A 113,121-nucleotide genomic window follows, 5' to 3' on the forward strand; every position below is an offset into this window, starting at 1 on the left:
GGCGAGCGCCGCCGGCACGGGGCTTGCAAGATCGGCCGGATGCGGCGCGCCGACGAGGTGCGGCAGGAGAAGCAGCGCGAGCCCGCCAAGAATCGCCGCGCTCGAGCGGCGCGACACGAGGAGCCACAGGCCGCCCGCCGTCAGCGCGACCGTCGCGAGCCACCACGCCTGACGCGCCGCAAGATCGGCCGCGGGCATGGCGGGAAGCTCGGGCGGCAGGCCGAGCGCCGGAGCAAGCGTGACGGCCGCAAACCCGGCCAGACCCCAGACGGCGCCGTTGCGAAGCGTCACCGGCCGGTCAAGGCCGAGGCTCGCCGCCAGAATCAGGAGCGAGAAGGTCGCGCCGATGACGACGTTGGCCACGAGCGTCCCACCGAGGCGGGCGACATCGCCGCTCTCCTCGTGCGCCGCGCCGCCATGGGCGTGAGCCGGCGACACGAGGCTCGGGCGCGCGGTCGCGTGGTCATGCGCCGTGCCGCCGTCCTCGTAGGTTTCTGCGGCGACGATCAGCGGCGTCGTCTTGAGGTGCTGGATCGGCGTGATGACGATGCCGGCGAGGATGCCGGCCAGAAGCGCGGCGAGAAAGTAGCGAGCGAGCATGGGAGTTCCCTTGCCGTCGGCGGGTCGCATCCAAGCGACGCGCGGCGCGGCCGTGCCATAGAACGAGGCCTCCGCCGCCGGTCGGGCGGGCGGACGCGATCGACGGAGCGAGGCGAGGAGCCTCTAGTGGCAGGGAAGGCCCATGGCATGGCGCGCGTCGTGCGCCGTGTCGTGCAGCGCGTCGGCGCCGGCAAACCCGGCACCCCAGAGAAGGAGCGCGCCGGCGGCAAAGGCCAGAAGCGCGGCCGGCAGGCGCGCGGACAGGGCAGGGCTTCGAGCGGCGCTCGTCGTGGACGACGTCATGATGTTCAACCTCCGTGACGGCGGCCGGAATGGCCGCCTCGAGACGGATGGCAGGTCTCCTGGCTCACGGGTCACCGGTCGTCCTCCTGCCTTCCCGGACGATCACGTCCAGTGGCGTTTCCGGCAGAACCCTGCCGGCGGAGGCACCTCGCCGTTCTACAGTCGCGGGGTCGGCTGCGATACGGGCCCTTGGTTTAAGTCGGCCCTTCGCATTCCCTCTTAGCCTGCCCGCGCGAGTTGCGGGGCAAGACCATCCGCGCGCGAGGATAGACGAAGCGGGGTTCCAGTCAATCGAAGAGGCGCAAAGGCGCTGAAGCGATATTGGCGCGAAGCATGCCAGACGGGATGGACAGGGGGCAGCTTCCGAGCAACGTTGCCTTCCCGCCTCCTTGCCTCGCGAGATAGGTGGCTGACTTCGAATCGTGGACACCTATGCGAATAGGCCAGTGAAGAGCTCGTTGCGAAAAATGCCACTCGTCATTTGCGTCGGAATTCTTGCGGCGTTTGTTGGCCTGATCATATGGCAGCCGAGTTATGATGTTGCCGATCCCGACTATGAACGCCTGGCTCGACAAATGCAGAAGCTTGGCGAACCGGACGCAAGTCTTTCTCCGGGTGCAAGACGTCAAGTCGATCTTGGGCAACTCAACGAAGGGCAGTGGACGAAAGTCTGCCTCTTCGGTCCTTTCATGTCGCCGGTCGGCATGATGATTCGCGAGCGGATGCTGTTGTCGCCATCCGATTATCTGCGGTTTGCCGGGCTCATCCTCCATTACCCGTTTCGACTTTCGGTTGTGGAGGAGCGGGAAGCGATGCTCCTATATAAAGACCCGTGGGGCATCTCCCATGTCCTTCATTTCCAAGATGGTCTTCCGGATCATCCTCACTGGAGCGGATGTATTCAGAAACCGCAGACCGTCATGGTTCTTTGACCGCATCGGTTGGTTGTCGGCTTCCACTCGATCGCCCACTCGTTTACCTCAGGCAACCCAAGGCCTGTCGGTCGCCCCTTCAAGCGGACGAAGCATCGCCGTTTGCCGAGCGCCTGATGCCGCATCATTCCTTGAGGAGCCTGTGCTGAGACGCATCGCGCTGATCGTGATGATCGCATTCGGCTGCATTTTGGCGGCGGGAGCAGGCGTCGTCATTTGGTCGGGGTTCATCTTGAACGAATGGATCGATCGATGCGCGGACGAAACGTCGAGCCGGTATATCGTTGATCCGGCCGAGCGAGACGCAGCCTGCCGGACCCTTGATTAGTCGACACTGACGACGTGCATGGTGTCGAAATCCACTTCGACTGTCGTTTCGATTGATGGATAGTGAAAATAAAGCCGCATCCGAGAGCCGGGTGTCGAACCCGATTCCACGATCGGTTGTCCGAGACGTGCCGCAGCCGCCTCGTTGTTCCAAGGTTCGCCCGCACGAGCCATGTTCATAAGCCAGTCGCGTCCGGATACAAGCGCTCGTGTCGGCCGTTTCGCTTGCGGGACGACTGTCAAAAGAGCTGCGACGACGAGCATGGCTGAGGCCATCCGTCTTCCCATGGTCTTCAATTCGTATCGTCCTCTAAGTTCGTCGCGCGGCGATCGATAGGCTTTCATGATCGGGATGTTTTCCGATCGTGCAGGCGGTCGAAGCCATCTACAAGCGGGCGGTCTTCCTTCCCTCGTTCGATCGTCTATCTCCTGCCGGACTGCGCCTCGAGAAAGACCCGACCCATGCACCATCCCGCCATCGCTCCGCTCCACACCGCTGTCGTGATCGGGGGCGCGGCGGGGATCGGGCTGGCGGCCGCGCGCCGCTTCGCCAAGGCCGGCCTCAAGGTCGCGGTGGTGGACAGGCGCATGGAGGACCTGACGAGCGCGCACGAGGAACTCGTCGCCCTCGCCGACGGCGGCGAGACGCGGATCGTGGCGGCGGCCTGCGACGTGAGCGATCGCGCCGGTCTGCAAAAGACGGCCGATCACATCGCCGAACGTCTCGGCAAGGTGCATGTCCTGATGAACAATGCCGGCATCCAGCCGGGCTCGTCGATTTTCGGGACCCAGGCCAACTGGGATGCCGTGCTGTCGATCAACCTCGGCGGCGTCATCAACGGCACGCGGATCTTTGGCCCCGCCATGATGGCGCACGGCGAGCCGGCGCTGATCGTCAACACCGGCTCCAAGCAGGGCATCACGACGCCGCCGGGCGATCCCGCCTACAACGTGTCGAAGGCGGGCGTGAAGGTGTTCACCGAGGCGCTGCAGCACGAGTTGCGCGAGACGGCGGGGCATCAGGTGGAGGCCGCGCTCCTCATACCCGGCTTCGTGTTCACCGGGCTGACCGCCAGGGGGCGCACCGAGAAGCCGGAGGGCGCCTGGACGCCCGACCAGACGATCGACTTCATGATGGACCGGCTGGAGGCGGGCGACTTCTACATCCTGTGCCCGGACGGCGAGACGGACCGGCGCACCGACGAGAAACGCATCCGCTGGGCGGCCGGCGACATCGTCGAGAACCGCCCGCCGCTGTCGCGCTGGCACAAGGACTGGGCCGGCCGCTTCAAGGATTTTGCGACCGAGGACTGATCGGCGTTCAGACTGAGCGCAGCGAGCGCGGACCCCGCTCGGGGCCGCGCGTCATGTGGCGCAGCGTCGCGTCGCGCCGCACGAGCCCGTGCCAGAGCGCCATGGCGATGTGGCCGGCGATGAGCACGAAGAGCGTCCAGCCGAGGAAGCCGTGCAGGAGGTTGGCGGGCGCGGTCAGCGCCGGGTTCGCCTCGCCGCCGGGCGCCACGAGTTCGATGCCGTAGACCCGCAAGCCCCGCCCGTTGTTCGCGGCGCGCAGGATGGCGAGCGTGGGCACGATCACCATCAAGAGATAGAGTACGAGGTGGCCGAGCGTCGCCGCGCGCTGGAGAAGCGGCGGGCCCTCGTGCGGGGGGCGCTGCTTCAGCTGCGACAGGCCCCAGGCGCCGCGCAGGAGCACGAGCACCCAGAGCGTGAAGCCGACGGAATAGTGCGTGCCCCAGAAAAAGCGCTCGATCGCCGTGTCCTCGGCGACCGCCGAGAGGAACACCGTCACGAACTGCCAGACGAAGAGGAGCGCCATCGTCCAGTGCAGCGTGCGCGACACGAGGCCGTATCCGAATCGCGAATCGGCGAGGGTCGATTTGGCCATGAAGCGGTGTCCCCGTTGCGTCCTCTCGATGTTGGAACGCTTCGAGATGGATTGCCAATTACGGAAACGACATCTTGCGCGCGGCCGATCAGCGCGCGCGGGCGATCCGTTCCAGCGCTGCGATGTCAAGCGAGGTCTCGAGCCGGGCGGCGATGGCATCGAGCGCCGCCTCGATCTCGCCCGCGTGCGAGCGTCCGCCGGGCGCCACCCCAAGCGTCGAGAGCCAGGTCTCGCGCCAGCGGTCCCCGGCGAAGAGGCCGTGGAGATAGGTGCCTGTCACCCGCCCGTCGGCACTCGCAGCGCCTTCCGGGCGGCCCGCGACGATGGCGAAGGGCCGCAAGCGGTCCGGCCCCTCGCTCCGGCCCATGTGGATCTCGTAGGCGGGGAACGCCGTCCCGTCCATCGCGCGGGCCTCGACCTCGGCGAGGGTCTTGGGTCCGAGAAGGCGCGTCTCGATGTCGAGAAGACCGAGACCCGCCGTCTCGCCCGCTTCGCCCTCGATGCCGTGGGGGTCGTTGATCCGCCGACCCAGCATCTGGTAGCCGCCGCAGAGCCCCAGCACCCGGCCGCCGCGTGCGTGGTGGTCGATGATCGCGCGATCCCAGCCTTCTGCGCGCAGGGCCGTAAGATCGGCGATCGTCGCCTTGGAGCCCGGCAGCAGCACCAGTCCGGCCTCGCGCGGCCAGGGCTCGCCCGGCCGGACGAGGCGCACGCAGACGCCGGGCGTCGCCGCCAGCGGATCGAGATCGTCGAAGTTGGCGATATGCGGCAGGCGCGGCACGGCGACGACGAGATCGCCCGGACGGGGCTCGGGCGCCGCGCGCCGATCGAGCGCCACGGAATCTTCCGCCGGCAGGCGCGCCGTCTCCGGCAGCCAGGGCACGACCCCGAGGCTCGGCCAGCCGGTGAACCGGGTGACGGCCGCAAGCCCCTCGTCGAAGAGCGAGACGTCGCCCCGGAACTTGTTGATCAGGAAGCCGCGGATCGGCACGCGGTCGGCGGGCGGCAGGATCGCGTGCGTGCCGACCAAGGAGGCGATCACGCCGCCCCGGTCGATGTCGCCGACGAGGACGACCGGAACGCCGGCGGCGCGCGCGAAGCCCATGTTGGCGATGTCGCCGACCCGCAGGTTGATCTCGGCCGGCGAGCCCGCGCCCTCGACGACGACGAGGTCGGCGCCCTGCGAGATACGGGCGAAACTGTCGAGGACGGCCGGCAGGAAGGTCGCCTTCAGCGCCTGGTAGTCGCGCCCGCGCGCTGTGCCCGCGACGCGGCCCTGCACCACGACCTGCGAGCCCGTCTCCGACTGCGGCTTGAGGAGCACCGGGTTCATGTGGACGCTCGGCGCGACGCGGCAGGCCGTGGCCTGGAGGGCCTGCGCCCGGCCGATCTCGCCCCATTCGCCGGCTTGGTCGTTCCAGGCGACGGCGGCGTTGTTGCTCATGTTCTGCGGCTTGAAGGGCCGCACCGCGAGGCCCCGGTTCGCGAACAGCCGGCAGAGGCCGGCGACGAGGATGCTTTTCCCGACGTCCGACCCCGTGCCCTGCAGCATCAGGGCCGGGACGCGGGTGACGCTCACGACCAGAGAAGCCGCACCGCGAGCGCGATGCAGACCAGCACCAGGAGCGGGCGGATTAGGCCGGCGCCGAAGCGCATGGCGACACCGGCGCCGACGCGCGCGCCGAGGAACTGCGCGATCCCCATCGCGAGCCCGAGCTTCCAGTGGATGGTGCCGACGACAGCGAAGACGGCAAAGCCCCCGACGTTCGAGGCGAAGTTCAGGAGCTTGGTATGCGCGGTCGCCTTGAGGACGCCGTAGCCGGCGAGCGACACGAAGGCCAGCATGAAGAACGAGCCGGTGCCCGGCCCGAACAGCCCGTCGTAGGCGCCGATCAGCGGCACGAAGACGAGGGCGAAGGTGCGCGGCGAGATGCGCCGTTCGCGATCGATGTCGGTGAGGCCGGGCTTCACCGCGAAGTAGATCGCGATAGCGATGAGAAGGAAGGGGAGGAGCCGGCGCAGGAGGTCGAGCGGCAGGGCCGTCGCCAGAAGCGCGCCGAGGCAGGCGCCGGCAAAGGAGAGGCCCGCCGCAGGCAGCAAAGGCCCGAGCTTCACGTGGCCGCGCCGCGCGTAGGAAATCGTCGCCGAGGCCGAGCCGAACAGCGACTGGAGCTTGTTGGTGCCGAGCGCCGAGAGCGGGTCGAGCCCGCCGAGGAGCAGCGCCGGCACCGTGATCAGACCCCCGCCGCCCGCGATCGCGTCGATCAGTCCCGCGCCGAAGGCGGCAAGGACCAGAAGCAGGAAGGTTTCGTCGAAGGGCATGGCGGCGGCTTTCGCGGGCGGGCCGGATGGCCTTAAGGCGGGTGGCGCTTCGGGCCAAGGGAAAACGCACGGGATTTGACGAAGCGGTCGCCGTCCGTCATGAAGCCCGGGCCTGACGGTGCCTCGAACGGGGCTCTGACACCCATGATTTCACGAGCGGCCGACCCAATCCGGGGGCCGACGCGAAAACCGGCGGATCGATTCGTCGCGCGAGCCGCGTGGCGCCTCTTCCGACGCGACACGACGACGGAGGACGACGATGAAGGCCTTGATGCTGTGCGGACATGGCAGCCGCGACCGGGGCGCGGTGGACGAGTTCCGCGGTCTTGCCGAGAAGATGGCCCGCCGCCTGCCGGACTGGAGCGTCGACTACGGCTATCTCGAATTCGCGACCCCGATCATCCGCGACGGCCTCGACCGGCTGAAGGCCAAGGGCGCGACCGATATCCTGGCGCTGCCCGGCATGCTGTTCGCGGCCGGCCACGCCAAGAACGATATTCCGTCCGTCCTCAACACCTACGCCGCGCAGAACGACGTCACGGTCACCTACGGGCGCGAGCTCGGCATCGACCCGAAGATGATCCGGGCGGCAGGCGAGCGGATCCGCGAGGCGCTGCGCGCGGACGGCTGGCGCGACGGCGAGCCGCTGCACGACACGATGCTGGTGGTGGTCGGGCGCGGGGCGTCCGATCCCGACGCCAATTCCAACGTCGCCAAGGTCATGCGCCTCCTTTGGGAGGGCCTCGGTTTCGGTTGGGGGGAGACGGCCTATTCCGGCGTCACCTTTCCGCTGGTCGAGCCGGGCCTGACGCATGTCGCGCGGCTCGGCTACCGGCGCGTCGTGGTGTTCCCCTACTTCCTGTTCACGGGCATCCTCGTCGACCGCATCTTCGACGCGACGGACCGCGTGGCCGCCGCCCATCCGGACATCCGCTTCCTGAAGGCGAAGTATCTCGGCGCCCACGATCTCGTGGTCGAGACCTTCGTCGACCGGCTGGAGGAAATCCTCCAGGGCACGAACCTGATGAACTGCCAGATGTGCAAGTATCGCGAGCAGGTGCTCGGCTTCGAGGCCGAGGTCGGCCTGCCGCAGGAAAGCCACCACCATCATGTCGAGGGCATCGGTACGGGCCCGGCGACGCACGGCCACGACCATCCTCATGATCACGACCATGGTCATGAGCACCACCACGGTCACGACCATTCGCACGACCACGGCCACCATCATCATGGCGGCGGGCATCACCACCACCACGATCATGCGCACGCGCAGGACCACGATCACGCGCACGATCACGGCCATGTCCACGATCACGGCCATGCCCACACCCATCATCCCTATCCGCACGCCGATCACCCGCTGGGCCCGCGCACGCTGAAGGGGCGCTGAGCCGGCGATGTCCGTGCCCGCCTATCTCCGCGACCCCGCCGCGATCTACGACGCGAGCTTTCGCACCATCCGCGAGGAAGGCGCGACGGCGCTGGCGCGTCTGCCGGGGGATGCGCATGACCTTGCGATCCGCATCGCGCATGCCTGCGGCATGGTGGACGCGATCGGCGACCTCGTCGTCTCGGCGGGCGTCGTCGAGGCGGGACGGGCGGCCTTGCAGGCCGGGGCACCGATCCTCGTCGATGCCGAGATGGTGGCGCACGGCGTGATCCGGGCCCGCCTGCCGGCCGGCAACCGGGTGCTGTGCCGACTGAACGAGGCGGGCGTGCCGGAGCGCGCCCGCCGTCTTTCCACCACCCGCTCCGCCGCGCAGGTCGATTGGTGGGACGACGATGTCGAAGGTGCCGTGGTCGCGATCGGCAACGCCCCGACCGCCCTGTTCCGCCTCCTCGAGCGGCTCGACGAAGGCGCGCCGCGCCCGGCCGTCATCCTCGGCTTTCCCGTCGGCTTCGTCGGCGCCGCCGAATCCAAGGCGGAACTCGCCGCAAACCCGCGGAACATTCCCTTCGCGACGCTCACCGGTCGGCGCGGCGGCAGCGCGATGGCCGCCGCCGCCGTCAACGCGCTGGCCGCCGGCCTCGCAGGCGCACCGGCATGACGCCGTGGCTCCATGTCATCGGCATCGGCGACGGCGGGCTCGACACGCTCTCGCCCGACGCCGCGCACCGGCTTGCGCAGGCCGAGATCGTCTTCGGCGGCACGCGGCATCTCGCGATGCTCGCCGCCCACCACCCGGCCGAGCGACGGGCGTGGCGCTCGCCCTTTGCCGACACGGCGGCCGACATCCTCGCCGCGCGAGGCCGGCCGGCGGTGGTACTGGCGACCGGCGATCCCTCGTGGTTCGGACCGGCGCGCTGGCTGGGCACGGTGCTCGATGCCGGCGAATTCGCCGTCCTGCCCGCTCCGTCCGCCTTTTCGCTCGCTGCCGCACGGCTCGGCTGGTCGCTGGAGGAGGTGCGCTGCCTCTCGGTGCATGGGCGGCCGATCGAAAGTGTCCTCGCCGAGCTTTCCGACGGTGCCCGCCTCCTTCTCCTGTCGGAGGATGGTTCGACGCCGGCCCTGCTCGCGGCCCGGCTCTGTGAGCTCGGGTTCGGGCGTAGCCGGCTTCACGTCCTCGAACACCTCGGCGGGTCTGGCGAGCGCGCGCGCTCTTCGGTGGCCGGCACGTTCGATCTCGACGAGGTCGCCGCGCTGAACACGATCGGCCTCGAATGCCGCGTCGAGGAGGGCGTGCGGACCTATTCGCGTGTGCCCGGCCTTGCCGACGACGCGTTCCGGCACGACGGCAAGATGACCAAGCGCACGCTGCGCGCACTGGCGCTCGCCGCGCTCGAACCGATGCCGGGCCAGCTCCTGTGGGATGTCGGGGCCGGCTGCGGCTCGATCTCGGTCGAGTGGCTGCGCGCGGCCCCCGGCGGACGGGCGCTCGCGATCGAGCCGGTCGAGGCGCGCCGCGCGATGATCGCCGAGAACGCCGCGCGTCTCGCCCCCTCCGGCCTCGGCATCGTGGACGGGCGCGCGCCGGCTGCCCTGGAGGGCCTTCCCGCACCCGATGCCGTGTTCCTCGGCGGTGGCCTCACTGACGGCCTGTTTCCGGCCGCCTTCGGGTCCCTGAAGCCCGGCGGGCGGCTGGTCGCCCATGCGGTAACGCTCGAATCGGAGGCGATCCTTCTCGCCCTCCATGAGGTGCACGGCGGCGAACTCCTGCGCGTTTCGGTGGCGACGGCCGAGCCGGTCGGCCCCTATCGCGGCTGGCGCGCGTCGATGCCGGTGACGCATTGGCACATCACCAAGCAGGGGGCTTCGTGAGCGGCCGTCTCTTCGGCGTCGGTCTCGGACCCGGCGATCCGGAACTCCTGACGCTGAAGGCCACGCGCATCCTGCGTGAGGCGTCAGTCATTGCCTATCCGCTGTCCGAGGGGGGCGCGAGCCTCGCACGCTCGATTGCCGAGCCGCATCTCGGCCCTGCGCAGCGCGAGATCGCGATCGAGCTTTGCATGTCGACGGAGCGCGCGCCGGGGCAGGGCGCCTACGACCTCGCCGCACCACGGATCGCCGCCGAGCTCGACGCGGGCCACGACGTCGCGGTGCTCTGCGAGGGCGACCCGTTCTTCTACGGCTCCTTCCTCCAGCTCTTCGCGCGCCTCGGGCATCGCTATCCCACCGAGGTCGTGCCGGGTGTCTCCTCGGTGATGGCGGCGGCGGCGCGCACCCGGCGTCCCTTGTGCGCGCGCACCGACCGCTTCGCCGTCCTGCCCGCGACGCTCGCCGACGATGCCTTGCTGTCGGCGATCGCAGCGGCCGAGAGCGTCGCGATCCTGAAGCTCGGCCGGCACTTCGCGCGCGTCAAGGCGCTGATCGAGGGCATGGGCCTGACGGATCGCGCGACCTATGCCGAGCGGATCGGGCAGGCCGGCGAGCGCGTCCTGCCGCTCGGCGAGACCGGCGAGACGGCCCCCTATTTCGCGATGATCCTTCTCTACAAAGGCGCCGAGCCGGCGATCCTCGACGCCCTGAACGGACCCCACCTTCGATGAACGCGCCTGCCATCCTCTGCCTCGGCCCCACCGCCCTGCCGCTCGCCCGCCGGCTTGCCGATGCGCTCGGTGGCGAGGTGCATGCCGGGGAGCGGGTGCCGGGCGGCGACGTCGCCTTCGCGGGGGCAGGCGACCACATTCGCGCGCTCTTCTCCGAAGGGCGCCCCATCGTCGCCTTGATGGCCTCGGGCGCGCTGATTCGCATCCTCGCGCCCCGTCTCGCCGACAAGGGCGCGGAGCCGCCGGTCCTGTGCGTCGCCGAGGACGGATCGGCCGTGGTGCCGCTTCTCGGCGGCCATCACGGCGCCAACGATCTGGCCCGCCGCATCGCCGCCGTGCTTCGGGTCGCCCCGGCGATCACGACTGCGGGGGATCTGCGCTTCGGCATCGCGCTCGACGATCCGCCGGCCGGCTGGGTCCTCGAGAACGCCGACGATGCGAAGGCGGTCATGGCGGAGCTTCTGGCCGGCGAGCACGCCTGGATCGAGGGTGTGGCCGACTGGCTGGAGCGCTCGTCGATCCCGCTGTCCGACGACGGACGCGTGACGTTGTCGGTCTCCGACGAGGCCCGCGCGCCGCGCCCGCTCGAACTCCTCTACCGGCCGAAGACGCTGGTGCTCGGCATCGGTGCCGAGCGCGGCGCGCCGCCGGAGGAGGCGGTGGCGCTGGCGGAAAGCGTCGTGGCCGCCTCCGGCCTCAGCCCCCTGTCGCTCGCCGCTGTCGCTTCCATCGACCTGAAGGCCGACGAGCCCGCCGTCCATGCCGTCGCCGCCCGCTTCGGCGTGCCGGCGCGTTTCTTCGACGCCGCGACGCTGGAGGCCGAGACGCCGCGGCTCCACCATCCCTCCGACGTCGTGTTCCGCGAGACCGGTTGCCACGGCGTGTCCGAGGGGGCGGCGCTGGCCGGGGTCGGTGAAGCCGGCGAATTGGTGGTGCCGAAGCAGAAGTCGGCGCGCACCACCGCCGCGCTCGCCCGCAGCGTGCGCCCGATCGACGCCGGGGTGATCGGCCGCGCGCGGGGACGGCTCTTCGTCGTCGGCATCGGGCCGGGCGGCGCGGCGTGGCGCTCGCCGGAGGTCTCGGCCATGGTCGGCCGCGCCACTGATCTCGTCGGCTATTCGCTCTACCTCGACCTCCTCGGGCCGCTGGCAGCCGGCAAACGCCGCCACGACTTCGACCTCGGCGCGGAGGAAGCGCGCGTGCGCTTCGCGCTGGAACTGGCGGCGGAGGGCCGCGACGTCGCGCTGGTCTGTTCGGGTGACGCCGGCATCTACGCGATGGCGACGCTGGTGTTCGAGCTGATCGACCGCGGCGACGTGTCGGATGCGGCGCGCCGCGTCGCGATCGCGGTGTCGCCCGGCATCTCCGCGCTTCAGGCCGCGGCGGCCCGTGCCGGCGCGCCGCTCGGCCACGACTTCTGCACGATCTCGCTGTCCGACCTCCTGACGCCGTGGGAGGACATCCAGCGCCGGGTCGAGGCGGCGGCCGAGGGCGACTTCGTGATCGCCTTCTATAACCCCGTCTCGAAACGCCGCCGCACCCAGCTGGCCTATGCCCGCGACGTGCTGCTCGCTCACCGGCCGCCGGAAACGCCGGTCGTCCTCGCCACCAATCTCGGGCGCGATGGCGAGAGCGTGCGCATCGTCGAACTCCGGCATCTCGACGTCGAGGCGGTGGACATGCTCACCGTCGTCGTCGTCGGCTCCACCAACACACGCGCCTTCGTCAGCGGCGAGGGGCGCACCTACGCCTATACGCCGCGCGGCTACGCGGCCAAGGCCGGATCGGGGATCGGATCGTGACCGTCCATTTCATCGGCGCCGGTCCCGGCGCGCCGGACCTCATCACCGTGCGCGGCCTGCGCCTCATCGAGCGCTGCCCCGTCTGCCTCTATGCCGGCTCGCTGGTGCCCGAAGAGATCGTCAAGGCCGCGCCCGCCGGCGCGCGCGTCCTCGACACGGCGCCGATGCATCTCGACGAGATCGTCGCCGAGATGCGTGCAGCCCACGAGGCCGGTCTCGACGTCGCCCGCGTCCATTCCGGCGACCCGTCGATCTACGGCGCGACCGCCGAGCAGATGCGCCGGCTCGATGCGCTCGGCATTCCCTACGACGTGACGCCCGGCGTGCCGGCCTTTGCGGCGGCGGCGGCGGCGCTCCGGCAGGAACTGACGATCCCGGAGGTCTGCCAGAGCGTCATCGTCACGCGGACGGCGATGAAATCCTCCGCCATGCCGGCGGGCGAAGATTTGGCGACGCTGGGGCGCAGCGGCGCGACGCTCGCGATCCACCTGTCGATCCGCAACCTCGCCCATATCGAGCGCGAGCTATCGCCCCTGCCGGCCTACGGGCCGGACTGCCCGGTGGTCGTCGCCTACCGCGTCGGCTGGCCGGACGAGGCGTTCATTCACGCGACGCTCTCGACCGTCGCGCGCCGGGTGCGCGAGGCGAAGCTGACCCGCACCGCGCTCGTGCTGGTCGGGCGGGCGCTCGGCGCCGAGGGGTTCGTCGATTCCAAGCTCTACGACGCCTCCCATCCCCATATCCTCCGCCCCAAGGTGGCGAAATCAGCCGGCTAGCCAGGCCAGCGCCGCCTCGACGCTCCCGACCACCGGCGGCGGCGGCGGGGCGGGGCGGTCGATCAGGATGACTGGAAGACCCAACAAGCGCGCCGCCTCGATCTTGGCGTAGGACGCCGCGCCGCCCGAGTTTCGGCAGACGAGATGGCTGACGCCGAGGCGCTCGAACAGCGCGATCTCGGACCCGCGGTCTCCGGGCTTGCCGAGGACGACGTCGGCGGCGAACGGCAGATCCTCCGGCGGGTCCACCATGCGAAGGGCGATGCGAAGGTCCGCGCGATGGCGGAAGGGTGCGATATGCTGGCGGCCGAGCGCCAGGAACGGCCGGGCGCCCTCGGGCAAGGCGTCGCGCGCCGCACCGAGGCAGTCGACGCACTGCCAGCGATCGCCGGCCGTCTCCTCCCAACCGGGACGGTGGAGCGTAAGACGAGCGACACCAGCCGCCGCAGCCGCCGCGGCCGCGTTGCGCGAGATGCCGGGCGCGAAGGGATGGGTCGCGTCGACGAGATGGGTGATGCGCTCAGTCGCGAGCCAGTCGGCCAGCCCCGCGGCGCCGCCGAAGCCGCCGATCCGCGTCTCGACCCCCTCGGGCCGGTCGGGCGCGAGCGTGCGCCCCGCGAGCGACAGGACGAGGCGCTGCGGCGCGACGTCTTGGCGGGCTTGCTCCGCCAGACGCGTCGCCTCCGCCGTCCCGCCGAGAATCAGGACGCGCCGTTCAGACGGCATGGGCGATCACCCGGCCGGTGCGGTCCGTCACCAGCACCTCGACGGCGACGGGCGCATCGCCGAGGGCCTCCATCGCGACGGCGCGCGCGCGCGCGGCAATGGGTGCTGCCAGGTCGATCCCTTGCGACGCGGTGAAGTCCAGCACTTCCTTGGCCGTGTTGGCGCCGAGGACGGCAGCCTCCAGACGCGGCGCCGCCTCGCCGGCAAGGCCAAGCAGGAAGGCGAGGTCGACCTGGCTGCGGCCGGAATGAAGATCGAGCGACCCCTGCGCGAGCTTGGTAAATTTCGCGAAGCCGCCGGCCAGCGTCAGGCGCGGCACGGGATGGCGGCGAAGATACTTCAGGAGGCCGCCGGCAAAGTCGCCCATGTCGAGATAGGCGATCTCCGGCAACTCAGGATGACGGCGGCGGACGGCATCCTCGCTCGCCGATCCCGTGGCGCCGACGACGTGGGCGAGGCCCGAGGCGCGCGCGACGTCGATCCCGCGGTGGATCGAATGGATCCAGGCGGCGCAGGAGAAGGGGTGGACGATGCCGGTCGTGCCGAGGATCGACAGGCCGCCCACGATCCCGAGCCGCCCGTTCCACGTCTTCTCCGCCAGCCGCTCGCCGTCGCGCACCTCGATCGCGATCTCGACATCCGGCGGCACGCCATGCGCGGCGCAGAGCGCCTCGACCTCGGCGCGCATCATGGCGCGGGGTACCGGATTGATCGCCGGTTCGCCCGGCGGGATCGGCAGGCCGGGCCGCGTCACCATGCCGACGCCGGGTCCGGCGCGAAAGACGATGCCGGACCCAGGCGGCCCCAGGCGCACCCGCGCACCGATTTCGGCGAGATGCGTAACGTCCGGATCGTCGCCGGCATCCTTGACGATCGCGGCGAAGGCCGTGCTCTCCGACCGCTCGGTGCGGGCAAGCGGAAAGGCCGGGTGCTCGCCCTTCGGCAGCACGATCTCGACGGGATCGGGAAAGTCGCCGGCAAGGAGCGCCGTCAAGGCGGCCTTGGTGGCGGCCGTCGCGCAGGCGCCGGTGGTCCAGCCGCGCCGCAGCGGCGCGCCGTCGCGCATGTCGCTGGAGCGCGTGCGCCGCTGTCCGAGTTCGATGGCCATCGTCTAGAGCCGGCGTCGCGGCGTGCGCGGCTCGGCAGGACGGTTCAAAGGGGTCATGATGCGCGTGCCGCCGATCCCGATCCGGGAACTTTCCGATCGAGCCTCTTATAGGCGGCGCGCATCCATGCGAAAAGCGCCGCCACCATGCACACCGCCTTGTCTCGCCCCGGTCTCCTCGTCGCCGCGCCGCAATCGGGCAGCGGCAAGACGCTCGTCACGCTGGCGCTCCTGCGCTGGGCGCGTCGGCGCGGCCTTCTGGTGGCGCCGGCCAAGGCCGGTCCGGACTACATCGATCCCGCTTTCCATGCCGCCGCGGCCGGACGGGCATCGGTGAACCTCGACCCCTATGCCATGCGCCCCGTGCTGATCCATGCGCTGGCCGAGGTGGCCGGCCGGCCGCTCGTCGTCGAGGGCATGATGGGCCTCTTCGACGGCGCGGCCGACGGCACGGGCTCGGCCGCTGATCTCGCCCCCATGCTCGGGCTGCCGGTCCTTCTCGTGGTGGACTGCGCGAAGCAGTCGCAGTCCGTCGCAGCGCTCGTGCGCGGATTTCGCGACCACCGGCCGGGCCTCCCGTTCTGCGGGCTGGTGCTGAATCGTGTCGGCAGCGCACGGCACGAGGCGCTCCTGCGCACGGCGCTGGAGCCGCTAGGCCCGCCGATCCTCGCCGTGCTGCCGCGCCGCGAGGCCCTGGTCCTGCCCGAGCGGCATCTCGGCCTCGTGCAGGCCGGCGAAACGGCGGGGCTCGAGACCTTCCTCGAGCGGGCTGCCGACTGGTTCGGGGAAGGGGCGGACGTCGCCGCCTTCGAGACGCTTCTCGCCGCCGTGCCCGCACGTGAAAACCCGGCTTTGGCACCGACCCGCCTCCCGCCGCTCGGCGCCCGCATCGCCGTCGCGCGCGACGAGGCCTTCGCCTTCGCCTATCCGCACCTTCTGGACGGGTGGTACGCGGCGGGCGCCACCCTTTCGGTCTTCTCGCCGCTCGCCGACGAGGGGCCCGATCCCGCGTGCGACGCCGTGTTCCTGCCCGGCGGCTACCCCGAGCTTCATGCGAGCCGGATCGCGGCGGCCGAAGGGTTTCGCACCGGCATGACGGCCGCGCGCGACCGCGGCGCCGCGATCTACGGCGAGTGCGGTGGCTACATGGTGCTTGGCGATCGGCTGGAGACGGCGGACGGCGTCAGCCATTCGATGCTCGGCTTCCTGCCCCTCGCAACCTCCTTCAAGGTGCGGCGGCTGCATCTCGGCTACCGGCGGCTGCGATCGCGGCCGGGCGGGCCGTGGAGCGGGCCTCTCGTCGGGCACGAGTTCCACTACTCGTCGGTCATCGAGGAAGGCGCGGGCGAGCGCCTTTTCGATGCGACGGACGCGCTGGGCGACGACCTCGGGGCCCTTGGCCTGCGACGCGGCCGGGTGTCCGGCTCGTTCGCGCATGTGATCGATCTCGCATGAACCCGCACCTTGTCCATGGCGGCGCGCTTTCAGCGGCTCTCGATCGTTTCGGGGGGCGGCGCGAGGACTGGCTGGACCTCTCCACCGGCATCAACCCGCTATCGGCCCCCCTGCCGCCTTTGCCTTCCGACCTTTTCACCCGCCTGCCGGAAGCCGATCTCGAACGCGAAGCCTGCGAGGCCGCACGGCATCATTACGGCGTGACGGCGACGGCCGGTATTGTCGCCGCACCCGGCAGCCAGGCCCTGATCTCGCTCCTGCCGCATCTCCTGCCCGGCGGCGCAGCGGCGATCCTGCGCCCCGCCTATGGCGAACATGCGCGCGCCTTCGCGGCGGCCGGCCACCGCGTCTGCGCCGTCGCGAACGTGGACGAGGTGCCGGACGGCGTGGCCGTGGCCGTCTTCGTCAACCCGAACAATCCGGACGGGCGTCGCTTCGAGCGCCGCTCGCTTCTGGCGCTCGGCGACCGGCTGGCGGAGCGGGGCGGCTGGCTGGTGGTCGACGAGGCCTTCATGGACGCCGATCCGCGGGAGAGCCTCGCCGGCGAGGCGGGTCGGCCGGGCCTCGTGGTGTTGCGGTCCTTCGGCAAGTTCTTCGGCCTTGCCGGGCTGCGGCTCGGCTTCGCGCTGACGACGCCCGCGCTCGCGGCGAGCCTGGCCGCGCGCCTTGGCCCCTGGGCGGTGTCGGGGCCGGCGCTCCATGCCGGCGCGAGGCTCATGGCGGACCCTAGGACGGTCGACAGGCTGCGCCGCGAGATCGCGGCGCGCGGGCGGGAGACGCGCAACGCGATTGCGGATGCCGGTTTCACGCCGCAGGGCGACGCCGGTCTCTTCGCCCTCGTCGAGACCCTGCACGCCGGCGCCGTGTTCCAAGCGCTGGCGCGCCGGCACATTCTCGTGCGCCCCTTTGCGGACCCAGCCGATTGGCTGCGCTTCGGCCTTGTCCGCAATGAGGGGGAGGCGGCGCGACTTGCGCGGGCGCTCGGTGAGGCGCGGCGGGAGGTGGGCCTTTGAGCGGAGCCCTCGCCGCCCTCGCGCTCGCCATCGACCGTCTGGTGGGAGATCCCGACGCGGTGTGGCGACGGGTGCCGCATCCCGTCGCCGGGTTCGGCGCGCTGATCGCGGCTGCCGACCGGACCTTCAACCGGCCGCATTGGCCGGACGGTGTCCGGCGCCTTGCCGGCCTCGCGTCGATCCTGGTCCTCCTGATGCTGGCCGCGCTTCTCGGCCATGCGATCCACCTCGTCCTGGCCCCGCTCGGCTGGCCTGGCCTCGTCCTCGAAGCCGCGCTCGCCTCGATCCTCCTCGCGCAGAAGAGCCTGTCCGATCATGTGCGGCGCGTTGCGGAGGCTCTGGATCGGGAGGGCTTGCCGGCCGGGCGGAAGGCGGTCTCGATGATCGTCGGTCGCGATCCGCAGGCGCTGGACGAAGCGGGAGTGTCGCGCGCGGCGATCGAGAGCCTTGCGGAGAACGCCTCCGACGGGGTGGTCGCTCCGCTGTTCTTCCTCGCCCTCTTCGGGCTTCCGGGCCTCGTCGCCTACAAGATGCTGAACACCGCCGATTCGATGATCGGCCATCTCAGCGAGCGGCACCGCGCCTTCGGCCGGGCCGCTGCGCGCCTCGACGACCTCGCCAATCTCGTGCCGGCCCGCCTGACGGCCGCCGTCTTCGCGGCGGTGGCCGGCATGATCCTCGGACGCCGGGCCGCCGGCCGCGCCGTCCGCGCGGCCCTTGCCGACGGGCCGCGCCATCGCTCGCCCAATGCCGGCTGGCCAGAAGCGGCGGTGGCCGGCGCGCTGGATCTGGCGCTCGGCGGGCCCCGCCGCTACGGCGAACTCGTCGTGGACGCGCCGATGCTCCACGCCCCGGGCCGGCGCGAGGCCACGGCCGCCGACATCCGCAAGGCCCTCATCCTCTTCGCCCGGACCTGCGACCTCCTCCTTGTCGCGGCGGTCGCGATCGCCCTTATCGGCTGATCAGCGCAAGACCGAGGAGCCAGGCAATCTCGCCGATCTGCTGGCAGGCACCGAGCGTGTCGCCCGTCTGCCCGCCCAAACGCCGAAGGAGGACGCCGCGCAGCCAGAACCAGCCGAGTGCGGCAAGCGCCGGCGGCAACGCGAGCGCGCTCCATCCGAAGACCGGGAGCGTCAGGGCCGCCGATAGCGCGAGGCCGACCAAGGCAGCTGCCGCGCCACGTCGGCCGGACGGGCGCCCGACGCGATCGGCGAGCCCGCCGGGATCGGCGCTCGGCAGTGCGGACCACAGGAGCGCCATCGCGCCGCGACTGCCGGCCGCCGCCGCCAGGAGCGCGAGCGCCGCATGGGGCCCGGATAGTTCAGCGATCGCCGCCAGAAGCGAGATGCGCAGGGCCAGCGAGCCCATCAGCGCCAGCGCCCCATAGGTGCCAATCCGGCTGTCCTTCATGATCGCGAGGGCGCGATCCCGGTCGGCATGGCCGAAGATCCCGTCGGCCGTGTCGCCGAGCCCGTCCTCGTGAAGCGCGCCGGTGAGGACGACGAGGAGGAGGACGGCGGCTGTTGCGGCGGCGAGCGGCGCGAGGCCGGCTGCAAGGAGGCCGAGGAGGACAAGGGCCGGCAGGGCAGCGGCGAGGATGCCGGCCACGGGAAACGCCGGCGCGTCGCGCCCAAGCGCCACCGGCGCGCCGGCAAAGGCGGCCGGCACCGTCGGGAGGCGGGTCAGGAAGGCGCAGGCGCGCAGCACGCTGTGAACGAGGCGAATCATGGCTCGCAGCCTACACGAAGCCGCGCTGCGGCCTCGCCGTCGCAGTCGGCCACCCGGGTTTGCGAAGCTCCGGCTTTGCGCCTATCACCCCGGCCAACTGAAAGCCCGATCCTTCCGGAGCCACCATGTCCGCCACCGGCCTTCCCTTCGACGACATCCGTGCCCTCCTTCGCCAGATGCCACAGGCCGACGGGGCGGCGCGCCATGCCGCGCGGCACCGGCAGGAGGAACTGACGAAGCCGTCCGGCAGCCTCGGCCGGCTGGAGGACATCGCGGAATGGATGGCGGCCTGGCAGGGACGCGCCCCGACCGTCGACCGGCCGGTGGTCGCGGTCTTCGCCGGCAATCACGGGATCGCGAAGAAGGGCGTGTCGGCCTTTCCGCCCTCCGTCACCCAGTCGATGGTGGAGAACTTCTCGGCGGGCGGTGCCGCCATCAACCAGATCTGCGCCACGTTCGACCTCGGCCTCAAGATCTTCGATCTCGCGCTCGACTACCCGACGGCCGACATCTCGGAGGAGGCGGCGCTCAGTGAGCGCGACTGCGCGGCCACGATGGCCTTCGGCATGGAGTGCCTCGCCGGCGAGCCGGATCTCCTGATCCTCGGCGAAATGGGGATCGGCAACACGGCGGTGGCCGCTGCCCTTTTCGCGGCGCTGTTCGGCGGCACCGCGGCCGACTGGGTGGGGCCGGGTACGGGGCATGACGCCGCCGGCATCGCGCGCAAGATCGTGGTGGTCGACGAGGCGCTGGAACTCCACCGCAGCCATTTCGCCGATCCGCTGGAGGTGCTGCGGCGTCTCGGCGGGCGCGAGATCGCGGCGATGACCGGCGCGATCCTGGCCGCGCGGATGCAGCGTGTGCCCGTCATCATCGACGGTTTCGTCGCGACCGCCAGCGCCGCCGTGCTGCATGCGATGGACCCGCGGGCGCTCGATCACTGCCTGTTCGGCCACGTCTCGGCCGAACCAGGACACCAGAAGGCGCTGCGTCACATAGACAAGGTGCCGCTCCTCGCGCTCGGCATGCGGCTCGGCGAGGGCACGGGCGCGGCGGTCGCGGCCGCCGTGGTGAAGGCCGCGGTCGCCTGCCACAACGGCATGGCGACCTTCGCGCAGGCCGGGGTCGCCAACCGCGACTGAGATCAGGCTCCGGCGGGCGGTCCGGGCTCCCGGTCCGCCGACGGCTCGTCCGCCACGGGCTTGTAGGCGATCAAGAAGGTCCAGGCGGCATAGGCGCCGATCGCGCCCGTCATGATCGCCCAGGTCGGATCGCCGACGACGAGTTCCACCACCGTCCACGTGGCGCAGACGGCGACCAGCGCCACACGGCGCCAGAGCGGGCGGAAGAAGGGATGGCTGGCATCCTTCAAGGGGCGGTCCTCCGGCCGGTCCATCCGGCCCCCGCCTTATAGCGGGGCGCCGTCCCCAAGGCACGGGGGCCCGCGCACGATGTCGCGATCTCGCCTCAGGCCCGCGCTCTCACGCCCGCTGCGGCGTCGCGCTCGCGCGGCGAGGCCATGTCCGCGACGGGCACGGGTGCATTCACGGCGCGCCACCAGTCGAGAAACAGCGCCAGCGCGAAGTGGACGCCGAGCCCCAGCACGATCAGCGCCGTGTCGAAGGCGAGCGACGGCTCGCGGTTGAGCCGCAGGAGCTGGGCGAGAAGCGACAGCACCGTGCCGACGGCGAAGACGGGCAGCGAATGGCGCCCGAGAAGCGCGAACGGGTTGTCGCGGCCGACCCGCTGCAGCGGCGAATGGCTCGGCGCGTGCGCGAACACGTAGACGAGCGCCAAAAGATGCAGGAGGCGCGGCGGCGAGACGTAGGTCTTGTCGAACTGGACCGCGAAGGCCGGCAGCGGCAGCGCCTGCTCCCAGCCCCAGAGCGAGGCCGACACGAACAGGAAGGAGACGCTGAGATAGGCGAGCGCCGCGATGTAGAGCGGCCGCGAATAGGCGACGAGCGCCTGCCCGCCCGCTTTCGCGAGGCCGACCGCCAGACCGATCGCAAAGAGGAACTGCCAGGCGAACGGATTGAACTGCCAGCCGCCGGGATTGGGATGGTTCGGCAGGTTCAGCCGCAGGAGACCGCATGCGAGCCAGACAACGCACGAGACCCCCAGAAGACCGGGCAGGCCGAGGCGCCGCACCAAGCCGAGCATGAGGGGCAGCATCAGGAGCAGCACCGCATACATCGGCAGGATGTTGAGATAGGCGAACTGATGACCGAGCGTCGCGATACCGGCGAGTGTATCGACCGGGCGCGACAGGAAGTAGCCGAAGCCGAGCTGCATGAGATAGCGGCCGTCGCCGGTCGCGAGCGAGGCGAAGGCGTAGAGGCTGACCACGACCATCGTGAGCGCGATGTGGTTGAGGTAGAGGACGCCTGCCCGGCGGAAGGCGCGGATCGTGGCGATCAGGCTGGAGCGCTCGAAGAAGCTGCGGCCGTAGGCGAGCGCGCAGGACACGCCTGCCAGGAACACGAAAAGCTCGGCCGAATCGGAGAAGCCGAAATTGCGCGAGGTGAAGTGCTCCCAGAGAACCCCGGGCACGTGGTTCACGAAGATCATCAGGAGCGCGATGCCGCGGTAGAAGTCGATGCGATGATCGCGCGGCGTGGGAGAGCGCCGGGATGAGACTGTCATGGATGCTGTGGTCGACTCGTTACGCACTCGCCCGCGCGGTCGTGAATGAACCGTGCAAGCGTCATGTCCCTCTGAGCGATATCTCGCGAGGGTGGGGCGCGGGCAAGGCGCGAGGGGATGGTGAAGCGGTGAGGGACGACGCAATGGAGAGCGCGCGAGGCCACCCGAACGTGTCGTATGCCTTACGTTTCAGGCGGTTGCCGCCCGTCGCACTAGGCTGGAGATCCGGTTGTGGAAAAGCGCTTAGCCGGACAGGCGTCTAGCGCATTTCCTCGTCGGTCCGCGTCATGTGCTCGCGCAGGATCGGGCGCACCGGCATGGAGAGCGGCGCGCGCGGCGGCGGCAGGAGCAGCTTGCGCAGGAAGGCGAGGGCCTTGCGCTTACCGAGCCGCGCCGCCTCGATCACGACCTGCGGCTCGGGCCCGGTCCGGCCCTCGAAGACCAGCCGCTCGGCGATGGCGGCCAGGAGGTCTTCCTCGGTGAGATCCGGCCGGCCCACCAGCATGCCGGCCGGGCGCGCGTCGAAGAAGCGCTCCGGCGGCGTCGCCGTCTCGGCATCGGTGCGGCCGGCGAAGAACGTCGTCGGCCCCCTCATGGACGACCCGTCCACTGGTAGAGCCAGGTTTCGGAGATGATGCGCTGGTTGAACGAGAGCTTGGCCCGCAGTTCGACCGGCGAGGCGTCGAGCTTCTCCAGCTCGATCGACAGGCGCCAGCCGCCGCCCGGCAGGCGGCTGACGCCGCTGTGGACGAGGCGGGCTGTGTCCGGCACCTCAAGGATGGGCACCACGACCGCGTCGCCCGGCAGGTTCTGCGCCGTGCCGCCGACGAAGTTGATCTCGAAGCGGCGGAGATTGGTGGTACCGGTATCGGCGGCGTTGCCCCCAAGCCCGGCATAGGTCGCTCCGACCACGGCCTGATGGGTCTCCATGTGGTCGACGTAGCCCCAGTGCATCCGGTAGCGGAACTCGAACTGCGAGCCGGCCGCCGGCTTCTCCTCCGGCACCCAGAAGACGACGATGTTGTCGTTGACCTCCGAGTCGGTCGGAATCTCCACGAGTTGCACGATGCCACGGCCCCAGTCGCCCATCGGCTCGATGACGAGGGAGGGACGAAGTTCGTAATGCGCCTCGACGTCTTCGTAGTGCGAGAAGTCGCGATCGCGCTGCAGGAGGCCGAACATGCGCGGCGAGGTTTCGCCGAAATAGGAGAGGGCGAGTTCCTCCGGGTTCTTCAGGGGACGCCAGAGGCGCTCGCCGGTCGGGCGCAGGATGAACAACCCGTCGCTGTCGTGCACCTCCGGCCGGAAGTCCTCGCGCTCGTTGTGGTCGTTCTCGCCGAAATGGTACATCGAGGTGAGCGGGGCGACGCCGAGCCGCTCGACCTCGCCGCGGAAGTAGAGGCGGGCGGTCACGTCGATCTGCGTCTCGACGCCCGGCCGGACGTTGAAGGCGTAAGCGCCGGCAAGGCTCGGGCCTTCCAGCTCGGCGAAGATCTGGATCGTCTCCTGCCCCGGCTGCGGCTTGACGATATAGAAGGCGGTGAAGCGTGGGAACTCCTCGGCCGCCGCGGTCGCCGTGTTGATGGCGAGACCGCGCGCCGACAGGCCGTAGCGGTTGTTCATGCCGAGCGCGCGGAAGTAGCTGGCGCCCAGGAACGACACGAGCTCGTCGTAGAGGTCGGGCCGGTCGAGTGGGTAGTTCAGCCGGAAGCCGGCGACACCAGGAAGCTGCAGGTTCTGGAAGGCGGACGGATCGAGCGGCGCCAGGAACTCGAAGTTCGCGCCCGAGAAGACCTGCGGCTGGAAATGCGTGCCGTCCCCGATGAAGAGGCGCGTCGTATCCTTGTAGAGGAAGCCCGGAAAATAGGCCTGCAGGTGGAAGTTCAGCGGCTCGTTCGCCCAGATCGTCTGGTCACGCCGGTAGAGAATGCGTCGGTAGCTGTCGTAGTCGAGGTCGGCGATCGGCTGCGGCAGGTCGCGCGGCGGCTCGCTCCAGGGCGCTGCCGCGCGCGCGCGCATGGCGTTCGACAGGGCGTCGTAGGTGAAGGCGTTGAGGTCCACCACGGTGGGCGGCGGCGCTGCGGGCGCTGCCGGGGCGGGCGCGGGCGTGCCGGGGGCTGCAGGCTGCTGGGCCGACGCGCGATGGGCCCAGAGCAGCGAAAGCGCTCCACCCAGACCGTATTTCAGTGCCGTGCGGCGGGAGGTGAAGGAGGAACTCGTCACGGAAATGGGAGGCTTCTTTCGGAACTGCAGCAAGGCCCTTAGCATATGCAAAAAGCCGACGCCTGCCTAGCGCACGCGTCCCGCGTCCCGAGCGCTCTCCGTAGCGGTCAGCGAAGCCGGCGAAGCTTCGCGGTGAGGAGCTCGTCCGCCTCGCGCAGCGCCGTCAGGAGATCGTCGCGCCGCCCGGGGGCGACCGCCGAGGCGAGATCGCCCTCGAGCTTCTCCCACAAGGCGTTGACCCGCCCGCGGACCGTCTCGCCAGCCGGGGTCAGCATGACCATGGTGCGGCGTGCGTCGTGGCTGTGGGCGGTGCGCTCGACGAGGTTCTTCTCCATCAGGCGATCCAGCATCTTAGAGACCGTCGACGGTCGCACCGAGAGCTGGTCGGCCAAGGCCGAAACGCTGACGGGCACGCCGGGCTCGACGCGTGCGAGAAGCTGGTCCTGCCCCGGATGCAGGTCGATTTCCATGAGGAGCAGCGACAGGAAGGCCCTGGTCGACTTCGAGATCGACAGGAGGTGCTGCACCATGCTTCCGTCCTCGACCTGCGGAGCAGGCGAGGATGCGGAAGCGGCGCCGGTCGAAGGATGGGTTTGGCTCATGTAGCCGTTTTGCCTCATCCGTCGCCACCCAACATTAAACTACTTGTAAGTCTGACAAATAAACTTGCGCATGAGATAAGTCGCTGGTGCACAACCAATTCGTGTGATCGGCGGGCTGATCTTTCGAGCGACCTCGATCCACCGCGTCATTCCGGCATTGGTGGAGATCGCCGCTGAACGCCCGTCGCCTCAGACCTCGTCCTGCGACTGCAGTTCGTTGAGGCGAGCCTCCATGCGGCAGTGCAGGCCCGTCGGCTCGTAGTGAATGGTCACCGATCCGCTCGCCGAACCCGGCAGGCCCATCTCGATCAGCCGTGTGCCGAAGCCCTTCTGGGCCGGCGGCTCGACGGCGGGGCCCCCGGCCTCCCGCCAGTCGAGAAGGAGAACGCTCGAGCCATCGGGCGTTTCGCCGACCGTCCACCGCGTCTCGACATTGCCCTCCGGCGCCGACAGCGCACCGTATTTCACGGCATTGGTCGCCAGCTCGTGGCCGATCAGGGCGAGCGAGAGCGAGGCCTTCGGGCCGATCATCACGGCGGGGCCGTTCAGCCGAATCCGCTCGTCGGGATCGTGCGGCGCGACGGCGGCGCGCAGGATGGCCTCGACCGAGCCCGCATCGCGCCGGCCGGCGAGCAGGATGTCGTGCGCCTGCGACAGGGTGCGGATACGCTGACCGAGACTGGCGCGGGCTGTGGCAAGGTCGGGCGCCCCGCGCAGGGTCTGCGTGGCGATCGACTGCACCACGGCGAGCGTGTTCTTCAGGCGGTGCGCGAGCTCGTGGTTGAGAAGCATGCGCTGCTCGTCGTCGCGCTTGCGCCCCTCGATGTCGCTGACGGCGACGACCGCGGCGACCGTCCGGCCATGCCGGTCCTTGACCGCGCTGCCCTGCACCTCGATCCAGCGGCCCCCGTCCTCCGGCCGACCCGTGCGCATTTCCATCGCGGCGCTGTCGGTCGCGCCGCTCGCGATGCGCGCGAGGGGATGGTCGTCGTGCGCCATCGGGGCGCCGTCCTCGCGCAGCCCTGCGAAGAGCGCGTCCGAGATCGCGGGCAGCGAGCCGGGCTCGACACCGAGCAGCCGCCCGAGACGCCGGTTGGCGATGAGGATGCGCCCCGACGGCGCCTCGGCCAGCGCCACGCCGATCGGCATGCTGTCCACGAGCGTGCGGATGCGCGCCTCGTTGTTGCGCAGCGCCTCCTCCTTCGCCAGCCGGTCGCTGACATCGAGGAAGATCACCGTGAAGCGGTCCTCGCCCACCGGCCGGACGATGCCCTCGTACCAGCGGCCGAGCGTGCCGACGCGGCGGGTGAAGCGCCGCGCCTCGCCGGTCTCGACGACCGTGGCGAACTCGTCGATCCACTCCTCCTCGACGCCCGGCAGGACGTCCCGCACGCCGCGGCCGACGGCCGAGCCTTCGGGAAGGCCGGTCAGCGCGTACCAGGCGCGGTTGACCTCCTCGTAGATCCAGTCGACCACGCGGCCCGTCTCGTCGCGCTGGAGGCGACCGAGGATGAAAGCCTCCTCCAGCTGCTCGAAGATCATGCGCCAGCGCGCGTCCGACAGGCGCTCGGCCATCGCCGACATCACGAGCTCGCCGGCCGAGGCGAGGCGTTTGAGGTCTCCGTCCGTCCACGGCCGGGGCTGGTCGTCGATCGCGGCGAGCGCGCCCACCAGTTCGCCGTTGCCGAGCCGCAAGGGAACGCCGAGATAGGCGACGACGCCGAGCGCCTCGACGGCCCCGTTGTCGCAGAAGTCCGGGTCGCGATGGGCGTCCGGCACGATCACGGGCCGGCCGTCCTCGACCACGTGCCGGCAGAAGGACATGTCGAGGGGCGTTGCGCCTTCGCTCGCCCAGGGCTCTCGCAGGCCGGGGCTGGCGGCGAAGAATTGTCGGTCGCTGCCGATCAGCGTGACCAGCGCGACCGGCACGTCGAGCATCACGCGCACGTGCTCGGCGATCAGGCGGAACTGCGTCTCGCCCGCTCGCTCCAGAAGGCCGCTGCGCAACAGCGCCCGCGAGCGCGTGTCGTCACGCCCCGCGAGCAGGCTCGCATCGGGCGTCAGGTCGGATCGGGTTTCGTTCATCGGCCGGTTCTGAAATTCCAAGGCAGGGCATCTAGTCGGCCAACCCGCCGCGGACAGGGGCAACCGGTGCGCCTGTGCCACTTGCGGTTGCCGCGTGGCATCCCGGCGACAGGTGGGCTCCCTGTCATTTTTCCTTGATCGCCTCCATCGCGACGTTGGTGGACGTGCTCGCGACGTAGGGCAGGTTCGAGATCACCTCGCCGAGCACCTGCCGATAGCGCCGGATGTCGCGGGTGCGCACCTTCAGGAGGTAGTCGAAGCGCCCGGCGATGAGGTGGCACTCCTCCACCTCCCGGATCTTCTTCACGGCCGCGTTGAAGGCGCCGAGCGCATCCTCGCCGGTCGAGGATAGCTTCACCTCGGTGAAGGCGACGTGGTCGAGGCCGATGCGGGCGGGGTTGATCACCGCCTTGAACCCGTCGATGAAGCCGCCCTCCACCAGCCGGCGGAAGCGGATCTGGCAAGGCGTCTTCGACAGGCCGACGCGGCTCGCCAGTTCTGTGACGGAGATGCGGCCGTTTTCCGCGAGAATATCGAGCATTCGCCGGTCGAAGGCGTCCAGATCGCCCAGGTGCGGCTCGTCCATGGTTCGTTCGTCCTGTAAACGCCGCCAAGATCGATCCATACGGACCAAACCGGGCTCAACACAAGTCGGATCGCTGGCGAGGGCTGGCGTATGATCCGTACGTCCCATCTGCCGCGCCCGGAGCCCTTCGATGTCCGAGACCCTCGACCGTCCCACCACCGTTCCATCCGACGGGCCGGCGCCGTTCGCGCGGTTTGCGCCGCCGATCTCCGAGCAGACGCCGCTGCGGGCGGCGATCACGGCGGCCTATCGCCGTCCGGAAACCGAATGCCTGCCGCCGCTGGTCGAGGCGGCCCGCCTTCCCGCCGAGCTTCGCGACCCGGTCGTACGCACCGCAAGGGGGCTGATCGAGGCGCTGCGCGCCAAGCACAAGGGCACAGGCGTCGAGGGGCTGGTGCGCGAATACTCGCTGTCGAGCCAGGAGGGCGTCGCCCTCATGTGCCTTGCCGAGGCGCTCCTGCGCATTCCCGACACCGCGACGCGCGACGCCCTCATTCGCGACAAGATCGCCGACGGGGACTGGAAGTCGCATGTCGGCTCCGGCCGCTCGCTCTTCGTCAATGCCGCGACCTGGGGCCTCGTCGTCACCGGCAAGCTGACGACGACGGTCAGCGACCGCACGCTGTCGGCCGCGCTGACGCGCCTCATCGCGCGGGCCGGCGAGCCGGTGATCCGGCGCGGCGTCGACATGGCGATGCGCATGATGGGCGAGCAGTTCGTCACCGGAGAGACGATCGAGGAGGCGCTGAAGCGCTCGAAGCCTCTGGAGGCGCGCGGCTTCCGCTATTCCTACGACATGCTCGGCGAGGCCGCGACGACGGCCGCCGACGCCCAGCGCTATTATCGCGACTACGAGAACGCCATCCATGCGATCGGCAAGGCGTCGGCCGGGCGCGGCGTCATCGAGGGGCCGGGCATCTCGATCAAGCTGTCGGCGCTGCATCCGCGCTACGCGCGCGCGCAGGCAAGCCGCGTCATGACCGAGCTTCTGCCGCGCGTGAAGGCGCTGGCGCTGATCGCCAAGCGCTACGACATCGGCCTCAACATCGACGCCGAGGAGGCCGACCGGCTGGAGCTCTCGCTCGACCTTCTGGAGGCTCTGGCGCTCGATCCGGCGCTGAAGGCGTGGAACGGTCTCGGCTTCGTCGTCCAGGCCTACGGCAAGCGCTGCCCCTTCGTGATCGACTGGATCATCGATCTCGCGCGCCGCGCCGAGCGGCGGATCATGGTGCGCCTCGTCAAGGGCGCCTACTGGGACGCCGAGATCAAGCGCGCGCAGGTCGACGGGCTGAAGGGCTTCCCCGTCTACACCCGCAAGGTCCACACCGACGTCGCCTATGTCGCCTGCGCACGAAAGCTCCTGGCGGCGCGCGACGTCGTGTTCCCGCAGTTCGCGACCCACAACGCGCAGACGCTGGCGGCGATCTATCACCTCGCCGGGCAGGACGCCGCGCCGGACGCCTACGAGTTCCAGTGCCTCCACGGCATGGGCGAGCCGCTCTACGACGAGGTCGTCGGCTCGGAGAAGCTCGGCCGCCCGGCGCGCATCTACGCGCCCGTCGGCACGCACGAGACGCTGCTGGCCTATCTTGTGCGTCGGCTTCTCGAGAACGGCGCCAACTCCTCCTTCGTCAACCGGATCTCCGACCCGAAGGTCTCGGTGGACGCGCTGATCGCCGATCCGACCGAGCTCGTCGCGGCCGAGGCGACGGTCGGCGCCCCGCACGAGGCGATCGCGGCGCCCGCCGACCTCTTCGCGCCCGAGCGCGTCAACTCGCGCGGCCTCGACCTGTCGGACGAGACGGTGCTTGCCCGGCTATCGACCGAGCTTGCCGCGTCCGCGACCCAGCCGGTGTCGGCGCATCCGCTTCTCACCAATGGCGTTGATGGTGCCGGCGGTGCGCCGCGCACGGTCCGCAATCCGGCCGACCACCGCGATGCCGTCGGCACGGTCCGGGAGCTTTCCCCGGATGCGGTCGCGACGGTGCTGCATGCGGCGGCGCGCGGACAGGATTGGAGCGCGCTGCCGACCGCCTCCCGCGCGGCGTGTCTCGAGCGCGCCGCCGACCTGATGGAGGAGCGCATCGGCCCGCTGATGGGCACGATCATGCGCGAGGCGGGCAAGACGGCGGCAAATGCCGTCGGCGAGGTGCGCGAGGCCGTGGACTTCCTGCGCTACTACGCCGCCGAGGCGCGCTCGGGGTTCGGCCCCTCGCACCCGCCGCTCGGGCCGGTCGTCTGCATCAGCCCGTGGAACTTCCCGCTCGCGATCTTCACGGGTCAGGTCGCCGCCGCGCTCGTCGCGGGCAACCCGGTGGTCGCCAAGCCCGCCGAGGAAACGCCGCTGATCGCCTACCAGGCGGTCCGCATCCTCCATGAGGCGGGCGTGCCGGCGCAGGCGCTGCAGTTCGTGCCGGGCGACGGCCGCGTCGGCGCGGCGCTGGTGGCGGCGCCCGAGACGGCCGGCGTCATGTTCACCGGCTCGACCGAGGTCGCGCGCCTGATCGGGGCCGAGCTCTCGACGCGGGTCTCGGCCGCCGGCAAGCCGATCCCGCTCATCGCGGAGACCGGCGGCCAGAACGCGATGATCGTCGATTCCTCGGCACTCGCCGAGCAGGTCGTCGCCGACGTGATCGCCTCGGCCTACGATTCGGCCGGCCAGCGCTGCTCGGCGCTGCGCGTCCTGTGCCTGCAGGAGGACATCGCCGACCGCACGCTCGCCATGCTGAAGGGCGCGATGAACGAGCTCGCCCTCGGACGCACCGATCGCCTCGCCGTCGACGTCGGCCCGGTGATCAGCGAGGACGCGCGCGCCGGGATCGAGGCGCATGTCGAGCGGATGCGGGGCCTCGGCCTCACGGTCGAGCGACTCTCGCTGCCGGAGGAGGCCGCGCACGGCACCTTCGTCGCCCCGGCGCTGATCGAGATCCGGGATCTCGCGCAGCTGCAGCGCGAGGTGTTCGGCCCGGTCCTGCATGTCCTGCGCTACCGCCGCGACGACCTCGACGCGCTGGTCGACGCGATCAACGCCACCGGCTATGGCCTCACCTTCGGCCTCCACACCCGTCTCGACGAGACGGTGGCGCATGTGACCGCCCGCGTGAAGGCCGGCAACCTCTACGTCAACCGCAACGTCATCGGCGCGGTGGTCGGCGTCCAGCCGTTCGGCGGACGGGGCCTGTCGGGCACCGGCCCGAAGGCGGGCGGGCCGCTCTATCTCGGCCGCCTCGTCGCCCGCGCGCCGGTGCCGATGCGCGAGGGCATGCCGCACACCGACGAGGCGCTGATCGATTTCGCGCGCTGGCTCGAGGAGCGCGGCCATGCCGCCGACGGCGCGGCCGCGCGCGACATGGCGGAGCGGTCCGGCATCGGGCTCGTGCGCGAACTGGCCGGGCCGGTCGGCGAGACCAACCTCTACGGGCTCCACCCGCGCGGCCGCGTGCTTCTCGTGCCGGAAACGGAAGCGGGCCTGCGGCGTCTCCTTGCGGCGGCGCTTGCGACCGGCAACACGGTGGTGGTGGACGGGGGCGTGGGCCTTGCGGCGCTCGCCGGTCTGCCGGCCAGCGTTGCCGCGCGCGTCTCCCATGCGTCCGACTGGGCGAAGGCAGGACCGTTTGCCGGGGCGCTCATCGAGGGGGACGCGGCGCGCGTCCGGGACGTCAACGCCCGCATCGCCGCGCTCGACGGCCCGCTCGTGCTTGTACAGGCGGCGACCGGCGAGGCGCTGCGGGACGACCCGGAGGCGATCTGCCTGAGCTGGCTGGTCGAGGAGGTGTCGACCTCGGTCAACACGGCGGCCGCGGGCGGCAATGCCAGCCTGATGACGATCGGCTGACGAAAAAAGGCCGGGGGCGATGCCCTCGGCCCATCCTATCCGACTTGGATGAAGGGGTGAGCTATCAGCCCATCTTCTCCGAGGCGTAGCCGCCGGGCGAGGCCGGGAAGACCACGGTGCGGTCGCCGTTCGGGAAGACGCGGTGATGGATATGCGCGTGGATCGCGCGCGAGAGCACCTGCGCCTCGACGTCGCGCCCGATCGACACGTAGTCCGCCGCCGACTGGGCGTGCGTGACGCGCGCGACGTCCTGCTCGATGATCGGGCCCTCGTCGAGGTCGGCGGTCACGTAGTGCGCCGTCGCCCCGATCAGCTTCACGCCCCGGTCGTAGGCCTGGCTGTAGGGCGCCGCGCCCTTGAAGCTCGGCAGGAACGAATGATGGATGTTGATGATGCGGCCGGACATGCGCTGGCACATCGCGTCCGAGAGCACCTGCATGTAGCGGGCGAGAACGATGAGCTCGGTGCCCGCACTCTCCGCGATCTCGAGGATGCGCGCCTCGGCCTGCGGCTTGTTGGCTTTGGTCACCGGCACGTGGTGGAACGGCAGGTCGTGGTTCACCACGAGCTTCTGGTAGTCGAGGTGGTTGGAGACGACGCCGACGATCTCGATCGGCAGCGCGCCGATGCGCCAGCGATAGAGGATGTCGTTGAGGCAGTGACCGAAGCGCGACACCATGAGGAGGACCTTCATGGGCACGCGCGTGTCGAAGATCTCGTAGGTCATCGAGAAGGGCGCGGCGACGGCTTCGAAGCCCTCGCGCAGCGCCTCCAGCCCGACGCCCTCCTCGGAGCGGAAGCCGACGCGCATGAAGAAGCGGCCCGCCGCCATGTCGTCGAACTGGGCGCTGTCGATGATGTTGCAGCCCTGGCCCGCCAGATAGGTGGAGATGGCGGCGACGATGCCGCGCGCCGTCGGACACGTCACCGTCAGGACAAAAGGCTGCATCGTCGGTCTCGTCAAAGCGGGGGAGGGGCCCGTCGCCGTCGAGGCGCGGGCGGAGGCGGGCAAGGCCCGCCGTCGGGAACGGGGCGTGCCGTCAGCTGTCCATCTTCAAGGCGGCGATGAAGGCTTCCTGGGGGATGTCGACCTTGCCGAACTGGCGCATGCGCTTCTTGCCCTCCTTCTGCTTGTCGAGGAGCTTGCGCTTGCGGGAGGCGTCGCCGCCGTAGCACTTGGCCGTCACGTCCTTGCGCAGCGCCGAGATCGTCTCGCGCGCCACCACCTTGCCGCCGATCGCCGCCTGGATCGGGATCTTGAAGAGGTGGTTCGGGATCAGCTCCTTCAGCTTCTCGCACATGGCGCGGCCGCGCTTCTCGGCCTGCGTCCGGTGCACCAGCATGGAGAGCGCGTCGACCGGCTCGGCATTGACGAGGATCGAGAGCTTCACGAGGTCGCCCTCGCGATAGTCGGCGAGCTGGTAGTCGAACGAGGCGTAGCCCTTCGAGATCGACTTCAGGCGGTCGTAGAAGTCGAAGACCACCTCGTTCAGCGGCAGCTCGTAGGTGACCATGGCGCGCTTGCCGACATAGGACAGGTCGACCTGGATGCCGCGGCGCTCCTGGCAGAGCGTCAGGATGTTGCCGAGATAGTCGTCCGGCGTCAGGATCGTCGCCTTGATCCAGGGCTCGTAGATCGCCTCGATCTGCATCGTGTCCGGCATGTCGGCCGGATTGTGCAGCATCACGGTCTCGCCGTTGCGCATCTTGATCTCGTAGACCACCGACGGGGCGGTCGCGATGAGATCGAGGTCGAACTCGCGGGACAGGCGCTCCTGGATGATCTCGAGATGGAGCAGCCCGAGGAAGCCGCAGCGGAAACCGAAGCCGAGCGCGGCCGAGGACTCCATCTCGAACGAGAAGGACGCATCGTTGAGGCGCAGCTTGCCCATGGCGGCGCGCAGGTCGTCGAAGGCGGCGGCATCGGTCGGGAACAGGCCGCAGAACACCACGGGCTGGGCCGGCTGGAAGCCCGGCAGCATCTCGGCGGTCTGGCGCTTGTCCTCGGTGATCGTGTCGCCGACGCGCGTGTCTGCGACCTCCTTGATCGAGGCGGTGATGAAGCCGATCTCGCCGGGGCCGAGGGCCTCCATGTTGATCATCTTGGGCGTGAAGACGCCGACCCGGTCGACCGGGTACTTGGCGTCGGTGCCCATCATGCGGATGGTCTGGCCGCGCTTCAATTCGCCGTCGATGACGCGCACGAGTACGACGACGCCGAGATAGGCGTCGTACCAGCTGTCCACCAGCATCGCCTTCAGGGGCGCTGCGCGGTCGCCGGTCTTGGGGGCGGGCAGGCGCTTGACGATGGCTTCCAGCACGTCCTCGATGCCGATGCCGGATTTGGCCGAGATCATCACGGCCTCGGAGGCATCGATGCCAATCACCTCCTCGATCTGCTCCTTCACCTTGTCGGGCTCGGCGGCAGGCAGGTCGATCTTGTTGAGGACGGGCACGATCTCGAGATCGTTGTCGAGCGCGAGATAGACGTTGGCGAGCGTCTGCGCCTCTACGCCCTGCGCGGCGTCGACGACGAGGAGCGCGCCCTCGCAGGCCGACAGCGAGCGCGACACCTCGTAGGCGAAGTCGACGTGCCCCGGCGTGTCGATGAGGTTAAGGACGTAGGTCTCGCCGTCCTTGGCCGGATAGGTCAGGCGCACGGTTTGCGCCTTGATCGTGATGCCGCGCTCCTTCTCGATATCCATGTTATCGAGAACCTGCTCCTTGCCCGCCATCTCGCGCGCGTCGAGGCCCCCCGTCAGCTGGATCAGCCGGTCGGCGAGCGTCGATTTGCCATGGTCGATATGGGCGACGATGGAGAAGTTGCGGATGCGGGAAAGAGGCGTCTGGCTCATGCCAAACGCCTATAAGGCTTTGCGGGCCGGACGGGAATGGGGTTTTACGCCGCCATTCCCGTTCGCGAGCGCTTCAGGCGCCGTCGCCGCGGGCGACGCGCCCGCCGCGGCGCTCGCCGAAGAAGAACGGGCGCAGCCGCACGCCGACCGCGTTGCCCGCGAAGGCCGCGACGAGCCACAGCCAGCCGTGCAGCGAGCCGCTCGCGATGCCGGAGAAATAGGCCCCGATGTTGCAGCCATAGGCGATGCGCGCGCCGTAGCCGAGGAGAAGGCCACCGAGGACGGCCGCCATGAGCGAGCGCAGCGGAATGCGAAGGCTCGGGCTGAACCGACCGGCAAGGCTCGCCGCCAGCATGGCGCCCGCGATGATGCCGAAGTCCATCACCGAGGTGATGTCGGCAAAGACGCTCTGCGACAGGGCCCGGGCGTTGGCGGGTGTCTGCCAGTAGGCCCAGGTCGAGGGCTCGAAGCCGAGGATCTCGGCGCCCTTGGCACCCCAGAGCGCAAAGGCCGAGGTGATGCCCCAGGGGCGGCCGGCGAGCGCCAGCGTCACGAAGTTGAGGACCGCGAGCGCCAGCGCCCCGGCGACGAGCGGCCAGGGGCCGCGTGCGAACCGGGAAAAGCCGCGGGTGGCCGGCGCCGCTTCCGTCTCCAGCGCACCGTGGCGGCGACGCTCGGCGAAGAGCGTGACGGCAGCGATCGTGGCGAACAAGGCGAGCGACACGGCGATGCCGGGCAGGGGGCCGAGCGTCTGGACGAGCGAGACCGGCTGGAGGGCCGGCAGCGACAGCCACCAGTCGAAATGCACGGTGGCGAGCGCCGAGCCGACGACGAAGAAGAGGAGCGTCACCAGCATGCGGGCGTTGCCGCCGCCGGCCGTGAACAGCGTGCCCGACGCGCAGCCGCCGCCCATCTGCATGCCGATGCCGAACAGAAACGCCCCGACCACGACGCCGGTCGAGAGCGGCGAGACGAGACCCGTCACCGGCTGGCCGAAGAGCGTGCCGGCACTGAGCGCGGGAAAGAACAGGACGACGGCGAGCGCCAGCATCGCCATCTGCGCGCGCAGGCCGCGCCCGCGACGCTCCAGGATGAAGACACGCCAGGCGGAGGTGAAGCCGAAGGCGGCGTGATAGAGCGTCAGGCCCAGCGCGCCGCCCAAGAGCAGGAGCGCACCCTGGCGCGGGCCATAGGCGGCGCCGAGCGCCAGACTGCCGAGGAGAAGCGCGGCGAGCGCCGCAAGGCCTGGCCCGCCGGGCAAGGCTGTCGGGGCAGGACGAAAGGTGGCGTCTGTCATGCGTTCACTCCAGGCATGACCGAACGGCCATGCAGAAATCAGCGAGGGTCGGGCAGAATGTAAGTGTCCCATAAGATCAGAGCGAGCGAGAGACGTGCGAATTCAAGACGGAATGCGGAAGGATTTTCCTCCGGTCGCCGGAAGCAACTGGTCCTTGTGTGGCGCGATGCGAATACAACTAAATCCTGACCAGTGAATAACGTCAGTGTCCGTTAGGATATCGTGGGCAATTGCGATCTGTCATCGTAGGCTCGTGTTAGTGGTTCCCCAGTAAGCTCGAAAGTCGGTGATCCACTTCCGGCGCTCGAAACTCGTGCAACTCCGCCTCATCAGTTTTGCGAAGGACAAGACCGGGTCCGCGGCGGTCGAATTTGCGCTTGTCGGGTCGCTCTTCCTGACGCTTCTGCTCGGCCACGTCGAGGTCGGCTACCTCCTGTTCCTTCAGCATCGGCTCGACGATGCGACGATCGCGGCGTCCCGGTCCATCATGCTCGGCGTGTCCCAGAGGGCGTCGGACGATACCGTCGAGAAGTTCAAGACGAACCGCATCTGCCCCGCCCTCCGACCCTTCTTCGACTGCTCCCGGCTGATCGTGGAAGGCGGCATCCTGCCGGATTCCGCCCCGGCCTTCGATGCGGACACCTGGAAGCGTCGGGCCGTCGGTTCCCAGTCCAGCGGCCAGTACTGCCTCGGAGCGACCGGTCAGTACATGTTCCTGCGGGTCTCCTACCCGCAGCGTCCGATCGTCGGCCAGATCCTGCCGGCCGGCATGTTCAGCACCTATGGCGGAGAGCGCGTCACCATGCTGACGTCCTACGCGGCATGGCGCAACGAACCCGTGGAAGCCAAGAAGACGGGCCCTTGCCAATGAGGAGGCCGCGCCTTCTTGTCCGACTCGTGCGCCTTCGCAGGGAGGAGGGGGGGACCGCGGCCATCGAGTTCGCGATCATCCTCCCGGTCATGCTGGTCCTGCTCCTCGGGACCTTCGAGATCAGCCGTTACATCTATGCCAGCAACCAGATCGTCCATGCTGTCAGCATGGTCGGCCAGATGGCCTCCCAGCTTCCGGCATCGGCCAAGGCGTCCGACGTGCAGCGCATCTGGAGCGCGGCGCCCCTGATCGCGCCCGAAGCCGGCGCCGTCGCGCGGCGGCTCGGCAGATCGGTCTGGAGCGACGCCCTCACGGTCACGATCTCCAACATCGCATTCGATAAGAGCGATGCCGCGTGCCAGACCGACTGCCAGTACCAGGCGAGCGTCGCCTGGAGCGTCGGTCAGAGCCCTCTCGCCTGTGGCACGATCTCCCAAGGGCAGAAACTTCCCCCGACCGACGCGATCATCCCCACCGAATTCTTCGGCGACGGCAGCGTCATCCTCGTCCAGGCTGCGCTTCCCTACGTCCCGCAACTTGAAGGCACCGCTGGCTTCCTCGACGGCGTGGCCAGGAACTTGACCACCACGCTCAGCGAATCCAGCTGGTTTCTGCCGCGAAACGCCAAACGCATCGCGCTGTCGCCCTCGGCCGGCGGCGGTCCCCGTTCGAACATCTGCCCGGGTTGAGCCCATGACGCAAAAGCGCCCGACATCCTTCGGCAAGGACATCCGCGGCAACGTCGCGACGATCTTCGCGCTGTCGCTCATTCCCCTCATGGGGTTCACCGGGCTTGCGACGGACTATGCAAAATCCGTTCTGGTGAAGCGGCGCCTGGAACTGGCCATCGACAGCGCCGCCTTGGCCGCGGTCCGCAGGACGGTCGAGATCATCAACGACGGCAACCAGACCCAGGCGCAGGCGATCGCGGCGGGCGAGCGCGAAGGCAAGGCCTATCTCGCCGCACAGGCGGTTCGGATCGTCGACGCCTCCCTGAACAGTTCCGACGTGACCGTGACGATCAAGGGCGAGGTCGTATCGTCGGAAACGCGTTACGACGCCTCGGTTCCGACTGTGTTCGCGCAGCTCTTCGACGTCGAACGGTTTCAGGTCGGAGGATCGTCGGGTGCGTCCGTGACCCTTCCGCCCTACGTGAACGTCCATGTGCTCGTCGACATCTCGCAGTCGATGGGGATCGGTGCGACGGCCGTCGACCAGGAGATCATCCGCAACATGCAGGTCCGCCGCTTCAACGGCGGCGGCTCCTGGGTCGGCTCGAACGGCTGCGCCTTCGGCTGTCACATCCTCCAGTCGGAGTTCAAGAGCAACAATCCGGCCTACCCGACCAAGTCGACCTATCAGATGGCGCACGAGAACGGGGCCCGAATGCGCATCGACGTGGTGCGTGACGCGGTCGGGAAGCTCGCCAACAGCCTTCTTCAGCGGGAGGACAAGCGATACCAGGTGGCGCTGCACACGTTCCATTCCTCTTTCAACACTCCTCTTGAGCTGACCGACAGCGCCAGCAAGGCGGAAGCGGCGATCGGGAACCTCGGACCTTCGACGCGCGAAGGCGGCACCAACGCGCATGTCGCGTTCAAGCAACTCCAGGGCATCATCGGAACGCCGGGTGACGGGCTGACCCGTTTGAAAGCCAAGGCGATCGTCGTCGTCATGACCGACGGCACCGAGGACACACAGATGGAGTATCCGGATCGGGACGGGATCACCTGGGATCCCAACTTCGTCTACTTCGAGCCTACGGCCGGAGACTGGGGCGGCCGGATCCAGTCCTTCGATCCAGGCATGTGCGCGCCGCTCAAGACCCGGGGCGTGCGGGTCATCGCCCTCAACACCAAATACCTGATCCCCGTCGGCGACTCGAACCCGAAATTCACGGCGATCCGGGACTGGTTGTACTGGTACATCGAAAACAACATGGCGAAATGCGTAAGCGGAGACGGCGACTACTACGACGCGTCGAGCCCCGCGGATATCAACCGGGCGATCGACCAGATCATCAGTTCGATCTCGAAGCCGCTGGCCCTGACGCACTGACCGCCCCTTGCGGCCCCAGCGCCGGATCATCGCCGGCACGCTCCAGGGCGGGCCCTTGAACGACTGCCGGAGAGCGGTCATCGCACGGCAGCGATGGCTGCGGCTTAGCCGCCCCCGTGCCGGACGTCCGACAGCCCCAGCCAGTTCGCCAGGAGCCGCAGTTCCGCTTCCAGCGCCTCGCGCGTGTCGGGCGGCGTGTCGGGTTCGAGGTGAAGGGCGGGCACGAGGAGGCGGGATCGCGCGCGGTCGGCCTTGAGGTCGACGCGCGCGGCGAGGCGTCCGGCGTGGAGGAAGGGCAGCACGTAGTAGCCGTGCTGGCGCCGGGCGGCCGGCACGTAGATCTCGATCCGGTAGCGGAAGCCGAAGAGGCGCTCGGCGCGTGCGCGCTCCCAGACCAGAGGGTCGAACGGCGCGAGGAGGGCCGAGGCGGCGATGCGGCGGGGCGTGCCGGCCTCCGCATGGAGGAAGGCCTTCGGCCAGCCCGGCACGGTGGCCGGGACCAGCGTCCCGGCTTCCACGAGATCGGCGACGGCGCGTTGCGTCTCCGGGCCGCCGAGGCGGAAGTAGTCTTTGATTTCCCCGAGCGTTGCGATCCCGAGCGCGCGGGCCGAGCGCTCCACGAGGACCCGGTGCGCCTCGCGCTCGTCGAGAGCGGGCAGGGCGAGGACGCTCGAGGGAATCACCCGTTCCGGCAGGTCGTAGACCCGCTCGAAGCCGCGCCGGCGCGTCAGTGTCGTCACGTGGCCGGCGTAGAAGAGCCATTCCAGCATGCGCTTTGGCTCGGACCAATCCCACCAGCCGGTCCGCCCCGTCTCGACATCGGATGCGCCGAGCGGCCCCTCGTCGCGGATGCGGGCGAGGAGCGCCATCGCCTCCGCACGGCGCGGGCCCGCAAAGGCGCGCATGCCGGAATAGCCAGCCTCGCCCCGGTCGGCGCGCGCCATGCGCCAGCGCAGCGCCGGATGAAGGTCGAGCGGAACGAGCGAGGCCTCGTGCGCCCAGTATTCGAAGACGCGCCGCTCCGACACGCGGCTCCAGGCGTCGCGGTCGAGAACCGCGGTGTCGTAAACGCCGAGGCGCGAGAAGGCCGGCAGGTAGTGGGCGCGCGAGAGGACATTGACGCTGTCGATCTGGTGGAGCGCCAGCCGGTCGAGATTGCGGCGCACGTGACGCGTGCCCGCCCGCTCCGGCCGGGGCCGGGCGAAGCCTTGCGCCCCGAGCACGATCCGCCGGGCTTCTGCGGGCGACAGGGAGAGCGTCATGGCGCACGCTCCAGACGCGCGCGCTCGTCCGGCGTCAGCGCGCGCACGGCGCCCTTCGGCAGGTCGCCGAGCGCGAGCGCGCCGATCGACACGCGCACCAGCCGCAGCGTATCAGTGCCGAGCGCGGCGAGAAGCCGGCGGATGTGACGGTTGCGTCCCTCGTCGAGAACGATCTCCAGCCAGGCCGTGCGCTCGCCCTCGCGCAGCAGCCGAACCGAGCGGACCGCGAGATGCTCACCCCGATCCTCGACACCGGCACGGATGCCCGACAGCAGCGCGTCGTCCGCCGGCCGGTCGATCTGCACGTGGTAGGTCTTCAGCACGTGCGAGGCAGGATCGAGGAGGCGCTGCGCGAAGGCCGTGTCGTTGGTGAGAAGCAGCAGGCCCTCACTCGCCTTGTCGAGCCGGCCGACCGGCGAGACATGGGGCAGGTCGAGACCTTCGAGGCAGCGATAGATCGTCTCGCGCCCCTGCGGATCGTCGCGCGTCGTCACGAGGCCGCGTGGCTTGTTCAGCATCAGCGTGACAGGTGTCTCGGCCGCCACGGGCCGGCCGTCCACCTCGATGCGGACGGCGGAGGCAAGCGTGCGATGCTCGGGGTCGCGGACAACGCGGCCGTCGACCCGCACCCGGCCCTCGCGCACCAGAGCCTCGCCTTGCGTCCGCGAGCAGTAGCCGAGCTTGGAGAGGACGCGCGCGATCCCATGGCCGCGGTCGATGGCGGCAGCCGTAGGCGCATTCGTCCGGCTGCCGGGCCGAGCGGGCGGGCGGTCCCTGTATCGCGTCATCGGGCGGGGCGCATGGATTGCGTCATGCCCGCCGGCTTGCCGCAGCCGGGGCCGGCTTGGCAAGCCCTCGCAGACCGTCCCCGGACCCTCCGGCGGCGGGCCGCACGGCGTTTCAGGCCGGAACCGGCTCCGGCGGTGCGGCGGGGTCGGGCGCCTCGGCGGCCAGCGTCCAGAGCCGCGAGATGCGCGCGGCAAAAGCGTCCGGTCGTTCGGCCAGAAGGCGTCCGCAGGTCTCGGCGGCTTGCGCGCGCAGTTCCGCCTGATGGCGATCGAGCAGCGCCAGCACGACGTCGAGATCGACCCGGGCCCCGAACGAGCGCGGATCGGCCAGCATTTCGGCATGGAGCACGGCGTAGTCGTGGTCGCGACCGAGCGCATCGGCGGCGCGATCGGCCTCTTCGCGCAGCGGCGCCAGCGCGGAGGGCCACAGGTCTTCCAGAAGCTTGAGGTGCATGCCGAGATACTTGATGCGCTTGCGCAGGTCGTGGAAGTCCTCGGCATGGCCGCTGGCAAGCGCCGCCTTGAGATCGCGCCGCCCGCGCCGGTAGTTCGCCTCGATGCCGGCGACGATGCGTTCGCGGTTGCGCGCCGCGCGCCGGCCGAAGACGAGGCCGTCCAGCCGCGCGCGGCCCTCCTTCAGACCCTTCAGCGCCTCCGCGGCGCTGTCGGCCGCGCTTCCATCCGCCTCGATCGCCGCCTGCCGCTTCAACTCCAGCGCGGTGCGCACCACGTCGAAGGAGGAACTGGCGACCTCGCCCGAAAATCGCGCCTCCAGCCCGTCGAGCGCCTCGATCAGTGCCGTCCGGTCGCGCACGGCCGAGAGCGTGCGCCCGGCATCGCGGTAGCGCGCGTTCTCGGCCTTTGCGAAATCGGGATCGGCCTCGCGCAGGAGGCGCACGAGCCCGCGCAGCTTCTTCAGCCGCTTGCGCGCCTCGTGCACGGCCTCGTGCCGTCCGTCCTCGCCCCCGGACAGGTCACGGATCGCCTTGTCGATCTGTTCCTGGGCGGCGCGCCGGATCGCGGCGTCGACGGGGGCTCGGGGGTCGATGCGGTAGGCCATGGTCTCCTCGGCGGCCGGCAGGGCACGGCCGAGCATCTAGCGCATGACGGCGGGAAGGGGACCCGGCGTCAACGCTGCGGCGCGTCGCCGTCCGGCCGGCCGTTCAGCGCCATGGCGGCGTTGGTGTAGCGGGGGTCGTCGGTGACCTCCCGGCCGATCCAGTCCGGCAGGTCCACGGCATGTCCGACGGCCGGAAGCTCGATCTCGGCCATGACGAGGGGCGAGAGCGCCCCCTCGAAGACGTCCACCTCGACCGTCAAGTCGCCGAGCGGCACGAGATGGCGGCGCTTTTCGACGACGAAGCCGACGCGGGCGGCTTCGAGCTCGCGCGCGTCGGCTTCGGGGACTTCGTATTCGTACTCGCCGCGGGCGTCGCCCGCGCCGGTCTTGATGGTGATCATCGGCTTTCGCCCCTCGCGCAGCCGGACCCGGACGGTGAGCCCCTCGCGGATGGCGAGGTAGAACTGCCGGACCCGTGTGCCCGCGTCGGCATGGCGGCGCCAGGCGTCGCCGGCCAGGAGGAACTTGCGCTCGATCTCGATACCCATAGCGTCAAGGGTCGGGCGCAAGCGCGTTCCGTCAAGCCTCGGCTCAGTCGTCCTCGACGAAGACTTCCTTGCGCTTGTTCCGGATCGACGGGAGGAGCGCGAAGACGACGCAGGCGAGGCCCAGCGCCAGCAGCGTTGCCGAGATCGGCCGCTCCAGGAACACCATGGCGTTGCCGCGCGAGATGATCATGGCCCGGCGCAGGTGCTCTTCCAGAAGCGGTCCGAGCACGAAGCCGAGAAGCAGCGGTGCCGGCTCGCAGCCGAGGCGGATCAGCACGTAGCCGAGCACCCCGAACAGCCCGATCGCATAGACGTCGAACGGATTGTTGTTGATCGAGTAGCAGCCGATCGCGGCAAACAGCACGATCGCGGGGAAGAGGATGCGGTAGGGGATCGTCAGCATCTTCACCCAGATGCCGATGAGCGGCAGGTTGAGGATGACGAGGAGCACGTTGCCGATCCACATGGAGGCGATAATGCCCCAGAAGAGCGCCGGCTGCGTGTTGATGACGTTGGGGCCGGGCGTGATGCCCTGCAGGATGAAGGCGCCGACGATCAGCGCCATCACGGGATGCGCGGGGATGCCGAGCGTCAGGAGGGGGATGAACGACGTCTGCGCGGCCGCGTTGTTGGCGCTTTCCGGGCCCGCAACGCCCTGGATCGCGCCATGGCCGAACTCGGACTTGTTGGACGCGAGGTTCTTCTCCATCGAGTAGGAGGCGAAGGACGAGAGAACGTGGCCGCCGCCCGGCAGGACGCCGAGGATCGAGCCGAGCGCCGTGCCGCGGATCACCGGGCCGATGATGCGCTTGAAATCCTCCTTGGTCAGCCAGAGGCCGGCCACCTTCTTCACGCCGATCTCGCGTGTCGTCTCGTTCTCGAGGTTGCGGAAGATTTCCGCGACGCCGAAGACGCCGACGGCGATCGAGACGAAGTTGACGCCCTGGTAGAGCTCGAGCTGGCCGAAGGTGAAGCGCGGCGTGCCGGTGTAGATGTCCTGGCCGACGGTGCCGAGCAGGAGGCCGAGGCAGATCATCGCCAGCGCCTTGATGATCGAGCCGTGGGCGAGCGAGATCGAGACAAGAAGGCCGAGTACGATGAGCGCGAAGTATTCGGGCGCGCCGAACTGGAGGGCGACGCGCGCCAGCGGCGGGGCGGCGATGGCCAGCAGCAGCGTCGCCACCGAGCCGGCGAAGAAGGAGCCGAGCGCGGCCGTGGCGAGCGCGGTGCCGGCCCGTCCTTTCCTCGCCATCTGGTAGCCGTCGATCGCGGTCACCGCCGATGAGCTCTCACCCGGCAGGTTGATGAGGATCGCGGTCGTCGAGCCGCCGTACTGGGCGCCGTAGTAGATGCCCGAGAGCATGATGAGGGCGGTGACGGGCGAGAAGGAGAAGGTGATCGGCAGGAGCATCGCGATCGTCGCCGTCGGCCCGATGCCGGGCAGGACGCCGACCAGCGTGCCCAGCAGCACGCCGACGAAGCACCAGAAAATGTTGATCGGGGTGAGCGCCGTTTCGAAGCCGAGCGCGAGATTGGCCAGAAGATCCATCGTGTCCGCGCCTCAGGAGAAGGTGAGAAGGGGGCCGAAGGTCGGCAGGGTGATGCCGAGGCCGACCTTGAAGACCAGCCAGCAGAGCGCCGACATGGAGACCGCGATCGTGAGCGACGAGACGATCGAGTTCTTCGCGGAGGCGAGCGCCACGATCGCGGTGCCGATGAAGACGACCGGCACGAGGCCGAGGAGCGAACCGAACTCGCCAAAGATCACGAGAGCGGCAAGGATCAGGACGATGCCCTTCCAGGGGATCGGGGTCTTCTCGATCCGCTCGTCCTTGCGCAGGCCGCCGAAAGCGATCATCGCGCCGAAGATCGCGAGCAGGATCGCGAGCGTCATCGGGATGAAGCCGGGTCCCATGCGGATCGCCCGGCCCATGTCGTACTTCGAGGCCTCATATGCGAAGCCCGCGGCGATGGCCATGAAGATCAGGCCCGCCAGAAGATCACGGCGCGATTTCGCGCCTTCGGTTGCTTGCATGAAATGGTCCCCCCGGACGGATACGATCGGACGAGCCGGCCGGGGCGAACCCCGGCCGGACGGCACTGTCTGTGAGCCGTGGAAGGCCGGTCAGTCGGCGTAGGTGCCGGCAGCCTGGATGATCGGACGCCAGAGCTCGATCTGCGAGGTCAGCTGCGCCTTCAGCGAGTCCGGGGTCGCCTCCGCGGCCGAGACCGGCGCGGTGCCGAGTTCGGCGAAGCGCGCCTTGACGGTGTCGTTGGCCAGCGCCTTCTGCAGGGCGCCCTCGAGCTTGGCGATGATGGCGGGATCGGTGCCGGCCGGCGCGTAGAGCCCGTGCCAGACGCCGATCTGCATCTTGTCGAGGCCGACTTCCTTCGTGGTCGGAAGCTCGGGGAGCGAGGCGACGCGCTCAGGCGTGGTCACGGCATAGGCCTTCACTTCGCCGGCCTTGATCTGGTTGGTCGTGTTGGTGGTCTGGTCGCACAGGACGTCGACTTGACCGCCCACGATGTCGGTCATCGCCGGGGCGGCGCCCTGGTAGGGCACGGTGATCATCTGAACGCCGAGCGCTTCCTGCAGGAGCATGCCGCACAGGTGCGAGGCCGAGCCGATGCCGGCATGCGCATAGGTCGTGTCCGCGCCGTTCGCCTTCAGGTAGGTGATGAGGCCGGCGGCGTCTGACGGCTCGAGGTCCTTGCGCGCGACGATGGTCATCGGCACCGAGGTCACCTGACCGATCGGCGCGAAGGCCTTGAGCGGATCGAAGGCGAGCTGGCGGTAAAGGGTGGGCGCCGTCGACATGCCGATATGGTGGAGGAGGAGCGTGTAGCCGTCGGGCTTGGCCTGGGCCACCTGGCCGGCGCCGAGCGTGCCGCCCGCGCCGCCGACGTTCTGCACCAGCACCTGCTGGCCGAGCTCGCTCGTCATGGTCTGCGCGATCAGGCGCGTCACGGTGTCGGTCGGACCGCCGGCGGAGAACGGCACCACGATCGTGATCGGCTGCGTCGGGTAGTCCGCCTGCGCGGATGCGGCGGATGCGGCAGCCAGAACGGCGATCGAGGCGAGGAGCCCCTTCCAAATCGTCGACATGATTCCTCCCAGAGTGTCGGCGCGCCGGAGAGCTTGGCGCAGAGCCGGACAGCACAGGATTTGTGACGGTTTGTCCAGTCGTGTTCTGTCGACAAGCCGTGGGAAAACCACGGTTTTCGACGATTATCAGCGATATACTGGTATTGTATCGTTTGAAAGGAAGGCTTGCATAGTTCTGTTGCGGCGTCGGAGGCAGTTAGTCAGAGGAATGTGAGCGCTTTTCATGGCGTGTTCACCAGACCGCTGCGAACAACTTGCAGGCGCAAGTGCGATCACGAGTTCGTCAGGCAACCTCCGTAGTCGGACAAGAAAAAACCCTGCAGCCGGATCGGCGCAGGGTTCGCTCATGTCGGTCGTCGCCCCGTTTCGCCAGTGCATCCGTGGTCGAAGCGGGAAGACGGGAGAAGGTCTAGCGGATCGAGCTTGCTCGAAGCTTGCCTTTCGAAGGAGGCCCGCCGACGGATCGGCGGGGAGATCGGGAAGGCCCGTCCCGTTCGGGAAGGCCGGACCCCGGATGGGCTCAGAGAGCCTTGAGGTTCTGCGCCGCGAGCTTGCCGGTCTTGCGGTCGGCCACGAGCTCGAAGCTGACCTTCTGGCCGTCGGTCAGGCCATCGAGGCCCGAGCGCTGCACCGCCGTGATGTGCACGAAGGCATCCTGACCTCCGTCATCGGGGGCGATGAAGCCGAAGCCCTTGTCGGAGTTAAACCATTTCACGGTTCCCGTAGCCATGGGACACCTTTCTACGCAAGCGTTCGTCGGCGGCCTTCCGGCGCGCTCCAGTTTCGAGTATCGCGATGAAACGGGAGAACCGGCACTGCGCCAACGGCGCAAGGCCCAAGCGTCCGGCCATCTTTCGACCATTCCGATATGCCCTCGCCGGACCAAAAAGGCAAGTCGTCGTTACGTCCGGGCGAGGCAATGATTCTTGCCCTGGCCTCGCATGCGCGCGTGTGCCGCAGGATCTTATGTGGTTGCCGAAGCATTGGTGCGGGGATGACCCACTTGCCCACGCCTGCGGCGCGTTCCTGTATCTCGTTCGATCGACCGGAGGTCCCATGCTGAACCGGGTGAAGCCGGCCGAAGACCCCGGCGTCGTGAGGCCCGGGCGGCCGGGCCCCCTGCCGCTCGAAAACTACAGCGCGCTCGGCGACGGTCGCAGCGTCGCCCTCGTCGGGACCGACGGCTCGATCGACTGGTGGTGCGTGCCGAACATGAACTCGGCTCCGATGCTGGATCGCGTCCTCGACGAAAAAAGCGGCGGGTTCTTTTCGCTGACCCCGGTCGGCGATTTCACGTCGCACCGCGCCTACCGGCCGGACTCCAACGTCCTTGAGACGGTCTTCGAGACGCCGCACGGGCGGGCCCGCCTCGTGGAGGCGCTGAACAGCGGGTCGGGCGGACGCCTGCCCTGGTGCGAACTGGCGCGCCGGATCGAGGGGCTCGAGGGCGAGGTCACCTTCGAGATGCGCCTCGTCTTCGGCACGCAGGCCGACACGATCTGCCCGTTCCTCTACACCAACGCCAATGCCACCACCTTCCATGCCGGATCTGTGATCGGGCTCCTGCGCGTGAGCGACGGTGTGCAGATCGAGGAGGAGGGCGACAGCGAGATCCGGGGCCACGTCACGGTCGGAGCCGGGGCGCGCGAGATCGTCGCGATCGTGGCCGGCGAGGATGAGCCGCTGGTGGTCGAGGACCCCGAGCGGATCAGCGCCCGCATCGACGTGACCGACAACGAGTGGCGCCAGTGGGCGAACGGCGTGCGCTTCGAGGGATCGTATCGCGCCGAGGTGATGCGCAGCGCGCTGGCGCTGAAGCTCCTTCTCTACTCGCCGACCGGCGCGATCGCCGCAGCCGCCACGACGTCGCTGCCCGAAGGCATCGGCGGCGAAAAGAACTACGACTACCGCTACGCCTGGGTGCGCGACGCGTCCTACACGATCAAGGCCTTCCTGCGTATCGGCGCGATGGCGGAGGCCAAGGGTGCGTTCACCTGGTTGATCAAGCGGCTGGCCGAGCATGGCGCGCTCGTCTGCTACACGCTGGAAGGCGAGCGCCTGCCGGCCGAGGAGACCGTGATCGACCTGCCGGGTTATCGCGGCAGCCGTCCCGTTCGACGCGGCAATCAGGCGGCGGGACAGCACCAGCACGGCATCTACGGCGACATCTTCGAGACCGCCGCGCGCTTCGTCGCGGGCGGGCATGTCCTTGACCCGCGCAGCGCCGCCGTCCTCGCGGGCGTTGCCGACCGGTGCGCGGAGACCTGGCGCCAGCCCGATTCCGGCATCTGGGAATTGTCCGAGCGCCGGCACTACACGATGTCGAAGATCAGCGCGTGGCAGGCGCTCGCCCGCGCCGTGGAACTCGCCGATGGCGGCCACATCCCCTCAACCTGCCGCGAGCGCTGGGCGCGCTCGCGCGACCGGATCGCCGAATGGGTGGACGCCAACTGCTGGTCGGAGCGCGATCAGGCCTACGTCATGGTGCCGGGCGAGAGCGGCCTCGACGCTTCGCTGGCGCTCGCCGTCCGCTTCGGCTTCGACGGCCGCGAGCGGCTGGAAAAGACGCTGCGCGCGCTCGACAAGCGCCTGCGCAAGGGCCTGTTCCACTATCGCTACCACGGCGTCGAGGACCACGAGGGCTGCTTCCTCGCCTGCACCTTCTGGATCATCGAGGGGCTGGCGCTGCTCGGACACCGCGACGAGGCGCGCCTGCGCTTCGACGAGGTCCTGTCGGCACTGGGCGACCGGGGGGCGGGCATCCTGGCGGAGATGGTCTATCCCGAGACGCTCGCCTATCTCGGCAACATGCCGCAGGGGCTCAGCCATCTCGCCCTGATCCAGACCGCGGCCACGCTCGACGGCTGCGCCCTCTGACGGCGTCGCTTCACCGGCGTTCCGTAGCGGCAACGAAAGATTAGCGCGCCGCCGCTAGGGTCCGGCACAGAATCACCGGACCACCATCCAGCCGCGCGAGCCATGACCCGCGCGGTTCAGGGCGCGTCATGACGGCACTCGACCTCGGAACCGTCCTGGTTCTGCACAAGACCTCGCTGCTGGCCGGAGCCGGCGGGCTGCTCCTGCCGTGGCTCGGCGGCGGGCGCCCGCGCGGCGTCGGCACCCTCGCAGTCGGCTATCTCCTTCTCGCGCTCGGCGCCTTTCTCGCCGGGCTCGGCGAGTTCGGCGCGATCAGCGCCGAGACGTGGCGCAGCAGCAGCCTCGCCCTCGCGGTCTTCGCCTACACGCTGATCTACTGCGGCATCCGCCGGCTCGACCGCCCCGCCGGGCGCGCTCTCTGGCTCCTCGCGGCGTCTCCGGTGGTTCTCGTCGTCGGCCTGCTGACCCCCGTCTTCGACGACAACACGCTGCGCGCCTCCGCCTTCCACGCGGTGGCGGCGCTTGCCGGACTGGCATCGGCCATTTCGCTGATCCGGGCCGGCCGGCGCGAGCGGCTCGCCTCGCGCGCGCCGCTCGCCTTTGCGCTCGGCGCCTGCGGGCTGGTCTACGGCATCCAGTTCCCGTTGATCGCACTCGGCTTCAGTTCGCCCGGCTCGATCGCGATCGGGTTCGCCGTCACGATGATGCTGAACTTCTCGATCGCCGCGCTCGTCGTGTCCTTCGTGCGCGAGCGCGGCGAGGAAACCGAGCGCCGGCGTTCGGTAACGGACGCGCTCACCGGCGTTCTCAACCGCCACGGATTTCGCGATGCGGTGCCCGAGTTCGTGCCCGAGGGCGCGGCGATGCTCCTTCTCGATCTCGACCACTTCAAGTCGATCAACGACCGCTTCGGCCATGCCGGGGGCGATGTCGTGCTGACGCGCCTGTCGCGCATCGTGGAAGCGTGCCTTGAGCCCGGCGAAATCCTCGCGCGGCTCGGCGGCGAGGAGTTCGTCGTGTTCCTCCCCCATGGCGGTAGCCGAGCGGGGGACCTCGCCGAGACGGTGCGCATACGGTTGGCCGATGCCGTGATCGACTGGCGCGGCGAGCGTATCGCGGTCAGCACCAGCGTCGGCGTGGCGCATGCCTCGCCGCGAAGGAGCGAAGGTCGAGAGGCGCTTCTCGCCTGTGCCGATGCCGCGCTCTACCGCGCCAAGCGGCTCGGCCGGAACCGGGTGGAGATCGACGGCGCCGCGCTGTCGGACGATGCGGAGCGACCATCCGCTTCCTGGCAGGGCGTCACACCGCACTTCGCGCCGGGCTGAGCGACCGCGGCGTCTGCCCGTCGTCGCGTCGAACGGTTCCGTGCGGCAGGAAATGGATGTGTGGGCGGGCGTGATGCGGCGAGGTCTCGACGCGCGCCTCGACCGCGAAGACCTCGCGCAGAAGACTTTCCGTCAGCACCTCGTCCGGCGTGCCGTCGGCGACCACACGACCGCGATCGAGGATCAGCAGCCGGTCGCAGAACATCGCCGCATGGTTGAGGTCGTGCAACGAGACGATGCAGGTCATCGACAGGCTGGAGACGAGCTGCAGCAGGCCGATCTGGTGCTGGATGTCGAGGTGGTTCGTCGGCTCGTCGAGGAGAAGCTCGGTCGGCGTCTGGGCGAGGGCGCGCGCGATGTGGGTGCGCTGGCGCTCGCCGCCGGACAGGGCATGCCAGCGCTCAAGGCGCTTCGAGGTGAGGCCCGTTCGCCGCAGCGCCTCGTCCACCGCCGCTTCGTCTGCGCCGGTCCAGCCCGAGAAGGGCGAGCGGTGCGGGAAGCGGCCGAGCCGCACGACGTCGATCACCTTGAGGTCGGCGCTGGTGGCCGCATGCTGCTCGACGAAGGCGACGCGCCTGGCGAGCGAGCGCCGTCCGAGCCGCGCGATGTCGGCGCCGTCGAGCCGGACGGTGCCCTGGTGCGGGCGCCGAAGGCCTGCGAGAAGGCGCAGAAGGGATGTCTTGCCTGAACCGTTGGGTCCGAGCAGTCCCAGCACCTTGCCGGGCTCGGCCGCCAGGGAGACGCCGTCCACGACGGTCCGCCCGCCGATCCGCCAGGTGAGATGGTCGGCGACGATGCTCATGCGGGCCGTTGCAGGCGATAGAGGATGACCGAGAAGAAGGGTACGCCGACCAGCGCTGTGACGACACCGATCGGCAGGACCTGCTGCGGGATCAGGACGCGCGAGGCGATGTCGGCGAGCACCATGAAGACCGCGCCGATCAGCGCGCAGGCCGGCAGCAGACGGACATGCAGCGGCCCGACGAGGAAGCGGGCGACATGGGGGACGACGAGCCCGACGAACCCGATCGAGCCGACCATGCTGACGATCGTCGCGGTCATCACTGCGATCAGCGAGAAGAGGACGAGGCGCGTGCGCTCGACATGCACGCCCATCGCGGCGGCCGCCTCGTCGCCGAAGGCGAAGGCGTCGAGGACACGCGAGTGCAGGAGGCAGGCGACGAGGCCCGCGCCGACCACGACCGACACCAGCGCGAATTCGGGCCAGCGCACGCCCCCGAAGCTTCCGAGCAGCCAGAACATCACGTCGCGCGCCTGCTGCGCGTTGCCGGATGTGGTGACGACGTAGGACGTCGCCGCGTTGAAGAGCTGCGAGGCGGCGACGCCCGCGAGGATCGTCCGATCCGCCCCGCCGCGCGTGCCGCCGGACAGGAGGGCCACGAAGAGGAAGGCGGCGAAGGCGCCGAGAAAGGCGCCCGCCGACAGGGACACGGCGCCCGATCCGAGGCCGAGGATCACCACCGCAACGGCCCCGGTCGAGGCGCCGGCCGAGATGCCGAGGACGTAGGGCTCGGCCAGAGGGTTGCGCAAAAGCGCCTGCATGATGGCGCCCGACAGGGCGAGGCCCGCGCCGCAGAAGGCGGCGACCAGCGCGCGGCTGAGGCGATAGTCCCAGATCACCGTCTCGTGGATGCGGCTGATCTCGACCGCGGTCCAGCCGAGGCGGTTCGTCAGCGCCGCAAGCGTCGTCGTCAGGGGAATGGGAAGATCGCCGATCCCGACGCTGACGCCCACCGCCAGTGCGATCACGGCGAGCGCGGCAAGGACGAGCGTGGCGGGCAGGGCGCCGCGGCCAAGCGCGCCGGACAGGACCGTCACTTGCGCAGACCGAGGGCCTTCAGCTGCTCGGCCACCTGTTCCGCCCCGTAGATCGTGCGGATCGTCGGGTTCATCGCCTGTCCGTCCATCACGACGATCGCCTTGTTGCGGACCGCCTTCATCTGGCTGGTCGCGGGATCGGAGTTGAGGAACGCGATCTTGGCCTCCGGCTTGTCGAGTTCCCAGCGGTTGCGGTCGAGGCCGGCGACGACGATCACGTCGGGATCGGCGGCGATGATGCTCTCCCAGCCGAGCGTCGGCCATTCCGCTTCGGTCTGGATGGCGTTGGTGCCGCCGAGGAGATCGGCGATGAAGCCGGACGCGCCGTTGCGGCCGCCGAGATAGGCGTCGGCGGTCGGCGACGGGCTGGAGAACCAGAACACGTAAGTGAGCTTGCGCCCGTCCTCGGCGGGCGCGGACGCCCGGAGGGCCGCCTCGCGCGCCTTGAAGTCGGCGATGAGGGCTGCGCCGCGGTCCTGCACGTCGAAGATCTGCGCAAGTTCCTCGATCTCCTCGTAGAGGAGGTCCATGTTCCAGAGGTTCGCGCGGGCACCGTAGGCGTCGGTGCCCTCCTTGCGCTCGAGGCAGGTCGAGGGCGAGAGGTAGGAGGGGACGCCGACCTTTTCGAAGTCCTCGCGCTTGGCGACCTTGCTGTCCGGCCCGAGCAGCGTCGGCAGGGCGGCGGCGACGAAATCGGGATTCTCGGCAAGGATCGATTCGAAGGTCGGGAACTCGACCGTGAGGAGCTTCACCTTGGCATTGGCGTCGGCGAGCTGCGGCAGGACCTTGCTCGGCCAAAAGGCGGTGCCGGCCATGCGGTCCCCGAGGCCGAGAAGGAGCATGATCTCCGCGCTGTTCTGGCCGAGGCCGATCGCCCGCTGCGGCGCCTTCTCGACCGTGACGGCCTCGCCGCAGTTCTCGATCGTCAGCGGGTACTGCGTCGGCTCCGCATGCGCGCTTCCGTTCGTCAGTCCGAGGCCCACAAGCAGGAACGAGGCGGCAAGGAACTGTTTCGGGAGAGCCACGGGAGGTCGTCCTATATGGGGATCAGGTTGATGCCCGGCTGAGTACTCTTCGCCACTCGTCGAAACAAGACGTCACGTGTCAGCTTTTACTGCGCGCACCCCGTTGTTCTCTTCGAACGATTCTAAACTCCATCGCGGATGCGCGAGAAGTAGTCGTCGCCGCCGACCTGTCCGCCCTTCAGCGCGATCTCCAGACCGTCGAAGGCGGGATCGTCGCTATGCGCGAGCGCCACCGGCGAGCCCGGCGTGTCGGGCAGCGGCAGGCGGGTCGTGAGTGCGTGAACGCCGAGCTGGCGCAGGGCATGGCTCGAGGTGTCGCCGCCTGCGATCACCGCGCGGCGCAGGCCCAGCCTGCGCACGAGACCCGCCTGCAGGCGTCCAAGGCCACGCCCGATCGCATGACGCGCGCCCTCCGTGCCCGACAGTTCCGGCCCTAGGTCGCTGTCCGGCCCCATCGCGGTGTGGACGATCACCGAGCGGCCGGCGCTGAAGGCATCCGCGGCGCGCGCCTCCACCTTTTCGATCGCCGACGTATCGCCGGATACGAAGGCACGCGGATCGAAGGCGATCGGCTCGAAGCCATTGTCGCCCGCATGCCGGATCTGGCGCTCGGTGGTCGGGGAGCAACTGCCGGAGACGACCGCGATGCGATCGGCCGGCGGCAGGGGCGCGAAGGCGGCTGGTTCGGCAAGGCGGCCGGTCGTCATCCAGTGGGCGGCCAAAGCATATTCGACGCCCGACGAGCCGATCGCGAAGCGGCAGCCGGCCTCCGCCAGCCGCTCCAGCTGGCGGCCCGCTGCAGCCTGCGTCGCGGCGTCGAGGACATCGATGAGGACGAGGCCCGGATCGTCGCGGAGGATCGCGTCGATCCTGATATCGGCGTCGCCCGCCAGAAGCGCCACGGCATCGAGGAGGGCGACGGGAAGCAGCGTCTGCTCCGCCAGATGCCGGCGAAGGTCGGCCTCCCGCATCGGCGTCACCGGGTGCCGGCTCATCACGGGATGGCGGTCGATGCGGAACGTCTCGCCCCGGTAGGCGGCGAAGAGGTTTCCGAATGCGGTCCAGCGCTTCAACTGCGGCGCGCCGACAACGAGGGGCACCGGCCGACCGCCGAAGACGGCACGCCCTATCTCGGCGGCTCGACCGATCGAGCCGATGGCGGGGCTGGAATCGAAGGTCGAGCAGATCTTGTAGTGGGTGATCGCGGCGCCGCGCGCCTTGAGCCACTCGAAGACGCCCGGCAGGTTCGCGTCCATCCAGTCCGGCGTCTCGCTGCGGCTGGTGCCGGCGACGCCGATGGCTCTCGCGTCGGGAAAGCGGGCGAGCTGCGCATCGGTCGGCAGGTCGGTGAAGAGCACGGTCTCGATCCCGCGCATCGCCAGCGATTCCATCACGTCGGTCGATCCGGTGAGGTCGTCGCCGTAGAAGGCGATCAGCGGCGTCGTCATCGCGTCAGGCTCCCTTGGCGTCCGGCCCGCCGAAGGCCCGGATCGAGGCGGCGAGTTCCGGATGGTCGGCGGCGTAGGCGTCGAGATCGACGCCCGCGACCGTCGCCTCCCAGGCCTGGCGCACGGCGCGGACGCCGGCTGCCGGCCCCATCGGATGGCTGACGACACCGCCGCCGCAGAGGTAGAGAAGGTCGGTCGAGCCGACCGCGGCGTAGGTCGCCGGTGCCTGTCCGCCCCACTGGCCGGAGCCGACGACCGGCAGCGGTCGGTCGTCGTCGCGAAACAGCGGACGGCGAAGGGCATGATAGGAGTGCAGGAACGAGGCGTCCGGCTCCCAGTATTTCGCCGCGATCCCGTTGATCTGGAACTGGTCGACGCCGAGAAGCCGCCAGAACGTCTGGTAGACGCGAAAGTCCAGCCCGAGCGAAGGGTGGCGCGTGAGAATGTCCCAGCCGTTGCGGTGCGCGTGCAGCACCAGCCCCGAGCGGCGGCGTAGGAAGGCCATGGCGCCCATGCCGATCGAGTTGATGTTGACGACCGCCGCGTTGCCGCCCGCCGCGAGCACGAGGTCGTGGTTGCGCATCATCTCGTCGGGGTCGGTGGCGGTGATCCCGAACGCGACCATGACCTTCTTGCCGGTCCGCTGCTCGTGGTCGAGCACCACCGGCATGATCGCCTTCACGCGCTCGGCAAGCGGCGAATAGGCCGGGCTCATGAGCTTCTCGTCGTCCTTGATGAAGTCGACGTCCGCCTCCACGAGTTCCCGGACCATGGCGGCGCTTTCCGGCGGGCGCAGCCCGAGCGCCGGCTTTACGATCGTGCCGATGATCGGCCGGCCTGAGACGCCGGTCAGCCGCTTCGAACCCTCGATGCCGAACCGCGGCCCCGGCCAGGCCTTGCCGAAGGCCGGCGGCAGGCGGATGTCCGTCACGCGGATGCCGCTGAAGCCCTTGATCGAGTAGACGCCGCCGATCGCGATCGTCATCAGCGCGGCGAGATCGGTGCCGATCGCCTCCATTGGAAAGGCAATGTCGGCCTCGCCGCAGCGGAACGAGCGGGGCGCGGCGAGATCGTCGTGGGAGCGGCCGAAGGCGGGCTCCTCGACCGGATCGAGCGAGCGCACCGCGAGGACGCGGGCGGCGACGCGGGCCTTCAGTTCCGGCGTCTCGCCGGGCAGCGGCACGAACGTGCCGGTGGACTGGTCGCTCGCGATCTTGTCCGCCAGCTTCTCGACGCTGCCGGGCGTCTCGATCCGGTAGGTCAGGACGATGTCGTCGCTCATGGGCAGAAAAGCCTGTTCGGAAAGGAAACCACGCGACGGCTCGCGAGATCTGGTATCATCGGCATACCAGTTTTGCGCGGCCGCTTCGGGCGGACGGATGTGTGGGGAGCGTCAGCCATGGTCCAGCCGAGCGAGCCGATCGTCCGCCGCAAGCTGTCCGACGAGGTCTACGAGCGCCTCAAGTCGATGATCACCACGGGCGAGCTGAAGACCGGCGACCAGATGCCGTCCGAGCGCGAACTGATGGAGCGCTTCGGCGTCGGCCGGCCGGCGATCCGCGAGGCGATGCAGGCGCTGAACGGGCTGGGGCTCGTCGCCATCTCGCACGGCGAACGGGCCAAGGTCCTCAGCCTTACCCCGCGCTCCCTGTTCGGGCAGGTCGACCGCGCGGCCGAGATCATGCTGACCACCTCGCCCGGCGCGCTCGACCATCTGAAGGAGGCGCGGATCTTCTTCGAGCGCGGCATCGTCCGGCAGGCGGCGGAGCGGGCAGGCGATGCCGACGTCGAGGCGCTGGGCGCGCTTCTTGCCGAGCAGCGCGGCGCGCTCGGCGATCCCGAGCGCTTCATCCGCACCGACATGCGCTTCCACGCGCGCATCGCCGCGATCCCCGGCAACCCGATCTTCGAAGCGGTGGCCGAATCCATGCTGGGCTGGCTGCGCCAGTACCACAACGAGCTTCTGATCTGGAGCGGCAAGGAGAACGTGACCCTTCAGGAACACGAGGAAATCCTTCAGGCGCTCGCCGCACGCGACCCAGATGCTGCGGAGGCCGCCATGGTGCGCCACCTCGAGCGCTCGCGCGACCTCTACCGCCATCAGGGCGCCTGAGGCGAGACGAGGCGCACGACCGCGTAAGGCGGCAGGCGGAGGCCTGTGCCGACGGGCTCGAGGGGCGGCATTGCGCCTCGGCTTGCCGCCTCGAAGGACGTTTCGTCCAGCCTCGACGCCGCGACCTCCGGCCCGAACCCGTCCAGCACGACGTCCTCGTCTTCGGGGCCGAGATTGGCGAGCCAGATCTCGCGGCTGCCATCCGTGCGCAGCGCGGCAAAGCCGTCGACCCTGTCGCGCCGCGTCGATACAAGGTCCAGCCGCGCGGCGCCACTGACGGCCGCAAGACCCTTGGCCGCGTGGAAGGCCGGCACCACGCCGCCGTCCGCCAGCAGCAGCCCGCGCGGGCCCGCAAGGCTCGCCCCGGTCCAGGCTTCGATGCCGGCGCCCTGAAGGCGTGCGGCATAGCCCATCATGAAGGCGGCGCCGAAGAGGCCGCGCGCCCGCGGATCGTCGTCCGCCATGGGGATGCGGCGCCCGTCCGGGTTCGGCATGGTGCGCGAGCCGTAGGGGTTCTGGCGCATGCCGATCGTGGTCGGCCCGAGCCGGTAGGGCTTGTCGCCGACGAAGGCGCGGGTCGAACGCGTGATGAAGGGGATCGCCTCCAGCGTTTGCATCACCGACAGGTCGTCCGCGGCGTGGACGATCGGGTTGGTCGCATGGGTGACGAAGTCGAGCTCGCCGAGCGGCACGCGCTTGCGGTTCAGCTCGGTGAAGTAGGAGAGCATGCCGCCGCCGAGCCGCACGCCCGGAAACGCCGCGCGGGCGGCCCGGTAGACCTCGTCCAGCGGCGGACATGCCGGCCAGGCGCTGCCCGGCGGCGTCGAGCGCCGGTCGGCGGCGGGGCCGACCACGAGCGTCTGCGGGCGGAAGCCGGCGGCCCGGACAAGGTGCGCGGCCCGGTCGAGTTCGCCCGCCGTGTCGCCTCGGCCGGGCACGACGAGTTCGAGGACGGGCTCGACGTCCGGCACGAGGGCGGCGATGCGGGCGAACGCCTCCAGCGCGCCTGCGCCGTGGCCGGCGAGCGGATCGAAGTGGAACAGGAGGAAGGCCGGCGCGAGGCTCGTCAGCCTGTCCAGCCGGGCGAGGATGTCGGCCGTCTCCTCCGGTGCGATGGCGAGGCCGAAACGCGGCATCGCCTCGCCGAGCGAGGCGCCGAGCCGCACATCGACCGGGCCGCCGGTCGGCGCGGGTGACGCCGGGACGGCGTCATGCGAGGCGTCGATCGTCAGCGTCACGACCTGCCGGTTCGCGGCCCCATCCGCCATCCGATAGGGCCAGGGCCGGGCGAGGGGCCGGACATAGGTCTTGTACGAGGCGTCCGACCAGGCGCGCTGGTCCTCCATCTCGAAGGCGTCGCCGTCCAACCGGCACGTCGCGCGAAGGCCGGGCGCCGGATGATGGGCGAGGGCGCGGATGTCCTGGAACGGCTGCCATGGCTCGATCGCATCCGGAAACCGCGAGGCCTCGCGCGTGCCGTCGGTGTGCTCGACCTCGACCGGCGTTCCCGCGACGCCCTCGATCGGGTGGAGAATGCAGAAGCCGCAGCGGTTGGTCTCGAAATCGCCCCGCGGCACGGCCTCGACGGCAAATCGAAGCGTTCCGTCCGCGCGGCCTTCGATTTCGGCGGCATAGGCGAGGCGGGTGTCGCCCGGTCCCGAGACCTCCGCCCGGTAGCGGACCGTGAAACGATCCTCGGCATCCTCGACGTCGAGATCGAGGATCGGCGGATCGTAGGTTCCCCAGTCCCGGTCACGCACGACATAGGCGATCGAGCGCAGGACCTCGATACCGGCGAAGGACACGGCGCGCAGGTTGCCCGACACGAGGTCCGCCGTGAGCCGCCCGGCCTGAAGGCGCCGGACCGGGGCGACGGGATCGCGCGTTCCGAAGAGCTTCAGCGCGTCCGCCATCGTCAGACCTCGGACGGGTCGAGCGTCGCGCCGCTCGCGGCGCTGCGATAGGCGGCCTCGACGAGGGCGAAGGTCTTCAGGTTGTCGCGGCCGGACGTCGCGGGCTCGGCGCCCGCGCGAAGCGTCTCGACCCAGTGGTGCTGGATCAGCGCGACGCTTTCTTGAATGTTGTGCCAGGGACGCGAGGCCCAGGGGAGAAGCGGCGGCGACACGTCTTCGTGCCGCGTGCCGTTCGGGCCGGTGACCGTCAGGCGGTAGCCCTCGTCGAGGCGGATCGTGCCGGCGGCGCCGTCGATCTCGACCAGCGTCTGGGGGAAGCGCTCGGTCTCGAGCCTCGTGGCGTAGGAGCAGTCCACCACCGATGGAAAGCCCGCCTCGTGATCGAGGAGCATTGTCGCAACGTCCTCGCCGCGGATGCGGGGATTGACGCGGGCGGTGCGTGCGGTGATGCGGGCGACGTCGCCGAACAGGAAGCGCGCGATGTCGAGAGCGTGGATGCCGAGGTCCTCGATGATGAAGCGCTCGCCTTCCGCAAGATACGGCTGGCCCGCATAGACGTCGTAGGCCGAGCGGAACGAGACTCGGCCGAAGAACGGTGCGCCGATCTCGCCGCTGTCGAGAACGCGCCGCACGGCCTGGATCGGCGACTGCCAGCGGAAGTTCTCGTGGATCATCAGCCGCACGCCGGCGGCCTCGCAGGCATCCACCATCGCCCGCGCGTCGTCGATCGTCGGCGCGATAGGCTTCTGGCAGATCGCCGGGATCTGCAGCGAGGCGGCGAGTTCCACCAGCGCGCGGTGGCTCGGCGCGGTGGTGGCGATGTCGACGAAGTCGGGCCGCACCTCGCGCAGCATCGTCGCGGCATCCCTGTAGCGGGCCTCGACCGCGAAGCTCTCGCCCATTTCGGCGAGCCGCGCTTCATCGCGATCGCAGATCGCGACGATGGACACGCCCGGGATGTCGTCCCAGGCGTGCATCTGGTTGCGGGCAAAGAAGCCGCAGCCGATCAGGGCGCCGCGCAGCTCGCTCATGGGTTCGGCTCCGTGCGGTCTTGGGTCAGGTGATGCGGCGGATGGAGGCCATCAGCTCGTCCGGCTCGAAGACGCGCTTCCAGTCGTCGCGCATCAGGGCCGGCTTGCCGAACTCGATCGCCTTGTTGCAGGCGTCGGAGAAGACGCCCGGCGTTTCCTCGAAGATCACGGCGCCCAGCACGTTCATGTGCCCGAGCAGGAAGTCGCGGGCGGCCTCCTTCGGCACGCCGCGGCGGACGACTTCGTCCATCGCCTCGCGCATGACGACGAGAAGGCTCGCCGTCACAGTCTCGGAGAGGCCCGGCTCCAGAAGCGCCATCTGCTCCACCGTGATGCGGTGCGAGCGCATGACCGGGGCCCAGATCACCTTGGCGATTTCCTCGCCGAGCGCATAGGCCTCGTCCGGCCCCTGCATCAGCGCCGAGACGATGTGCTGCTTGGCTGCGACGCCGCCGAAGAAGTCGCGCTTGGCCGCCTGTTCGGTCTCGTCGTTGAAGATCGGCGGGTGGCAGGGATGGGTGACGAAGTAGGTGAGGTCGGCACGCTCGGGCAGATGGCCGGCAAACGGCGCCGCGGCGTCGAGGATCATCACCATCGTGCCGGGTTTGAGCTTCGTCTCGATGCCGGACAGGACGCGGCCGATCAGGGTATCGGGCACCGCCAGCACCACGACCTCGGCACCGTCGAGCGCCTGGTCCTCGTCGACGCAGGTGACGCCGAGTTGGGTCCGCAGCCGCTCGCGGCCCGCGTCCAAGCGCTCGACGTGGCGCACGTCGAAGCGCGAGCCCTTGAGATTGCCGGCAAGGCGCGTGCCCATCTTTCCGCCGGCCCCGAACAGGGCAATCGATGTCATGGAGGAACCCCGCATGTTGGAACCCCCATGGCGTCGCATAACGCCGAGAACTCGTCAACTGGTATGACGAGTATCTCTGTGGTCAGGCATCCTCGAGCGTGAAGCCGATCTTCAAGCCGACCTGGTAATGGGCCACCCGGCCGTCCTCGACATGGCCGCGCGTCTCGGTCACCTCGAACCAGCGGATGTTGCGCACCGACTTCGCGGCGTCGGCGATGGCGTTCTCGATCGCCTTCTCGACCGATTCGGGCGACGAGCCGACGACTTCGATGATCTTGTAGGTGTGTTCCGACACGTGGGTCCTCCGAAGGCCAAGTCGCTCGGGCAGGCGAGCGTCCCCTTCTTTCTAGGCGCGCGCGGGGCGGCGCAAAGGGCGCCGCGCTACTGGCTGACCCAGAGGATGCGTGCGATCCACTCGATCTCGGCGAGCGGGAACTGGCGGTCGGGAAACTCGGGATTCACAGAGGCGAGCTCGATGGTGCGCGCCGTCTGGCGCTGGAGCACCTTCACCATGACCTCGCCGCCCTTGGTGCGCACCACCACGCGGTCGCCGCGCCGCACCGGGGCGCCGGGCTTCACCACCACGATGTCGCCGTCGCGGTAGAGCGGCATCATCGACTGCCCCGACACTTCGAGCGCATAGAGCGAATCGTCTGCCCCAGGCAGTTCGACTTCCTCCCAGCCCTGGCCGGCGGGAAAGCCCGCATCGTCGAAATAGCCGCCCGCGCCGGCTTCCGCGCTGCCCAGCAGCGGGACGGAACTTCGCGGCGGCGGAACCGGGCGGATCGATCGCAGGCTCGCCTCTGGGCCGGCGAAGAAGCTCTCCGAACTCGTGCCGGTCGCCTCCAGAACCTTGGCGATCGATTCGGTGGAGGGCCAGCGCGGACGCCCGTCCGGCGCGTTGCGCTTGGACTTGTTGAAGGTCGTCGGATCGAGGCCCGCCTTGCGCGCAAGACCCGACGGCGACATCTTCAGCCGGGCGGCGAGGCCGTCGATCGCGGCCCAGATCCTGTCGTGCGACAGCATGCGGCAAACCTCTCGTTGCGGGAGGGGCGACCCGGTCCGGCCACCGTTCCAAGGAATATAGTCCTCGTCACAATCTGTCTAGGATGCCGCTCCGCCCCTGTCGACAACTTGCGGCGCAAATCAGCGGCACGGGCGACGAGAATTCGAGGTTTTCCACCGCCTAGGTCGATCTTGGGCCGAGGCCCGCGCGTTCGATCTTTCCACCGGGAGAAGGAACTGTTCGCCCGAATGCGGCGTTTCTCCGGGTGAATCGTGGCAGGCGCCCGGCCGACTGCGGGTTCGCGTCGCTGTTACGCGGTGAAGGTTTGAATGAGTTCGATCGGCTTCCGCTTCGCGCCCAATACGACGGAGGAAACGCGCCGACGCGCCAGTGAGCCGGGTCGCGGGCGCGATGCGACGGGTCCGTTCGGCATCCCGTGGGCCGGCTGGAAGGATATCATCGGCCGGCTGTACTACTCGTTCTTCGAAGACCGCGTGATGCTGATCGCGGCGGGGGCGACCTTCTATCTTCTTCTGGCGCTGTTTCCCGCCTTCGCCGTCTTCGTTTCCTTCTACGGCATCGTCGCCAACCCGACCACGATCGCCGACCACATCGCCTTCATCGGTCGCTTCCTGCCGCAGGCGGGCACCGACATCCTCACCTCGCAGCTCGAAAGCCTCGTCTCGCGTGACCCGGCTTCGCTCTCCTTGAGTTTCGTGACGGGCCTTCTGTTCTCGCTCTGGAGCGCCAACAACGGCATCAAGACGCTGTTCGAAGCGATGAACGTCGCCTACGGCGAGCACGAGCAGCGCTCGTTCCTGAAGCTCAACGCGGTCGCCTTCTGCTTCACGATCGGCGCCTTCTTCATTGCCACCATCCTCTTCGTGTCGGTCGGCGTGGTGCCGGCCGTGATGGCGATCGTCGGTGCGCAGAGCTACACCGACGAGCTCGTCGCCGCCGCGCGCTGGCCGGTGGTGTTCGTGGTGATCGTCGGGGCGATCAGCATGATCTACCGCTACGGGCCGAGCCGCAACCGGGCGCGGTGGAGCTGGGTCTTCTTCGGCGCTCTCCTGACGGCGTCGGTCTGGCTCGCCGCCTCGATCGGCTTCTCCTGGTACCTGCGGTCCTTCGCCAACTACTCGGTGACCTACGGTTCGCTCGGCGCGGCGATCGGCTTCATGATGTGGGTTTGGATCTCGTCGATCATCTTCATCGTCGGCGCCGAGGTGAACGCCGAGATGGAACACCAGACCGCGATGGACACGACCGACGCCCCCGACAAGCCGCTCGGCGAGCGGGGCGCGCGCGTCGCCGACACGATCGGCCGCTCCCTGGCGCGGGAGAAGCGCGAGGGGGCGTGACCCCCTCGGCGGTTCTCTGAGATTACGCCGCGGCCTTGGCCGGGGCGAAGCGCGAGTAGAAGCTCTCGCCGCGCGCGGCCATCTCCTTCAGGAGCGGCGTCGGACGGAAGCGCTCGCCATGCTTGGCGGCAAGCTTTTCGCACAGCGCCACGAAGGCCTCGACGCCCATCCCGTCGATGTAGCTCAGCGTCCCGCCGGTATAGGGCGCGAAGCCGAACCCGAGGATCGAGCCGACATCCGCCTCGCGCGGATCGGTGACGACGCCTTCCTCGACGGTCCGGGCCGCCTCGAGAGCCATGGTCACGAGGAAGCGCTCCTTCAGCTCCTCGAAATCGACCTCATCGGCCTTCTGCTGCGGGAACTTGTCCTTCAGCCCCGGCCAGATGTGCTTCTTGGCCGGCTTGGCGGGATAGTCGTAGAAGCCCTTGCCGGCCTTGCGGCCGAGTCGGCCCTCCTCGTCCACCATCTCGTTGACGAGGGCGAAGTGGCGTGGGTCGATCGAACCTTCGCCCATGTCGCGGATCGTCGCCTTCATGATCTTCTGGGAGAGGTCGACCGCCGTCTCGTCGTTGAGCGCGAGGGGGCCCACCGGCATGCCGGCGAACTTCGCGGCGTTCTCGATCATCACCGGCGGCACGCCCTCGACCAGCATGTCGTAGGCCTCCGTCATGTAGCGGAGCACGCAGCGATTGGCGAAGAAACCGCGCGTGTCATTGACGACGATCGGCGTCTTCTTGATCGCGCGCACGAAGTCGAGCGCGACGGCGAGCGCCTGGTCGCCCGTCTCCTTGCCGAGGATCACCTCGGTCAGCATCATCTTGTCGACCGGCGAGAAGAAATGGATGCCGACGAAGCGCGAGGCGTCGGGGAAGGCTTCCGCCAGGCTCGTGATCGGCAGTGTCGAGGTGTTGGAGGCGAAGATCGCCTGCGGCTTCAGAACCTCGGCCACGCGCCGCGAGACCTCGGCCTTGACGTCGCGGTCCTCGAACACGGCCTCGATCACGAGGTCGGCGTCGGCGAGCGCGGCGTAGTCGGGCGTGGCCTGGATCCGGGCGAGAAGCGCCTCCGCTTCGTCGGGCTTGGCCCGGCCCTTCTTGACGAGCCCTTCCATGAGGCTTGCCGAATGGGCCTTGCCCTTGTCGGCGGCGGCTTGGGTCTGGTCGACCAGCACCACCTCGATGCCGGCCTTGGCCGCGACATAGGCGATGCCCGCGCCCATGAAGCCGGCGCCGATGACGCCGACCTTAGCGATCGCCTGCTCCGGCACGCGGGCCGGGCGGCGCGCGCCCTTGTTCAGCGCCTGCATCGAGACGAACAGCGAGCGGATCATCATCGCCGCTTCGGTGGTTTGCAGGACCTCGGTGAAGTAGCGCTGCTCGATCCGCAGGCCCACGTCGATCGGAACCAAGAGGCCCTCGTAGACGCATTTCACGATGGCGCGGGCGCCGGGATAGTTGTCGGCGGTTTCCTTGCGATAGAGCGAGGCGACAGCGGGCCAGACCTGCGCGCCGGCCGGCGAGTAGACCGGGCCGGACGGCAGCTTGAAGCCCTTCTCATCCCAGGCCTTCACCGGCTTGAGGCCCGCCTTCAGCATGGCCTTGGCGGCGTCGATCAGCTGATCGTCGGGCACGATCTCGTCGATCAGCTTGATGCTCTTGGCCTTCGCGGCGGTCAGCGTCTCGCCCTTCAAGAGCATCTGGAGCGCGCTTTGCGTATCCGCGAGGCGCGGCACGCGCTGCGTGCCCCCGGCGCCGGGGAAGATGCCGACCTTCACTTCCGGCAGGCCCATCTTCGCACTCTGGGCGGCGACGCGCCCGTGGCAGGCGAGCGCCAGCTCGAAGCCGCCGCCCATGCAGGTGCCGTTGATCGCGCAGACATAGGGCTTGCCCGACGTTTCCAGCTTGCGCCAGATCCGGCCCATCTCGCCGCAACGCTCGAAGAGTTCGGCGACGGCGCCCTGCGGGTCGCTCTTCCGCTTCGCGTCGAAGGCGGCGAACATGGCGCCGAGCATGTTGAGGTCGGCGCCGCCGGTGAAGGTGCCCGTCTTGCCGGAGGCCAGCACTACGCCCTTCACGGAAGCGTCGGCCGCGAAGGCGTCGACCAGCGTCTCGATCTCGCGCAGCACCTCTTCGGTGAAGACGTTCATCGAGCGGTCCGGCATGTCCCAGGTGACGAGGGCCAAGCCGTCCGCGTCGGTCTCGACGGTAAAGTTGCGAAGATCCATGCGTGTCTCCCAAATCCTCGATCCGCGGCGCCAAAGGCCTGCGGAAATGTGTAGCCGGGCTCTTAGAAGCCCTTGATCTTCAGGGTTTTCAAAGACCCTCGGAGTAGAATCGGTCCATCAAAGGGGCGATGGAATCTTCATCATGGCGACGGACTGCGAAGGGTGCCGCTCGGGCAAGCCGCTCGACTTCGACTTCTCGATGGCCTTCCAGCCGATCTTCGACATCGCGGCGTCGCGTGTGTGGGGCTACGAGGCGCTGATCCGGGGAACGGCGGGCGAGGGGGCCTACGCGATCCTCTCCCAGGTGTCCGACGAGCAGCGCTACCGGTTCGACCAAGCCTGTCGCGTCAAGGCGCTGGAACTGGCCGCCCGTCTCTTTCCGCGTGGGCAGAACACGCGCCTGTCGATCAACTTCCTGCCCAACGCGGTCTACGAGCCGGCGGCCTGCCTGCGCGCGACGCTGATCGCCGCGCGCCGCCACGACTTTCCGCTCGAGTCGCTGATGTTCGAGTTCACCGAGAACGAGGAGATCGTCGACACCGGCCATCTCCAGAACATCCTGACCGAATACCGGCGCCAGGGCTTCATCACGGCGCTCGACGACTTCGGCGCCGGCTATGCCGGCCTGACGCTTCTGGCCGATTTCCAGCCCGACCTCATCAAGCTCGACATGAAGCTGATCCGCGGCATCGAGGTCAGCCGTCCGCGCCAGATCATCCTGGCGACGATTTCGACCGCCGCGCGCGAGCTCGGTATCCAGGTGCTCGCCGAGGGCGTCGAGACCGAGGACGAGTTCACCGTGCTGAAGGCGGCCGGCATCACGCTGTTCCAGGGCTACTGGTTCGCCAAGCCCGCCTTCGAGACCCTGCCGCCGATCGACATGTCGGTGCGCGCCACCCACCGGGCGGACCGCAGCCGCGTCGCCTGACCGCCGGGCACGCGCCGCCGCGCGCATCACACGCGCTCGATGATCGTCGCCGTGCCCATGCCGGCGCCGATGCACAAGGTGACGAGCGCCGTCTGTTTGTCCTGGCGCTCCAGTTCGTCGAGCACCGTGCCGAGGATCATCGCACCAGTCGCACCGAGCGGATGCCCCATGGCGATCGCGCCGCCGTTGACGTTCATCATCGCCGGATCGATCTCGAAGGCCTGGAGGTAGCGCAGCACGACCGCCGCAAACGCCTCGTTCAGCTCGAAGAGGTCGATATCCGCCAGCGACATGCCGGAGCGCCTCAGGAGCTTTTCCGTCACGTCCACCGGCCCGGTCAGCATCAGCGCCGGGTCGGAGCCGATCGAGGCGAAGGCGCGGATGCGTGCGCGCGGCTTCAGGCCCAGCGTCTCGCCGCCCGCCCTGGAGCCGAGGAGGACGGCGGCCGCCCCGTCCACGATGCCCGACGAGTTGCCGGCATGGTGGACGTGGTTGACCGCCTCGATGTCCGGATGCGCCTGGATCGCGACGGCGTCATAGCCGCCCATCTCGCCCATCATCGCGAAGGAGGCGTTGAGCGAGCCGAGCGACTGCATGTCGGTCGAGGGGCGCATGTGCTCGTCGCGGTCGAGGATGAGAAGCCCGTTCTGGTCCCTCACCGGGATCACGGAGCGCTGGAAGCGGCCTTCGTCCCAGGCTTTCGCCGCGCGCTTCTGCGATTCCACGGCATAGGCGTCGACGTCGTCCCGGCTGAAGCCGTACTTCGTGGCGATGAGGTCGGCCGAGACGCCCTGCGGCATGAAATAGGCGGGGATGCCGACCGAGGGGTCCATGATCCACGCGCCGCCCGACATGCCCATGCCGACGCGCGACATGGATTCGACGCCGCCCGCGATCACGAGTTCGTCCGAGCCCGCCGCGATCTTGGCCGCTCCGAGGTTCACCGCGTCGAGCCCGGAGGCGCAGAAGCGCGAGATCTGCATGCCGGGGGCGGCGAAGGCGTAGTCCGCCTCGAAGGCCGACGCCTTCGGGATCACCGAGCCGGCTTCGCCCACCGGATCGACGCAGCCGAAGATGATGTCGTCGACTTCGGACGTGTCGAGCCCGTTGCGGTCGCGCAGAGCCTCGAGGACCTTGGCACCGAGGCGCACGGCCGGCACCTCGTGCAGCGATCCGTCCTTCTTGCCGCGGCCGCGCGGCGTGCGCACGTGGTCGTAGATGAAAGCGTCGGTCATGAGATCTTCGTCTTTCCTGTGCGGCCGGATCAGAAGGCGTCGGTGTCGAGCGCCATCATCGAAGCGGCGCCCGACGAGATGCGGGCGAGGTGGGCGGCCGTCTCGGGCATCAGACGGTCCATGTAGAAGCGCGCCGTGACGAGCTTGTTCTCGAGGAACGATGTATCGTCGCCGGCCCCCGACGCCAGCTTTTCCTGCGCGGCATGCGCCATGCGGCCCCACATGTAGCCGAGCGCGACGAGCCCGAAGAGATGCATGTAGTCGGTGGAGGCGGCGCCCGCGTTGTCGGGCTTGGCCATGGCGTTGGTCATCAGCCACATCGTGGCCGACTGGAGGTCGTTGAGCCCCTTCTTCAGCGACTTGGTGAAGGGGGCCATCGCTTCCGTCGAGCGGTGCTCCTCGCAGAAGGCGCCGACTTCCTTGAAGAAGGCCTGGATCGCCCGGCCGCCGTTCAGCGCCAGCTTGCGCCCGACGAGGTCGAGCGCCTGGATGCCGTTGGCGCCCTCGTAGATCTGGGCGATGCGCGCGTCGCGCACGAACTGCTCCATGCCCCATTCGCGCACGTATCCGTGGCCGCCGTAGACCTGCTGCGCCATGACGGCGTTCTCGAAGCCCTTGTCGGTGAGGACGCCCTTGATGACCGGGGTGAGGAGGCCCATCCAGTCGTCGGACGCCTCGCGCACCTTGGCGTCCTCGGCGCGGTGCGACAGGTCGCCCCGCAACGCCGTCCAGAGGATCAGCGCGCGGCCCGCCTCGTTGACGGCGCGGATCGTCATCAGCATGCGGCGCACGTCGGGGTGGACGATGATCGGATCGGCGGCCTTCTCGCCGTGCTTGGAGCCGGCGAGCGCGCGGCCCTGCAGGCGGTCGCGGGCATAGGCGACGGCATTCTGGTAGGCGATCTCGGAGATCGCGAGCCCCTGCACGCCGACGCCGAGCCGCGCCTCGTTCATCATCGTGAACATGGCGCGCAGGCCCTTGTGCGCCTCGCCGACCAGCCAGCCCGTCGCCCCGTCGTAGTTCATGACGCAGGTCGCGTTGCCGTGGATGCCCATCTTTTCTTCCAGCGAGCCGCAGGAGACGCCGTTGCGCGCGCCCGGGTTGCCCGCCTCGTCCGGCAGGAACTTCGGCACGATGAAGAGCGAGATGCCCTTCACGCCCTCCGGCGCGCCCTCGATGCGGGCGAGAACGAGGTGGACGATGTTCTCCGACAGGTCGTGCTCGCCGGCCGAGATGAAGATCTTCTGGCCGGAGATCTTATAGGTGCCGTCGCCCTGCGGCACCGCGCGGGTGCGCAGGAGGCCGAGATCCGTGCCGCAATGCGGCTCGGTGAGGTTCATGGTGCCGGTCCAGATGCCGTCCACCATCTTGGGCAGGTAGAGCGCCTTCTGCTCGTCCGAGCCGTGGCTCTCGATCGCCGCGATCGCGCCGCGCGTCAGGCCCGGATACATGGCGAAGGCCATGTTGGCCGAAGACAGGAACTCGTTGACGGCGGCCGCCAGCGTGTGCGGCAGGCCCTGGCCGCCATATTCGGGGCTCGCCGACAGGCCGCCCCAGCCGGCCTCGCGGAACTGGTTGTAGGCTTCCTTGAAGCCCTTCGGCGTCGTCACCGAGGCATCGGTCGCGCGGTGGCAGCCCTCGCGGTCGCCGACCTGGTTGAGCGGCAGGAAGATGTCGGTCGCGAACTTGCCGGCCTCGCCGAGGATCGCTTCCACGACGTCGGGCGTCGCATCCGCAAAGCCCGGCAGGTTGCCGTGGCGTTCCCAGCCGAGGATGTCGTTGAGGACGAAGAGCGTATCGGCGACGGGGGCCTGATAGACCGGCATGACGGAACTCCCAGCGTCAAACTTTGACGTTTGCGTAAACGTCACTGGGCGATCTCTACTCCTGTTCGGGCCTCCGATCAAGCGGGCCACCCCGGCGCCGACCCGACCATTCCAGCCGATGGTGGATCGGGTCTTGAGATCGCCGGCCGAGACTGAAACAGAGAAAGGCGACAATGCAAAGAAGGGCCGGTTCCATGTTCCAGAGCTTCGACGAGGTGTCCGATTCCAGCCAGAGCGCCTCGCGCGTCGAGCGCCTGCGGGCGAGCCTGCGGGAGGCCGGTGTCGACGGGTTCGTGGTGCCGCGCGCCGACGAGCATCAGGGCGAGTACATTCCGGCCTCCGCCGACCGCCTGCGCTGGATCACCGGTTTCACGGGTTCGGCGGGCACCGCGCTGGTGCTGCCGGACGGCGCCGCGATCTTCGTCGACGGGCGCTACACGGTGCAGGTGCGCGCGCAAGTGGACGCTGCCGTGTTCGCCATCGAAAGCTCGGTCGACACACCGCTCGGGACCTATCTGCGCGAGCACGCCAAGGGGCTGCGGATCGGCATCGACCCGTGGCTCCACACGGTCGGGGAGGTGGCGGCCCTCCGCACCGCCATGGGCGAGGCCGGCGGCGAACTCGTCGCCCTTCGCCACAATCCGCTCGATCGTGTCTGGCAGGATCGGCCGGAGCCGCCGAAGGGCGCAGTCTCGGCCCACCCGCAGGCGCTCGCCGGCCGATCGGGCGAGGAGAAGCTCGGGCAGATCCGCGACGCGCTTCGGAAGGCCGATGCCGACGCCACCGTTCTCACCGACCCGTCGTCCGTCGCCTGGACCTTCAACATCCGCGGCTCCGACGTGCCGCACACGCCGCTGCCCCTGTCCTTCGCGCTGATCCCGCGCGAGGGGCGCGCAACGCTCTTTATCGACCGCGACAAGCTGGGGGCGGACGCGATGGAGGCTCTCGCCCCGCTCGCCGACATCGCCGCGCCCGAGGCGCTGGAGGCCGCACTGGGCGAGATCGCCGACGGTCGCCGCGTCATGCTGGATCCGGCGCTCACCGCCGACCGGCTGCGGGAGGTCGTGGAGGCCGCCGGCGGGACCGTGGTCTCCGGCACCGATCCCGCGCGCCTGCCGCGCGCGCGCAAGAACGCGGTGGAGATCGAGGGCTCGCGCCGTGCGCACCTGCGCGACGGTGCGGCGGTCTCGGCCTTTCTAGCCTGGCTCGACGCGCAGGCGCCCGGCAGCCTCGACGAGATCGGCGCGGCCAAGGCGCTGGAGGGCTTCCGCACGCGGCTCAGTGAAGCGGACGGGCAGCCCCTGCGGGATCTGTCCTTCGACACGATCTCGGCCGCCGGCCCCAACGCCGCGCTGCCGCACTACCGGGTGAACCGCCAGTCGAACCGCGTTCTGGCCGCCGGCGAGGTGTTTCTGATCGATTCCGGCGCGCAGTACCAAGACGGCACCACCGACATTACCCGAACGGTGGCGATCGGCGAGGTAAGCGAGGAGGCGCGGCACAAGTTCACGCTGGTCCTGAAGGGCATGATCGCGGTCAGCCGTGCGCGCTTTCCCGTCGGCACGCGCGGCGTCGATCTCGACCCCTTGGCGCGCGTCGCGCTCTGGCGTGCCGGCTGCGACTACGCCCACGGCACCGGCCACGGCATCGGCTCGTATCTCGCCGTCCACGAGGGGCCGCAGTCGATCTCCAAGCGCGGCATGGCCGTCCTGGAGGAGGGGATGATCGTCTCCAACGAGCCGGGCTACTACCGCGAGGGCGCCTTCGGCATCCGCATCGAGAACCTCATCCTGGTGCTGCCGGCCGAACGCATCGCCGGCGCCGATCTCGATACCCATGCGTTCGAGACGCTGACCTTCGCGCCGATCGACCGGCGGATGATCGCCGTCGAGCATCTGGATGCCGAGGAGCGCGCCTGGCTCGACGCGTATCACGGCGACGTGCGCGAAAAGATCGGCCCGCGCCTCGACGATGAGGCGCGTGCGTGGCTGGAGGTGGCGACGCGTCCGCTGGCGTAAGCGGGCGACCCGCTAGCGGCAGAGGCGGCGGGGGCCGGAGGACGGCTGGTAGGTCCCGCTCTCGGGATCGAACGAGCGATAGCGCGTCTCGCAATAGCGATACCAGGGACCGGTGAAGGGGGCGGGCGTCGCGCCGCGCCGGACCACGGTCACGCTGCGCGGGGCCTCGGCGTCCGCGAGCGCGGCGTCGAGATCGAAGGCGAGGATCGACCCGGCCGAAAGGGCCGGGTTGTCGCGATACAGGCCGGGGACCGGCGGTGCGGGATGGGCATAGTAGAGGGGGCCCGCGACCTGCGGCCCGCCGAAGGCCCCGGACTTACGCTGGTAGACCGGCGGCGAGACGGCCAGCGGAACCGTCGGGACCGGGCCGGACGGCGCGTAGACCGGGCGGTTGTAGGGATCGAGCCCGACATATTCCCAAGCGGATGCAGGCAGGGTTGCCGAGGCGAGGCTCGCGGCCGCCCCCAGCACCAGTATCGCCGCCTGACGCCAGCCCATCATGTCATCCTCCTCGAAACCCACCGACCCGTTGAGCCGGAAGGCGGAAAGAGGGGCGTTGGTTCCCGAACGCGAAACGGCCGCCCGATGATCGGACGGCCGCGAGATGTCTTGGACCTTGGACGGACCCGTCAGCGGCAGAACTGACGCGGGCCATTGTAGGGCTGGAAGGTGCCCGAGCGGGGGTCGAAGGACCGGTAGCGCTGCGAGCAGTAGCGATACCACTCGCGTGTCCAGGGCTCGGCGCGATAGGCGGGCGCCGCATAGTAGCGCGGGGCTCGTTCGACGTAGCGGGGCTGGGCCGCGCTGGCGATCGCCGCACCGACGCCGAGGCCGACGATCGCGCCGGCAAGCGCGCCCCCGCCGCCATGACGATAACCGCGATGACCGTAGCCGTAGCCGCGACCGCCGTAGTAGCGTGGACCACCGTAGTAGCCGCGGCCGCCATAGTAGCGCGGACCGCCCCAGCCGGCGCCGCGGAAGCCGCCGGGCCCGTAATGCGGGCCGTAGCGGTAGTAGGGGTCGGCCTTGGCGCTGGAAATGCCGATCAGCGGCGTGGTGGAGGGCAGGGCGGCGGGAACCATCGTCAGCGCTAGGGCGACGGCCAGGGTGCGTCCGGCCAGCCATTTCGGAATGCGCATGGAATTCCTCCGAAAATACATGGGGATCATGCGCATTAACTGGTTCGCGACTGAACGGTTCCTGAACGGGGCCGGACGGCGGAGGATGGCGTCGATGTCGCGGTGTGACCGGCCCGCACTCATCTGGAAAAATTGATTAATATTTCGTAAATCATGTTGCTTCGGATGCACGGGCCCGGCAAGACCTGCCGGTGATCGGATCGAAAGGGAGTCGATAGGGATGAGCTCACCGCTGTCGTTCTTCTTTCGGCGTGACGGCCAGCGCCCGAGCGAGAACGCCACCGAGCGCCCCGACTTCGGAAAGGTGATGGATCCCGTGGCCCCTCGCGCATCCGCACCCGCGTCCTCCAACACCCATGCCGGTTTCGTACCGCCGCTCGACAGCATCGGCCAGCGCAACGAGATGCTGAAGGTGCGCATCGGCGAGATGGCCGAGCGGCTCGGCGACCTGCGCTCTCTCACCGACGACTTCTCACAGCTCATCGGGCCGATCGAGACGATCGCCGAGGAACTGCCGCGGTCCAAGTCGCGCATCCTCGAGCTTGAAGCCTTGCTGCAGCAGGAGATGGAAAGCGGACAGGCGCTGCGGCGCGAGGTGGATTCGCTTCTCGGCCGCTATTCTACGGCGTCCAGCGAGCTCTCGACCGCGGTGGCGCGCGCGACGCGCCTCGAAAACCTCATGCGCGAGCAGGAGACCGCGTTCGACGAGCAGCGCCTGACGCTGCGCGAGAAGACGACGCATGCCAATGCGCTGGAGCGGCAGCTGCTCGCCGAGGTCGAGCAGAACCAGTCGCTGGCGCTGGAGGTGAAGACCCTGCGGGCCGAGGCGCAGGTGTCCGACCAGGCGCTCGCCGACGCCGAGCGCATGCTCGCCGAAGTGTCCGAGCGTCGCCAGATCCTGGAGCAAGAGAACCGCCGCTTCCAGAATCTCGCCGAAGAGCAGGCGGCCGAACTCGTCTCGGCCGGCTCGCGCATGGACGAGCTGTCGACACAGGTCGAGGCGCATCTCCAGACGATCGCCCTGCAGGAATCCCATATCGCGGCCGAGCAGGCCGGTCGCCAGCGCGCCGTGGCGCAGCTCGAGGCCGAGTTGGCGGCCATGAAGACCGAGCGCTCCAGCGCGGCGATGAAGATCGAGGCCCTCTCGGCCCGCCTGATGGCGACGGACCAGATCCTCGCGCAGGTGCGCGGCCAGTTGCGCGAGCGCGAGGAAGCGATGCGCGCCGCCGAGCGCGCCAACAAGGAGGCGATCGCCGAGCGCACGACCTTCGACCGGCGCCTGGAAGCCAGCAAGACGGAAGCTTCGCGTCTTCTGACGCAGCTCCAGGACGCGCAGAAGGGCCGGATGGAGCTCGAGGCGCGCGCCGACATGCTGGTGAAGGCGCTGGCGGCCAAGGACGCGGCGCTGGAGGGCGTGACGACCCGCGCCAACAACCTGTCGGACCGGGTCGAGGCGCTGACCTTGCGCTTCGAGCAGGAGCGCCAGACGCTCGAGGCCGCGAACCGCCGCCTCATCGAGGAACTGCAGACCGAGAAGGCCGAGCGCACGCTGGCGCAGGGCGCGCTCGACATCGCGCGCGAGAACCGCACGGCGCTGCAGCGGCAGAACGAGACGCTGAAGCGGGCGACGCGCTCGCGTTCGGGCGATGCCGGGCTGATGGGCGACGGGCTGCACGACGGGCACGGTGGCGAAACCTCCTCCAACGTGCGACCGTTCATGATGCCCGAGAAGGGCGACTGAAGGTCGGGCGGCCATGGGTCTCATCGAGCCGGGCGAGGACCCGTTTCGAGCGACCCGCGGCCTGCGGCCGGAAGGAAATGCACCGCAACCTATTGATGGGATGCGGCGAAATGGTCGAAGGTTCGGGGAGAGCCCTCGGCGGCGATGCGTGAGCGGCGGCAAAGGATCGGCATGATGGCCAACAGTGCAAGCGAAGAGATCGGAGTGAGCCTTCGTCAGAGCGTCTCGGAGCATGCGGGCTCCGGCCGCACGGACGGCGGTTTCGTCCTGGTCTCCAACAACGACCGGTCGGGCGCCGCGCGCGACTGGTCGGCGGCGCTCGATCTCGTGCGCGAGGCGAGCGAGGCGATCCGCATCCGCGACGAGCGGGCGACCGAGATGGAGATCGAGCACCGCCTCGATGCCGAGCGGGCGAGCGAGGAGATCCGCTCGCTGCAGGAGCAGCTCGACGAGGCCGAGGTGCGGCTGGCCGAGACCGAGGCGCGCGTGCGTCTCGCCGAAGCGCGGGCCGCCGAGGCGGAGACCTGGCTCGCCAAGATGCACGACACGATCGTCGGCAGCTTCGGGCAGGTGCTGTCGAGCGAAGACAGCGCCGAGGCAGAACTGCGCGCCGCGCTCGCCAGCGGGCGTCTTGGTATCGACGAATGAGCGCGGTTCGCGAGCCCGCCTCCTTCCCCGAGCTTGAGGCCGAGGTCATGGTGCAGTCGGACGGGGCGCGCGGGGCCGAGGTGACGACGCTCTACCCGGCGAACGAGACGGGGGCGCCCGAGGCGGCCCAGCCGGAGGCGAAGCCGACGGACGCCTCGCCGGCCCACGCCGTTGCGCTGGCCGTTGGTCACCTGACCATCGAGCCGTCGCCGACCGACTGGACGCGCACGCTCACCCTCGTGGAGCGCACGGCCGCGACGATCCGCGCCTACGAGAAGCGTTTCGTACAGCTGGAAAAGCAGTCCAAGGCGCTCGCCGACCGTTCGGCCGAGGACCAGCACCGCCTCCAGACGCATATTCAGTCGCTCGAGGAGCGGTTGCGCCAGTCCGAGGAGCGGGTCGTCACCGCCGAGACGGCGTTGCGCGATGCCGAGTACCACGAGTGGGAAGCCGACATGCGCGCCAAGCGTGCCGAGCAGCGCGCGCTGGAGGCCGAGGCCAAGTGCCGGCAGACGGAAGCCTATTTGCGACGGGTGCACGAGCTTCTGGCCGGCGTGTCCTGATCGACAGGCCTGAGGCGATCCAAGATTCAGACGGGAAGGGCGGGGCGCTGGCGTCTCGCCCTTCTTTGAATCCAAGCCCGATGATCGTCTCGGGCGGCAGGCGCGGAACCGTCGATCGCGCGTCCTGATGCGGTAAGCGCGCGGTTTCCCTCAAGCGCGATACTTGCCCGCGTGTCGAGGCAGCGACGACAGGGGTCGGCGCGCACGCTTCCCATGCTCGGGTCGCCGACGGTTTCGGCCATTCCGGAAGCGGAGCGAGGCGATCTGGGCGGAGGCGACCGCTGAGAAGTTAACTGCGCCGAATGCAGAGCGTCCGTTCTTCTCGATCGAACCGAAATCCCGGGGCGTGAACGCCTTGAGGCGGGTCGCGCTCAGGCCGGTTCCACGAACCCTTCGAGCACCCGCTTCTGGCCGGCCCGGTCGAAGTCCACCGTCAGCTTGTTGCCCTCGACGAGCGCCACCGTGCCCCCGCCGAACTTGATGTGGAACACGCGGTCGCCGACCGAGAACCGGCTCGGCTCGTCGGCCACCGACTTGGCGACGAGGGTGCCCTCGATCTCGCGCGGGCCGCCCGCACGCGCCGAGGAGTAGAGCCCGCCGCCCTTTCGTGGTGGCTGATTGGCGCCGCGCGAGCGGTTGGCGGAAAACGGGTCGGTGAGGCGCCCCGCAAAGCCCGACCGGTCGGGCCCGTTCGCCGGCGCCTCCTCGAACCCGCCGGACGACCGCCCGCCGGCGCCGTCGCGCGCGATGTACTTGTCGGCGGTCGCCGCCGCGCGCGAGCGCGCGTCCGAGCCCGACACGCCGCTCTCGCCGTATTCGATCGCGCGGCCGCGCCCGCCGGCATAGCCGCCCACCCCGCCCGACGCCTGCGCCCGACGCCAGCCGGGCGTGCCGTAGGATGAGGTCGAGAAGGCGTTGCCGTCCCAGCGCGAGGCGCCGTAGCCGCCCATGCCGCCGGCCCCGTACCCGCCATAGGAGGCGGAGGCTTCCATCACCTCGACATGCTCCTCGGGCAGTTCGTCGAGGAAGCGCGACGGGATCGTCGACTGCCACATGCCGTGGATGCGGCGGTTGGAGACGAACCAGATCTTCACCCGCCGCTTGCCGCGCGTGATGCCGACATAGGCGAGGCGCCGCTCCTCCTCCAGACCCGAGCGCCCGCCCTCGTCGAGCGAGCGCTGGTGCGGGAAGAGACCCTCCTCCCAGCCCGGCAGGAACACGGTCTCGAACTCCAGCCCCTTGGCTGAGTGCAGCGTCATGATCGAGACGGCGTCGGTCTCGGCGTTCTGCTCGGCGTCCATGACGAGGGCGATATGCTCCAGAAAGCCCGGCAGGCTCTCGTAGTCGTCCATGGAGCGGATGAGTTCCTTCAGGTTCTCCAGCCGGCCCGGCGCCTCGGCCGAGCGGTCGGCCTGCCACATCTCGGTATAGCCGGACTCGTCGAGGATCATCTCGCCGAGGTCGGTGTGGCGCATGGTGGACAGGAGGCCCGACCAGCGCTCGAAGTTGCGCACGACGTCGGCCAGCGCGGCGCGCGGGCGCGGCTTCAACTCGTCCCCTTGCACGATGTCGGCCGCCGCCGCGATGAGCGGCAGGCCCTTGGCGCGGGCATAGTCATGCAGGAGGCGGATCGCGGCATCGCCGAGGCCGCGCTTGGGCGTATTGACGATGCGCTCGAAGGCGAGGTCGTCGGCCGGCTGGCAGACGCAGCGGAAATAGGCCAGCGCGTCGCGGATCTCCTGCCGCTCGTAGAAGCGCGGGCCGCCGATGACGCGGTAGTTCAGGCCGAGCGTGACGAAGCGGTCCTCGAACTCGCGCATCTGGAACGACGCGCGCACCAGGATCGCCATGTCGTTGAGCTTGACGCCCTTGCGCTGGAGCTGCTCGATCTCCTCCCCGATCGCGCGCGCTTCCTCTTCCGAGTCCCAGCCGGCGTTGACCGTCACCTTCTCGTGCTCGGGATCGCGCAGGTCCGTGAAGAGCGTCTTGCCGAGGCGGTCCTCGTTGTTGGCGATGAGGCCGGCGGCCGCTCCGAGGATATGCTCGGTGGAGCGGTAGTTGCGCTCCAGCCGGATCACGGTCGCGCCGGGAAAGTCGCGCTCGAAGCGCAGGATGTTGTCGACCTCCGCGCCGCGCCAGCCGTAGATCGACTGGTCGTCGTCGCCGACGCAGCAGACGTTCACCTTGTCCTGCCCCGCCTCGGCGCGCACGGCGGAATGCTGGGCGAGAAGGCGCAGCCAGAGATACTGCGCGACGTTGGTGTCCTGATACTCGTCGACGAGGATGTAGCGGAAGCGCTTGTGGTAGTCGGCGAGCACGTCCGGATGGTTCTGGAAGATCGCGATCGGATGCATCAGGAGGTCGCCGAAATCGGCCGCGTTGAGGCTGACGAGGCGGTCTTGGTAGGCGCGGTAGAGCTCGCGCCCCTTGCCGTTGGCAAAGGCGCGCGCGTCGCCTTCCGGGATCTTGTCCGGCGTCAGGCCCTTGTTCTTCCAGCCGTCCATCAGGTTGGCGAAGGTGCGTGCCGGCCAGCGCTTGTCGTCGAGGTTCTCGGCCTGGATCAGCTGCTTAATCAGACGGATCTGGTCGTCGGTGTCGAGGATGGTGAAGTTCGACTTGAGCCCCACCAGCTCGGCATGGCGGCGCAGGATCTTGACGCCGATCGAGTGGAACGTGCCAAGCCACGGCATGCCCTCCACCTCGCCGCCGACGAGATGACCGATTCGCGTCTTCATCTCGCGCGCGGCCTTGTTGGTGAAGGTCACCGCGAGGATCTGCGACGGAAAGGCGCGGCGGGTCGCCAGGATATGGGCGATGCGGGTCGTCAGGACGCGCGTCTTGCCGGTGCCCGCGCCCGCCAGGACCAGCACCGGGCCCTCGGTCGTCTCGACCGCGGCCCGCTGCTCCGGGTTCAGCCCCGAAAGGTAGTCGGCCGCGTTCGGCGCGACCGGGCCGCCGCGTGCGGCCAGCGCGCGCGCGGCGATGCCGCCCTTCGGCCGGCCAGCGGGGGCGGCGTTCGGATCACGTGTCTCGTCCATCGCCCCTACTTAATCGATTTCGCGGGGAACACTAGGGGAACATGGTCGAGACGGAGGTCCCACCCCGCGCCGTTGCCTTTCCCCTTGTCTGTGGCGCCGGCCGCCTTGCTCTTTCCGCGACTTATGCCGCAAGAACGAGGACGGATGCCGCCGCTCGGGCGGCCGGACGCGCGCCTGCGGGAAGGAGGCATGACGCATGAAGCTCTTCATCGCGCTGGGCGGCCTTCTCGTGGTCGTCCTCCTCGCGCTTCTCGTCGGCCCCTCCTTCATCGACTGGACGAGCTACCGCGCGAGCTTCGAGGCCGAGGCGTCGCGCATTCTCGGGCAACGCGTCGAGGTGCGAGGCACGGCCTCGGCCCGGCTCCTGCCGTTCCCGTCCCTGTCATTCACCGACGTCGTGGTGGGCGACGATCCGGCCGACCCGGTGCTGACGGCGCGCGCCTTCCGCATGGACGCCGAACTGGCGCCCTACCTGTCGGGCGAGATCCGCATCTTCGACATGCAGATCGATGGCCCGGCGCTCAGCATCCCTGTCGAGGCCGACGGCACGATCCGCTGGCCGGTCGGACCCGGGGCCGCCCCGCCTGAGGAAACGGTGGTGCTGGAGCGGATCGTGGTGGCCGACGGTTCGGCGCTTCTCGCCGACCGCCGTTCGGGGCGCCGCATCGCGCTGACCGACGTCAACGGCATCCTCTCGGCGCAGTCGCTGCGTGGGCCCTTCGCCGGCAGCGCGACGCTGCTTGCCGACGGCGAGCCCCTGGCCGTTTCGCTTTCGACCGGCACGGGGGCAGGGGAGGGGCGGCTTGCTGCCCGCCTGACGATCGATTCGCAGCGCCTCGACACGCGCGCCGCCTTCGATGCGATCGTCTCCACGATCGACGGCGAGCCCCTGGCCGGCGGCACGCTCAGCGTTTCGAGCCCGATCGATCCGGCGGCGAGCCGTGACGGCAAGCCGCCGGCGATCCTGCCGCCCTCGCGCATGACCGCCCGGCTCGACGTCACGCCGACCTCGCTTCGGGCGACCGATTTGCGGGCCGAGGTCGGCGATCCGCAGCAGCCCTATGTCGCGACCGGCTCGGCGCTGATCGATGTCGGGTCGATCCCGCGCTTCGACCTGCAACTCGACGGTCAGGCGATCGACGTCGACCGCATCGCGCCGCCCGCCGCCCCCAGCGGCGAGGCGCCGGGACTGGCGGCCCGGATCGAGGCTCTGCGCGCGGCCCTCGCGCGGCTGCCGACGCCGCGAATGCCGGGGCGCGTGCGCCTCGCCCTGCCGCTGGTGACCGTCGGCGACACCACGATCCGCAACGTCTCGCTGGCCGGCTCGCCGGCCACCGAGGGCTGGTCTCTCCAGTCGCTCTCGGCCGAGCTTCCCGGCCGCACGCTGGTGCAGGCCTCGGGTGTCCTGCGCACCGACGACGAGCCCGGCTTCCGGGGCGACCTGCTCGTCGCTGCGCGCCAGCCGGCGGCCTTCCTCGGCTGGGCGGCCGGCGTTTCCGACCCGGCGCTCGCGCGCCTTCAGCGGGCGGGCTTTTCCGCCGACGTCGAGCTGACGCCGACCGACCAGCGCTTCGACAAGCTGGAGATCGATCTCGACGGCCAGAGCCTGAAGGGTTCGATCCGCCGCGCCGTCCGGCCGGAGGGCCGCAACACGGCGGTTGACTTGACGGGCGATGGCGTCGATCTCGAGCCTCTGGCTGCGCTCGCCCGGATGCTGGCCTTGAGGGACGGGGCATCAGGCGAGGGTGAGCGGTTCGAGGTGCAGTTCTCGTTGGGTGCCTCGCGCTTCGGCAACTTCCAGGCAGCCGGGCTCGATGCCGACTTCTCGCTCGATCGCGGGCTCGTGGACATCGCGGGCTTCGACGCGCGCGATTTCGCGGGCGCCGACATCCATCTCGAAGGCACGCTCCTCGATCCGTTCGGAACGCTGCGCCCCGATCTCAGCCTCGAGGTATCCGCCGAAGATCCGTCTCGCCTTGCCGAGTTCCTGCGCCGTCGTCTGCCGGACAGCCCGCTCGCCGAAACGCTGTCGCGCCGCGCGGCAACGCTCGGTCCGCTGTCGCTCGGCGGAACCGCGACCTCGCAAGGCACCAACCGCGACGATCTCGCGCTCGACCTGACGGGGAGCGCGGCCGGCACCGATGTCGCGTTGCGGCTGGCGATCGAGAACGGTCTGGCCGCGGCGGAGCGCAACGGGCGCTTCGGCCTCGACCTGTCGCTTGCCCAGGCGGATGCCGACGTTCTCCTCGCGCAGGCCGGCCTGTCGCCGCTGCCGATCGGCGGGACGGTGCCGCTCGAGGCGAAGCTCACGGCCTCCGGCATGCCCGGCGCCGCCGCCGACGTGTCGCTGACCCTCAGCTCGTCCGGCACCGAAACCTCGGCCGACGGCACCGCGACGATCGGCGCCGACGGCCTGCAGGCAGCCGATCTGTCGCTGCGTCTTGCGAGCGAGGATGCGGCCCCTTGGGCGACGCGACTCGGCCTGGCCTACGGCCAGCCGCTGGACGGCCTGCCGGCGTCCGGGACGGCGCGGCTGTCATGGGCCAACGGGAGCTGGACCCTCGACGGGCTCGACGGAACGATCGACGGGGCGGCGGTCGCCGGAACCTTCAGCGCCCCGATGGGTGCCCCCGTCACCGGCACGCTCGCCCTGTCGGCCCTCTCGCTCGACTGGCTCGGGACGCTCGTCACCGGCGTCGATCTGGCGGATGCCACGGAGCCCGGCGCCGGCACGCCCGTGACTTTCGCGGCGCCGCTTCTGCCGGCACGCGCCTTCCAGATCGCTCTCACCGCCAGTCGTGCGGATGGGCTCGGTCTGTCGCTCTCGCGCGTGGCCGCCGAGATCGCCGGCGACGGCGCGCGGCTGGCCGTCTCGGGACTTGCGGCCGAGACCGGTGCCGGCGGCCGGCTGACAGGGGCCGGCGAGGTCCGGAACGCCGCCGGTATCCTGTCCGCCCGGCTCGACATGCGGCTCGGCGACCAACCGATCGAAACCGCGAACGGCACCTTCTCCGGTCGGCTCGACGTGTCGGGTGAGGTTTCGGGCGGCGGCGAGACCTGGCCCTCGCTTCTCGCCTCGCTCGACGGGCGCGGTCGCCTCACGGTCGAGGAGGCGCGACTTGCCGGCGTGCGGCCGGACCTTCTGCCGCCCGTCCTCGAGGCGTCGGAGGCGGACGGGTTCGAGACCGGCGAGCCGGCGGTCGCCGCGCTGGTCGCCCGCTTGTCCGACGGGGCCGTCGCCCCGTTGGGAACGCTTGCCGCCGACTGGACCCTGGGGGCGGGAACGCTGCGCACCGCCCCGCTCCGCCGGGCCTTCGAGGGGGCCGCGCTGGATGGCACGGCGTCGTTCGAGATGCGCTCGGGTCAGGTCGACGCCGCTCTCGTGCTCAGCCTCGTTCCGCCCGCCGACGACGCGGTCGCGGACGCGTCGCCCAGCGTCGGCTATCGCATCGCCGGTTCGTGGCGCGAGCCGACCGTCGAGCTGAACGTCCGGCCGCTTGCGACTTATCTCTCGGCCCTCGGTGCGCGGCGCGAGGAGGAGCGGATCGAGGCGATCGAGGACGACCTGCGGGAGACGGTCCGGCTGCGGCGCGAGGCGCGGGTCTATCGCGAGCGCCAGGCGGTGCGGGAGACGTTGCGCCGGGAGCGCGAGGCGCGCGAGGCGGCCGCCCGCGAAGAGGCGGCGCGGCAGGAGGCGGAGCGAGCGGCGCGCGAGCGCGAGGAGACGGCGCGCCGGGAGGCCGAGGCTGAGGCGGCACGACGCGCGGAAGCGGCCCGTGAGGCCGCCGTCCGGGAGGAGGCCGCCCGGGCCGCCGCGGCGCAGGCCGCAAGGGAAACGCTTCCGACCGCTCCGTCCCGTCCCCCGCCATCCGACTTCGAACTGCAGCCGCTACCGACGCCCGCCGCACCGCCTGCTGCAGGTTTCGGCGGCCTACCGGGCGTCTCGAACCCGAACGGCTTTTAGTGCGTCCAACAGAGCCTCCGGGCGGAGGGTTGGCGAGGGATCTGGGTTCAGTGCGAGGCGGCCGAGCGCGGCCCATGCAGCGCATGGACGAGCATCGGCGACGACGCCATGAAACCGAAGATCCGGAAAGCCGACCTCCACGAGGTTTCATTGGAGGCTTGAGTCGCGGGCTATCGCGAGCCGCCTTCCAATCACGGGTCATCGAGAAGCGGCCAGCGGTCCACAGCATGCCACTCTCGTCAAGCGCAGGGTCAAACGCCGCATTCGGGGTGCTCTCGTTCAGGAGACTTGGAGACTGCGCACCCCTGCGGCCGTCGCCCGTGCCCCGAGTTGACCCATGAGTCTCTGTGGCGGGAGGATCGAGTGCCGCCTTCGATTGGGGTGGACCGATCGAAACACCTTCGAGCCCGTCCGAAACGTCGGCCGGATCGGCTCGGCGGTGCTTCCCTCCGCCCTTTCGTTGCCGATCCTCGCCGATGCCTCCGGCAACGACTTCATTCGGTGTTGAGAGCGGCGAAAACTCCCCGCCGATCGTCCGCCAGCGTCTTTGGACGGGCTCTTCGAGTTTTAGATGATGGTCGGCCGCCCTCGGAGCTTGGCAGCGGGGCCGTATCGAACCGCAGCTTGGTCGGACGGGTACCAACGGCTGCTTCCTCGCTCACGGCTGCCCGTTCGCTTGCAGAAGGCGATTCGAGGGCTCCAGGGGCACGGGCACTCTCTCGATGCGAAGACGGGATCGGGGAAGAGCAGCAGATCCGTCACGCAGAACTGACGTCTTGCCGGCAGATCGTTTCGAACACGGACAGAGGGGAAGCTCGAAGGGCGCGCCGTTACGGCGGCCAGTCAGGCATCGATTTTCGCGCGAGACAGCGCGTCCGCCAGCACCCGAAGGCGGATCGCGGAGGACAGGTTGGTGTCCGGGCCCCGCTCGGCGTCGATCTCGGCGATCAGGGCGGCGAGGCTGGTGTGGCGGCGGGCTGCGATGGCGCGAAGCTCCACCCAGAACGCGTCCTCGAGGCTGATCGATGTGCGGTGGCCCCGGATCGACAGCGAACGCTTCTCGGTCATGGCGCGGTCGGGTCGTCCGTCTCGCGACTGTGTTTGGCAGAGGGGTCGCGCCGGGCGGCGTCGAGCAGACGCTCGGCCCGTTCGGCCTCGCGGCGGGCCATCTCGCGCTCGGGCTTGGCGATCCCGTGGCGGGCGCGATTGCGCTCCGCCACCTCGGCATCCGCCGCGCGCGCGGCGCGCTTGCGGGCGAGGCGAAGGTTGATCACGTCGCCCAAGGTGTCAGGGCTTCTTGCGGAAGGCGTCCAGCGAGACGACATCGGCCGAGGCCTTCTCGGCCTGCGCCTTTTCGTCCGCAGCTGCGGCGTCGCCCGTCTCGGACTTCGCTTCCTTGGCCGGCTTGGTCGGAAGCTTGGCGGCAGGCGCGGCCTTGGTCGGCAGCGGCTTCACGGCGGTGGCGTTCGGCGACACTGGGGCGAGGGCGGTGGGCGCGGGAGCGCCGGCCTCGTCCTGCGAGTTGGCAGCGTCCATGTCGCGCACGTCGAACTCGAGTTCGAAATTGACCGCCGGATCGTAGAAGCCGCGGATCGCCGAGTAGGGGATCAGCAGGCGCTCGGGAATGTCGGAGAAGGACAGGCCGACCTCGAACGCATTGTCGTTGACCGTGAGGTCCCAGTACTGGTGCTGGATGACGATGGTCATCAGCTCCGGGTACTTCTCGCGCAGGCGCGAGGACAGGCGCACGCCGGGCGCCGAAGTCAGGAAGGTGATGAAGAAGTGGTGCTCGCCGGGCAGGCCGGTCTTGACGACCTCGCCCAGCACCTTGCGGATCACGCCGCGCAGGGCGTCCTGCGCCAGAACATCGTATCGGATAAGGTCCTGGCCCATCGGTGGTCCTGAATTCGCAACGCTCGACTGCGGGCGACGGGGCCCGAAAGGAAGTGGAGGTTTCTGTTGCCAGGCACCTCCGAGCCCCGCCTGAAAGTGCGAACCCTCAGGGCTTGATTTGAAGCTATCGCACCGCGTTAGGCGGCGAGACGGGCTTCCGCATAGTTGTCGTTGGCAACTACTTTTTTAGCCCGATAACGGTGGTACAATGCCGAGCGAAAGAACGATCTTTACACCCTCGTCGATCCTATTTCGCCCCCGCCTCAAACCAGCGCGAGGGCTGGGCTCAGGTGGAGGCGCCGGGTACCGCCCCCGGGTCCGAAAGGTTTATTCCATCGGCCGTTTATCGCCATAGCCGGAGCAAGCCCCAGCCCGGCGAATATAGGGTTTTGGCGCGCCGCTGAAAAGACGGGAAATCGGTTTTGATGGCCGATCGCGGCAAAGACGCGAAAGGGACTCGACTCCGCGCCGCAAAGGGTCGATCCATCGGGCCGTGATTGCGATGCCGGAGTGCCTATGCGCGCCTATCTCGACCTTCTCGCCCGCGCGCTGAACGAGGGCACGGACCGCGGCGACCGCACCGGCACGGGCACCCGCGGCGTCTTCGGCCACCAGATGCGCTTCGACCTGGCCGAGGGTTTTCCGCTGGTCACCACCAAGCGCCTGCATCTGCGCTCGATCATCCACGAACTTCTCTGGTTCCTGCGAGGCGAGACCAATATCGCCTATCTCAAGGACAACGGCGTGCGCATCTGGGACGAGTGGGCCGACGAGAACGGCGATCTCGGTCCGGTCTACGGCTCGCAGTGGCGCTCGTGGCCCGACGGGCGGGGCGGGCACATCGACCAGATCGCGAACGTGGTCGATCAGATCCGCAAGAATCCGAACTCGCGCCGCCTCATCGTCTCGGCCTGGAACCCGGCCATGGTGGACGAGATGGCGCTGCCGCCCTGCCACTGCCTATTCCAGTTCTATGTCTCGAACGGGCGCCTGTCCTGCCAGCTCTACCAGCGATCCGGCGACATCTTCCTCGGCGTCCCCTTCAACATCGCGTCCTACGCGCTCCTAACGCACATGGTGGCGCAGGTCACCGGGCTGGAGCCCGGCGACTTCGTCCATACGCTGGGCGACGCCCATCTCTACCACAACCACCTCGAGCAGGCCCGCCTGCAACTGACGCGCGCGCCGCTGCCGCTGCCGCGCCTTCGGCTGAACCCGGAGGTCACCGACCTCTTCGCCTTCCGCTTCGAGGACATCGCGATCGAGGGCTACGAGGCGCACGGCCACATCGCCGCGCCCGTCGCGGTTTGAGAGGGGCGGCATGAGTGCGCTTCCCCTCGTCGCGGTGGTCGCGACCGCCGCCAACGGCGTGATCGGCTTTCAAGGCGGCATGCCCTGGTCGGTGCCCTCCGACCTCCGGCGCTACCGCGCGCTCACCATGGGCAAGCCGATGATCATGGGGCGGCGGACGCTCGAATCGATCGGCCGCGTCCTCCCGGGGCGCGACACGATCGTCCTCACCCGCGCGTCCGAGCCGCCCTTCGAAGGCGCGATTCTTGCAAGGTCCCCGGACGAGGCGATCGCCCTGGCGGCCCGAGCGGCGGATCGCCGCGGCGCGAACGAAATCGTGATCGCGGGTGGCGGTGAGATCTACCGCGCGTTCCTGCCGCGGACGATCCGCGTCGAGCGGACGGTAATCGGGGCGGAGCCCACCGGAGACGCCTTCTTTCCCGACCTTGCCGCCGCCGGTTTCCGGCTCGTGGCAGAGGAGAACGGCGCTGCCGACCCGCGCGACAGCGCGCCGACGCGCTACGAGCGCTGGGAGCGGGCGTCCTCGCCGCGCTAACCATGGCAGGAGAGCTGCCGATCATTCGCCCGTGACGCGCGTTGAAACGCGATTTTGCGGTTCCTATAAGGAGTTGACGACGTGGCGTGCCGGGTTTGCGGGGCGCGCGCGAAAAGTTCGGACGGAAGGACATCCATGCCCTGGAGCAATCAGACGGGGAACGGCGGCTGGAAAGGCGGCGGTGGCGGCGGCCCTTGGGGGCAGGGACCGCAAGGACCGCGCCCCGGCGGCAACAACAACTCGCCTGATCTCGAGGACATCCTGCGCCGGGGTCAGGACCGCCTGCGCCGCGCGATGCCGGGCGGCGGCGGCGGTCGCGGCCAGGGCGCCGGCGGCGGCGCGGCGATCGCGGGTCTGGCGGTCGCCGGCCTTGCGGTCGTCTGGCTCCTGAACGCGGTCTACACGGTGCAGCCCGACGAGGTCGGCGTCGAGCTCCTGTTCGGCAAGCCGAACGAGCAGCTGTCCGAGCCCGGCCTCCATTTCGTCCTGTGGCCTTTCGAGACGGTCGAGACCGTGAAGACCTCCGAAAGCCAGATGGTGATCGGCTCCAACCAGGGTGGTGACGGTTCCGGCCTGATGCTCTCGGGCGACCAGAACATCGTCGACGTGCAGTTCACCGTGAACTACCAGGTCGCCAACCCCGACAACTTCCTGTTCAACGTGCAGGACCCGCCGGCCCTCCTGCGGCAGGTGGCCGAGAGCGCCATGCGCGAGGTCGTCGGCCGCCGTCCGGTCGAGGATATCTTCCGCGACGACCGGGCCGGCATCGCCGAGCAGGTCCGAGCGATCACGCAGGACACGCTGAACACCTACGGCGCCGGCCTTCAGGTCAACGCCATCACCATCCAGGACGCCGCGCCCCCGTCCGACGTCGCCGACGCCTTCGAGGAGGTGCAGCGCGCCGAGCAGAACGAGGCGCAGTTCGTCGACGAGGCACGCCGCTACCAGAACGAGCAGCTCGGCCGCTCGCAGGGCGAGGCGGTGCAGATCCGCGAGGACGCCGCCGCCTACAAGAACCGCGTCGTGCAGGAGGCGCAGGGCGAATCGCAGCGCTTCACCGCCATCCTCGGCGAATACGAGAAGGCGCCGGAGATCACCCGCCAGCGCCTCTACTTCGAGACGATGGAAGGCGTTCTCGGCAATTCGTCGAAGGTCATCATGGACCCGTCGGCCGGCGGCGGACAGGGCGTCGTGCCCTACCTGCCGCTGAACGAACTGCCGCGCCCCGGCGCCCAGAGCCCCAACGCCGTCGGCGGCACGCGCACCATCCAGCCGAGCAACACCAACACGCCCGATTCCAGCGTGCCGGTGCCGGGCCAGAACGGGAACGTGCAGGGCACCAACCTGTCCAGCATCCAGGGGACCGGCCGATGAGCAACCGCGTCTATGCTTCGCTCGCGGTCGTCCTCGCCGCACTGTTCGTTCTCTACAATTCCGTCTTCATCGTGCGCGAGGGCAACCAGGCCGTCGTCACGCGCTTCGGTCAGATCCAGCGCGTCGTTACCGAGCCGGGCCTCTACTTCAAGCTGCCGCTAAATTTTGCGGGCGCCGACAACATCCAGGTCCTGCCGAACCGGCTTCTGCGCCTCGACCTCGACAACATGCGCGTCCAGGTCTCGGGCGGCGCCTTCTACATCGTCGACGCCTTCCTCGTGTACCGCATCAACGATGCGGCGCGCTTCCGACAGGCCGTGTCGGGCTCGGTGGACCAGGCCGAGCAGCGCCTGCGCAACCGCTTCGATGCGGCCGTGCGCCGGGTCTACGGTCTGCGCAACTTCGAATCGGCACTGTCCGAGGAGCGGGCGCAGATGATGGTCGAGGTTCGCGACCAGATCCGCCCCGATGCCACGCAGCTCGGCATCGATCTCGTGGACGTGCGCATCCGTCGCACCGACCTCACCGACGACGTCTCGCAGCAGACCTTCGCGCGCATGCGCGCCGAGCGTCTGGCCGAAGCCGAGCGGGTTCGCGCCCGCGGCCGTGTGTCGGCCCGCGAGATCCGCGCCGCGACCGACCGCTCGGTCTCGGAGACCGTGGCGGGCGCCCGGCGCGATGCCGAGGTGCTGCAGGGTGAGGGCGAGGCCGAGCGCTCGTCGATCTTCGCCAATGCCTACCAGCGCGACCCGGAATTCTTCCAGTTCTACCGCGCGATGCAGGCCTATCGCACGGCGCTGGAGAACGGCGGCACCACCATGCTGCTGCGCCCGGACTCGGAGTTCTTCCGCTACTTCGACAACGCCGGTGGACCGGGGGTGGCACCGGGCAGCGCGCCGACGGCAAGCGTTTCCCCTGAGGCGCCGGCTGCAGCGCCCGCCGCAACGCCGGCGCCGCCTGCAGCGGCCGCAGCGCCGGTTCCTGCGGCGCCGGCTGCCACGCCTGCCGCGCCGGCGGCACCCGCCCTGGCCAACTGACCGGACCAAACCTCAGAGCCCGCCGCGTCCCCCGCGGCGGGCTTCTTGATTCCAACGCTTTTATCGGCTTGCCTCCTTCGGGCGGTCTGCCGCCGCCATGCCCCCGGCCGAGGAACTTCCGGATGTCGCTTCCCAACGCACGCCTCGCTTCATCGCTCGCCGGAGCGGCGCTTGCGCTTCTGGCCGTCGGCGCCGGCCCTGCGGGCGCGCAGGGTGTGATCGCCCCGCCGTCCGAGGGGCAGCCGATCGCGCCGCAGCCGCCGACTGCCGCGACGATCGATCCGGCCGCACCGGGCGTGCCGGCCCAGCCGGGCTCCGCGCAGCCGCGCATGATCGGCCCGGCATCGGTCGCCGATCTCGCGGACCGCCTGCTCGGCGCCGTCGTCAACATCTCGACCTCGCAGAAGGTCGAGGGCGGGCCGCCGCGCGATGCCACGCCCCCGCTGACGGCGCCCGACGGTTCGCCGCTGCAGGACTTCTTCAACGACCTTCTCAACGGCAAGGAAGGCGACGGCGAAAACCGCGTCCAGTCGCTCGGCTCGGGCTTCGTGCTCGACCCGTCCGGCATCGTGGTGACCAACAACCATGTCATCGCCGATGCCGACGAGATCACGGTGAACTTCGCGGACGGGCGACAGCTCGACGCCACGGTGGTCGGCGTCGATCCGAAGACCGACCTCGCCGTCCTGAAAGTGGAATCGCCGACGCCGCTCGCGGCCGTCCGGTTCGGCAACAGCGACGCGGTGCGCATCGGCGACTGGGTGATGGCGATCGGCAATCCGTTCGGCCTCGGCGGCTCGGTCACGGTCGGCATCGTGTCGGCGCGCGGGCGCAACATCCAGGCCGGCCCCTACGACAACTTCATCCAGACGGACGCGGCCATCAATCGCGGCAATTCCGGCGGCCCGCTGTTCGACATGTACGGCAATGTCATCGGCATCAACACGGCGATCATCTCGCCGACCGGCGGCTCGATCGGCATCGGCTTCGCGATCCCCGCGCTGCTCGCCCAGAACGTCGTCGACCAGCTGCGCGAATACGGCGAGACGCGGCGCGGCTGGCTCGGCATCCGCCTCCAGGAGGTGACGGACGAGATCGCCGAAGGCCTCGGCCTGCCCAACGCGCGCGGCGCCCTCGTCATGGGCATCATTCCCGAGGGGCCTGCCGACAACGGCCAGATCGAGATCGGCGACGTCGTCACCCGCTTCGACGGGCGCGAGATCGCGACCTCGCGCGACCTGCCGCGCATCGTCGCCGAGACGGAGATCGGAAAGACCGTGACGCTCGACATCCTGCGCAAGGAGAGCCTCGACGCGCCGGCGAAGCCGGTTTCGGTCCACGTGACGCTCGGCCGTCTCGAGGACGCCGACGAGACGGATGCCGGCGAGGACGATACGCCCGCCGACGCCGATGCCGCAGCGCCTGATGCGCCCGCAGCGCCCGCGCCGAACGCCACGCTCGGCCTTCAACTCTCCGACGCCAGCGACGAGTTAAAGAAGCGCTTCGATCTCGCCGACGACTTCACCGGTGTTCTCGTGACCGAGGTCGCGCCGAACTCGGCGGCCGGCGAGAAGGGCATCGAGCCCGGCACGGTGATCAAGGAGATCGGTCAGGAGGCGGTGAAGGATGCCGCCGACGCGCGCGAGAAGCTGACCAAGCTGAAGGCCGACGGCCGCCGCAACGCGCTCCTCCTTCTGGCCGATCGCGCCGGCGACCTGCGCTTCACCGTCGTGCCGATCGACTGACGCGTTGTCCGACAGGTTCGGAGCGAACGCGCCGCGGCGACCCTCCGTGGGGGGATGGCGACCGTTTAACCCGGTCGTGAAGCGCTCCCGTGCTGGGTCTCGCGCCAGTCTTCGGCCGTGAGCCCGTAGAGGCTGTGGCGGACGAGATGCGGATGGGTGGCGGTCGAGACCTTCGGATGGTCGAACGTGCCGCGAAGGGTCATGCCGAGCCGCAACATCACCTTCTCGGAGGAGCGGTTCTCGACGACGCACTGCGCGACGATGTCGGGCAGGCGCAGGACGTCGAAGCCATGGGCAAGGCAGGCCCTCGCGCCCTCCGAGGCGTAGCCCTGGCCCTCCGCGTCCGGGACGAGGCGCCAGCCGATCTGGACGGTCGGCGCAAAACGGTAGGCATCCTCCGTGATCGGCGCGAGGCCGATCGTGCCGATCACCGCTCCGTCCCGGCGGCGCTCGGCCGCGAGGAACGACACGCCGTTGTCGTCGAGGCCCGCGTTCCAGCGGTCCATCGTCGCGTCGGCTTCCTCGCGGCTCAGACGCTTGTCGAAGAAGCGCATGATCACGGGATCGCTGTTGAGGGCATGAAAGATCGGCCGATCCGCTTCGCGCCAGCGGCGCAGCGTGAGGCGTTCGGTCTGGAGCCCGTCCATCAGTCGACGAACTCGCTGGCGCGGTAGCCCTGGAGGAAGAGAAGGGCCGTCAGGTCGCCGTGGTCGATCCGAAGCGGGGCGCGCGCCGCGACCGCCGGCTTGGCATGGATCGCGACGCCGGTGCCGGCGGCCAGGATCATCGGCAGGTCGTTCGCCCCGTCGCCGACCGCGATCGCGTCCGCCGGCGTCGTGCCGAGCCGGGCCGCGATGTCCTGCAGCGCGGCAAGCTTGGCTTCGGCGCCGAGGATCGGCTCCGCCACGGTGCCGCTCAGCCTATCGCCGGAGACGTCGAGGATGTTGGCACGATTCTCGGCAAATCCAAGGCGCTCGGCGATGACCGAAGTGAACGCGGTGAAGCCGCCGGAGACAAGCGCCGTGTGGGCGCCGTTGCGGTTCATCGTACGCACCAGCGTCGCGCCGCCCTCGGCCAGCGTGACGTGGTTGGAGATGACGTCGGCGATGGTGGCGACGGGCAGGTCCTTCAGGAGTGCCACGCGCTCGCGCAGCGCCGGCTCGAACGCGATCTCGCCGTTCATCGCGCGCGCCGTGATGGCGGCGACCTGATCCTTGATCCCGATCGCGGCAGCCAACTCGTCGATGCATTCCTGGTTGATCATCGTGGAATCCATGTCGGCCAGGAGAATCCGCTTGCGGCGCCCCGCCTGCTCCTGCACCACGCAATCGACGCCCTCGTCGAGCGCGAGGCGCCGGAGCCGCTCCTGCGCAGTGGGGCTCAGCGGTTCGGCGGTGACGAGGTCGCAGGCGACGTCGGCCTCCAGCCAGTGGATGTCCGCCTCGCCGATCTCGCCGGCGGCGGTCTCTGCCAGTGTGCGCGACACGCGCGGATCCCGCCGCGCCGACAGGAGGGTGACGACAAACATGGAAGCGGCGACCTGACGCAAATGGAGAAACCGAAGGCGATCCTGATAGCGGGGCCCACCGCGAGCGGCAAGTCGGCGCTGGCGCTCCGGCTGGCGCGCGCTGTCGGCGGCGTCGTCGTCAACGCCGATTCGATGCAGGTCTATGACGGGCTGCGCATTCTGAGCGCCCGGCCGGGCGCAGCCGAGATGGAGGGCGTCGAGCACCGCCTCTACGGTCATGTCGATCCTGCCGCGCCCTATTCCGCCGGCCATTGGCTGCGCGAAATGACACCGCTCCTCAAGGAACTCGGCGTCCGCGGTCTCGTGCCCGTCATCTGCGGCGGCACCGGGCTCTACTTCAAGGCACTGCTCGGCGGCTTCGACGACCTGCCGCCCGTGCCGGACGTGATCCGGGACCACTGGCGCACGCGCGGCGCCAGCGAGGCCCCGGACGTTCTGCACCGCGAGCTCGCCGCGCGCGACCCGGAGGCTGCGCGCGCGATCCGCCCGAGCGACCCCACGCGCATCGTGCGCGCGCTCGAACTCAACGAGGCGACGGGCCAGCCGCTCGCAGCGCTCCGTCGCAATGCGGGGCAACCCCTTCTCGGCGCAGAGGGCTTGGTGAAGCTCGTCGTCGCACCCGACCGCGCGGTGCTGCGCGCCCGCATCGCCGATCGCTTCGACGCGATGCTGGAGGACGGCGCCATGGCCGAAGCGCTGGCGTTCCGGGCGCGGGGGCCGGACGCGGTGCAGGGTCTCGCCGCGCAGGCGATTGGCCTTCGCGAACTCCTCGATCACGCCGACGGGCGCCTGCCCGCCGCGCTCGCGCGCGAGCGCGCGGTCACCCGTACCCGGCAATATGCCAAGCGGCAGGAAACCTGGTTCCGCAACCAGTTTGGCCTGGACTGGCATCGGCTGGAGGACCCGCGCCGCTACAACCTGGGAGCCTGATGCGGGAACCGGCGGAGCACGAGGTCGTTACCAGCCCCACAAGGAGTGCAGCCATGTCGACCAGCCTTCCCATGCGCGACCATCGCGACGCCATCGAGAAGGGCGCGCGGCTCGGCTATCTCGCACGGGCAGCCGTGTTCATCGTGATCGGCACCTTCGCGTTCCGCACGGCCTTTGCGACCGGCGGCGGCACCTTGAGCGAGGAGGATGCGATCAGCCGCATCGTCGCCTCGCCGCTCGGCGGGGTCCTCCTGGTGCTCCTCGCCGTCGCGCTTCCCTGCTTCTCGCTCTGGCGCTTCGTTCAGGCCATCTTCGATGCCGACGGTTACGGAACGGGTGCGAAGGGCATCGCAACGCGCATCGGCCGTTTCGTCTCCGGCCTCACCTACCTCTTCCTGTCGTTCTATGCGGCCTCGCTCCTGTTCGGCCTGTCGACGGGTGGGGGCGAGGGCGGCGGGCTTCTCAACCAGTGGGCGCCGCTGTTCGGACCCTGGTTCACCGTCCCCGCCGGGATCGTGATGCTCGGCGTTGCCGGCAGCCAGGCGAAGAAGGCCTGGAGCGGGTCGTTCCTCCGGTTCCTCAGCCTGCCGCCGGCCCATGCCCGCTGGATGACGGCCTTGTGCCGCTTCGGCATCGCGGCGCGCTCTCTGGTGTTCGCGGCGCTCGCCTTCCTCTTCTTCACCGGCGCCTCGCGCTGGTCGCCCGACCACATGCCGGGGCTGGAGGATGCGCTCGTCGCCATCGGTTCGTGGCCCTACGGCTGGCTGCTCCTGTCGGGGACGGGGCTCGGTCTCGTCGCCTTCGGCGCCTATGCGCTGATCCTCTCGCGCTACGGCCACATCCGCTCCCCGGATCTCGATCCGACCGACGCCTTGAAGCGCATGGGCGCGTGAGGCGAAAAAGAGTTCCGCGGCGCTTGACGCTTGTGTGAACGCTCCTTAAGGTTCCGCCTCATGCAGACGATCACGCTCATTCTCGTAGCCATGCGCACACGCGAGGCGGTCTAACGACCGTCCGGCTCCTGCCACGTGTGCGCATCCCAAGGCCCCTCGAAGGGCCTTTTTTATTGCCTGGATTTTCCGAAAAACGCGCCGCAGCCCCGACAAGCCGGCACCCAACACAAGCAGGCCGAGCCATGAACCAGATGACGATCGAGACCACCGTCCGCCAGATGACCGGAGCCCAGATGGTGGTTCAGGCGATGAAGGACCACGGCGTCGAGCATCTCTTCGGCTATCCCGGCGGCGCGGTCCTTCCGATCTACGACGCGCTGTTCCAGCAGTCCGACGTCAAGCACATCCTGGTCCGCCACGAGCAGGGCGCCGGCCATGCGGCCGAGGGCTATGCCCGCTCCACCGGCAAGCCGGGCGTTATGCTGGTGACCTCGGGCCCCGGCGCGACCAACGCGGTGACGCCGCTGCAGGACGCGCTGATGGACTCCATCCCGCTCGTCTGCATCACCGGACAGGTCCCGACGACGCTGATCGGCTCCGACGCGTTCCAGGAATGCGACACGGTCGGCATCACGCGCCCCTGCACCAAGCACAACTGGCTGGTGAAGAGCGTCGAGGACCTCGCCGAGATCCTGCACGAGGCCTTCCACGTCGCGACGTCGGGCCGGCCTGGCCCGGTCGTCGTCGATATCCCGAAGGACGTCCAGTTCGCGACCGGCACCTACACGCCGCCCTCGCTCTCGCGCGCCACGCAGCGCTATCAGCCGAAGCTCGACGCCGATCTCGGCCGTATCCGCGCGGCCGTCGAGCTGATGAAGAGTGCCAAGCGCCCGATCCTCTACACCGGCGGCGGCGTCATCAATTCGGGGCCCGAGGCGTCGAAGCTCCTGCGCGAGCTCGTCGCGATGACCGGCTTCCCGATCACCTCGACCCTGATGGGCCTCGGCGCCTACCCGGCGAGCGGTGAGAACTGGCTCGGCATGCTCGGCATGCACGGCACCTACGAGGCCAATCTCGCCATGCACGGCTGCGACGTGATGGTGTGCATCGGCGCGCGCTTCGACGACCGGATCACCGGCCGCCTCGACGCCTTCTCGCCAGGATCGAAGAAGATCCACATCGACATCGACCCCTCGTCGATCAACAAGAACGTGCGCGTCGACCTGCCGATCATCGGCGACGTCGCCCATGTGCTGGAGGCGATGATCGGCGTCTGGCGCGAGACGGGCGACATGCTCGATCGCGAAGCGCTGTCCGAGTGGAAGGGCAAGATCGCCGGCTGGAAGGCGCGCAACTGCCTGAGCTACCGCCAGGAAGGCGACCTCATCCTGCCGCAGCACGCGGTCAAGCGTCTCTACGAGCTGACGAAGGACCGCAAGACCTTCATCACCACGGAGGTCGGCCAGCATCAGATGTGGGCCGCGCAATTCTACGGCTTCGAGGAACCCAACCGCTGGATGACCTCGGGGGGCCTCGGCACCATGGGCTACGGCCTGCCGGCGGCCGTCGGCGTCCAGATCGCGCACCCGGATGCGCTCGTCATCGACATCGCGGGCGACGCCTCGATCCAGATGATGACGCAGGAGCTCTCGACCGCCGTTCAGCATGGCGCGCCCGTCAAGGTGTTCATCCTGAACAACCAGTACATGGGCATGGTGCGCCAGTGGCAGCAGCTCTTGCACGGCAACCGCCTGTCGAACAGCTATTCCGAGGCGATGCCGGACTTCGTCAAGCTCGCCGAAGCCTATGGCGGCACGGGCATCCGCATCGAGAAGGCGGATGATCTCGACGCCGGCATCCGGGCGATGATCGACACCGACGGTCCGGTGATCGTCGACTGCTGCGTCGCCAACCTTACCAACTGCTTCCCGATGATCCCGTCCGGCAAGGCGCACAACGAGATCCTGCTGCCCGACGAAGCGAGCGACGACGCGGTGGCCAACGCGATCGACGCCAAGGGCAAGGCGCTGGTGTAAGCGCAACCGGCGGGGCATAAGCCCCGCCGATCCCATCACGACTGCCGCGCCGACTTCTCCGGGAAAGACCCATGAACCTTCCGCTTCAGCCGCCCGCCTCCGCCTACTTCATCACCGACGACAAGCCGCCGGTCGTCTCGCGCACCCTGTCGATCGTGGTGGACAACGAGCCGGGCGTGCTGGCGCGGGTGATCGGCCTGTTCTCGGGCCGCGGCTACAATATCGAGAGCCTGACGGTCTCCGAGACCGACCACAACAAGCACCTGTCGCGCATCACCGTGGTGACGCGCGGCGCGCCGGGGGTCATCGAGCAGGTGAAGAGCCAGCTCGACCGCATCGTGCCGGTGCACCGCGTCGTCGATCTCACCAAGACCGCGACGGGGCAGGGCGAGGACGGGCCGATCGAGCGCGAGCTCGCGCTGGTCAAGGTGGCGGGTGCGGGCGACGACCGCGTCGAGGCGCTGCGCCTTGCCGACGTGTTCCGCGCCAAGGTGGTGGACAGCACCACCGACCATTTCGTCTTCGAGATCACCGGCAAGACCTCGAAGATCGAGAAGTTCATCCAGATCATGGCGCCGCTCGGCCTCGTCGAGGTCTGCCGCACGGGCGTCGCCGCGATGAGCCGCGGCAAGGATCCGATCATCGAGGGCTGAGCGGCTTCGAGCCCGCCGGACCGTCCTTCCTGCGCCGCCCGGCCTGCCGCCGGGCGCGATCCCTTGCGCCCATCACCAACCGGATGCCCGACGATGTCGACCGATGTCCTTCTCGCGCTCACCACCTTTGCCGTGGTCTCCTCGCTGACGCCGGGACCCAACAACCTGATGCTGATGACGTCGGGCGTGAACTTCGGCTTCCGGCGCACGATCCCGCACATGCTGGGGATCGAGCTCGGCTTCGGGCTCCTGCTTCTGGCGGTGGGCGCGGGGCTCGGCGCGCTCCTTCATTCCGCGCCCGGCCTGCAGCTCGCCATGAAGATCGCGAGCGCGGCCTATCTCCTGTGGCTGTCCTGGAAGATCGCCTTCTCCAAGGCCTCGATGGGCTCGGGCGCCCGCGCGGAGAAGCCGATCACCTTCGGCCAGGCCGCTCTGTTCCAGGTCGTCAACCCGAAGGGCTGGGCGATGGCGCTGGTCGCCATGGGCGCCTATGTCAGCGCCGACGCGCCGATCCTCTCCATGCTGGTCGTGGTGGCGGCATTCCTTCTCGTCGGCATCCCGACCGCCGTGATCTGGACGGGGTTCGGCATGGCTTTGCGAAACTTCCTCGCCGATCCCCGGCGCCTGCGCGCCTTCAATCTCGTGATGGGCCTCGCGCTCGTGGCGACGCTCTGGCCGCTCCTGCGCTGACGGCTTGCCGCGAGGGCCGATTTCTGCGACGCCGAGCCCCATGAAGTTCTCACCCCAACAGGACGAGGCCCTGACGCGCGTCGCCGACTGGCTGAAGCGTGGCGACCAGCCGATCTTCCGCCTCTTTGGGTATGCAGGCACCGGCAAGACGACGCTCGCGCGCCACTTCGCCGAAGGCATCGAGGGCGGCGTCCAGTTCGCCGCCTTCACCGGCAAGGCCGCGCAGGTGCTGCGCTCGAAGGGGGCGAAGTCCGCCAAGACACTGCATTCGCTGATCTATCGCCCGCGCGGCGAAGAGGCAACCGACGACGAGACGACGGGCACGGCGCGCGTCTCGCCCACCTTCTCGCTCAATCGCCAAAGCCCCGTCGCCAAGGCCAAGCTCGTCGTCGTCGACGAGTGTTCGATGGTGGACGAGGCGCTGGGGCGCGATCTCCTGTCGTTCGGCACGCCGATCCTCGTGCTCGGCGATCCCGGCCAGTTGCCACCCGTGTCGGGCGGCGGCTTCTTCACCGAGGCCGAGCCGGATTTCCTGCTCACCGAAATCCACCGGCAGGCGCGCGACAACCCGATTCTCGCCTTGGCGCTCGAGGCGCGCGAGGGGCGCCCGCTCTCGTTCGGCGACCATGGCGCCGCCAAGGTCATCTCGAAACGCGAAGTGGACCGCGACGAGGTGCTGGCCGCCGATCAGGTGCTCGTCGGCACCAATCGTACGCGCCGCCTCTACAACAACCGGCTGCGCGAGCTGAAGGGCTTCACCGGCCCGCTGCCGCAGTCGGGCGACAAGCTGGTATGCCTGCGCAACGACCCGGCCAAGGGTCTGCTCAACGGCTCGCTCTGGCAGGTGATGACGGCCTCGCCCGAAAAGACCAAGCCCGGCACCAATCTCATCATCAAGCCGGACGACGACGACATCGACAAGGGCGCGGCCAAGATCAAGCTTCTGCGGGAAGCCTTCGAGAACCCGAGCGCCGAGGTGCCCTGGGCCACCAAGAAGCGCTACGACGACTTCGACTACGGCTACGCGCTGACCGTCCACAAGGCGCAAGGCTCGCAGTGGGATCATGTCATGCTGTTCGACGAGAGTTGGGCCTTTAAGGATTCGCGCGAGCGCTGGCTCTACACGGCCATCACCCGCGCGGCCGAGCGCCTGACCATCGTGAAGTGAGACCTTCGGCGCCCGCAACCTTGGTCCGGGCGCATCGTTCGACGGCAAACACCGCCTGTCCGCCGCGACGGACCCTGAGGAGGAGACGACCCGATGCCCTGCGAACTGTCGGTCAATCTCAATGCGGTCGCGATGCTGCGCAATCGGCGCGACCTGCCGTGGCCGAGCGTCGAGCGCTTCGGGCGCATCGCGCTGGAGGCGGGGGCGCACGGGCTGACCGTCCATCCGCGCCCCGATCAGCGCCACATCCGCTTTTCCGACCTTCCGGTCCTCCGCCGCCTGATCGACGAGGAATTTCCAGACGCCGAGTTCAATATCGAGGGATATCCGAGCGAGGACTTCCTCCAGCTCGTGCTGAGCAACCGGCCCGAGCAGGTCACGCTCGTGCCCGACGATCCGTCCCAGCCGACGTCCGACCACGGCTGGGACTTCGCCGCCCATGCCGCGCTCCTGAATGGCGTCGTCGAGCGGTTGAAGGGCGAGGGGATGCGGGTCTCACTCTTTGCCGACGCCGACCCCGCGATCATGAACGCCGCCGCCGACACCGGGTGCGACCGCGTCGAGCTCTACACGGGGCCCTACGGCGGCACCCATTCCGACCCGGTCGCGGCCGAAGCCTGGCTCGATCGGATGGGGCGCGCGGGCGATGCCGCCAGCGCGCTCGGCCTCGGCCTCAATGCCGGCCATGATCTCACCGTCGCCAATCTGCCCCCGCTGGTGCGGCGCCTGCCGCAACTCGCCGAGGTCTCGATCGGCCATGGGCTCACCGCCGACGCGCTGGAGTTCGGCATGGCCGGCTCGGTGCGCCGCTTCATCGACGCCTGCGCCGGCTGACGCCTCGTCGCAAAGCCGTATTCAGCGAACCGCCAACGCCGCGGACGAAACTTTTCCGGACGGATCACCTCCGCCCTTGCGAAGCGACGGGATCGCGGCTACACCGGCGTACCGTAACGTACGGTACGCATGTGGGCGATGCCCGCGACGGGGTGAGGCAGGAACGTTGGGCGGAACGGTCGAGATCGACGGAAAGGCGATGACGAAGCGTCAGGGCGAAGTGCTCGACGCGGCGCTGGCGCTGCTCGTGTCGGACGACGAGAGCCTGACGATGACCGCCGTCGCGCGGCGCGCCAGCTGCTCCAAGGAAACCCTCTACAAGTGGTTCGGCGGTCGTGACGGGCTGCTCACCGCGACGGTCCAGTGGCAGGCGGCCAAGGTGCGCGCCGTGCCGCTCGACCCGCAAACGCTCGACCGCGGGCGGCTGGAAGCCAGCCTCATCGGCTTTGCCACCGACTGGCTCACCGTCCTGTCGGGCGAGACCTCGATCGCGCTCAACAGGCTGGCGGTCGGTCATGCCGGTTCCGACCGGCGAGACCTCGGGGCGATCGTCCTTGAGAACGGACCGGCCGCGATGCGCCAGCGCCTCGGCTCGGTGCTGGAGGCCGGGCGGCGGGCCGGACTCCTGAGCTTTTCCGAAACCGGCGAGGCCTTTTCGACCTTCTTCGGGCTGACGGTGCGCGACACGCAGATCCGGCTCCTCCTCGGCGAGCGCCCGACGCTCGATGCGGCGGGGATCGAGCGGGCGGCGCGCACGGCCACCCAGCAATTCTTCGTCCTCTTCGGGACGAGCGAACAGGTGGGCCCGTGCGCTCGCCGAACACCCCCATCCGGCGCCTGACGTCGGTCAAACCAGGAAGGAAACGCCCCGATGCGCGTCTACTACGATCGCGATGCCGATCTGAATCTCGTCAAGTCCAAGAACGTCGCGATCGTCGGCTACGGCAGCCAGGGCCGCGCCCATGCGCTGAACCTCAAGGACTCGGGCGCCGGCAACGTCGTGATTGCGCTAAAGGCCGGCTCGCCGACGATCAAGAAGGCCGAGGCCGACGGCTTCAAGGTGATGACTGTCGCCGAGGCTGCCAAGTGGGCCGACCTCCTGATGATGGCGACGCCGGACGAGCTCCAGGCCGACATCTACAAGGCCGACATCGAGGGCAACATCCGCGACGGCGCGGCGATCGCCTTCGCCCACGGCCTCAATGTCCACTTCGGCCTGATCGAGCCGAAGAAGTCCGTCGACGTCGTCATGATCGCGCCCAAGGGCCCTGGCCACACCGTGCGCGGCGAGTACCAGAAGGGCGGCGGCGTGCCCTGCCTCGTGGCGGTCCACCAGGACGCCTCCGGCAATGCGCTCGACCTCGCCCTGTCCTACGCCTGCGGCGTCGGCGGCGGCCGTTCGGGCATCATCGAGACGAACTTCAAGGAAGAGTGCGAGACCGATCTCTTCGGCGAGCAGGTCGTCCTCTGCGGCGGTCTCGTCGAGCTGATCCGCGCCGGCTTCGAGACTCTCGTTGAGGGCGGCTACGCCCCGGAGATGGCCTATTTCGAGTGCCTGCACGAGGTGAAGCTGATCGTCGACCTCATCTACGAGGGCGGCATCGCCAACATGAACTACTCGATCTCGAACACCGCCGAGTGGGGCGAGTACGTCACCGGCCCGCGCATCATCACCGACGAGACCAAGGCGGAGATGAAGCGCGTCCTGAAGGACATCCAGACCGGCAAGTTCACCTCGGACTGGATGCAGGAGTACCGCTCAGGCGCCTCGCGCTTCAAGGGCATCCGCCGCGTCAACGACAGCCACCAGATCGAGGAAGTCGGCGCCCGGCTTCGCGGCATGATGCCGTGGATCGCCAAGAACCAGCTGGTCGACAAGGCCCGTAACTAAGCACGCCCGCCTGCGGGACCGGGGCTCCGTGCCCCGGTCCCGAACCTTCGGTTGTGACGCTGCGGCACAGGATTCAGCCGATGCTAACCTTTCGGAGCGATGGTTCGCCGATGCGAACGCCGAGAGGATCTCATGGTCGCCATGTCCCAAGCCGCCCAGAATGACGCCGAGCGCCGGATCGCGCCGCGCACCCGCATCTTGAAAAGCGGCAAGATCCTCTTTAACAACCGCTATTCGACCTTCGACTGCACGGTGCGCAACATCTCGGCCACCGGTGCGCTCCTGACGATCGACCCCGCCGTCCCGCTGCCCAAGGTCTTCGAGATCCGCATCGGCGAGGAGGAGGCCATCCGCCCCGCCAAGCTCGTCTATCGCCGCGACTCGCTCGCCGGCATTCACTTCATGGACGCCGCGGACGCCGAGGGGGAGGAGACCGCGGCGACCAGCCCATCTGCGAGCGAGGACCTGCGCATCCACCCGCGCCCCCTACCTTCCGCGATGGCCGCGAACCTGCCCTGGCTGCAGCCCTGAACCTTTCGAACGAAACCCCGAAGTTTCCTCTGGACATCACGGGGCGCTTCGCTTAGAAGCCTCCTCAGACGCGACGGGCCAGCGCCCACCGCGTTCCGGGTGATTAGCTCAGTTGGTAGAGCAGCTGACTCTTAATCAGCGGGTCGTAGGTTCGATCCCTACATCACCCACCATTTTATCAACGATTGCAGTGGTTTACGGGCGCCAATCTGGCGCTTCGTGTCCGCTGCATTTTCGTGTCCGCACAGTGTCCGTGTTTTCGCGCGGGTCTTTTCGGCGGTGAAGCGCCTGCCGATCGTGCCTCAAACTGCCGCCAGCAGATCCCGCAGGAGCGCCGCGACCATCCGCATGTCAGTCGTGCGACCGTCCACGGTGTCGTCGGTGGGGATCGGCTCTCCGCCGTGGCACCACGCGACCACGCGAGCCTTGACCTGCAGGCCGGCCAGCGTCGTGGCCGGAAGCGCTTCGATCCGTCCAGCCACGGCCAGCGCCGCGGCATAGGCCTCGTCGAAGCCAGCGCCACCGGTCTCCTCGATCGCGTCTTGTGAAGCCCATGCGGCGTCCAGGGCAACGCCGAGGCTCATCAGCTCGGCGTCCGGCTGCGGCGGCAGGGTCGGCGTGCTCCAGGGCGTCAGGAAGGTCAGGGCGCGCTCCAAGAGGCGTTTGTGGGAATCGCAGACGAACGCCTCGTCCTCGACGATGAAGGTGAGCGCTGCGACGAGGTCGGCCGCGCTGGTAACGAGAGGCGGGTTCGTCGTGAGGGTGTCGCCGGCCGCCGTGTCTGCGGACTTCAACCATTCGCGCTCGCCGGCCACCTCGTCGTTGCCGAAGTCGGCGACGGCGTAGGCGGTGCGGTAGCGCCGGTGGCGGAAGACCAGCGCGGCCATGGTGTTTTGGGACATGCCTTCGGCGTTCGCCCCGCGAGGGTCGTTCAGCATTACCTTGCTCCGCTCAGATCGTTCTGATAGATATTCTATTAAACGCACCTTCCGCCGGTTTCAATAGAAATTCTATCAAATGAGCGAAAGCCTGACGGTTAAGCAGCTGCGAGCTGCACGTGCTCTCCTGGGCTGGTCGCAGAGTGATCTTGCTCGTGCGACGTCTGTCTCCGAGCCAACGTTGGCGCGCCTGGAGGCGGCCGACGGTGAGCTTGGCGGGCGAGCGTCAACCGCGAACGTGATCCGTACTACGCTAGAAGCGGCCGGCATCGAGTTTCTGGACGACCCTCTCCAGGCGGGGGTGCGGATCAGGTTCGAATCCGCAGTCGAGAAGGCGTTCTATCGAGGCGCCACTACGCTGTTTCCTGGCAGCAAGGCGTGGAAGCGAACCACCGGCCCGGACTTGGGAGCGGACTTCATCGGCGTCGATGCGGACGGCGGCATGATCTTTGTCGAGGTGAAAGGGGCGCACGCTGACCGGCGACGAGTCGTCGACCAGCTCGCCCGTGTCCGAAGGAACCACCCAGAAGCTAGGGTCACGGCGATTCTTATGGGTGGTCCGCCATCCTCCGACATTGTCGATGGCGTCGAGATCTACCAGGTGCCATCCGTTGGGAAGTTGGACGCGCTGCCCCGCATATCCTCGGATGCCGGCGCCCACGAGTTCCGCAAAGGTGACAACGTCCGGCTTCGCCGAGGATCGGCGTTGTGGAAGAACCATGCCACTCTGCGGAAGGCCGTCGGCCGTGTGGCCGAGTTGATCGACGACGGGACATCGCTCCAACGCATCTCGGTTTCCTACCCGGATGGTGAGGCTCTGGAGGGCGAGGTGGCGGGCCTGTTCGAGTACGTGCCGCCGGATCAGGTTTAGGGAGGCTGTTCATGTCTCGACATAGCGCCAACCGGCGCGGCCCCAGCCAGGGGCGCCCGAAGCAGACGTCAAGCCCGGTTGCCGCACCACCCGCGCGCAGGCCACTGGAAGGAATCCAGCAGGAAACGCTGGACGCCATGGGGCTACCACTTACCGACGAAGAGCAAGGCCGGCGGCTTGCAGCGCTTGAACGTGCGAGGTCGGATCGCGATGGACCGGTCGAATGACAGAGCTGTCCGCTCACATTCAGGAGGCCATTCGGGCCACACCTATCGAACATCCGGAGCACGCCACGCTTGATGAGCTCGAGGCTATCGGCGCGAAGGTGGCCGACTGCCATGCGAACGCCGCCGCATGGGTGTCGGCGCATCCAGGATACCGCGTCGTGCCAGGATGGTTAATCGCGGCGCAGGGGCTCGTGGTCCCGCATTCCAACGTGGAGACTAGCGCCGGCCGCCTACTGGACGTGACGCCGCGCGAGGACGGGGACAGTGCCCGCATCTTCCAGTTCATCCGCTGGCATGGAAGCGACGAGGAGTTTCGCTCTCTGCCAACGCAAGGGCGCTATGTTCCAGCCGATGGGTTCTCGCTGGCCTTTGCCGATGGATCTCACCTCGGCGCGTGATAGTGCGCGTCGGGGCCAAGCTCTTCGCTGGCATGCCGGTTGGAGACGGGAATGGATATCACAACCAGCGATCTGGTTGCGGCCTATGCTGCAATCGTTGCAACCGGAGCTTTTGCCCTTGAGGTGCGGCGTTGGTTCGAGACCGGGCCGAAGCAGGCGATCCGAACGCAGACCGGCATGAAGCTCGTTTCGCCTGGCAATCCGGCTCAAGACGAGGACGGCCTGTGTGTCGTTAACGTGTCGAATCGAGGCAGCGCGCCGACGACGGTTACCGGGCTTGGACTGTTGGAATACCCCACGCTATCGAGCCGTCTGCGTCGAAAGCCAACGCGGCAGTTCATGGTGCTTCACCCACAGTTGCGAGGCCATCCGCCAGCCATCCCAAAGGAAGTCCCGCCAGGCACCCAGTGGACTGGCATTTCTCGGCCTGATCCCGACACGACAGGCAACATCGAGACGGGGAATTTCTTCGTGGCGATCTACACCACCGAACGGGACAAGCCCTTCCTCCGGCGCATTCCGAAGGTGAAGGATAAGAGCGCGGAAATCTCGATCTGAACCAGCGTCCAAGAGTTTCGGACGCAACCACGGCCTCGACGATCGACCGCGTCGCGCTGGGCGACGAGCGGGCCGAGGGCGTCATGCGCGTGTGGCCCGACTGCCCGTATCAAACGTTGCGCTAAGCACAAGGAGGGGTTCCCCGAGCCGATCACATTCGGAAGGCGCCTCAAACGCTGGCGGGCCGCCAACATCGAGCGTTACGTGCTTGGCCATGGGAACTGACCCTTCAGCCCCTCTCCAGCTTGTCGCGCGACGATCCCGCCATAACCCGACCGTCGCGATCCATAGAACTCTGACTGGCGAATCCAAAGAATGACGTGCATTGTCCGTTCATGGCCGGCGTAAACCCAAACATTCTGTCCTGGGCTCGCGAGACGGCAGGGCTCGACCGTGAGTCAGCCGCTCGTAAGATCGACCTGAAGGCGGCGCGCGGTCGCAGCGGAGCGGAGAGGCTTGCCGCGCTCGAAGCAGGCGAAGAGCAACCGTCGGCACCGCTTCTCCAGCGCATGGCGCATGGGTACCGACGCCCCCTTCTGACCTTTTACGCTGCCGAAGTGCCGGCCCCCGCTGAACTCGGCCAAGACTTTCGCACCTTGCCTGAAGAGGGAGACCCTTCCAACGTCCTTTTGGCAGCGCTCCTCCGTGACGTGAAGGCCCGCCAAGGTGTCGTTCGCGACCTGCTTGAAGACGATGAAGATGCGGAGCGGGTTGGCCTAGTAGGAGCCCAGCGCGGCAATAGAAACGCCAGCCAGATTGCGGACGCCCTTCAACGCGCCATCGGGTTCGAGCGGATGGTCTTCCGAGCCCGCCGCACCGCGGAAGAGGCGTTCGCCTACCTGCGCCGTTTGGTCGAGGCGAAAGGCGTGTTCGTGCTTCTGGCTGGAGACTGTGGGCACCATTCCACGGCGATCGACGTCCGCGTGTTTCGTGGCTTCGCGATTGCGGATCCTTTGGCGCCTTTCATCGTCATCAACGATCAGGACGCAAAATCGGCATGGTCGTTCACCCTTCTGCACGAGCTGGCGCATCTGCTGCTTGGCGAGAGCGGTATAAGCGGCGGCCCCCCGCAGGGCGCCGTCGAGCAGCTATGCAACGACACGGCGGCCGCGGTGCTTATCGTGCCAGCCGAGATACTTAACGTACCGATCGTCGGAACCGATGCAGACGTAGTCGAGATCGGCGTCCTCGCTGATCAGGCTCGCGTCAGCCGTGCGATGGTCGCTTACCAGCTACTACGTGCCGAGCGGATTCCCGCCGTGCGTTGGGAGGCCCTCCGCGATCGTTTCCAGGCAGAGCGGATTGCCAACCGAGCGAGAGAGCGTGACGAGAGGCAGGGAAGAACGGGACCCAACTGGTATACGGTGCGAAGGCACCGGTTGGGCGACGCGCTTCTATCCGTCGCCCGGAGGGGAATGACTGAAGGAACTTTGACGCCGACGCGCGCGGCTCGGATGCTCGGCGTAAAGCCAATGTCAGTGTACCCGCTGCTGGCTGAACCAAAGCGAGCGAACGCCTGATGTATCTGCTCGACGCCAGCGCTCTCATAAATGCACACCGAACTTGGTACGCCCTGAATCGCGTTCCTGAATTCTGGTTGTGGGTGCTGCACCACGCGGACGCCGGCCACCTGAAGATGCCGACGGAAATCTACAACGAGGTCGAGGACGGGAACGACGAGCTCGCCGTTTGGATGAGCGAGCCTGCTCACCGAGCCGCGCTTCGTCTCGGTGAAGCGAGTGATCCATCGAAGGTGCAGGCGGTGCTCGCGAGATACGGCACCGGATTGACCGAGGCCGAGCTTATCGAGATCGGGCAGGATCCCTTTCTCATAGCCGCAGCATTGGGGCACGCAGATCGCTTGGTGGTGACGGCCGAGGTGTCCAAGCCAGGGAAGCAAAGGGCCAGCCGGCGCATTCCTGATATCTGCGCCGATTGCGGTATCGGATGGCGGACGCCTGTTGCGCTGATCAACGAATTGGACTTCACGACCGGTTGGGATCAGTAGGCTTCCGCTGCCGGCCTACGTCGCGAACTTCATCACGCGTGCCAGCTCGAGGAGGTCAACGTCCAGGGTGTCCGACATTTGCCGGTCCGTGACATGGCCATTGTAGGACGCTGCGATTTCCTTCGGCGTGCGGTCCTCGACGCAGTAGGCGACCAGCCGGCGCTGCATCGGGCCGCCGATCTTTTTGCCGATCGCCTTCAACTGATCCATGGCAACGACTCGGCCGTCCATCAGGCCGCCGCGCGGCTGCGTGTCGCCGTTCGCAAGGCGAGGAATGCCGCTTCCTGTCGAGGCGATGCCGGCGCGCTCCCATAGGCGGGCGAAGGCGGAGCCGGCGTGATACTGGGCGTTGCCGAAGCGTCCATAGCGCCATTCGAACGTGCCGGCCCGGCATCGGACCTTGATTGCCGCGATGGCTTCCGTTCCGGTTTTTAAACGTCGAGATTGCGTGACCGTCCCGTCGGAGCCGGGCTTCTCGAACTTCAATTTGGTGCCGCCCAGCGACACCCCTTTCTTCTTCGGCATGGTTGGCCTTCCTTGTGGCGAGGAAAGGCCTGGGGCGGACGCAGGCAAGCGATAAGAGCCTATCATAGCTCGGGGTGTAGCTCGAAGGGAACTGTGCCAACATGGCACTGATACTCCGCCGGCGGCCGACCGGTTATATTCGGCTCCACGACATCACGGTATCAGCCGCCAAACGGGAGAATGCGAACGCGTCCGAGCAGGTCGAGCCTGTTGTCCGGCTGTGCGCCATGCCAGAAGGCGGTGAGATGGGTCGAGGACTGCGGCCACGTCTGCCTGAACCTCCGACAGCATCCGGTGTCTTTCGTCCGGGCTGCGCTCACTCGGCGGCGCCACATCACTTGTGCCGAGGCAATGTCGTCGAGCGACCTACGATTGTGCGAGGTCGTGGACTTGGTTTTCGTCCGGCAGCGGTAAGGCTCGGCGAAGGGTGTCATGTTCAGCACGATCGAGGACGAGACGGGCGTCGCGAACCCGGTCGTGTGAACCGAGGTCTCCGAGGCAAACCGTCGGACGGTGCTTGGCCCCGGGATGATAGGCGTGCGGGGGCGCATCAAGCGTGAAAGGGAGGTGTACACCTCGTTGTGCACTCGCTGATGGATCTAAGCCGCGAGTTTGCGAGCGTTGGGCGACGAGGACGCACGGAGGACGGTGCAACGGACTGGACGACCGTCGCCACGGTGGCGCCGCCGAGCATGACACCTGCAAAAGTCATGGAAGATCCGTATGGACACGTGATTCACGAAATACGGGTGAAAACGCGCGACTTCCTTTCAGGGGGGGAGCAGTCCGTCCGCTTTTCACCGGTGAGTCAAATTAGCTGACATTTCCATCCAGTTTCACTTGTGACTGTATGCAATCTGGTTACGTTTAGTGCCGGAGTAAACGCTCTAACGATCGTAAAGGCTGTGGCGGAAGTCGAGTGATAATCATCCATGATGATCAGCAGGGTAGAGCGTCGACCGCCAGCGAGGGTGTTAATTGTTAAGTTAATGAGTTCGGATTACTGGTCGGCGTCATCGCTTTTGGAGTTCTCTATGCTGAGTCGCCGACAAGTCGTCACAGTTCTTGCCGCGTTACCTGCGGTTCTCCTAACTCCCTTACGTGCTACGGCAGCAAGGGCCATGCTGCAAGTCAGGGGAGCGATCGGCGATATAGGCAGTGACGGTCAAGTCTCGTTCGACGCGGCAGCGTTCGATGCGCTTCCACAGACCCGCTTCGTCACCACGACCCCCTGGCACGACGTTCCCGTGGAGTTCTCCGGCGTCGCTGCCCGTGATCTCTTCGCGGCGGTCGGCGCACGTGGTGAGAACCTGCAACTTATCGCGCTCAACGACTATGTGGTGGAGGCGAAGGCCAGCGATATCGTGATGGGCGACGGCTTGTTCGCAACCCGCCAGAACGGGGTCCCCATGCCGGTTAGCGACAAGGGACCGGTGTTTCTGGTCTTCCCCTTCGATCAGCGACCGGACACGCAGCACCAGACTTATTACAGCCGTGCCGTCTGGCAACTCACCGAGATCGTCGTGGCGTCATGATCCACCAGGGGAAGTTGACGCTGCCGCGCAGCTTCCATCGGCTGCGGTTCGGCCTCATCGCGGTAACCGCGCTACTCGCCGTCACCGCCGTTGCGGTCTCCCTTCTGGCCGCCGCCTATCAGCATCGCATCGATGAGGCGTCGCGTTACAATCGAACCTTCGATGCAGCGCAGACGCTCTCGGAACTCCTTCGGCTGCAACTGGCCTTCGCCAGAGCCGACAGCGCGGACGATCTTGACGAACTGGAGTTGCGAGCCGCCATTTTGAAGAACCGCGCGACCCTTCTGGACAGCGTAACCTTCCCGATCGCCGAAATGCGAAGCGAGTTTATCCCGCGCCTTGCCGAAGCGATCCGGGAAATCGAGCCGCTGCTCGACCGGATGCCAGGTTCAGACGCTACAGAACACGCCCTCGCTACCCTCGATCCGCTCGTGCAGCCGCTGGCGCGCATGACGTCCCGCAGCCATGCCATGGCCGGTGACGAGGTGGCTCGGACACAGACCCATCTGCGCTTCGTCTTCGCCAGTCTGTGCGCAGTAACGCTCATGCTGGTCCTGTTCGGTGCTGCTCTAGTAATATTCGTTCTGAGGCAGAACCGTCGCCTCGACCGCACCGTACGCACCGATGCGCTGACGGGGTTGGCGAACCGCCTGGAGTTCGGCTTGCGTCTCGATCGCCTTGCGGCGGACCGCGGTTGCGCCGTGGTTCTCATCGACGTCGATCACTTCAAGACGTTGAACGATACGTATGGGCACGACGTCGGCGATGCGGTGCTGGGCCACGTCTCGCGTCGCCTGACCGGAGCCGCTCGCGATGCAGCGCTGTTGGCGCGCATCGGCGGCGACGAGTTCGCGGTCCTCTACGAGGGTGAGGACGCGCAACGACGGAGCCGGGCGGCCTGCGAGCGCATCCTAGACCGCATGCGGCACCCGATCGCCATGCAGGGGCGCGATGTCCCGGTCGGGGTTACGCTGGGTCTGCGTGCCTCCGGGGCAGGCGAGCCGGTACAGGCGCCGGACGCCCTGTTGAAGGATGCCGATCTCGCGCTCTATGCGGCAAAGGTCGCAGGTCGCGGACGGGCGACCGAATTCCAACCTGAGATGAAGCAGGCCTTTCTCGACCGTCACCGCCTGCAGAACGATCTGCGAGGTGCCGTGGAACGTGGCGAACATCGTCTCCAGTTCCAACCTATAGTCGACCTTCAGGCTGACAGGACCCTCGGCTTCGAGGCTCTCGTGCGCTGGGATCATCCGGAACTCGGCCCCGTGCCGCCATCCCGGTTTATCCCCCTGGCCGAGGAGAGTGGTCTGATCTTAGACTTGGGTCGCTGGGTTCTTCGAGAAGCGATCAGCACCGCACGCCTGTGGTCCGAGGACGTCTTCATCGCGGTGAATATATCGGCCCGCCAACTGACCGATGCCGACCTCGTTCCGTTCATCTCCGCCACGTTGGCAGACCTCGGCGTTCCGCCGCGACGCCTCGAGATTGAGATCACCGAAACGGCGCTGGTCGACAACGATGCGATCGCAATCCGGACACTGCGGGCACTCCGAGATCTTGGATGCCGGATCGCCCTTGACGACTTCGGAACCGGCTACGCGTCGCTCAGCTACCTCCAGCGCTTTCATTTCGACAAGCTCAAGATCGATCGCTCGTTCGTGGAGAGCTGCCGCGTCGACGAGAACAGCTCAGCCATCATCGCCGCAGTCTGCGCCCTAGCGCGTCGCCTTCGGCTGAGCGTGGTCGCGGAAGGGATCGAGACGGCGGACCATCGCGTCTTCGTGGCCGAGGTCGGCTGCGGACTGGGCCAAGGCTACCTGTTCGATCGCCCTCTCACGCAAGGGGAGGCGCTGGAACGCTTGGCGCGTGAGGCAAATCTGACGCAAGCCCCGACATCAGCTAACACCTCGGCCATTCCTGCAACCGTATTCTGCTAATCTGCATGTGTGCCTTCACGGTTCAGTCCTGAGACTGAACGAACACTCATCGCCATCGCACAGGCTTGCCGATTGGTGGTCATCTCCGTGTTGGTTTCCAGAAAATCTATGATCCCACTGGGGGGCATAACTAATTGGGGACCAGGTGGAAGTGCGTTCCCGGGCGGCGATACGAGGCCCGTCAAAGACTCGCGTGGGTCGGAAACGGATGGACCGCTTCCGTTGGTTGTCAGGGTTGGTTTCCGCATAGCTTACGTTCGCTCACGGGGATCGACCCGAGGTGACAGACGTTTAGCAGCACATCGAAAACCGTGCGGCAATTCGCCGTCCGAGATCGTCGGTCTGGGATTACGTAAAGAACCTCATGACGCGATAAATTATCGTTCGGTAAATGTGTCGCGGCTAACCCGTTCACGATGACGTTTGGTCATCGCGTTGGGAGCCTACGCACCGTGCTTCAGAACACCAGTATCTTCCGCAAATTCATTCTCGCGATCGCGACCGTCAGTCTGATCGGACTGGGTCTGTCGACCTACAGCGCGATCCAGATGAACCGTATCGGTGATGACTACGCTGCCATCGTGGATGTGAACGATCCCGCAGTGGTCAAACTCGCCCGAGCGGGTCGAAACGTCAGCGATGCGGCTTACTCAGCCTACAAGGTCCTGGCCTACGATGGCCGGAGCAACGAGGCCCAAGCCGCTTCCGCAAATTTCGACGTGAAAATGGAAGCCACTCGGAAGTTCCTAGAAGAGATCGGTGCGAGCGTTCCCGTTTATGGAGCTGCTCTTGCGGAGATGACAGCCGACGTCAATGAGATCGCCACCAAAGGCCGTGACGCCATCAACCTTGGGCTCCAAAATCGCGGTGACGAGGACAAAGCTGTCCTAGCTGCCATGGACGGGACCGCTTCTCAGTTCGCCACGCGCTACCAGGATCTTCGCGATCGGATGCTGAGTGACAACGCGGCGCACTCGGACGTGCTGACCGCGCAAACCTGGTCGACCATCTACACGACGATCGGACTGTCGCTGGCCGGGTTGCTTTTGGGCATGGTCGGGGCAGGTCTCATGGCATCGCGCGGCATCACCGATCCGCTGTCGCGGCTTCGCGGGCAGATGGACCGACTTGCCGCGGGGGATCTCGATGTGACGGTCAGCGGTGCGGAGCGCGGCGACGAAGTCGGAGCAATGGCCCGCACGGTCGAGGTGTTCAAGCAGGCGGGGTTGGAGAAGCTGCGTCTGTCCGCGGAAGCCGACGCAGGTCGCAGGGCGCAGGCAGAGCAGCGCGACCGCCAGTCGGCGATCGACAGCGCCAAGGCCGAAGACCTTCGCGCCTTCGTGCATCACGTGGAGGCGGGCTTCGCTCGCCTGTCGCGGGGCGACCTGACGGTGCGCATGGACCAGCCTGTGGCTGCGGAGTTCGAGCCAATCCGTACCCAGTTCAACCAGTCCGTCGTGCAACTCGAGGATACGATCGGCCAAGTGATCGGCGCCGTTGGGGCGATGCGTTCGGGCCTGTCGGAGATCACCATCGCGGCCGGCGACCTCTCCCAACGCACCGAACAGCAGGCAGCCAGCCTGGAAGAGACGGTAGCCGCGCTCGGCCAGGTGACGCGGGGCGTCGGCGAGACGGCCGCACAGGCAGACGCCGCTCGCCAGACGGCCGACATCGCGTGTCGCGAGGCGGAGAAGGGCGGCGAGGTGGTGTCTCGTGCCGTCGCAGCCATGAGCGAGATCGAGCAGTCCTCGCAGAAGATCGGTAACATCATCGGGGTGATCGACGAGATCGCCTTCCAGACCAACCTTCTGGCGCTGAACGCGGGCGTCGAGGCCGCGCGCGCCGGCGAGGCGGGCCGGGGCTTTGCGGTGGTGGCGCAGGAGGTGCGCGGTCTTGCCCAGCGCTCGGCGGAAGCAGCGAAGGAGATCAAGGGTCTGATCTCCGTGTCCGGCACCCAGGTCAGTTCGGGCGTCGAGCTGGTGACGGCTTCGGGCCGCAGCCTAGAGGCGATCGTCAGCCAGGTCGGCAGCGTCGCGCGGACGATCGCCGACATGGCGGGCGCGGCTCGTGATCAGGCCGTGGCGCTACGCGAAGTGTCCGTTGCGGCCGACCAGATGGACAAGGTGACCCAGCAGAACGCGGCGATGGTGGAAGAAACCACAGCGGCAGCTCAGGCGCTTTCAAGCGAGACCGAGCAGCTCGGCGGCCTCGTAGCAGAATTTGTCACCAGCGGGACGCAGGGCTCCACCGGCTGGACTGCGCAGGAATCCAGTTCGGCTACCTCCAGGCGCCCGGTCGTGCCGGCTCAAACGTCCGTGCGTCCGATGCCGCAAATTCGCAGGGCAGGCCTCGGAAGCGCTGCCGCCAAAGCCGCGCCCGCCAATGACGGCTGGGAAGAGTTCTGAAGATAAGGCAGCGAAGCGGATCGCCGTTCGTCGGTTGGTATGGGCAGCCATTCGCTGCCCATACGAACAATCTGAGGACGGACAGTTTTCAGCTGGATCCACCTCGATAAGTAGGAAAGCGGACGCACGCCTTCGCCGGGCAAATTCAAGTCATCGATCATGTCGTAGCACTTGTTCGATGGTCGGCAGCGGATGGTGTTGCGCAAGCTGGAGGTAAGGAGTGTAGAGCTAAGATAGCGCACGATTTAAACTCGTGGCCCTCGAGGCGTGCGTTGTAGAAGCCTAGGGTCGAATGCTGCACAGCTTTTTCGTTTGGAGTGTCGCGCTCAGCCTCTGTGTTGCAACCCAAGGTGCGGTGGCGGCCGATCCGTCGTTGCAAGACCTGCAGGTCATCGGCCGCGCGCTCTCGTTCAAGGAGGGCGCCAAACGCACCACTCTTTCTCTCGCGATGGTCTACGATGGGACAAGCGCTCGCTCTCAAGGCGAGATGCAGGCTACGCTTGCAGCGGTGCGCGGGGGCCTGCGGGTCGGCGACGCAGTTCTGAAGGTCGTAGCGGTAGAGCAAAATCAGTTTGCTTCGCCGTCAGGCTTTGACGGCATCCTTACCTTAAGCGACGTCGATCAGACACGCCTCGCCGGCACGCTGAACGGCCGGGGCGTGCCCTGCCTGACCTTGGATGCCCAACAGGTGAAGAACGGGGCCTGCACTGTTGCGATCCGCTCGCGGCCCAGCGTTACAATATCAATAAACTCCAAGAACGCTGCGGCCGCACATGTCCGGTTCGCTACGGCTTTCATCATGATGGTTCGTGAAATATGAGCGCCTCCCGGACCATCGTCCTTGCGATGTCGCTTCTGGCGCTCACCCCGGAGGGGACGCGGGCGCAGACCGTCGACTACTCGGCCGCCGAGGGAATGTTTGGCGAGCCCGTAACCGTATCAGCGACCGGCAAGCCGCAGCGTGCCAGCGAAGCGCCCACCAGTATCAAAATCTTGACCGCCGACGACATTCGCCGCTCGGGTGCGACCGATATCCCCTCTATTCTGCGCTTCGTGCCAGGTCTCGACGTGCGTCGCTACGGTCAGTTCGATTCCGCCGTCGGCATCCGAGGCTACAACACGGCGCTCAATCCGCGCGTGCTCGTGCTCGTCGACGGGCGGCAAGTCTACCAGGACGACTACGGCTACACACTCTGGTCGCTGATTCCCGTCACCCTCTCGGAGATCCGGCAGATCGAGATCATCCGTGGCCCCAACGCGGCACTTTACGGCTTCAACGCTGTGTCGGGCGTCATCAACATCGTGACCTACGACCCCTTGCGTGACCGCAAAAACGCAGTGAGCGTCCAGGGCGGCACGCAGAACCAAATTTACGGCGAGGGCGTCGCCACGCTTCAGAGCGCCGACCGCTTCGGCATCCGCATCTCGGGTAAGGCGACCCGCGCTGACGAGTTCGGGGGCTACCGAGCCATCGACACGATCGAGCGCCCGGACGTCGAAACGGGCGCAGCCGACATGCGCTATCGTCTAAACGACAAGACAGAGCTTGGAGTGTCCGCATCGATCGGCCAGATTCGCACGGATTTCTACCCGGATCTGGGCTCCTACCTACCGCTCGACGTGGAGTCCGACAGCCTTCGCGGCACGCTATCGAGCGATACCGCAATCGGTCTCATTCAGTTCGACGCCTACCGGAATGCGAACAATCTTCGTTCTACCGGAACCAAGATCGACCTTGGCTGGCAGCAGGA

At 68.6% G+C, this 113,121-nt stretch carries 100 protein-coding genes, 1 tRNA gene, 1 other RNA gene, 1 pseudogene and 1 riboswitch (2 of these 104 cut by a window edge); of the genes and pseudogenes, 52 read left to right on the forward strand and 51 right to left on the reverse strand.

Annotated features, from left to right (window positions below; genetic code table 11):
- Together BM175_RS08875 and BM175_RS08880 are read right to left on the reverse strand one after the other, a co-directional pair.
- Positions 1 to 600, reverse strand: the 5' portion of a protein-coding gene (locus BM175_RS08875) for a CbtA family protein (RefSeq protein ID WP_090962138.1). It extends 114 nt beyond the left edge of the window; 600 of the gene's 714 nt are visible here — the first part of the coding sequence; its start codon is at positions 598 to 600; the stop codon falls past the left edge of the window.
- Positions 601 to 723: 123 nt separating this feature from the next.
- Positions 724 to 903, reverse strand: coding sequence for a CbtB domain-containing protein (locus tag BM175_RS08880; protein ID WP_090962360.1), 180 nt, complete (start codon positions 901 to 903; stop codon positions 724 to 726).
- Between the two features lie 32 nt (positions 904 to 935).
- Positions 936 to 1,173, reverse strand: a riboswitch (cobalamin riboswitch).
- A 152-nt stretch (positions 1,174 to 1,325) separates the two neighbouring features.
- On the opposite strand from BM175_RS08880, the gene BM175_RS22360 reads away from it, so the two are divergent.
- Positions 1,326 to 1,835, forward strand: coding sequence for a hypothetical protein (locus BM175_RS22360; RefSeq protein ID WP_139224594.1), 510 nt, complete (start codon positions 1,326 to 1,328; stop codon positions 1,833 to 1,835).
- Between the two features lie 324 nt (positions 1,836 to 2,159).
- Here the strand turns inward: BM175_RS22360 and BM175_RS22365 are convergent, their stop codons facing one another.
- Positions 2,160 to 2,459: a hypothetical protein gene (locus BM175_RS22365; protein ID WP_175526806.1), complete on the reverse strand. Its 300-nt coding sequence runs from the start codon at positions 2,457 to 2,459 to the stop codon at positions 2,160 to 2,162.
- 165 nt (positions 2,460 to 2,624) lie between these two features.
- On the opposite strand from BM175_RS22365, the gene BM175_RS08895 reads away from it, so the two are divergent.
- On the forward strand, positions 2,625 to 3,476 hold the full coding sequence (locus BM175_RS08895) for an SDR family NAD(P)-dependent oxidoreductase (protein ID WP_090962143.1): 852 nt from the start codon (positions 2,625 to 2,627) through the stop codon (positions 3,474 to 3,476).
- 7 nt (positions 3,477 to 3,483) lie between these two features.
- Here the strand turns inward: BM175_RS08895 and BM175_RS08900 are convergent, their stop codons facing one another.
- The 3 genes from BM175_RS08900 to BM175_RS08910 all read right to left on the reverse strand — a co-directional run bounded on the left by BM175_RS08900 (position 3,484) and on the right by BM175_RS08910 (position 6,390).
- Positions 3,484 to 4,068, reverse strand: coding sequence for a cytochrome b (locus BM175_RS08900; protein WP_090962145.1), 585 nt, complete (start codon positions 4,066 to 4,068; stop codon positions 3,484 to 3,486).
- An 88-nt stretch (positions 4,069 to 4,156) separates the two neighbouring features.
- Positions 4,157 to 5,620, reverse strand: a complete 1,464-nt coding sequence (locus tag BM175_RS08905) for a cobyric acid synthase (protein WP_090962147.1) — start codon at positions 5,618 to 5,620, stop codon at positions 4,157 to 4,159.
- Positions 5,621 to 5,643: 23 nt separating this feature from the next.
- Entirely contained in the window at positions 5,644 to 6,390 is a 747-nt protein-coding gene (locus BM175_RS08910) for a TSUP family transporter (RefSeq protein WP_090962149.1), read from the reverse strand.
- Between the two features lie 259 nt (positions 6,391 to 6,649).
- On the opposite strand from BM175_RS08910, the gene BM175_RS08915 reads away from it, so the two are divergent.
- Genes BM175_RS08915 through cobM form a run of 6 tightly spaced genes read left to right on the forward strand, consistent with a single transcriptional unit; the run spans position 6,650 to position 12,955 of the window.
- Positions 6,650 to 7,780, forward strand: a complete 1,131-nt coding sequence (locus BM175_RS08915; protein ID WP_090962151.1) for a sirohydrochlorin chelatase — start codon at positions 6,650 to 6,652, stop codon at positions 7,778 to 7,780.
- A 13-nt stretch (positions 7,781 to 7,793) separates the two neighbouring features.
- A complete protein-coding gene (locus BM175_RS08920) occupies positions 7,794 to 8,438 on the forward strand; it encodes a precorrin-8X methylmutase (protein ID WP_210185776.1) in 645 nt (214 codons plus the stop codon).
- Positions 8,435 to 9,649 carry a precorrin-6y C5,15-methyltransferase (decarboxylating) subunit CbiE gene (gene cbiE / locus BM175_RS08925; protein ID WP_090962154.1) on the forward strand — a complete coding sequence of 405 codons (1,215 nt, stop codon included), beginning with the start codon at positions 8,435 to 8,437 and terminating at the stop codon, positions 9,647 to 9,649. Before BM175_RS08920 ends, cbiE begins: the two co-directional genes overlap by 4 nt.
- Positions 9,646 to 10,377, forward strand: a complete 732-nt coding sequence (gene cobI / locus BM175_RS08930) for a precorrin-2 C(20)-methyltransferase (protein WP_090962156.1) — start codon at positions 9,646 to 9,648, stop codon at positions 10,375 to 10,377. The genes cbiE and cobI overlap by 4 nt, the downstream gene beginning before the upstream one ends.
- Positions 10,374 to 12,179, forward strand: a complete 1,806-nt coding sequence (cobJ, locus tag BM175_RS08935) for a precorrin-3B C(17)-methyltransferase (RefSeq protein ID WP_090962158.1) — start codon at positions 10,374 to 10,376, stop codon at positions 12,177 to 12,179. Before cobI ends, cobJ begins: the two co-directional genes overlap by 4 nt.
- Positions 12,176 to 12,955: a precorrin-4 C(11)-methyltransferase gene (cobM, locus tag BM175_RS08940; protein WP_090962160.1), complete on the forward strand. Its 780-nt coding sequence runs from the start codon at positions 12,176 to 12,178 to the stop codon at positions 12,953 to 12,955. Before cobJ ends, cobM begins: the two co-directional genes overlap by 4 nt.
- Here cobM and BM175_RS08945 read toward each other — a convergent pair.
- The gene (locus tag BM175_RS08945) at positions 12,944 to 13,681 is read right to left on the reverse strand and encodes a cobalt-precorrin-6A reductase (protein WP_090962161.1); all 738 of its coding nucleotides are present in this window, start codon (positions 13,679 to 13,681) and stop codon (positions 12,944 to 12,946) included. The two genes, cobM and BM175_RS08945, sit on opposite strands and share 12 nt — an antisense overlap.
- Positions 13,671 to 14,789, reverse strand: a complete 1,119-nt coding sequence (locus BM175_RS08950) for a cobalt-precorrin-5B (C(1))-methyltransferase (protein WP_090962163.1) — start codon at positions 14,787 to 14,789, stop codon at positions 13,671 to 13,673. Before BM175_RS08950 ends, BM175_RS08945 begins: the two co-directional genes overlap by 11 nt.
- A 144-nt stretch (positions 14,790 to 14,933) precedes the next feature.
- Between BM175_RS08950 and BM175_RS08955 the strand changes: the two genes are divergently transcribed.
- Genes BM175_RS08955 through cbiB form a run of 3 tightly spaced genes read left to right on the forward strand, consistent with a single transcriptional unit; the run spans position 14,934 to position 18,216 of the window.
- Positions 14,934 to 16,241, forward strand: coding sequence for a cobyrinic acid a,c-diamide synthase CobB (locus BM175_RS08955; RefSeq protein WP_090962165.1), 1,308 nt, complete (start codon positions 14,934 to 14,936; stop codon positions 16,239 to 16,241).
- Positions 16,238 to 17,254, forward strand: coding sequence for a threonine-phosphate decarboxylase CobD (gene cobD, locus BM175_RS08960; RefSeq protein WP_090962167.1), 1,017 nt, complete (start codon positions 16,238 to 16,240; stop codon positions 17,252 to 17,254). The genes BM175_RS08955 and cobD overlap by 4 nt, the downstream gene beginning before the upstream one ends.
- Positions 17,251 to 18,216: an adenosylcobinamide-phosphate synthase CbiB gene (gene cbiB / locus BM175_RS08965; protein WP_090962168.1), complete on the forward strand. Its 966-nt coding sequence runs from the start codon at positions 17,251 to 17,253 to the stop codon at positions 18,214 to 18,216. Before cobD ends, cbiB begins: the two co-directional genes overlap by 4 nt.
- Here cbiB and BM175_RS08970 read toward each other — a convergent pair.
- Positions 18,206 to 18,982, reverse strand: coding sequence for an adenosylcobinamide-GDP ribazoletransferase (locus tag BM175_RS08970; protein WP_090962170.1), 777 nt, complete (start codon positions 18,980 to 18,982; stop codon positions 18,206 to 18,208). The two genes, cbiB and BM175_RS08970, sit on opposite strands and share 11 nt — an antisense overlap.
- A 125-nt stretch (positions 18,983 to 19,107) precedes the next feature.
- On the opposite strand from BM175_RS08970, the gene cobT reads away from it, so the two are divergent.
- On the forward strand, positions 19,108 to 20,124 hold the full coding sequence (cobT, locus tag BM175_RS08975) for a nicotinate-nucleotide--dimethylbenzimidazole phosphoribosyltransferase (protein WP_090962172.1): 1,017 nt from the start codon (positions 19,108 to 19,110) through the stop codon (positions 20,122 to 20,124).
- Between the two features lie 2 nt (positions 20,125 to 20,126).
- Here cobT and BM175_RS08980 read toward each other — a convergent pair whose 3' ends face one another.
- The 7 genes from BM175_RS08980 to BM175_RS09010 form a co-directional block, all read right to left on the reverse strand.
- Positions 20,127 to 20,354 carry a hypothetical protein gene (locus BM175_RS08980; RefSeq protein ID WP_090962364.1) on the reverse strand — a complete coding sequence of 76 codons (228 nt, stop codon included), beginning with the start codon at positions 20,352 to 20,354 and terminating at the stop codon, positions 20,127 to 20,129.
- A 95-nt stretch (positions 20,355 to 20,449) separates the two neighbouring features.
- Positions 20,450 to 21,628 (reverse strand): OpgC family protein, encoded by a 1,179-nt coding sequence (locus tag BM175_RS08985; protein WP_090962174.1) that lies wholly within the window; start codon positions 21,626 to 21,628, stop codon positions 20,450 to 20,452.
- 259 nt (positions 21,629 to 21,887) lie between these two features.
- Entirely contained in the window at positions 21,888 to 22,223 is a 336-nt protein-coding gene (locus BM175_RS08990; protein WP_090962176.1) for a hypothetical protein, read from the reverse strand.
- Entirely contained in the window at positions 22,220 to 23,851 is a 1,632-nt protein-coding gene (locus BM175_RS08995; RefSeq protein ID WP_244545935.1) for an OpgD/OpgG family glucan biosynthesis protein, read from the reverse strand. Before BM175_RS08995 ends, BM175_RS08990 begins: the two co-directional genes overlap by 4 nt.
- A 107-nt stretch (positions 23,852 to 23,958) precedes the next feature.
- Positions 23,959 to 24,381 carry a MarR family winged helix-turn-helix transcriptional regulator gene (locus BM175_RS09000; RefSeq protein ID WP_244545936.1) on the reverse strand — a complete coding sequence of 141 codons (423 nt, stop codon included), beginning with the start codon at positions 24,379 to 24,381 and terminating at the stop codon, positions 23,959 to 23,961.
- Positions 24,382 to 24,642: 261 nt separating this feature from the next.
- The gene (locus BM175_RS09005; RefSeq protein WP_090962177.1) at positions 24,643 to 26,538 is read right to left on the reverse strand and encodes an HWE histidine kinase domain-containing protein; all 1,896 of its coding nucleotides are present in this window, start codon (positions 26,536 to 26,538) and stop codon (positions 24,643 to 24,645) included.
- Positions 26,539 to 26,662: 124 nt separating this feature from the next.
- Complete coding sequence (locus BM175_RS09010) at positions 26,663 to 27,124, reverse strand: Lrp/AsnC family transcriptional regulator (RefSeq protein WP_090962179.1); 462 nt, start codon at positions 27,122 to 27,124, stop codon at positions 26,663 to 26,665.
- 130 nt (positions 27,125 to 27,254) lie between these two features.
- Between BM175_RS09010 and putA the strand changes: the two genes are divergently transcribed.
- Positions 27,255 to 30,959, forward strand: coding sequence for a trifunctional transcriptional regulator/proline dehydrogenase/L-glutamate gamma-semialdehyde dehydrogenase (gene putA / locus BM175_RS09015; protein ID WP_090962181.1), 3,705 nt, complete (start codon positions 27,255 to 27,257; stop codon positions 30,957 to 30,959).
- Between the two features lie 64 nt (positions 30,960 to 31,023).
- Here the strand turns inward: putA and purU are convergent, their stop codons facing one another.
- The 3 genes from purU to BM175_RS09030 form a co-directional block, all read right to left on the reverse strand.
- The gene (gene purU, locus BM175_RS09020) at positions 31,024 to 31,908 is read right to left on the reverse strand and encodes a formyltetrahydrofolate deformylase (protein WP_090962183.1); all 885 of its coding nucleotides are present in this window, start codon (positions 31,906 to 31,908) and stop codon (positions 31,024 to 31,026) included.
- Between the two features lie 91 nt (positions 31,909 to 31,999).
- A complete protein-coding gene (lepA, locus tag BM175_RS09025) occupies positions 32,000 to 33,814 on the reverse strand; it encodes a translation elongation factor 4 (protein ID WP_090962185.1) in 1,815 nt (604 codons plus the stop codon).
- A 73-nt stretch (positions 33,815 to 33,887) separates the two neighbouring features.
- Positions 33,888 to 35,111 carry a YeeE/YedE family protein gene (locus BM175_RS09030; RefSeq protein WP_090962187.1) on the reverse strand — a complete coding sequence of 408 codons (1,224 nt, stop codon included), beginning with the start codon at positions 35,109 to 35,111 and terminating at the stop codon, positions 33,888 to 33,890.
- A 313-nt stretch (positions 35,112 to 35,424) separates the two neighbouring features.
- On the opposite strand from BM175_RS09030, the gene BM175_RS09035 reads away from it, so the two are divergent.
- From BM175_RS09035 to BM175_RS09045, 3 genes are read left to right on the forward strand one after another with little or no spacing between them, the layout of a single operon-like run.
- Entirely contained in the window at positions 35,425 to 35,982 is a 558-nt protein-coding gene (locus BM175_RS09035; protein WP_175526807.1) for a TadE/TadG family type IV pilus assembly protein, read from the forward strand.
- A complete protein-coding gene (locus BM175_RS09040) occupies positions 35,979 to 36,671 on the forward strand; it encodes a TadE/TadG family type IV pilus assembly protein (protein WP_183193299.1) in 693 nt (230 codons plus the stop codon). The genes BM175_RS09035 and BM175_RS09040 overlap by 4 nt, the downstream gene beginning before the upstream one ends.
- A 4-nt stretch (positions 36,672 to 36,675) precedes the next feature.
- Complete coding sequence (locus BM175_RS09045; protein ID WP_090962193.1) at positions 36,676 to 38,040, forward strand: TadE/TadG family type IV pilus assembly protein; 1,365 nt, start codon at positions 36,676 to 36,678, stop codon at positions 38,038 to 38,040.
- Positions 38,041 to 38,144: 104 nt separating this feature from the next.
- Here BM175_RS09045 and BM175_RS09050 read toward each other — a convergent pair whose 3' ends face one another.
- The 8 genes from BM175_RS09050 to BM175_RS09085 form a co-directional block, all read right to left on the reverse strand.
- Positions 38,145 to 39,302 (reverse strand): winged helix-turn-helix domain-containing protein, encoded by a 1,158-nt coding sequence (locus tag BM175_RS09050; protein WP_090962195.1) that lies wholly within the window; start codon positions 39,300 to 39,302, stop codon positions 38,145 to 38,147.
- Positions 39,299 to 40,090: a pseudouridine synthase gene (locus tag BM175_RS09055; RefSeq protein ID WP_090962197.1), complete on the reverse strand. Its 792-nt coding sequence runs from the start codon at positions 40,088 to 40,090 to the stop codon at positions 39,299 to 39,301. The genes BM175_RS09050 and BM175_RS09055 overlap by 4 nt, the downstream gene beginning before the upstream one ends.
- Before the next feature lie 112 nt (positions 40,091 to 40,202).
- Positions 40,203 to 41,186, reverse strand: coding sequence for a CHAD domain-containing protein (locus BM175_RS09060; RefSeq protein WP_090962199.1), 984 nt, complete (start codon positions 41,184 to 41,186; stop codon positions 40,203 to 40,205).
- A 32-nt stretch (positions 41,187 to 41,218) separates the two neighbouring features.
- Complete coding sequence (locus BM175_RS09065) at positions 41,219 to 41,719, reverse strand: CYTH domain-containing protein (protein ID WP_244545937.1); 501 nt, start codon at positions 41,717 to 41,719, stop codon at positions 41,219 to 41,221.
- A gap of 22 nt (positions 41,720 to 41,741) precedes the next feature.
- Positions 41,742 to 43,247 carry a tripartite tricarboxylate transporter permease gene (locus BM175_RS09070; RefSeq protein ID WP_090962202.1) on the reverse strand — a complete coding sequence of 502 codons (1,506 nt, stop codon included), beginning with the start codon at positions 43,245 to 43,247 and terminating at the stop codon, positions 41,742 to 41,744.
- A gap of 12 nt (positions 43,248 to 43,259) precedes the next feature.
- The gene (locus BM175_RS09075; RefSeq protein WP_090962204.1) at positions 43,260 to 43,733 is read right to left on the reverse strand and encodes a tripartite tricarboxylate transporter TctB family protein; all 474 of its coding nucleotides are present in this window, start codon (positions 43,731 to 43,733) and stop codon (positions 43,260 to 43,262) included.
- A 90-nt stretch (positions 43,734 to 43,823) separates the two neighbouring features.
- A complete protein-coding gene (locus tag BM175_RS09080; RefSeq protein WP_090962206.1) occupies positions 43,824 to 44,804 on the reverse strand; it encodes a tripartite tricarboxylate transporter substrate-binding protein in 981 nt (326 codons plus the stop codon).
- Positions 44,805 to 45,324: 520 nt separating this feature from the next.
- Entirely contained in the window at positions 45,325 to 45,534 is a 210-nt protein-coding gene (locus tag BM175_RS09085) for a cold-shock protein (RefSeq protein ID WP_055890979.1), read from the reverse strand.
- 326 nt (positions 45,535 to 45,860) lie between these two features.
- Here BM175_RS09085 and BM175_RS09090 point away from each other — a divergent pair, with 326 nt between their 5' ends.
- Together BM175_RS09090 and BM175_RS09095 are read left to right on the forward strand one after the other, a co-directional pair.
- Positions 45,861 to 47,681: a glycoside hydrolase family 15 protein gene (locus BM175_RS09090; protein WP_090962209.1), complete on the forward strand. Its 1,821-nt coding sequence runs from the start codon at positions 45,861 to 45,863 to the stop codon at positions 47,679 to 47,681.
- A 128-nt stretch (positions 47,682 to 47,809) separates the two neighbouring features.
- The gene (locus BM175_RS09095) at positions 47,810 to 49,006 is read left to right on the forward strand and encodes a GGDEF domain-containing protein (protein WP_090962211.1); all 1,197 of its coding nucleotides are present in this window, start codon (positions 47,810 to 47,812) and stop codon (positions 49,004 to 49,006) included.
- Positions 49,007 to 49,052: 46 nt separating this feature from the next.
- On the opposite strand, the pseudogene BM175_RS09100 reads toward BM175_RS09095, so the two are convergent.
- The 5 genes and pseudogenes from BM175_RS09100 to oiaX all read right to left on the reverse strand — a co-directional run.
- Positions 49,053 to 49,808 (reverse strand): annotated as a pseudogene (locus BM175_RS09100) (ABC transporter ATP-binding protein); the annotation flags it as partial.
- On the reverse strand, positions 49,805 to 50,809 hold the full coding sequence (locus tag BM175_RS09105) for a FecCD family ABC transporter permease (RefSeq protein WP_425285268.1): 1,005 nt from the start codon (positions 50,807 to 50,809) through the stop codon (positions 49,805 to 49,807). The gene BM175_RS09105 and the pseudogene BM175_RS09100, both read right to left, overlap by 4 nt.
- A 32-nt stretch (positions 50,810 to 50,841) precedes the next feature.
- Positions 50,842 to 51,870, reverse strand: coding sequence for an ABC transporter substrate-binding protein (locus BM175_RS09110; RefSeq protein WP_090962215.1), 1,029 nt, complete (start codon positions 51,868 to 51,870; stop codon positions 50,842 to 50,844).
- Between the two features lie 122 nt (positions 51,871 to 51,992).
- A complete protein-coding gene (locus BM175_RS09115) occupies positions 51,993 to 53,318 on the reverse strand; it encodes a four-carbon acid sugar kinase family protein (protein ID WP_090962217.1) in 1,326 nt (441 codons plus the stop codon).
- Between the two features lie 4 nt (positions 53,319 to 53,322).
- Positions 53,323 to 54,600: a 3-oxo-isoapionate-4-phosphate decarboxylase OiaX gene (oiaX, locus tag BM175_RS09120; protein WP_090962219.1), complete on the reverse strand. Its 1,278-nt coding sequence runs from the start codon at positions 54,598 to 54,600 to the stop codon at positions 53,323 to 53,325.
- A 117-nt stretch (positions 54,601 to 54,717) separates the two neighbouring features.
- On the opposite strand from oiaX, the gene BM175_RS09125 reads away from it, so the two are divergent.
- Positions 54,718 to 55,431 (forward strand): transcriptional regulator NanR, encoded by a 714-nt coding sequence (locus tag BM175_RS09125; protein WP_090962221.1) that lies wholly within the window; start codon positions 54,718 to 54,720, stop codon positions 55,429 to 55,431.
- On the opposite strand, the gene apnL is transcribed toward BM175_RS09125, so the two are convergent.
- The 5 genes from apnL to BM175_RS09150 all read right to left on the reverse strand — a co-directional run bounded on the left by apnL (position 55,419) and on the right by BM175_RS09150 (position 60,254).
- Complete coding sequence (apnL, locus tag BM175_RS09130; RefSeq protein ID WP_090962222.1) at positions 55,419 to 57,344, reverse strand: D-apionate lactonase; 1,926 nt, start codon at positions 57,342 to 57,344, stop codon at positions 55,419 to 55,421. The genes BM175_RS09125 and apnL overlap by 13 nt on opposite strands.
- A 2-nt stretch (positions 57,345 to 57,346) precedes the next feature.
- Positions 57,347 to 58,375, reverse strand: a complete 1,029-nt coding sequence (locus BM175_RS09135) for a Gfo/Idh/MocA family protein (protein ID WP_090962224.1) — start codon at positions 58,373 to 58,375, stop codon at positions 57,347 to 57,349.
- A 25-nt stretch (positions 58,376 to 58,400) separates the two neighbouring features.
- Positions 58,401 to 59,228 (reverse strand): phosphogluconate dehydrogenase C-terminal domain-containing protein, encoded by an 828-nt coding sequence (locus tag BM175_RS09140; RefSeq protein ID WP_090962226.1) that lies wholly within the window; start codon positions 59,226 to 59,228, stop codon positions 58,401 to 58,403.
- 82 nt (positions 59,229 to 59,310) lie between these two features.
- The gene (locus tag BM175_RS09145) at positions 59,311 to 59,523 is read right to left on the reverse strand and encodes a dodecin (RefSeq protein ID WP_090962228.1); all 213 of its coding nucleotides are present in this window, start codon (positions 59,521 to 59,523) and stop codon (positions 59,311 to 59,313) included.
- 86 nt (positions 59,524 to 59,609) lie between these two features.
- Entirely contained in the window at positions 59,610 to 60,254 is a 645-nt protein-coding gene (locus BM175_RS09150; protein WP_090962230.1) for a S24 family peptidase, read from the reverse strand.
- Positions 60,255 to 60,563: 309 nt separating this feature from the next.
- On the opposite strand from BM175_RS09150, the gene BM175_RS09155 reads away from it, so the two are divergent.
- On the forward strand, positions 60,564 to 61,595 hold the full coding sequence (locus BM175_RS09155) for a YihY/virulence factor BrkB family protein (protein ID WP_090962232.1): 1,032 nt from the start codon (positions 60,564 to 60,566) through the stop codon (positions 61,593 to 61,595).
- Positions 61,596 to 61,617: 22 nt separating this feature from the next.
- Here BM175_RS09155 and BM175_RS09160 read toward each other — a convergent pair whose 3' ends face one another.
- Positions 61,618 to 63,819, reverse strand: coding sequence for an FAD-dependent oxidoreductase (locus BM175_RS09160; RefSeq protein WP_090962234.1), 2,202 nt, complete (start codon positions 63,817 to 63,819; stop codon positions 61,618 to 61,620).
- A gap of 142 nt (positions 63,820 to 63,961) precedes the next feature.
- Between BM175_RS09160 and BM175_RS09165 the strand changes: the two genes are divergently transcribed.
- Positions 63,962 to 64,747, forward strand: coding sequence for an EAL domain-containing protein (locus tag BM175_RS09165; protein ID WP_090962236.1), 786 nt, complete (start codon positions 63,962 to 63,964; stop codon positions 64,745 to 64,747).
- 26 nt (positions 64,748 to 64,773) lie between these two features.
- Here BM175_RS09165 and BM175_RS09170 read toward each other — a convergent pair whose 3' ends face one another.
- Both BM175_RS09170 and BM175_RS09175 read right to left on the reverse strand, forming a co-directional pair.
- Complete coding sequence (locus tag BM175_RS09170; RefSeq protein WP_090962237.1) at positions 64,774 to 65,982, reverse strand: acetyl-CoA C-acetyltransferase; 1,209 nt, start codon at positions 65,980 to 65,982, stop codon at positions 64,774 to 64,776.
- 29 nt (positions 65,983 to 66,011) lie between these two features.
- Positions 66,012 to 67,808, reverse strand: a complete 1,797-nt coding sequence (locus tag BM175_RS09175; protein WP_090962239.1) for an acyl-CoA dehydrogenase C-terminal domain-containing protein — start codon at positions 67,806 to 67,808, stop codon at positions 66,012 to 66,014.
- A gap of 194 nt (positions 67,809 to 68,002) precedes the next feature.
- Here BM175_RS09175 and BM175_RS09180 point away from each other — a divergent pair, with 194 nt between their 5' ends.
- Positions 68,003 to 69,826: an aminopeptidase P family protein gene (locus tag BM175_RS09180; protein WP_090962240.1), complete on the forward strand. Its 1,824-nt coding sequence runs from the start codon at positions 68,003 to 68,005 to the stop codon at positions 69,824 to 69,826.
- A 12-nt stretch (positions 69,827 to 69,838) separates the two neighbouring features.
- On the opposite strand, the gene BM175_RS09185 is transcribed toward BM175_RS09180, so the two are convergent.
- Both BM175_RS09185 and BM175_RS09190 read right to left on the reverse strand, forming a co-directional pair.
- On the reverse strand, positions 69,839 to 70,327 hold the full coding sequence (locus BM175_RS09185) for a BA14K family protein (RefSeq protein ID WP_090962242.1): 489 nt from the start codon (positions 70,325 to 70,327) through the stop codon (positions 69,839 to 69,841).
- A 128-nt stretch (positions 70,328 to 70,455) separates the two neighbouring features.
- A complete protein-coding gene (locus BM175_RS09190) occupies positions 70,456 to 70,965 on the reverse strand; it encodes a BA14K family protein (RefSeq protein ID WP_244545938.1) in 510 nt (169 codons plus the stop codon).
- Between the two features lie 220 nt (positions 70,966 to 71,185).
- On the opposite strand from BM175_RS09190, the gene BM175_RS09195 reads away from it, so the two are divergent.
- The 3 genes from BM175_RS09195 (at position 71,186) to BM175_RS09205 (ending at position 73,917) form a co-directional block, all read left to right on the forward strand.
- A complete protein-coding gene (locus BM175_RS09195; protein ID WP_090962244.1) occupies positions 71,186 to 72,706 on the forward strand; it encodes a hypothetical protein in 1,521 nt (506 codons plus the stop codon).
- A gap of 174 nt (positions 72,707 to 72,880) precedes the next feature.
- The gene (locus tag BM175_RS09200) at positions 72,881 to 73,354 is read left to right on the forward strand and encodes a hypothetical protein (protein ID WP_139224596.1); all 474 of its coding nucleotides are present in this window, start codon (positions 72,881 to 72,883) and stop codon (positions 73,352 to 73,354) included.
- On the forward strand, positions 73,351 to 73,917 hold the full coding sequence (locus BM175_RS09205; RefSeq protein WP_090962247.1) for a hypothetical protein: 567 nt from the start codon (positions 73,351 to 73,353) through the stop codon (positions 73,915 to 73,917). Before BM175_RS09200 ends, BM175_RS09205 begins: the two co-directional genes overlap by 4 nt.
- A gap of 371 nt (positions 73,918 to 74,288) precedes the next feature.
- On the opposite strand, the gene BM175_RS09210 is transcribed toward BM175_RS09205, so the two are convergent.
- Positions 74,289 to 76,955 (reverse strand): ATP-dependent helicase, encoded by a 2,667-nt coding sequence (locus BM175_RS09210; RefSeq protein ID WP_090962249.1) that lies wholly within the window; start codon positions 76,953 to 76,955, stop codon positions 74,289 to 74,291.
- Positions 76,956 to 77,151: 196 nt separating this feature from the next.
- Between BM175_RS09210 and BM175_RS09215 the strand changes: the two genes are divergently transcribed.
- The gene (locus BM175_RS09215) at positions 77,152 to 80,919 is read left to right on the forward strand and encodes an AsmA family protein (RefSeq protein ID WP_090962251.1); all 3,768 of its coding nucleotides are present in this window, start codon (positions 77,152 to 77,154) and stop codon (positions 80,917 to 80,919) included.
- A gap of 843 nt (positions 80,920 to 81,762) precedes the next feature.
- On the opposite strand, the gene BM175_RS09220 is transcribed toward BM175_RS09215, so the two are convergent.
- The 4 genes from BM175_RS09220 to ssrA all read right to left on the reverse strand — a co-directional run bounded on the left by BM175_RS09220 (position 81,763) and on the right by ssrA (position 83,223).
- On the reverse strand, positions 81,763 to 81,987 hold the full coding sequence (locus BM175_RS09220; RefSeq protein WP_090962253.1) for a ribbon-helix-helix domain-containing protein: 225 nt from the start codon (positions 81,985 to 81,987) through the stop codon (positions 81,763 to 81,765).
- Positions 81,984 to 82,193, reverse strand: a complete 210-nt coding sequence (locus BM175_RS09225) for a DUF4169 family protein (RefSeq protein WP_244545943.1) — start codon at positions 82,191 to 82,193, stop codon at positions 81,984 to 81,986. The genes BM175_RS09220 and BM175_RS09225 overlap by 4 nt, the downstream gene beginning before the upstream one ends.
- A 13-nt stretch (positions 82,194 to 82,206) precedes the next feature.
- Positions 82,207 to 82,812, reverse strand: coding sequence for an SspB family protein (locus tag BM175_RS09230; RefSeq protein ID WP_090962257.1), 606 nt, complete (start codon positions 82,810 to 82,812; stop codon positions 82,207 to 82,209).
- A gap of 52 nt (positions 82,813 to 82,864) precedes the next feature.
- Positions 82,865 to 83,223, reverse strand: a transfer-messenger RNA (tmRNA) gene (gene ssrA / locus BM175_RS09235).
- 105 nt (positions 83,224 to 83,328) lie between these two features.
- Here ssrA and BM175_RS09240 point away from each other — a divergent pair.
- The 5 genes from BM175_RS09240 (at position 83,329) to BM175_RS09260 (ending at position 88,814) form a co-directional block, all read left to right on the forward strand.
- Entirely contained in the window at positions 83,329 to 84,123 is a 795-nt protein-coding gene (locus BM175_RS09240; RefSeq protein ID WP_090962258.1) for a thymidylate synthase, read from the forward strand.
- A gap of 10 nt (positions 84,124 to 84,133) precedes the next feature.
- The gene (locus tag BM175_RS09245; protein WP_090962260.1) at positions 84,134 to 84,658 is read left to right on the forward strand and encodes a dihydrofolate reductase; all 525 of its coding nucleotides are present in this window, start codon (positions 84,134 to 84,136) and stop codon (positions 84,656 to 84,658) included.
- Between the two features lie 135 nt (positions 84,659 to 84,793).
- Positions 84,794 to 86,032 (forward strand): FtsH protease activity modulator HflK, encoded by a 1,239-nt coding sequence (gene hflK, locus BM175_RS09250; protein WP_090962262.1) that lies wholly within the window; start codon positions 84,794 to 84,796, stop codon positions 86,030 to 86,032.
- Entirely contained in the window at positions 86,029 to 87,069 is a 1,041-nt protein-coding gene (hflC, locus tag BM175_RS09255; RefSeq protein ID WP_090962264.1) for a protease modulator HflC, read from the forward strand. Before hflK ends, hflC begins: the two co-directional genes overlap by 4 nt.
- A gap of 122 nt (positions 87,070 to 87,191) precedes the next feature.
- Entirely contained in the window at positions 87,192 to 88,814 is a 1,623-nt protein-coding gene (locus tag BM175_RS09260; protein ID WP_090962266.1) for a Do family serine endopeptidase, read from the forward strand.
- A 65-nt stretch (positions 88,815 to 88,879) separates the two neighbouring features.
- On the opposite strand, the gene BM175_RS09265 is transcribed toward BM175_RS09260, so the two are convergent.
- Complete coding sequence (locus BM175_RS09265; RefSeq protein WP_090962268.1) at positions 88,880 to 89,461, reverse strand: GNAT family N-acetyltransferase; 582 nt, start codon at positions 89,459 to 89,461, stop codon at positions 88,880 to 88,882.
- Positions 89,461 to 90,342, reverse strand: coding sequence for a phosphoserine phosphatase SerB (gene serB / locus BM175_RS09270; RefSeq protein WP_090962375.1), 882 nt, complete (start codon positions 90,340 to 90,342; stop codon positions 89,461 to 89,463). The genes BM175_RS09265 and serB overlap by 1 nt, the downstream gene beginning before the upstream one ends.
- A 21-nt stretch (positions 90,343 to 90,363) precedes the next feature.
- Here serB and miaA point away from each other — a divergent pair, with 21 nt between their 5' ends.
- The 11 genes from miaA to BM175_RS09325 all read left to right on the forward strand — a co-directional run bounded on the left by miaA (position 90,364) and on the right by BM175_RS09325 (position 100,141).
- Positions 90,364 to 91,272, forward strand: a complete 909-nt coding sequence (gene miaA / locus BM175_RS09275) for a tRNA (adenosine(37)-N6)-dimethylallyltransferase MiaA (protein ID WP_090962269.1) — start codon at positions 90,364 to 90,366, stop codon at positions 91,270 to 91,272.
- A 53-nt stretch (positions 91,273 to 91,325) separates the two neighbouring features.
- Positions 91,326 to 92,165: a DUF1206 domain-containing protein gene (locus BM175_RS09280; RefSeq protein WP_175526809.1), complete on the forward strand. Its 840-nt coding sequence runs from the start codon at positions 91,326 to 91,328 to the stop codon at positions 92,163 to 92,165.
- A gap of 242 nt (positions 92,166 to 92,407) precedes the next feature.
- Positions 92,408 to 94,201, forward strand: a complete 1,794-nt coding sequence (locus BM175_RS09285) for an acetolactate synthase 3 large subunit (protein WP_175526810.1) — start codon at positions 92,408 to 92,410, stop codon at positions 94,199 to 94,201.
- Between the two features lie 71 nt (positions 94,202 to 94,272).
- A complete protein-coding gene (ilvN, locus tag BM175_RS09290; RefSeq protein WP_090962273.1) occupies positions 94,273 to 94,854 on the forward strand; it encodes an acetolactate synthase small subunit in 582 nt (193 codons plus the stop codon).
- A 93-nt stretch (positions 94,855 to 94,947) separates the two neighbouring features.
- Complete coding sequence (locus tag BM175_RS09295; protein ID WP_090962275.1) at positions 94,948 to 95,544, forward strand: LysE family translocator; 597 nt, start codon at positions 94,948 to 94,950, stop codon at positions 95,542 to 95,544.
- Positions 95,545 to 95,584: 40 nt separating this feature from the next.
- Positions 95,585 to 96,712 carry an ATP-dependent DNA helicase gene (locus BM175_RS09300; protein ID WP_090962279.1) on the forward strand — a complete coding sequence of 376 codons (1,128 nt, stop codon included), beginning with the start codon at positions 95,585 to 95,587 and terminating at the stop codon, positions 96,710 to 96,712.
- A 93-nt stretch (positions 96,713 to 96,805) separates the two neighbouring features.
- Positions 96,806 to 97,546: a pyridoxine 5'-phosphate synthase gene (locus BM175_RS09305; protein ID WP_090962282.1), complete on the forward strand. Its 741-nt coding sequence runs from the start codon at positions 96,806 to 96,808 to the stop codon at positions 97,544 to 97,546.
- Positions 97,547 to 97,745: 199 nt separating this feature from the next.
- Positions 97,746 to 98,387, forward strand: a complete 642-nt coding sequence (locus BM175_RS09310; RefSeq protein ID WP_090962379.1) for a TetR/AcrR family transcriptional regulator — start codon at positions 97,746 to 97,748, stop codon at positions 98,385 to 98,387.
- Positions 98,388 to 98,417: 30 nt separating this feature from the next.
- Entirely contained in the window at positions 98,418 to 99,437 is a 1,020-nt protein-coding gene (gene ilvC, locus BM175_RS09315; RefSeq protein WP_090962285.1) for a ketol-acid reductoisomerase, read from the forward strand.
- A 141-nt stretch (positions 99,438 to 99,578) separates the two neighbouring features.
- Positions 99,579 to 99,968 carry a PilZ domain-containing protein gene (locus BM175_RS09320; protein ID WP_175526811.1) on the forward strand — a complete coding sequence of 130 codons (390 nt, stop codon included), beginning with the start codon at positions 99,579 to 99,581 and terminating at the stop codon, positions 99,966 to 99,968.
- Between the two features lie 97 nt (positions 99,969 to 100,065).
- A tRNA-Lys gene (locus tag BM175_RS09325) sits at positions 100,066 to 100,141 on the forward strand.
- A 129-nt stretch (positions 100,142 to 100,270) separates the two neighbouring features.
- Here the strand turns inward: BM175_RS09325 and BM175_RS09330 are convergent.
- Positions 100,271 to 100,906 (reverse strand): hypothetical protein, encoded by a 636-nt coding sequence (locus BM175_RS09330; protein ID WP_090962289.1) that lies wholly within the window; start codon positions 100,904 to 100,906, stop codon positions 100,271 to 100,273.
- Between the two features lie 79 nt (positions 100,907 to 100,985).
- Between BM175_RS09330 and BM175_RS22970 the strand changes: the two genes are divergently transcribed.
- From BM175_RS22970 to BM175_RS09350, 5 genes are all read left to right on the forward strand, one after another.
- The gene (locus tag BM175_RS22970) at positions 100,986 to 101,777 is read left to right on the forward strand and encodes a helix-turn-helix transcriptional regulator (RefSeq protein ID WP_210185777.1); all 792 of its coding nucleotides are present in this window, start codon (positions 100,986 to 100,988) and stop codon (positions 101,775 to 101,777) included.
- A 223-nt stretch (positions 101,778 to 102,000) separates the two neighbouring features.
- A complete protein-coding gene (locus tag BM175_RS09340) occupies positions 102,001 to 102,402 on the forward strand; it encodes a hypothetical protein (protein ID WP_090962291.1) in 402 nt (133 codons plus the stop codon).
- A gap of 51 nt (positions 102,403 to 102,453) precedes the next feature.
- Positions 102,454 to 102,960: a hypothetical protein gene (locus BM175_RS22370; RefSeq protein WP_139224597.1), complete on the forward strand. Its 507-nt coding sequence runs from the start codon at positions 102,454 to 102,456 to the stop codon at positions 102,958 to 102,960.
- A gap of 320 nt (positions 102,961 to 103,280) precedes the next feature.
- Positions 103,281 to 104,480, forward strand: coding sequence for an ImmA/IrrE family metallo-endopeptidase (locus BM175_RS09345; RefSeq protein ID WP_175526812.1), 1,200 nt, complete (start codon positions 103,281 to 103,283; stop codon positions 104,478 to 104,480).
- Positions 104,480 to 104,968 carry a DUF4411 family protein gene (locus tag BM175_RS09350; protein WP_090962304.1) on the forward strand — a complete coding sequence of 163 codons (489 nt, stop codon included), beginning with the start codon at positions 104,480 to 104,482 and terminating at the stop codon, positions 104,966 to 104,968. Before BM175_RS09345 ends, BM175_RS09350 begins: the two co-directional genes overlap by 1 nt.
- 15 nt (positions 104,969 to 104,983) lie before the next feature.
- On the opposite strand, the gene BM175_RS09355 is transcribed toward BM175_RS09350, so the two are convergent.
- Complete coding sequence (locus BM175_RS09355; protein WP_090962305.1) at positions 104,984 to 105,493, reverse strand: hypothetical protein; 510 nt, start codon at positions 105,491 to 105,493, stop codon at positions 104,984 to 104,986.
- A gap of 1,121 nt (positions 105,494 to 106,614) precedes the next feature.
- Here BM175_RS09355 and BM175_RS09365 point away from each other — a divergent pair.
- From BM175_RS09365 to BM175_RS09385, 5 genes are all read left to right on the forward strand, one after another.
- Entirely contained in the window at positions 106,615 to 107,028 is a 414-nt protein-coding gene (locus BM175_RS09365) for a putative pterin-binding protein (RefSeq protein WP_090962306.1), read from the forward strand.
- On the forward strand, positions 107,025 to 108,965 hold the full coding sequence (locus tag BM175_RS09370; RefSeq protein WP_090962307.1) for a putative bifunctional diguanylate cyclase/phosphodiesterase: 1,941 nt from the start codon (positions 107,025 to 107,027) through the stop codon (positions 108,963 to 108,965). The genes BM175_RS09365 and BM175_RS09370 overlap by 4 nt, the downstream gene beginning before the upstream one ends.
- A gap of 452 nt (positions 108,966 to 109,417) precedes the next feature.
- On the forward strand, positions 109,418 to 111,370 hold the full coding sequence (locus tag BM175_RS09375; protein WP_244545939.1) for a methyl-accepting chemotaxis protein: 1,953 nt from the start codon (positions 109,418 to 109,420) through the stop codon (positions 111,368 to 111,370).
- 292 nt (positions 111,371 to 111,662) lie between these two features.
- Positions 111,663 to 112,190, forward strand: a complete 528-nt coding sequence (locus BM175_RS09380) for a hypothetical protein (RefSeq protein ID WP_090962308.1) — start codon at positions 111,663 to 111,665, stop codon at positions 112,188 to 112,190.
- Positions 112,191 to 112,216: 26 nt separating this feature from the next.
- Positions 112,217 to 113,121, forward strand: partial view of a TonB-dependent receptor plug domain-containing protein gene (locus tag BM175_RS09385; protein WP_183193372.1) — the beginning only. 1,060 nt of this gene lie beyond the right edge of the window; only the first 905 of its 1,965 coding nucleotides appear in the window; it begins with the start codon at positions 112,217 to 112,219; its stop codon lies off the right edge, out of view.

The sequence above is a fragment of the Aureimonas phyllosphaerae genome, from assembly GCF_900113065.1.
Taxonomy (GTDB): Bacteria; Pseudomonadota; Alphaproteobacteria; order Rhizobiales; family Rhizobiaceae; genus Aureimonas; species Aureimonas phyllosphaerae.

Excerpts from the sequence above, each read along its gene's own strand:
- BM175_RS09005 (WP_090962177.1), bottom strand. The coding sequence starts at position 26,538 with ATGAACGAAACCCGATCCGACCTGACGCCCGATGCGAGCCTGCTCGCG.
- BM175_RS09260 (WP_090962266.1), top strand. The coding sequence starts at position 87,192 with ATGTCGCTTCCCAACGCACGCCTCGCTTCATCGCTCGCCGGAGCGGCG.
- miaA (WP_090962269.1), top strand. The coding sequence starts at position 90,364 with ATGGAGAAACCGAAGGCGATCCTGATAGCGGGGCCCACCGCGAGCGGC.
- BM175_RS09095 (WP_090962211.1), top strand. The coding sequence starts at position 47,810 with ATGACGGCACTCGACCTCGGAACCGTCCTGGTTCTGCACAAGACCTCG.
- BM175_RS22970 (WP_210185777.1), top strand. The coding sequence starts at position 100,986 with ATGAGCGAAAGCCTGACGGTTAAGCAGCTGCGAGCTGCACGTGCTCTC.
- hflC (WP_090962264.1), top strand. The coding sequence starts at position 86,029 with ATGAGCAACCGCGTCTATGCTTCGCTCGCGGTCGTCCTCGCCGCACTG.
- oiaX (WP_090962219.1), bottom strand. The coding sequence starts at position 54,600 with ATGAGCGACGACATCGTCCTGACCTACCGGATCGAGACGCCCGGCAGC.
- BM175_RS09350 (WP_090962304.1), top strand. The coding sequence starts at position 104,480 with ATGTATCTGCTCGACGCCAGCGCTCTCATAAATGCACACCGAACTTGG.
- BM175_RS08895 (WP_090962143.1), top strand. The coding sequence starts at position 2,625 with ATGCACCATCCCGCCATCGCTCCGCTCCACACCGCTGTCGTGATCGGG.
- serB (WP_090962375.1), bottom strand. The coding sequence starts at position 90,342 with ATGTTTGTCGTCACCCTCCTGTCGGCGCGGCGGGATCCGCGCGTGTCG.
- cobT (WP_090962172.1), top strand. The coding sequence starts at position 19,108 with ATGTCCGCCACCGGCCTTCCCTTCGACGACATCCGTGCCCTCCTTCGC.
- BM175_RS08945 (WP_090962161.1), bottom strand. The coding sequence starts at position 13,681 with ATGCCGTCTGAACGGCGCGTCCTGATTCTCGGCGGGACGGCGGAGGCG.
- BM175_RS09295 (WP_090962275.1), top strand. The coding sequence starts at position 94,948 with ATGTCGACCGATGTCCTTCTCGCGCTCACCACCTTTGCCGTGGTCTCC.
- BM175_RS09055 (WP_090962197.1), bottom strand. The coding sequence starts at position 40,090 with ATGACGCGATACAGGGACCGCCCGCCCGCTCGGCCCGGCAGCCGGACG.
- BM175_RS08985 (WP_090962174.1), bottom strand. The coding sequence starts at position 21,628 with ATGACAGTCTCATCCCGGCGCTCTCCCACGCCGCGCGATCATCGCATC.
- BM175_RS22370 (WP_139224597.1), top strand. The coding sequence starts at position 102,454 with ATGGATATCACAACCAGCGATCTGGTTGCGGCCTATGCTGCAATCGTT.
- BM175_RS09040 (WP_183193299.1), top strand. The coding sequence starts at position 35,979 with ATGAGGAGGCCGCGCCTTCTTGTCCGACTCGTGCGCCTTCGCAGGGAG.
- lepA (WP_090962185.1), bottom strand. The coding sequence starts at position 33,814 with ATGAGCCAGACGCCTCTTTCCCGCATCCGCAACTTCTCCATCGTCGCC.
- BM175_RS08955 (WP_090962165.1), top strand. The coding sequence starts at position 14,934 with ATGCACACCGCCTTGTCTCGCCCCGGTCTCCTCGTCGCCGCGCCGCAA.
- BM175_RS09205 (WP_090962247.1), top strand. The coding sequence starts at position 73,351 with ATGAGCGCGGTTCGCGAGCCCGCCTCCTTCCCCGAGCTTGAGGCCGAG.
- cobD (WP_090962167.1), top strand. The coding sequence starts at position 16,238 with ATGAACCCGCACCTTGTCCATGGCGGCGCGCTTTCAGCGGCTCTCGAT.
- BM175_RS09300 (WP_090962279.1), top strand. The coding sequence starts at position 95,585 with ATGAAGTTCTCACCCCAACAGGACGAGGCCCTGACGCGCGTCGCCGAC.
- BM175_RS09200 (WP_139224596.1), top strand. The coding sequence starts at position 72,881 with ATGGCCAACAGTGCAAGCGAAGAGATCGGAGTGAGCCTTCGTCAGAGC.
- BM175_RS08915 (WP_090962151.1), top strand. The coding sequence starts at position 6,650 with ATGAAGGCCTTGATGCTGTGCGGACATGGCAGCCGCGACCGGGGCGCG.
- BM175_RS08880 (WP_090962360.1), bottom strand. The coding sequence starts at position 903 with ATGACGTCGTCCACGACGAGCGCCGCTCGAAGCCCTGCCCTGTCCGCG.
- BM175_RS09085 (WP_055890979.1), bottom strand. The coding sequence starts at position 45,534 with ATGGCTACGGGAACCGTGAAATGGTTTAACTCCGACAAGGGCTTCGGC.
- BM175_RS09220 (WP_090962253.1), bottom strand. The coding sequence starts at position 81,987 with ATGACCGAGAAGCGTTCGCTGTCGATCCGGGGCCACCGCACATCGATC.
- BM175_RS09000 (WP_244545936.1), bottom strand. The coding sequence starts at position 24,381 with ATGGTGCAGCACCTCCTGTCGATCTCGAAGTCGACCAGGGCCTTCCTG.
- BM175_RS09050 (WP_090962195.1), bottom strand. The coding sequence starts at position 39,302 with ATGACGCTCTCCCTGTCGCCCGCAGAAGCCCGGCGGATCGTGCTCGGG.
- BM175_RS09170 (WP_090962237.1), bottom strand. The coding sequence starts at position 65,982 with ATGACCGACGCTTTCATCTACGACCACGTGCGCACGCCGCGCGGCCGC.
- BM175_RS08905 (WP_090962147.1), bottom strand. The coding sequence starts at position 5,620 with ATGCTGCAGGGCACGGGGTCGGACGTCGGGAAAAGCATCCTCGTCGCC.
- BM175_RS09245 (WP_090962260.1), top strand. The coding sequence starts at position 84,134 with ATGAGTGCGCTTCCCCTCGTCGCGGTGGTCGCGACCGCCGCCAACGGC.
- BM175_RS09355 (WP_090962305.1), bottom strand. The coding sequence starts at position 105,493 with ATGCCGAAGAAGAAAGGGGTGTCGCTGGGCGGCACCAAATTGAAGTTC.
- BM175_RS09230 (WP_090962257.1), bottom strand. The coding sequence starts at position 82,812 with ATGGGCCAGGACCTTATCCGATACGATGTTCTGGCGCAGGACGCCCTG.
- BM175_RS09160 (WP_090962234.1), bottom strand. The coding sequence starts at position 63,819 with ATGGATCTTCGCAACTTTACCGTCGAGACCGACGCGGACGGCTTGGCC.
- BM175_RS09280 (WP_175526809.1), top strand. The coding sequence starts at position 91,326 with ATGTCGACCAGCCTTCCCATGCGCGACCATCGCGACGCCATCGAGAAG.
- BM175_RS09090 (WP_090962209.1), top strand. The coding sequence starts at position 45,861 with ATGCTGAACCGGGTGAAGCCGGCCGAAGACCCCGGCGTCGTGAGGCCC.
- BM175_RS09215 (WP_090962251.1), top strand. The coding sequence starts at position 77,152 with ATGAAGCTCTTCATCGCGCTGGGCGGCCTTCTCGTGGTCGTCCTCCTC.
- BM175_RS08970 (WP_090962170.1), bottom strand. The coding sequence starts at position 18,982 with ATGATTCGCCTCGTTCACAGCGTGCTGCGCGCCTGCGCCTTCCTGACC.
- BM175_RS09240 (WP_090962258.1), top strand. The coding sequence starts at position 83,329 with ATGCGCGCCTATCTCGACCTTCTCGCCCGCGCGCTGAACGAGGGCACG.
- BM175_RS09175 (WP_090962239.1), bottom strand. The coding sequence starts at position 67,808 with ATGCCGGTCTATCAGGCCCCCGTCGCCGATACGCTCTTCGTCCTCAAC.
- BM175_RS08990 (WP_090962176.1), bottom strand. The coding sequence starts at position 22,223 with ATGAGGGGGCCGACGACGTTCTTCGCCGGCCGCACCGATGCCGAGACG.
- BM175_RS08900 (WP_090962145.1), bottom strand. The coding sequence starts at position 4,068 with ATGGCCAAATCGACCCTCGCCGATTCGCGATTCGGATACGGCCTCGTG.
- BM175_RS09310 (WP_090962379.1), top strand. The coding sequence starts at position 97,746 with ATGACGAAGCGTCAGGGCGAAGTGCTCGACGCGGCGCTGGCGCTGCTC.
- BM175_RS09340 (WP_090962291.1), top strand. The coding sequence starts at position 102,001 with ATGACAGAGCTGTCCGCTCACATTCAGGAGGCCATTCGGGCCACACCT.
- BM175_RS09305 (WP_090962282.1), top strand. The coding sequence starts at position 96,806 with ATGCCCTGCGAACTGTCGGTCAATCTCAATGCGGTCGCGATGCTGCGC.
- BM175_RS09210 (WP_090962249.1), bottom strand. The coding sequence starts at position 76,955 with ATGGACGAGACACGTGATCCGAACGCCGCCCCCGCTGGCCGGCCGAAG.
- BM175_RS09060 (WP_090962199.1), bottom strand. The coding sequence starts at position 41,186 with ATGCTCGGCCGTGCCCTGCCGGCCGCCGAGGAGACCATGGCCTACCGC.
- BM175_RS09365 (WP_090962306.1), top strand. The coding sequence starts at position 106,615 with ATGCTGCAAGTCAGGGGAGCGATCGGCGATATAGGCAGTGACGGTCAA.
- BM175_RS09135 (WP_090962224.1), bottom strand. The coding sequence starts at position 58,375 with ATGAGCGAGCTGCGCGGCGCCCTGATCGGCTGCGGCTTCTTTGCCCGC.
- BM175_RS09140 (WP_090962226.1), bottom strand. The coding sequence starts at position 59,228 with ATGACATCGATTGCCCTGTTCGGGGCCGGCGGAAAGATGGGCACGCGC.
- BM175_RS09330 (WP_090962289.1), bottom strand. The coding sequence starts at position 100,906 with ATGCTGAACGACCCTCGCGGGGCGAACGCCGAAGGCATGTCCCAAAAC.
- BM175_RS09150 (WP_090962230.1), bottom strand. The coding sequence starts at position 60,254 with ATGCTGTCGCACGACAGGATCTGGGCCGCGATCGACGGCCTCGCCGCC.
- BM175_RS09180 (WP_090962240.1), top strand. The coding sequence starts at position 68,003 with ATGTTCCAGAGCTTCGACGAGGTGTCCGATTCCAGCCAGAGCGCCTCG.
- BM175_RS09075 (WP_090962204.1), bottom strand. The coding sequence starts at position 43,733 with ATGCAAGCAACCGAAGGCGCGAAATCGCGCCGTGATCTTCTGGCGGGC.
- BM175_RS09070 (WP_090962202.1), bottom strand. The coding sequence starts at position 43,247 with ATGGATCTTCTGGCCAATCTCGCGCTCGGCTTCGAAACGGCGCTCACC.
- putA (WP_090962181.1), top strand. The coding sequence starts at position 27,255 with ATGTCCGAGACCCTCGACCGTCCCACCACCGTTCCATCCGACGGGCCG.
- BM175_RS09155 (WP_090962232.1), top strand. The coding sequence starts at position 60,564 with ATGAGTTCGATCGGCTTCCGCTTCGCGCCCAATACGACGGAGGAAACG.
- BM175_RS09010 (WP_090962179.1), bottom strand. The coding sequence starts at position 27,124 with ATGGACGAGCCGCACCTGGGCGATCTGGACGCCTTCGACCGGCGAATG.
- ilvN (WP_090962273.1), top strand. The coding sequence starts at position 94,273 with ATGAACCTTCCGCTTCAGCCGCCCGCCTCCGCCTACTTCATCACCGAC.
- BM175_RS09195 (WP_090962244.1), top strand. The coding sequence starts at position 71,186 with ATGAGCTCACCGCTGTCGTTCTTCTTTCGGCGTGACGGCCAGCGCCCG.
- BM175_RS09030 (WP_090962187.1), bottom strand. The coding sequence starts at position 35,111 with ATGACAGACGCCACCTTTCGTCCTGCCCCGACAGCCTTGCCCGGCGGG.
- apnL (WP_090962222.1), bottom strand. The coding sequence starts at position 57,344 with ATGGCGGACGCGCTGAAGCTCTTCGGAACGCGCGATCCCGTCGCCCCG.
- BM175_RS09265 (WP_090962268.1), bottom strand. The coding sequence starts at position 89,461 with ATGGACGGGCTCCAGACCGAACGCCTCACGCTGCGCCGCTGGCGCGAA.
- BM175_RS09320 (WP_175526811.1), top strand. The coding sequence starts at position 99,579 with ATGTCCCAAGCCGCCCAGAATGACGCCGAGCGCCGGATCGCGCCGCGC.
- ilvC (WP_090962285.1), top strand. The coding sequence starts at position 98,418 with ATGCGCGTCTACTACGATCGCGATGCCGATCTGAATCTCGTCAAGTCC.
- BM175_RS08950 (WP_090962163.1), bottom strand. The coding sequence starts at position 14,789 with ATGGCCATCGAACTCGGACAGCGGCGCACGCGCTCCAGCGACATGCGC.
- hflK (WP_090962262.1), top strand. The coding sequence starts at position 84,794 with ATGCCCTGGAGCAATCAGACGGGGAACGGCGGCTGGAAAGGCGGCGGT.
- BM175_RS09165 (WP_090962236.1), top strand. The coding sequence starts at position 63,962 with ATGGCGACGGACTGCGAAGGGTGCCGCTCGGGCAAGCCGCTCGACTTC.
- BM175_RS09380 (WP_090962308.1), top strand. The coding sequence starts at position 111,663 with ATGCTGCACAGCTTTTTCGTTTGGAGTGTCGCGCTCAGCCTCTGTGTT.
- BM175_RS09185 (WP_090962242.1), bottom strand. The coding sequence starts at position 70,327 with ATGATGGGCTGGCGTCAGGCGGCGATACTGGTGCTGGGGGCGGCCGCG.
- purU (WP_090962183.1), bottom strand. The coding sequence starts at position 31,908 with ATGCAGCCTTTTGTCCTGACGGTGACGTGTCCGACGGCGCGCGGCATC.
- cbiE (WP_090962154.1), top strand. The coding sequence starts at position 8,435 with ATGACGCCGTGGCTCCATGTCATCGGCATCGGCGACGGCGGGCTCGAC.
- BM175_RS09080 (WP_090962206.1), bottom strand. The coding sequence starts at position 44,804 with ATGTCGACGATTTGGAAGGGGCTCCTCGCCTCGATCGCCGTTCTGGCT.
- BM175_RS09045 (WP_090962193.1), top strand. The coding sequence starts at position 36,676 with ATGACGCAAAAGCGCCCGACATCCTTCGGCAAGGACATCCGCGGCAAC.
- BM175_RS09190 (WP_244545938.1), bottom strand. The coding sequence starts at position 70,965 with ATGCGCATTCCGAAATGGCTGGCCGGACGCACCCTGGCCGTCGCCCTA.
- BM175_RS09125 (WP_090962221.1), top strand. The coding sequence starts at position 54,718 with ATGGTCCAGCCGAGCGAGCCGATCGTCCGCCGCAAGCTGTCCGACGAG.
- BM175_RS09370 (WP_090962307.1), top strand. The coding sequence starts at position 107,025 with ATGATCCACCAGGGGAAGTTGACGCTGCCGCGCAGCTTCCATCGGCTG.
- cobJ (WP_090962158.1), top strand. The coding sequence starts at position 10,374 with ATGAACGCGCCTGCCATCCTCTGCCTCGGCCCCACCGCCCTGCCGCTC.
- BM175_RS09115 (WP_090962217.1), bottom strand. The coding sequence starts at position 53,318 with ATGACGACGCCGCTGATCGCCTTCTACGGCGACGACCTCACCGGATCG.
- BM175_RS09285 (WP_175526810.1), top strand. The coding sequence starts at position 92,408 with ATGAACCAGATGACGATCGAGACCACCGTCCGCCAGATGACCGGAGCC.
- BM175_RS08910 (WP_090962149.1), bottom strand. The coding sequence starts at position 6,390 with ATGCCCTTCGACGAAACCTTCCTGCTTCTGGTCCTTGCCGCCTTCGGC.